Source organism: Neisseria weaveri (assembly GCF_900638685.1).
Classification (GTDB): Bacteria; Pseudomonadota; Gammaproteobacteria; order Burkholderiales; family Neisseriaceae; genus Neisseria; species Neisseria weaveri.
On sequence record NZ_LR134533.1, the window covers coordinates 1 to 115,343 of the forward strand.

Annotated in this window: 104 protein-coding genes, 1 tRNA gene and 8 pseudogenes (1 of these 113 running past the window's edge); 65 read left to right on the plus strand and 48 right to left on the minus strand. The window is 45.9% G+C overall.

Annotated features, from left to right (window positions below; all coding sequences use genetic code 11):
• The 11 genes and pseudogenes from EL309_RS10705 to EL309_RS00095 all read left to right on the plus strand — a co-directional run bounded on the left by EL309_RS10705 (position 1) and on the right by EL309_RS00095 (position 15,315).
• Positions 1–8,580, plus strand: coding sequence for a two-partner secretion domain-containing protein (locus tag EL309_RS10705; RefSeq protein WP_197721073.1), 8,580 nt, complete (start codon positions 1–3; stop codon positions 8,578–8,580).
• A gap of 33 nt (positions 8,581–8,613) precedes the next feature.
• A complete protein-coding gene (locus tag EL309_RS00045; protein ID WP_107726135.1) occupies positions 8,614–9,141 on the plus strand; it encodes an Imm42 family immunity protein in 528 nt (175 codons plus the stop codon).
• 317 nt (positions 9,142–9,458) lie between these two features.
• Positions 9,459–9,692, plus strand: a pseudogene (locus EL309_RS10825) (hypothetical protein); the annotation flags it as partial.
• A gap of 17 nt (positions 9,693–9,709) precedes the next feature.
• A complete protein-coding gene (locus EL309_RS00055) occupies positions 9,710–10,204 on the plus strand; it encodes an immunity 42 family protein (RefSeq protein ID WP_004283048.1) in 495 nt (164 codons plus the stop codon).
• Positions 10,205–10,404: 200 nt separating this feature from the next.
• Positions 10,405–11,979, plus strand: coding sequence for a VENN motif pre-toxin domain-containing protein (locus EL309_RS00065; RefSeq protein ID WP_197721074.1), 1,575 nt, complete (start codon positions 10,405–10,407; stop codon positions 11,977–11,979).
• Positions 11,976–12,434, plus strand: a complete 459-nt coding sequence (locus tag EL309_RS00070) for a hypothetical protein (RefSeq protein WP_004283033.1) — start codon at positions 11,976–11,978, stop codon at positions 12,432–12,434. The genes EL309_RS00065 and EL309_RS00070 overlap by 4 nt, the downstream gene beginning before the upstream one ends.
• A 135-nt stretch (positions 12,435–12,569) precedes the next feature.
• Positions 12,570–12,695, plus strand: a pseudogene (locus EL309_RS10735) (lipoprotein signal peptidase); the annotation flags it as partial.
• A gap of 6 nt (positions 12,696–12,701) precedes the next feature.
• Positions 12,702–12,911, plus strand: a complete 210-nt coding sequence (locus tag EL309_RS00080; protein ID WP_040669639.1) for a hypothetical protein — start codon at positions 12,702–12,704, stop codon at positions 12,909–12,911.
• A complete protein-coding gene (locus tag EL309_RS10740; RefSeq protein ID WP_232014420.1) occupies positions 12,908–13,309 on the plus strand; it encodes an interleukin in 402 nt (133 codons plus the stop codon). The genes EL309_RS00080 and EL309_RS10740 overlap by 4 nt, the downstream gene beginning before the upstream one ends.
• Positions 13,310–13,570: 261 nt before the next feature.
• Complete coding sequence (locus EL309_RS00090; protein WP_232014421.1) at positions 13,571–14,863, plus strand: VENN motif pre-toxin domain-containing protein; 1,293 nt, start codon at positions 13,571–13,573, stop codon at positions 14,861–14,863.
• On the plus strand, positions 14,863–15,315 hold the full coding sequence (locus tag EL309_RS00095; RefSeq protein ID WP_004283042.1) for a hypothetical protein: 453 nt from the start codon (positions 14,863–14,865) through the stop codon (positions 15,313–15,315). Before EL309_RS00090 ends, EL309_RS00095 begins: the two co-directional genes overlap by 1 nt.
• Before the next feature lie 18 nt (positions 15,316–15,333).
• Here the strand turns inward: EL309_RS00095 and EL309_RS00100 are convergent.
• A pseudogene (locus tag EL309_RS00100) lies at positions 15,334–15,537 on the minus strand (IS1595 family transposase); the annotation flags it as partial.
• 364 nt (positions 15,538–15,901) lie between these two features.
• On the opposite strand from EL309_RS00100, the gene EL309_RS00105 reads away from it, so the two are divergent.
• The 17 genes and pseudogenes from EL309_RS00105 (at position 15,902) to EL309_RS00185 (ending at position 28,766) form a co-directional block, all read left to right on the plus strand.
• A complete protein-coding gene (locus tag EL309_RS00105; protein WP_232014441.1) occupies positions 15,902–18,841 on the plus strand; it encodes a hemagglutinin repeat-containing protein in 2,940 nt (979 codons plus the stop codon).
• Entirely contained in the window at positions 18,838–19,254 is a 417-nt protein-coding gene (locus EL309_RS00110) for a hypothetical protein (protein ID WP_040669428.1), read from the plus strand. Before EL309_RS00105 ends, EL309_RS00110 begins: the two co-directional genes overlap by 4 nt.
• A 113-nt stretch (positions 19,255–19,367) precedes the next feature.
• A complete protein-coding gene (locus EL309_RS00115; protein ID WP_126382049.1) occupies positions 19,368–20,216 on the plus strand; it encodes a hypothetical protein in 849 nt (282 codons plus the stop codon).
• Positions 20,213–20,431 carry a hypothetical protein gene (locus tag EL309_RS00120; RefSeq protein WP_004282573.1) on the plus strand — a complete coding sequence of 73 codons (219 nt, stop codon included), beginning with the start codon at positions 20,213–20,215 and terminating at the stop codon, positions 20,429–20,431. Before EL309_RS00115 ends, EL309_RS00120 begins: the two co-directional genes overlap by 4 nt.
• A 221-nt stretch (positions 20,432–20,652) precedes the next feature.
• Positions 20,653–21,219: a polymorphic toxin type 24 domain-containing protein gene (locus tag EL309_RS00125; protein WP_164717521.1), complete on the plus strand. Its 567-nt coding sequence runs from the start codon at positions 20,653–20,655 to the stop codon at positions 21,217–21,219.
• A gap of 14 nt (positions 21,220–21,233) precedes the next feature.
• On the plus strand, positions 21,234–21,689 hold the full coding sequence (locus EL309_RS00130; protein ID WP_004285017.1) for a hypothetical protein: 456 nt from the start codon (positions 21,234–21,236) through the stop codon (positions 21,687–21,689).
• Between the two features lie 161 nt (positions 21,690–21,850).
• Positions 21,851–22,077 (plus strand): annotated as a pseudogene (locus tag EL309_RS10745) (IS21 family transposase); the annotation flags it as partial.
• A gap of 181 nt (positions 22,078–22,258) precedes the next feature.
• Positions 22,259–23,200: a ribonuclease domain-containing protein gene (locus EL309_RS10710; protein WP_197721075.1), complete on the plus strand. Its 942-nt coding sequence runs from the start codon at positions 22,259–22,261 to the stop codon at positions 23,198–23,200.
• 5 nt (positions 23,201–23,205) lie between these two features.
• Complete coding sequence (locus tag EL309_RS00145; RefSeq protein ID WP_004285342.1) at positions 23,206–23,493, plus strand: barstar family protein; 288 nt, start codon at positions 23,206–23,208, stop codon at positions 23,491–23,493.
• A 61-nt stretch (positions 23,494–23,554) separates the two neighbouring features.
• A complete protein-coding gene (locus tag EL309_RS10715) occupies positions 23,555–23,797 on the plus strand; it encodes a hypothetical protein (protein ID WP_197671602.1) in 243 nt (80 codons plus the stop codon).
• 230 nt (positions 23,798–24,027) lie between these two features.
• Complete coding sequence (locus EL309_RS00155; protein WP_040669650.1) at positions 24,028–24,384, plus strand: DUF7674 family protein; 357 nt, start codon at positions 24,028–24,030, stop codon at positions 24,382–24,384.
• Between the two features lie 234 nt (positions 24,385–24,618).
• Complete coding sequence (locus tag EL309_RS00160) at positions 24,619–25,470, plus strand: VENN motif pre-toxin domain-containing protein (protein ID WP_126382052.1); 852 nt, start codon at positions 24,619–24,621, stop codon at positions 25,468–25,470.
• Between the two features lie 20 nt (positions 25,471–25,490).
• Positions 25,491–25,994 (plus strand): hypothetical protein, encoded by a 504-nt coding sequence (locus EL309_RS00165; RefSeq protein WP_040670001.1) that lies wholly within the window; start codon positions 25,491–25,493, stop codon positions 25,992–25,994.
• A gap of 122 nt (positions 25,995–26,116) precedes the next feature.
• Complete coding sequence (locus EL309_RS00170; protein WP_004284764.1) at positions 26,117–26,560, plus strand: hypothetical protein; 444 nt, start codon at positions 26,117–26,119, stop codon at positions 26,558–26,560.
• Complete coding sequence (locus EL309_RS00175) at positions 26,560–26,913, plus strand: DUF3969 family protein (protein WP_004284765.1); 354 nt, start codon at positions 26,560–26,562, stop codon at positions 26,911–26,913. The genes EL309_RS00170 and EL309_RS00175 overlap by 1 nt, the downstream gene beginning before the upstream one ends.
• Positions 26,914–27,015: 102 nt before the next feature.
• Entirely contained in the window at positions 27,016–28,329 is a 1,314-nt protein-coding gene (locus EL309_RS00180) for a VENN motif pre-toxin domain-containing protein (RefSeq protein WP_164717522.1), read from the plus strand.
• Complete coding sequence (locus EL309_RS00185) at positions 28,326–28,766, plus strand: Imm42 family immunity protein (protein ID WP_107855378.1); 441 nt, start codon at positions 28,326–28,328, stop codon at positions 28,764–28,766. The genes EL309_RS00180 and EL309_RS00185 overlap by 4 nt, the downstream gene beginning before the upstream one ends.
• 131 nt (positions 28,767–28,897) lie before the next feature.
• Here EL309_RS00185 and EL309_RS00195 read toward each other — a convergent pair whose 3' ends face one another.
• A complete protein-coding gene (locus tag EL309_RS00195) occupies positions 28,898–29,551 on the minus strand; it encodes an IS1595 family transposase (protein ID WP_040669657.1) in 654 nt (217 codons plus the stop codon).
• Positions 29,552–29,565: 14 nt separating this feature from the next.
• Here EL309_RS00195 and EL309_RS00200 point away from each other — a divergent pair, with 14 nt between their 5' ends.
• From EL309_RS00200 to EL309_RS00235, 8 genes and pseudogenes are all read left to right on the plus strand, one after another.
• Positions 29,566–29,892, plus strand: coding sequence for a hypothetical protein (locus tag EL309_RS00200; RefSeq protein WP_036494199.1), 327 nt, complete (start codon positions 29,566–29,568; stop codon positions 29,890–29,892).
• Positions 29,893–30,671: 779 nt separating this feature from the next.
• On the plus strand, positions 30,672–30,914 hold the full coding sequence (locus tag EL309_RS00205) for a hypothetical protein (RefSeq protein WP_126382055.1): 243 nt from the start codon (positions 30,672–30,674) through the stop codon (positions 30,912–30,914).
• Positions 30,895–31,332 (plus strand): B-box zinc finger protein, encoded by a 438-nt coding sequence (locus tag EL309_RS00210; protein ID WP_036494200.1) that lies wholly within the window; start codon positions 30,895–30,897, stop codon positions 31,330–31,332. The genes EL309_RS00205 and EL309_RS00210 overlap by 20 nt, the downstream gene beginning before the upstream one ends.
• Positions 31,333–31,520: 188 nt before the next feature.
• A complete protein-coding gene (locus EL309_RS00215) occupies positions 31,521–32,942 on the plus strand; it encodes a VENN motif pre-toxin domain-containing protein (protein ID WP_126382057.1) in 1,422 nt (473 codons plus the stop codon).
• On the plus strand, positions 32,942–33,388 hold the full coding sequence (locus tag EL309_RS00220; RefSeq protein ID WP_036494187.1) for a hypothetical protein: 447 nt from the start codon (positions 32,942–32,944) through the stop codon (positions 33,386–33,388). The genes EL309_RS00215 and EL309_RS00220 overlap by 1 nt, the downstream gene beginning before the upstream one ends.
• A gap of 383 nt (positions 33,389–33,771) precedes the next feature.
• A complete protein-coding gene (locus EL309_RS00225; protein WP_107855371.1) occupies positions 33,772–34,704 on the plus strand; it encodes a hypothetical protein in 933 nt (310 codons plus the stop codon).
• 22 nt (positions 34,705–34,726) lie between these two features.
• Complete coding sequence (locus EL309_RS00230) at positions 34,727–35,185, plus strand: hypothetical protein (protein WP_004284778.1); 459 nt, start codon at positions 34,727–34,729, stop codon at positions 35,183–35,185.
• A pseudogene (locus EL309_RS00235) lies at positions 35,185–35,685 on the plus strand (hypothetical protein); the annotation flags it as partial. The gene EL309_RS00230 and the pseudogene EL309_RS00235, both read left to right, overlap by 1 nt.
• A 199-nt stretch (positions 35,686–35,884) precedes the next feature.
• Here EL309_RS00235 and EL309_RS00240 read toward each other — a convergent pair.
• Positions 35,885–36,544, minus strand: a pseudogene (locus tag EL309_RS00240) (transposase); the annotation flags it as partial.
• Between the two features lie 426 nt (positions 36,545–36,970).
• On the opposite strand from EL309_RS00240, the gene EL309_RS00245 reads away from it, so the two are divergent.
• The 7 genes and pseudogenes from EL309_RS00245 to EL309_RS00275 form a co-directional block, all read left to right on the plus strand.
• On the plus strand, positions 36,971–37,708 hold the full coding sequence (locus EL309_RS00245; RefSeq protein WP_004284756.1) for a pirin family protein: 738 nt from the start codon (positions 36,971–36,973) through the stop codon (positions 37,706–37,708).
• A gap of 91 nt (positions 37,709–37,799) precedes the next feature.
• On the plus strand, positions 37,800–38,408 hold the full coding sequence (locus tag EL309_RS00250; RefSeq protein ID WP_004284755.1) for a nitroreductase family protein: 609 nt from the start codon (positions 37,800–37,802) through the stop codon (positions 38,406–38,408).
• 130 nt (positions 38,409–38,538) lie between these two features.
• Positions 38,539–39,222, plus strand: coding sequence for a hydrolase (locus EL309_RS00255; protein WP_004284753.1), 684 nt, complete (start codon positions 38,539–38,541; stop codon positions 39,220–39,222).
• An 86-nt stretch (positions 39,223–39,308) separates the two neighbouring features.
• Positions 39,309–39,530 (plus strand): DUF1427 family protein, encoded by a 222-nt coding sequence (locus EL309_RS00260; RefSeq protein WP_004284751.1) that lies wholly within the window; start codon positions 39,309–39,311, stop codon positions 39,528–39,530.
• Positions 39,531–41,423 (plus strand): amidohydrolase, encoded by a 1,893-nt coding sequence (locus tag EL309_RS00265; protein ID WP_004284748.1) that lies wholly within the window; start codon positions 39,531–39,533, stop codon positions 41,421–41,423. It abuts the gene before it with no gap.
• A 160-nt stretch (positions 41,424–41,583) separates the two neighbouring features.
• Positions 41,584–42,483 carry a pirin family protein gene (locus EL309_RS00270; protein ID WP_004284747.1) on the plus strand — a complete coding sequence of 300 codons (900 nt, stop codon included), beginning with the start codon at positions 41,584–41,586 and terminating at the stop codon, positions 42,481–42,483.
• Between the two features lie 348 nt (positions 42,484–42,831).
• A pseudogene (locus EL309_RS00275) lies at positions 42,832–44,439 on the plus strand (MFS transporter); the annotation flags it as partial.
• 198 nt (positions 44,440–44,637) lie between these two features.
• On the opposite strand, the gene EL309_RS00280 reads toward EL309_RS00275, so the two are convergent.
• Both EL309_RS00280 and EL309_RS00285 read right to left on the minus strand, forming a co-directional pair.
• Positions 44,638–45,201: a YceI family protein gene (locus tag EL309_RS00280; protein WP_004284744.1), complete on the minus strand. Its 564-nt coding sequence runs from the start codon at positions 45,199–45,201 to the stop codon at positions 44,638–44,640.
• A 189-nt stretch (positions 45,202–45,390) separates the two neighbouring features.
• The gene (locus tag EL309_RS00285) at positions 45,391–46,293 is read right to left on the minus strand and encodes a LysR family transcriptional regulator (RefSeq protein WP_036494230.1); all 903 of its coding nucleotides are present in this window, start codon (positions 46,291–46,293) and stop codon (positions 45,391–45,393) included.
• Positions 46,294–46,562: 269 nt separating this feature from the next.
• Here EL309_RS00285 and trmB point away from each other — a divergent pair, with 269 nt between their 5' ends.
• Positions 46,563–47,276: a tRNA (guanosine(46)-N7)-methyltransferase TrmB gene (gene trmB, locus EL309_RS00290; protein ID WP_004284740.1), complete on the plus strand. Its 714-nt coding sequence runs from the start codon at positions 46,563–46,565 to the stop codon at positions 47,274–47,276.
• A 107-nt stretch (positions 47,277–47,383) separates the two neighbouring features.
• Here the strand turns inward: trmB and EL309_RS00295 are convergent, their stop codons facing one another.
• Entirely contained in the window at positions 47,384–48,190 is an 807-nt protein-coding gene (locus EL309_RS00295) for an IS481 family transposase (RefSeq protein WP_040669977.1), read from the minus strand.
• A 98-nt stretch (positions 48,191–48,288) separates the two neighbouring features.
• On the opposite strand from EL309_RS00295, the gene EL309_RS00300 reads away from it, so the two are divergent.
• From EL309_RS00300 to EL309_RS00325, 6 genes and pseudogenes are all read left to right on the plus strand, one after another.
• The gene (locus tag EL309_RS00300; protein WP_004284735.1) at positions 48,289–48,702 is read left to right on the plus strand and encodes a DUF596 domain-containing protein; all 414 of its coding nucleotides are present in this window, start codon (positions 48,289–48,291) and stop codon (positions 48,700–48,702) included.
• Positions 48,703–48,832: 130 nt separating this feature from the next.
• Positions 48,833–49,777 (plus strand): annotated as a pseudogene (locus EL309_RS00305) (DUF637 domain-containing protein); the annotation flags it as partial.
• Positions 49,774–50,022: a hypothetical protein gene (locus EL309_RS00310; RefSeq protein ID WP_004284731.1), complete on the plus strand. Its 249-nt coding sequence runs from the start codon at positions 49,774–49,776 to the stop codon at positions 50,020–50,022. The pseudogene EL309_RS00305 and the gene EL309_RS00310, both read left to right, overlap by 4 nt.
• Before the next feature lie 285 nt (positions 50,023–50,307).
• Entirely contained in the window at positions 50,308–50,631 is a 324-nt protein-coding gene (locus tag EL309_RS00315; protein ID WP_040669974.1) for a hypothetical protein, read from the plus strand.
• Positions 50,632–51,108: 477 nt separating this feature from the next.
• Positions 51,109–52,404 carry a serine--tRNA ligase gene (serS, locus tag EL309_RS00320; RefSeq protein ID WP_004284726.1) on the plus strand — a complete coding sequence of 432 codons (1,296 nt, stop codon included), beginning with the start codon at positions 51,109–51,111 and terminating at the stop codon, positions 52,402–52,404.
• Between the two features lie 83 nt (positions 52,405–52,487).
• Positions 52,488–53,114 (plus strand): LysE/ArgO family amino acid transporter, encoded by a 627-nt coding sequence (locus EL309_RS00325; protein WP_004284725.1) that lies wholly within the window; start codon positions 52,488–52,490, stop codon positions 53,112–53,114.
• Positions 53,115–53,197: 83 nt separating this feature from the next.
• Here the strand turns inward: EL309_RS00325 and EL309_RS00330 are convergent, their stop codons facing one another.
• From EL309_RS00330 to gatC, 10 genes are all read right to left on the minus strand, one after another.
• A complete protein-coding gene (locus tag EL309_RS00330) occupies positions 53,198–53,617 on the minus strand; it encodes a hypothetical protein (RefSeq protein WP_004284722.1) in 420 nt (139 codons plus the stop codon).
• An 89-nt stretch (positions 53,618–53,706) separates the two neighbouring features.
• Positions 53,707–54,711: a DNA polymerase III subunit delta gene (gene holA / locus EL309_RS00335; RefSeq protein ID WP_004284721.1), complete on the minus strand. Its 1,005-nt coding sequence runs from the start codon at positions 54,709–54,711 to the stop codon at positions 53,707–53,709.
• Positions 54,711–55,190, minus strand: coding sequence for an LPS-assembly lipoprotein LptE (locus EL309_RS00340; protein WP_004284720.1), 480 nt, complete (start codon positions 55,188–55,190; stop codon positions 54,711–54,713). Before EL309_RS00340 ends, holA begins: the two co-directional genes overlap by 1 nt.
• 74 nt (positions 55,191–55,264) lie before the next feature.
• Positions 55,265–56,692: an Asp-tRNA(Asn)/Glu-tRNA(Gln) amidotransferase subunit GatB gene (gene gatB, locus EL309_RS00345; protein ID WP_004284718.1), complete on the minus strand. Its 1,428-nt coding sequence runs from the start codon at positions 56,690–56,692 to the stop codon at positions 55,265–55,267.
• Positions 56,693–56,705: 13 nt separating this feature from the next.
• A complete protein-coding gene (locus tag EL309_RS00350; RefSeq protein ID WP_081463204.1) occupies positions 56,706–57,332 on the minus strand; it encodes a MutH/Sau3AI family endonuclease in 627 nt (208 codons plus the stop codon).
• The gene (locus EL309_RS00355; RefSeq protein ID WP_004284717.1) at positions 57,322–58,140 is read right to left on the minus strand and encodes a DNA-methyltransferase; all 819 of its coding nucleotides are present in this window, start codon (positions 58,138–58,140) and stop codon (positions 57,322–57,324) included. Before EL309_RS00355 ends, EL309_RS00350 begins: the two co-directional genes overlap by 11 nt.
• Positions 58,130–58,948 carry a DNA adenine methylase gene (locus EL309_RS00360; protein ID WP_004284716.1) on the minus strand — a complete coding sequence of 273 codons (819 nt, stop codon included), beginning with the start codon at positions 58,946–58,948 and terminating at the stop codon, positions 58,130–58,132. Before EL309_RS00360 ends, EL309_RS00355 begins: the two co-directional genes overlap by 11 nt.
• Before the next feature lie 5 nt (positions 58,949–58,953).
• Positions 58,954–59,160: a hypothetical protein gene (locus EL309_RS00365; RefSeq protein ID WP_004284714.1), complete on the minus strand. Its 207-nt coding sequence runs from the start codon at positions 59,158–59,160 to the stop codon at positions 58,954–58,956.
• A 95-nt stretch (positions 59,161–59,255) separates the two neighbouring features.
• Entirely contained in the window at positions 59,256–60,710 is a 1,455-nt protein-coding gene (gene gatA / locus EL309_RS00370; RefSeq protein WP_004284711.1) for an Asp-tRNA(Asn)/Glu-tRNA(Gln) amidotransferase subunit GatA, read from the minus strand.
• Between the two features lie 80 nt (positions 60,711–60,790).
• Positions 60,791–61,081, minus strand: coding sequence for an Asp-tRNA(Asn)/Glu-tRNA(Gln) amidotransferase subunit GatC (gene gatC / locus EL309_RS00375; RefSeq protein WP_004284709.1), 291 nt, complete (start codon positions 61,079–61,081; stop codon positions 60,791–60,793).
• Positions 61,082–61,323: 242 nt separating this feature from the next.
• Here gatC and EL309_RS00380 point away from each other — a divergent pair, with 242 nt between their 5' ends.
• From EL309_RS00380 to EL309_RS00405, 6 genes are read left to right on the plus strand one after another with little or no spacing between them, the layout of a single operon-like run.
• Positions 61,324–62,364 carry a rod shape-determining protein gene (locus EL309_RS00380; protein ID WP_004284707.1) on the plus strand — a complete coding sequence of 347 codons (1,041 nt, stop codon included), beginning with the start codon at positions 61,324–61,326 and terminating at the stop codon, positions 62,362–62,364.
• A gap of 23 nt (positions 62,365–62,387) precedes the next feature.
• Positions 62,388–63,221, plus strand: a complete 834-nt coding sequence (gene mreC, locus EL309_RS00385) for a rod shape-determining protein MreC (RefSeq protein WP_004284705.1) — start codon at positions 62,388–62,390, stop codon at positions 63,219–63,221.
• Positions 63,222–63,278: 57 nt separating this feature from the next.
• The gene (mreD, locus tag EL309_RS00390; protein ID WP_036494156.1) at positions 63,279–63,782 is read left to right on the plus strand and encodes a rod shape-determining protein MreD; all 504 of its coding nucleotides are present in this window, start codon (positions 63,279–63,281) and stop codon (positions 63,780–63,782) included.
• On the plus strand, positions 63,779–65,842 hold the full coding sequence (gene mrdA, locus EL309_RS00395) for a penicillin-binding protein 2 (protein WP_004284702.1): 2,064 nt from the start codon (positions 63,779–63,781) through the stop codon (positions 65,840–65,842). Before mreD ends, mrdA begins: the two co-directional genes overlap by 4 nt.
• The gene (gene rodA, locus EL309_RS00400) at positions 65,835–66,941 is read left to right on the plus strand and encodes a rod shape-determining protein RodA (protein WP_004284700.1); all 1,107 of its coding nucleotides are present in this window, start codon (positions 65,835–65,837) and stop codon (positions 66,939–66,941) included. Before mrdA ends, rodA begins: the two co-directional genes overlap by 8 nt.
• Before the next feature lie 26 nt (positions 66,942–66,967).
• The gene (locus EL309_RS00405; RefSeq protein WP_004284698.1) at positions 66,968–67,627 is read left to right on the plus strand and encodes a MarC family protein; all 660 of its coding nucleotides are present in this window, start codon (positions 66,968–66,970) and stop codon (positions 67,625–67,627) included.
• Between the two features lie 121 nt (positions 67,628–67,748).
• Here EL309_RS00405 and lpdA read toward each other — a convergent pair whose 3' ends face one another.
• From lpdA to EL309_RS00440, 7 genes are all read right to left on the minus strand, one after another.
• Positions 67,749–69,539 (minus strand): dihydrolipoyl dehydrogenase, encoded by a 1,791-nt coding sequence (gene lpdA / locus EL309_RS00410; protein ID WP_004284696.1) that lies wholly within the window; start codon positions 69,537–69,539, stop codon positions 67,749–67,751.
• Positions 69,540–69,634: 95 nt separating this feature from the next.
• Positions 69,635–71,293: a dihydrolipoyllysine-residue acetyltransferase gene (gene aceF / locus EL309_RS00415; RefSeq protein WP_004284695.1), complete on the minus strand. Its 1,659-nt coding sequence runs from the start codon at positions 71,291–71,293 to the stop codon at positions 69,635–69,637.
• 132 nt (positions 71,294–71,425) lie between these two features.
• The gene (gene aceE, locus EL309_RS00420; RefSeq protein ID WP_004284693.1) at positions 71,426–74,095 is read right to left on the minus strand and encodes a pyruvate dehydrogenase (acetyl-transferring), homodimeric type; all 2,670 of its coding nucleotides are present in this window, start codon (positions 74,093–74,095) and stop codon (positions 71,426–71,428) included.
• 399 nt (positions 74,096–74,494) lie between these two features.
• Positions 74,495–75,115, minus strand: coding sequence for a Smr/MutS family protein (locus EL309_RS00425; RefSeq protein WP_004284690.1), 621 nt, complete (start codon positions 75,113–75,115; stop codon positions 74,495–74,497).
• Between the two features lie 127 nt (positions 75,116–75,242).
• Positions 75,243–75,977, minus strand: a complete 735-nt coding sequence (locus EL309_RS00430) for an SDR family NAD(P)-dependent oxidoreductase (protein WP_372512973.1) — start codon at positions 75,975–75,977, stop codon at positions 75,243–75,245.
• 86 nt (positions 75,978–76,063) lie between these two features.
• Positions 76,064–76,744, minus strand: a complete 681-nt coding sequence (lolD, locus tag EL309_RS00435) for a lipoprotein-releasing ABC transporter ATP-binding protein LolD (RefSeq protein WP_004284687.1) — start codon at positions 76,742–76,744, stop codon at positions 76,064–76,066.
• Complete coding sequence (locus tag EL309_RS00440) at positions 76,737–77,987, minus strand: lipoprotein-releasing ABC transporter permease subunit (RefSeq protein ID WP_004284686.1); 1,251 nt, start codon at positions 77,985–77,987, stop codon at positions 76,737–76,739. The genes lolD and EL309_RS00440 overlap by 8 nt, the downstream gene beginning before the upstream one ends.
• A gap of 161 nt (positions 77,988–78,148) precedes the next feature.
• Between EL309_RS00440 and EL309_RS00445 the strand changes: the two genes are divergently transcribed.
• Together EL309_RS00445 and EL309_RS00450 are read left to right on the plus strand one after the other, a co-directional pair.
• A complete protein-coding gene (locus tag EL309_RS00445; RefSeq protein WP_004284684.1) occupies positions 78,149–78,670 on the plus strand; it encodes a C40 family peptidase in 522 nt (173 codons plus the stop codon).
• 132 nt (positions 78,671–78,802) lie between these two features.
• On the plus strand, positions 78,803–79,999 hold the full coding sequence (locus EL309_RS00450; protein ID WP_004284683.1) for an acetate kinase: 1,197 nt from the start codon (positions 78,803–78,805) through the stop codon (positions 79,997–79,999).
• Between the two features lie 221 nt (positions 80,000–80,220).
• Here the strand turns inward: EL309_RS00450 and putP are convergent, their stop codons facing one another.
• From putP to EL309_RS00465, 3 genes are all read right to left on the minus strand, one after another.
• Positions 80,221–81,714 carry a sodium/proline symporter PutP gene (putP, locus tag EL309_RS00455; protein ID WP_004284681.1) on the minus strand — a complete coding sequence of 498 codons (1,494 nt, stop codon included), beginning with the start codon at positions 81,712–81,714 and terminating at the stop codon, positions 80,221–80,223.
• Positions 81,715–82,084: 370 nt separating this feature from the next.
• Positions 82,085–82,744, minus strand: a complete 660-nt coding sequence (locus EL309_RS00460) for a YecA family protein (RefSeq protein ID WP_004284676.1) — start codon at positions 82,742–82,744, stop codon at positions 82,085–82,087.
• A 74-nt stretch (positions 82,745–82,818) separates the two neighbouring features.
• Positions 82,819–83,604, minus strand: a complete 786-nt coding sequence (locus tag EL309_RS00465) for a TrmH family RNA methyltransferase (RefSeq protein ID WP_004284674.1) — start codon at positions 83,602–83,604, stop codon at positions 82,819–82,821.
• A 141-nt stretch (positions 83,605–83,745) separates the two neighbouring features.
• Here EL309_RS00465 and uvrA point away from each other — a divergent pair, with 141 nt between their 5' ends.
• Together uvrA and EL309_RS00475 are read left to right on the plus strand one after the other, a co-directional pair.
• Positions 83,746–86,580 (plus strand): excinuclease ABC subunit UvrA, encoded by a 2,835-nt coding sequence (gene uvrA / locus EL309_RS00470; RefSeq protein ID WP_004284672.1) that lies wholly within the window; start codon positions 83,746–83,748, stop codon positions 86,578–86,580.
• 28 nt (positions 86,581–86,608) lie between these two features.
• A complete protein-coding gene (locus tag EL309_RS00475) occupies positions 86,609–88,750 on the plus strand; it encodes a hypothetical protein (protein ID WP_004284670.1) in 2,142 nt (713 codons plus the stop codon).
• Here EL309_RS00475 and EL309_RS10625 read toward each other — a convergent pair.
• The 7 genes from EL309_RS10625 to EL309_RS00505 form a co-directional block, all read right to left on the minus strand.
• Entirely contained in the window at positions 88,742–88,879 is a 138-nt protein-coding gene (locus EL309_RS10625; RefSeq protein WP_164717523.1) for a hypothetical protein, read from the minus strand. The genes EL309_RS00475 and EL309_RS10625 overlap by 9 nt on opposite strands.
• 383 nt (positions 88,880–89,262) lie before the next feature.
• A complete protein-coding gene (gene trxA, locus EL309_RS00480) occupies positions 89,263–89,592 on the minus strand; it encodes a thioredoxin TrxA (RefSeq protein WP_004284666.1) in 330 nt (109 codons plus the stop codon).
• An 84-nt stretch (positions 89,593–89,676) separates the two neighbouring features.
• Complete coding sequence (locus EL309_RS00485) at positions 89,677–91,218, minus strand: ABC transporter ATP-binding protein (protein ID WP_004284665.1); 1,542 nt, start codon at positions 91,216–91,218, stop codon at positions 89,677–89,679.
• A gap of 177 nt (positions 91,219–91,395) precedes the next feature.
• The gene (locus tag EL309_RS00490) at positions 91,396–92,388 is read right to left on the minus strand and encodes a fimbrial protein (protein WP_004284663.1); all 993 of its coding nucleotides are present in this window, start codon (positions 92,386–92,388) and stop codon (positions 91,396–91,398) included.
• 22 nt (positions 92,389–92,410) lie between these two features.
• Positions 92,411–94,900: a fimbria/pilus outer membrane usher protein gene (locus EL309_RS00495; protein WP_040669968.1), complete on the minus strand. Its 2,490-nt coding sequence runs from the start codon at positions 94,898–94,900 to the stop codon at positions 92,411–92,413.
• Positions 94,901–94,987: 87 nt separating this feature from the next.
• Entirely contained in the window at positions 94,988–95,728 is a 741-nt protein-coding gene (locus tag EL309_RS00500; RefSeq protein ID WP_232014422.1) for a fimbrial biogenesis chaperone, read from the minus strand.
• Positions 95,729–95,811: 83 nt separating this feature from the next.
• Positions 95,812–96,435, minus strand: coding sequence for a fimbrial protein (locus EL309_RS00505; RefSeq protein WP_004284659.1), 624 nt, complete (start codon positions 96,433–96,435; stop codon positions 95,812–95,814).
• Positions 96,436–96,905: 470 nt separating this feature from the next.
• Here EL309_RS00505 and EL309_RS00510 point away from each other — a divergent pair, with 470 nt between their 5' ends.
• On the plus strand, positions 96,906–98,150 hold the full coding sequence (locus EL309_RS00510) for a multifunctional CCA addition/repair protein (RefSeq protein ID WP_004284658.1): 1,245 nt from the start codon (positions 96,906–96,908) through the stop codon (positions 98,148–98,150).
• A 211-nt stretch (positions 98,151–98,361) separates the two neighbouring features.
• On the opposite strand, the gene EL309_RS00515 is transcribed toward EL309_RS00510, so the two are convergent.
• The 3 genes from EL309_RS00515 to metZ form a co-directional block, all read right to left on the minus strand.
• Positions 98,362–99,414, minus strand: coding sequence for an ABC transporter permease subunit (locus EL309_RS00515; protein ID WP_004284657.1), 1,053 nt, complete (start codon positions 99,412–99,414; stop codon positions 98,362–98,364).
• Positions 99,415–99,526: 112 nt separating this feature from the next.
• The gene (locus EL309_RS00520) at positions 99,527–99,733 is read right to left on the minus strand and encodes a DUF2788 domain-containing protein (RefSeq protein ID WP_036494153.1); all 207 of its coding nucleotides are present in this window, start codon (positions 99,731–99,733) and stop codon (positions 99,527–99,529) included.
• Positions 99,734–99,791: 58 nt separating this feature from the next.
• The gene (gene metZ / locus EL309_RS00525; RefSeq protein ID WP_004284655.1) at positions 99,792–100,967 is read right to left on the minus strand and encodes an O-succinylhomoserine sulfhydrylase; all 1,176 of its coding nucleotides are present in this window, start codon (positions 100,965–100,967) and stop codon (positions 99,792–99,794) included.
• 297 nt (positions 100,968–101,264) lie between these two features.
• Here metZ and EL309_RS00530 point away from each other — a divergent pair, with 297 nt between their 5' ends.
• A complete protein-coding gene (locus tag EL309_RS00530; protein WP_004284653.1) occupies positions 101,265–102,230 on the plus strand; it encodes a calcium/sodium antiporter in 966 nt (321 codons plus the stop codon).
• A 53-nt stretch (positions 102,231–102,283) separates the two neighbouring features.
• Positions 102,284–102,374, plus strand: a tRNA-Ser gene (locus EL309_RS00535).
• A gap of 196 nt (positions 102,375–102,570) precedes the next feature.
• Here the strand turns inward: EL309_RS00535 and EL309_RS00540 are convergent.
• The 12 genes from EL309_RS00540 to EL309_RS00595 all read right to left on the minus strand — a co-directional run bounded on the left by EL309_RS00540 (position 102,571) and on the right by EL309_RS00595 (position 113,966).
• Positions 102,571–102,903 (minus strand): NGK_0946 family protein, encoded by a 333-nt coding sequence (locus tag EL309_RS00540; protein ID WP_372512976.1) that lies wholly within the window; start codon positions 102,901–102,903, stop codon positions 102,571–102,573.
• Between the two features lie 24 nt (positions 102,904–102,927).
• Complete coding sequence (locus EL309_RS00545; protein ID WP_004284651.1) at positions 102,928–103,173, minus strand: hypothetical protein; 246 nt, start codon at positions 103,171–103,173, stop codon at positions 102,928–102,930.
• Positions 103,174–103,415: 242 nt separating this feature from the next.
• The gene (locus EL309_RS00550; RefSeq protein ID WP_004284650.1) at positions 103,416–104,435 is read right to left on the minus strand and encodes an ABC transporter permease; all 1,020 of its coding nucleotides are present in this window, start codon (positions 104,433–104,435) and stop codon (positions 103,416–103,418) included.
• A gap of 142 nt (positions 104,436–104,577) precedes the next feature.
• A complete protein-coding gene (gene tpx, locus EL309_RS00555) occupies positions 104,578–105,072 on the minus strand; it encodes a thiol peroxidase (protein WP_036494150.1) in 495 nt (164 codons plus the stop codon).
• Positions 105,073–105,104: 32 nt separating this feature from the next.
• Entirely contained in the window at positions 105,105–105,719 is a 615-nt protein-coding gene (locus EL309_RS00560) for a DUF4230 domain-containing protein (protein WP_004284648.1), read from the minus strand.
• Positions 105,720–105,798: 79 nt separating this feature from the next.
• Entirely contained in the window at positions 105,799–106,785 is a 987-nt protein-coding gene (locus tag EL309_RS00565; protein WP_004284647.1) for an asparaginase, read from the minus strand.
• A 56-nt stretch (positions 106,786–106,841) separates the two neighbouring features.
• On the minus strand, positions 106,842–107,810 hold the full coding sequence (gene speB, locus EL309_RS00570) for an agmatinase (RefSeq protein WP_172795927.1): 969 nt from the start codon (positions 107,808–107,810) through the stop codon (positions 106,842–106,844).
• 207 nt (positions 107,811–108,017) lie between these two features.
• On the minus strand, positions 108,018–108,710 hold the full coding sequence (locus tag EL309_RS00575; RefSeq protein WP_004284645.1) for a DedA family protein: 693 nt from the start codon (positions 108,708–108,710) through the stop codon (positions 108,018–108,020).
• An 88-nt stretch (positions 108,711–108,798) separates the two neighbouring features.
• On the minus strand, positions 108,799–110,133 hold the full coding sequence (glmM, locus tag EL309_RS00580) for a phosphoglucosamine mutase (RefSeq protein WP_004284644.1): 1,335 nt from the start codon (positions 110,131–110,133) through the stop codon (positions 108,799–108,801).
• A gap of 170 nt (positions 110,134–110,303) precedes the next feature.
• The gene (folP, locus tag EL309_RS00585) at positions 110,304–111,155 is read right to left on the minus strand and encodes a dihydropteroate synthase (RefSeq protein WP_036494165.1); all 852 of its coding nucleotides are present in this window, start codon (positions 111,153–111,155) and stop codon (positions 110,304–110,306) included.
• A gap of 104 nt (positions 111,156–111,259) precedes the next feature.
• Entirely contained in the window at positions 111,260–113,275 is a 2,016-nt protein-coding gene (ftsH, locus tag EL309_RS00590; RefSeq protein ID WP_036494148.1) for an ATP-dependent zinc metalloprotease FtsH, read from the minus strand.
• Between the two features lie 70 nt (positions 113,276–113,345).
• Complete coding sequence (locus tag EL309_RS00595) at positions 113,346–113,966, minus strand: RlmE family RNA methyltransferase (RefSeq protein WP_004284639.1); 621 nt, start codon at positions 113,964–113,966, stop codon at positions 113,346–113,348.
• A 107-nt stretch (positions 113,967–114,073) separates the two neighbouring features.
• Here EL309_RS00595 and yhbY point away from each other — a divergent pair, with 107 nt between their 5' ends.
• Positions 114,074–114,355 carry a ribosome assembly RNA-binding protein YhbY gene (yhbY, locus tag EL309_RS00600; RefSeq protein ID WP_004284638.1) on the plus strand — a complete coding sequence of 94 codons (282 nt, stop codon included), beginning with the start codon at positions 114,074–114,076 and terminating at the stop codon, positions 114,353–114,355.
• 218 nt (positions 114,356–114,573) lie between these two features.
• Positions 114,574–115,343, plus strand: partial view of an acetylornithine/succinyldiaminopimelate transaminase gene (locus EL309_RS00605; RefSeq protein WP_004284636.1) — the 5' portion only. The gene runs 418 nt beyond the window's last position; 770 of the gene's 1,188 nt are visible here — the first part of the coding sequence; its start codon is at positions 114,574–114,576; its stop codon lies off the right edge, out of view.

A 115,343-nucleotide genomic window follows, 5' to 3' on the forward strand; every position in this document is an offset into this window, starting at 1 on the left:
ATGAATAAAAACTGCTATAAAGTCATTTTCAACCAACACAAAGGCTGCATGACCGCCGTGCCGGAATACGCCTCGCGCCACAGCAAGTATTCCGCAGACAGAACCTCAAGCAGCTCTATCAGCCGTTTCGGTATCAAACAATTTGCCTTTTTCATGATGGCGGCAGTCGGCACCGCCTGGGTATTGCCTTCGCAGGCAGCCGATATCCAAGCCGACCGCCATGCTCCGGCCAACCAACAGCCGGTCGTACTGCAAACAGCCAACGGTTTGCCGCAGGTCAATATCCAAACTCCGACTACCGGCGGCGTATCGGTGAACCAATACCAACAATTCGACGTATCCCGACGAGGCGCCATTCTAAATAACAGCCGCCGCAACACACAAACCCGATTGGGCGGCTGGATTCAAGGCAATCCGATGTTGGCGGGCGGCGAAGCGCGGATTATCGTCAACCAAGTCAACAGCAGTAATCCTTCATTATTAAACGGTTATATCGAAACCGCAGGCAAACGCGCGGAAGTGGTGATTGCCAACCCGTCGGGCATTCAGGTGGACGGCGGCGGCTTTATCAACGCAGCCGGCGTAACCTTAACTACAGGCAAACCGCTAATCGGTAATGGCGGCTTGGAAGGATTCCAAGTGCGCGAAGGCAGAGTTTCCGTGAGCGGAGAAGGGCTGGACGGCAGTACCGCCGACTACACGCGCATTTTGACACAAGCCGCCGAAATCAACGGCCGCGTTTGGGCGAAAGACCTGAACATAACCGCCGGCCGCTTCGATATGGCGGCGGACGGCTCCGTTCAGGCCGCAGGCAGCGGTGAAAACTCCGAAACCGCCATCGATACCGGCGTTTTGGGCGGTATGTATGCAGGCAAAATCACCCTGACCGCCACCGATAAAGGTGTAGGCGTCAACAACGCAGGCGAAATCTACGCTTCCGCAGGCAGCGTCGTTTTAAGTGCCGACGGTAAAATCAGCAACAGCGGCCGTATCATCGGCAAGGGCGATACCGCCGTTAACGCACGCTCTTTAGACAACAGCGGTGCGTTGTCGTCGCAAAACACCGCCGATATTCAGACGGCCTCGTTAAGCAACAGCGGCATGATTGCCTCGGCCAAAGAAGCCCGCATCCGCAACAGCGGCAAGTTTGACAACAGCGGCAAACTCAACGCCGCCCGTTTGGATGTCGAAACCGCAAGCCTTGCAAACAGCGGTGAAATCAGCCAAAGCGGTGCGCAGAGCCTGAATATCGAAGCAAAACACGCCGAAAACACCGGCTTGATCGGCTATCGCGACACCGCATCTATTCCGAATACCGATAGCAGTAACGCACACAGCCAAAGTTCGGCTACCGGTTCGGCCGATAGCGCCGCAAGCAGCTTCGGCAACCAAAGCAATCCGCAGCCCAAACAAGCTTCAGGCCGCCTGAAAATTTCAGACGGCCTCGGCAACAGCGGCGACATTACCGCCAACGGTGTGACCCATCTGAATATCAACAGCGGCTTCAACAACCGGAAAGACATCAAAGTCGGCAAGTTCACGCAACAAACCGGCCGGTTTGACAACAGCGCAAACTTCTATGCCGCCGAAGCTACTATCCAAGCCGACCGCGCCGCCAACAGCGGTACATGGGCGGCCGCATCAGCCGATATCACCGCCGGGGAGCTGGATAACAGCGGCAGTGTGCAGGCCAATGCCCTCAACATCAACGCCAAACTCAGCAACACCGACACCATCGAAGCAGGCCGTCTGAATATCGACGGCAACATCCGCAACAGCGGCCGCCTGAACACCGACCGCATTACCGCGCGCAGCCAAACCCTTGACAACAGCCAAGGCCGAATCACCGCCCATCAAAGCGGCAGCCTGACCGTTTCAGACGGCCTCAACAACGACGGTGGTCAAATCCACAGCCAAGGCAATCTCGACATCGGCGACAACCGTGCCGACACCCTGGAGGTACGCAACAACCAAGGCAGCATTCTGGCCGGCAACGACCTGAACATTCAGGCGAAATCCTTGGACAACAGTGGCACGACACGCGCCAACCGCGATACCGTCATCAAGCTGAAAGAGAGCTTCGCCAACAGCAAAACCCTCGAATCGGGCAGACTGCTGAGCCTGGAAAGCACCGGCACCATCAGCAACAGCGGCACTTTGCGCGGTGGCCGTTCTTTAAAAGTCAAAGCCGCCGCCCTGCATAACCACGGCACCGCCGAATCCGGCAGCGACACCCGTTTGGAAGCCGAAAACACCCTGGTCAACACCGGTTTGGCCAACAGCGGCGGTTTAACGGCGGTTAAAGGCAGAGACATCGACAACAGCGGCCGTATCTACGGCGATCATGTCGCCGTCGGCGGCGAAAACCTGCGCAACCGCGAAAATAGCTCCGGCAAAGCTGGCGTCATTGCCGCGCGCAGGCATTTGGCGATAGGGGCTAAGAAAATCGATAACATAGGTAGTGGCTTCGATAAGATCGTAGAAGGAAAACAGCAACTGGGAAATGCATCTTCTTTAATAGCCAGCTTGGGTACTTTAAGCATAGGAGGCCGTCTGAATGATGCTTATCATGCAGAAGGAAAAGCGCAGACTTTGAATAATAGAGGAGCAAAAATTGAGTCGGTAGGAGATATGGACTTAAGCGTTGATTCTATCCGCAATGTTAATAACCGCTTGGAAATAGAAGAAAAAGTAGCAGAGGGAGAAAGCAGATATGTCAAAGCTTATAGTCTTCCGGGAAATGCAGAATGGTGGGTAGAAGGTAAGGATGGTCATTTTTGGCAAACAGGTGATGATGCTAAAGGGCAGTTTGATTTTAAAGACGGCAGACGCTCTTTAAAATATAAGGTTTGGAATGAAAAAGAAGTCACTATTCGTACTCATGCAGACCTTTTGGTGCACTCTGAACCCGGACAAATTATTGTAGGTGGTAATTTCAAAGTTGATACCAATAATTTATTGAATAAAGACAGCCAAATTCTGATTGGTGGCAGATGGCATGGCGAAAGCAAAAATTCTGTGCTTGATAATGACTCAATAGCACAGAAGCGTTATGAAGTTGAAACCGGTCGTGGATGGCAAAGCTATTCTCATAAAAGCAAGAAAGATTTGAAATTCAAATGGGTTAGGAGAGGTCGAGGGGATTACGGTATCAATTCGACACGCTATTTGCCCGAGCAAGCATTTGGCAACGATTTTGAGCATTATCAGGAAAATTCAACATTTTCCACTCAAATTGGGAATATTGAGAGTGCCAACAACCGCACTAAATCTGCCGACATCACAGCCAACCAAACCGGCAGCGTACGCACACTGAATGCCGACCCGCGTTTGCCCAACAGCGCATTGTTTGCCGTTAATCCCGATCATCCGACTCATTTGGTTGAAACCGATCCGGCTTTCACCGACTATAAGCAATGGCTGTCCGGCGACTATATGCTGAAAGCCCTAGCGGTGGACCCTGCATCCACGCACAAACGTTTGGGCGACGGCTATTACGAGCAGCGACTGGTCAACGAGCAAATCGCCAAACTTACGGGCTACCGCCGTTTGGACGGCTACGGCAGTGACGAAGAGCAGTTTAAAGCCTTAATGGACGCGGGCATTACCGTGGCCAAGCAGTTCAATCTCGTACCGGGTATCGCCTTAACGTCCGAGCAAGTGGCTTTGCTCACTTCCGATATCCTGTGGCTGGAAAACCAAACCGTTACCCTTGCCGACGGCAGCACCAAAACGGTTTTAGCACCTAAGGTATATACCGTAGTACGCAAAGGCGACTTGAATGCGGCCGGCGGTTTGATCAGTGCTTCGGCCATCGCATTGAAAGCTGAAAATATCGACAATCAGGGCACTTTGGGCACACGGGAGACAGTCAAACTTGATGCGCAGAACATCCGTTTGGGCGGCAATATCGCCTCGTCGGCAGTGCTGGTCGCAGCTTCAGACGGCCTTAAAGCAGACGGCAAAGTGGAAGCTGCCAACCTGATTGCCCTCAAAGGCAAAGACATAACCATTGAAAGCAGCACCGTTTCAGCAGGAAATGAGCGCAACGGTTCGACTTCGCTGAACCGCCAAGCCGGTCTGTATCTGAACGGTTCGCCGAGCGGGCGCGGTATCGTGGCCGTTGACGCTTCGGGCAAATTAAGCATTAACGGTGCCGACATCCGCAACGCCGATTCAGACGGCCTTACCGTACTGCAGGGTAAAGATGTGCATATCGGCACGGTTCAAACCGAAACGCGCGAAGCGTACGGCGAGTTGTCGGACAATATCCACCGCCACGCCCGAATCCATAAAGAACACGGCAGCCGCATCGAGGCGGCCGGCGATATCCGTATTTTTTCAGACGGCCAAACCGATATCCGCCAGGCGGATATTGCGAGCAGCAAAGGCAAAGTAACGGTTTACGGCAAGGATGGCGTCAGCGTTGCCGAAGGCCGTAAGCAGAGCAGTGCAGACGAAGCCTATACTTCGAAGAAAAATAAAATTGTTTCAAAGACTACAAGCGAAATCCGCAAACAAAGTGATTACGACGAAGCTGTCGGCAGCAGCCTTCAAGGCAAAGAAGTGTATATCGGCTCACAAGGCGGTATTTTGGTGCGCGGCAGCGAAGTGGTTTCCGACAACAAAACGGTTATCGACGGTAAAAACGTTACTTTGGAAGCAGCCGTTAACGCTTACCAAAATAACAGTGATATACGCACTAAAAAATCCGGATTCAGTGGCAGACTGGGTAAAAAAGGCGTTCAGATCGGCTATAACCGCCACCGCAGCGAAACCGAAAACGACGGCATCACGCAAGATGTCAGCACAGCCAATATCGGCAGCATCGGCGGTGATACGGTTATCAGAGCCACCGATACTTTAGCTACCCGCGCGGCTGTTGTCGGGTCCGGCGGCAATCTGATTCTGGAAGGCAAAAATATCGATATCGGCAGCCTGTATACCGGCGACAAGTTCGACAGCCAAACGCGCAGCAAAAGCCGCGGCATCAATATCGGTGTGGCGTTTGATCCCGTACCGATGGAGGTTCGTAATTTCGGCAATCATGTCAAAGGCTGGCGGGAAGCCCTTAAAGAAAAGGGCGCAGACGGCAAGATAAAAGGTTGGGTGCGCGGCGATACCGCCGCTGCGGCAGAAACTTTCTCAAATAGTAGCGGAACCAGAATAACGCACGGCCGTATGAAACGGCAGCAAGGCATTGACGATACTTATGCGCACGGCAGCCAAATCAGAGCCGGAGACATGGTAGATATCCGCAGCGGAGAAGATACCCGCATCAGCGGCAGTGAAGTGTACGGCAAAAAAGGTTTGGCTATAGATGCAGGCCGGCGTTTGGATATTGAAACCTCCGGGCAAAACCAAAGCAGTTACCAAAAGGTAAACACTAAAACACACGGCATGGTTTCAGCAGGAACAAACACCCATATCGGATACACTTTTGAGACTGCGGAAAACACCGATAAACGCAGCAGCCATCTCAGCAGTAATGTGGGCAGCGGCGGCGACATTCTTTTGAAAGCCGGAGAGGTCTATAACCAGCGCGGCAGCCATATCCGCGCCGACGGGAACACCCATATCCTTGCAAAAAATGTTAATGTAGAAGCAGCAGAAGCGGCTTACTTGGTGTCCGATAAAGAAAGTTATACCCGCAAAGGCATTAATGTCGGTGTCGGTTCTCCTGCCGTCAACGCGATAAATAATGCCAAACAAAGCATTCAAAGCACGGCTAAGCAAACAGAAAATATCGGGGAAAGCAAAAACAGCCGTACCAACGCCATGGCCGCCGTCAACGCCGGCATCGGTGCCTACCGGGCCGTAAAAGACGTTCAGACGGCCTATCAAAGCGTGCGAAACGGCAAAGGCTTCAAGCCCACCATCAATATCACCTACGGCGAACAACGCAATACCGCCGAACAGAGCCAACAAGGACATACCGTCAGCCCGAGCGGCATACAGGCAGGCGGCAAGGTTATGATTGAAGCCGCCGGCGCAGATAAAGCATCGACTATTACCGTCAGCGGCAGCGATGTCGCAGGCCAACAAGGAACTGCATTGCTGGCAGACGGCGACGTGCGATTACATTCCGCACAAGAAGCACACCAAGAACGCAGCCGCAGCCGCCGGGCAGGATTCAATGCAGGCGTTGCCATTACCGTTGACAGCGGCGTAAGCCTGGGCGTTACCGCCGGCGGCAATTACGGCAAAGGCCGGGGAGACGGCAACAATACCGGACACCGCCACAGCAGCATAGGCAGCAGCGAAAGCCGCACACAGATCCGCAGCGGCGGCCATACCGCCGTCGAAGGCGCGCAAGTATTCGGCAAAGGCATAGACCTCGATACCAAGAGCCTCAGCATAACCAGCCCGCAAGATACCGCCGTTTACGACGGCAAACACTACCAAGGCGAAGTCCAAATTACCGTAGGTTACGGCTTTGCCGCCAGCGGCAGCGCCGAATACAGCCGCCTCAAAGCCGACCATGCCGGCACCACCCGCCAAAGCGGACTGTTTGCCGGCGACGACGGTTTCCAAGTGAATGTTGCAGAACACACCCGGCTCAAAGGCGGTTTGATTACCGCTACCGAACAAGCCGAAGCCGAAGGCAAAAACCGCTTTCAGACGGCCACCATTGACACCGAAGATATCCGCAACCACAGCCGCTACGAAGGTCAAAGCTACGGCATCGGCATCAGCGGCAGCATGGGCGGTGGAGAAGGCAGGCAGCAAATCGGCGGCCAAAAACTCACCGCCTACGGCGACAACACGGTTACCCGTACCGACAACGGAGACACCACCCGCCAAGGCCGGGCAAGCGTTTCCGCACAAATGGGCTTCGGGCGCGACAGCGACAGCCGGGAAAGCACCACCCCGAGCGGCATCGGCACAAGAAACCTGACCGTTACCGCCGATCCTGCCGCAGCAGCCACCCTGTACACCGACATCCGCACCGAAACCGCGGCCGTCAGCTCAGGCCGTCTGAACAACACTTTCGATAAAGAAAGGGTGCAGAAAGAGCTGGATATCCAACGGGAGGTAACACAGCAGTTCGGCAGCAACGTCGGCTATGTAAAAAGCCGAGTGAACCAACGCATAGAAGGATTGAAAGCCGCGAGGGAAGCAGGGCGTATCAGCCAAGAAGAATACGATAAAAAAGTTCAGAGCCTGCAATACCTGAATATAGGCTTAAGCAGTGCGTCGGCAGCTTTATCCGCCCCGACCGACAGCGCATTGGGCCTTGCCGCTTCAGCGGCCAACCCCGTTGTGTCCTACCATATCGGCCAACACTTCAAACAGAACGACGAACTGAACAAACTCGACGGCGGCAAACGTCCGGGAGAAGGCAGCAAAGAACACATCGCCCTGCATACCCTGAACGGATTGCTGACCGGTGCGGCCAACGGCAGCCATGCTGTTGTGAGCGGGCTGTCTGCGGGGGGAGCGGAATTATTGGCACCGACATTGGCACAAAGCCTGTACGGTAAGTCTCCCAAAGAGCTGACGGCGGAAGAAAAAGCGAATATCGGTTCGTTGGCCGGAGTATTCGGTGCGGCGGTAGGCGCGGCATCGGGGGATGTTGCGGGTGCGGTAGTGGGCAGTCAGGTTGCGCAGAGTGCGGTGGAGAATAATTATTTGACGGAAGGGCTCAGAAAAACACCTCAAAGTATCAGCACGTTTGATAAAGAAATGCAGGCCTGTAAGGCAAGAGGTGGTGATTGCTCTGAAATCATTAAAAAATTCTTAGCGCATAGCAACCAAAATAGGGCATATTTGATAAAAGAATGCACAGGAGGCGGAATAACTTGCCCGAGTTATCAGGAAATTATTGCGGCAAATACAGGGGAGTCTTATTTGGCTTCGATTAAAGATCCGGATGTACGCAGGATTGTTGCTACAGTTAATGCTGCAGATTTAATCTTTTTAGATAAGGAAATAGGCATTTGGAGTAAGGTGGGTAATGCCGTTGCAGATCCGACGGTAATCGCTACACTGGTTGGAAGCAGAGGAAGGAGTGGTGCTGTTGACCTGAAGTCCATCGCAAAAAGCAGCACTTTATCTGCCGGGAACGGAATGCTTTATAATTTTGCGGTGCAATGGGCGGAGAAACGCAGTATAGATTACCGTGATTTGATTGCTTCGGGGATTGTAGGTGGAATTACGGGTGCTGCAACTCCGAATGTATCGGTAACTCATGCGAAGAAGCCAAATAGCTCTAATAAATCGATTAACCCATATGGAGTACCTGTACCAGAAAAGGTAAAAGCATCAAACGGTTTATTATATCAATCAAATATCAAACATTCTGGTCGAGGAGTAGGTTCACGCCTTGGTCATGTAGCGAGTGTAGAGCCTTCTAACTCACTCCAAATGTTTGAAAAATCTGTTCCTACCAACAATGCAAATAGCAATCTTCGTTATTATTTTGATGGAGAGGTTGTCCATCAGTATGCTTTAAGTAGTGGAACATATCATTGGGCGGGTGCAAAAGGGAAGCAACAGGCTAATCAGATACCTCGAGACATTAAGGTACATTTTGATATTAATGTAAAAAGATTAAAGGATATAGGTGGAAACCGATAACTATTCTTAAATGGTATGATTTTGGAGAAAAAAATGATTTTCGGAGACCCTTACAAATTTGCTATTCAACTTGATTTTGTTGATGATTGGGTATCAAGATGGGGAGAGACTATGAAAAACGAAGGTGTTTTTCACTACATTATTGGAGGATATATCCAACCTACAGAGTTGATGAATCAATCAGTAACCATTTTGAGTGCTATCAATTCATTGAAAGTGAAACAAAGCAACATCAATCGAATATCTACCGAAAATTTATATGATCAGGTGTCTAAAGATGCTTTTCAAATACTGGAGAGCATTTTAAGTAAAATATTAAATGGAGATGAAACAGATGAAGAATATGAAATTTATATCTCGACTCACCTTAATATAGAAGAAAATATGTTTGGTGATCAGAATAATTGGATTATTTCAAATGACCAAAATGAGAAAATTATTTTTAGAAATTATAAAAATGAACTATATGAAATTATCCTTGATAAAGGCTATTGTAGTGAAGTTATAGATAACGTTCTTGTCTGGGCAAGAAATTATTTCACTGAAGAATGTTGGATCTAGCACTAAAAAATCTAGAATAAAAGTCATCGAAGAGAAGATTATTTTCTCATGCGTTAGGATATGAAAGTTCAACCTATATATCGAATTATGTTCAGCATATATGCATTCTATGGGTTTTTAATGCCGTCTGAAAAATAGACGGCATTTATTTATATATTAAATATTCAGACCCCCCGCTGAGACCGTCTGAATAACACGTTTGATAAAGAAGAAGAGTTGGGTATGAGTCAAAAGCAGCTGAACGATTACGTGAACGATCCGGGTCGGACGGGGAAGCTGTTCCAGTTTGAGAATGCGCGGGACAATATAGTGCTTCGGCTATCGCATTGAAAGCCGGGAATATCGACAACCAAGGCACTTTGGGCGCACGGGAGGCAGTCAAACTTGATGCGCAGAACATCCGTTTGGGCGGCAATATCGCCTCGTCGGCTCATCAATTCTTTAGTGATTCAAATGGCAATGTTTATCATTGGGCTGGCACTTTAGATAGAAGTAGAATCAATAAACTAAATATTAGTGTCCGCAGGGAATTAGGTATTCCCGGTAAATAAGGTAAAAGGAAAATAAAATGATTTTTGGAGATCCATATTACTTTGGTATCTGGCTTGATACAGTGGATGATTGGAATCCATCAGACAATAAAGCAGAAGGTATTTTTGCAATATTTATTGATGGTGATATGCTTCCTTGCGAATTACCTAATACATCAACTTTTCTAGATAATTCAGTAAGATCTATTAATAGCTTTTTTCAAATAATTGATGATTTAGAAAATGAATTCTTATTTAATATGTGTATGGAAGACAGGTTTAATTTTTTGATTAATACAGTTCATTTTAAAAATGAAAATATATCAGAAGAAGATTCTTTTTCGTATTGGAAATATTGCTTAACTGATTACATAGACTCTTCATCAGATAAAGATGACATTTGGTATGTTTCACATAATGAAAAAGAGAAATTGATGTATTTTCAAAAGAATGTGTTAAAAGAAGTTATGTTAAAAAAAGGAACGGTTGGGTTGGTGTTAAAGAAAGTTATTGACTTCAATATGAAAGCATAGACCTCGATACTAAAAGCCTCAGCATAACCAGCCCGCAAGATACCGCCGTTTACGACGGCCAAGACTACCAAGGCGAAGTCCAAATTACCGTAGGTTACGGCTTTGCCGCCGACGGCAGCGCACAATACAGCCGCCTCAAAGCCGACCATGCCGGCACCACCCTTCAAAGCGGCCTGTTTGCCGGCGACGACGGTTTCCAAGTGAATGTTGCAGAACACACCCGGCTCAAAGGCGGTTTGATCACCGCCACCGAACAAGCCGAAGCCGAAGGCAAAAACCGCTTTCAGACGGCCACCATTGACACCGAAGATATCCGCAACCACAGCCGCTACGAAGGCCGAAGCTACGGTATCGGCATCAGCGGCAGCATGGGCGGTGGAGAAGGCAGGCAGCAAATCGGCGGCCAAAAACTCACCGCCTACGGCGACAACACGGTTACCCGTACCGACAACGGAGACACCACCCGCCAAGGCCGGGCAAGCGTTTCCGCACAAATCGGCTTCGGGCGCGACAGCGACAGCCGGGAAAGCACCACCCCGAGCGGCATCGGTACAAGAAACCTGACCGTTACCGCCGATCCTGCCGCAGCAGCCACCCTGTACACCGACATCCGCACCGAAACCGCGGCCGTCAGCTCAGGCCGTCTGAACAACACTTTCGATAAAGAAAGGGTGCAGAAAGAGCTGGATATCCAACGGGAGGTAACACAGCAGTTCGGCAGCAACATCGGCTATGTAAAAAGCCGAGTGAACCAACGCATAGAAGGATTGAAAGCCGCGAGGGAAGCAGGGCGTATCAGCCAAGAAGAATACGATAAACAAACTGCCAAATTGGAAATGGCGAAGCTGTTGACCGACAGTGTAGCAATGGGTTTAATGACTCCAAGCAACAGTTTGGGCGGTACTCTTCTGACAGCGGCTTCCCCTATCGCCAGCCGAGAGATCGGAGCTTACTTTAAAACCGTAGATCCGCAGACAGGTAAAGACAAACAGGGCACACCCGCCCATATTATGGCGCATACCGTCTGGAATGCCGCCGTTGCTTATGCCACAGGTAACAACGCAGGTACGGCCGCTTTGGCAGCGGGCGGTTCCGAAACCGTTACGCCCATTTTATCGAACTGGCTGTTTAAAGAGAAAGATCCGTCGAAACTGACGGAAGATCAAAAAGAAACCTTAGCTACTATCAACCGTCTGCTCGGCAGCGGGATAGGCGCGGCAGGAGGAAACGCCGACAACGCCCTTTCAGACGGCCTGATTGCCCGAAACGTAGCGGAACAGAACAATATGACGCGGGCAGGCAAAGGGGTAGTGGTTCCTTTATTTGGTGCTTTATATTGCGCTTTGGATAAGCATTGCGGAAGCGTTACGGATACGTTTACGGGGATGATGTCGGAACAGATAAAATCTGCGCAAGAAGAGCGGGAGAAGCTGTTTCCGATATTGAATGACGGAAAAGGAGGAGGGGAGAAGGCGCAAGTGCCGAAACACCCGGTAAGCCGGTCAGCTACGGGTGCGCCTATGCCGCCTGATGATGAGGATGATAAAAATTTATCTATTAGCGAGCAAAAAGAAATCCGTTCTTTGAATAAAAGGATTAGAGAACATCAGGAAAAAATTGATAAATTTAGAAAAAATCCTACAATTAGGCCTGGAATGGAGAACTTGCCAAAAGATGTTATTAAGGCAGCTCAAGAAAGAAGAATATTACATTTAGAAAGAGAAATTAAAGCATTTCAAACTAGAATTGATGTTTTAAAAGGGAGGGCAAAATGATTGCTGAAAATAATCAGTTTATTTACGCGGGGTCATTTGATGAGTTGTATCACAAAATTAATAATATTACCCCTTCTACTTTATTAATTAGTGAAAAATTTATCCAATTTGATAGTTTTAATATTTTAGAATTATTGAGCAAAATCCCCGTAAAATGGATTATTATAATTGGAAATAATTCTTCAAATGCAGAAGATGATTTAGATTTTTTGATTGAAACATCGTTAGATGATAATTTGCTTGATGTAGTAACGACAAGCTTTTCATATGAAGAAATAGATGATATAGCTTTTGAATTTTTGGTTACTTCTAAATTGGGCTTCAAAGATTATCAGTTTTTATCGGTTTTAGATTTTGATAAGGTAGAAGAGGTAATGATTTTGAGAAAAATTAATAAAAATATCATGGAAAATTTTGAAATATATACTCAAAATGATCGGAGAATAAACTTTTAATTTTAAACAATGGCAAGTGGTAATCTTTATATAATTTGAATAGCTAGGTTTGCTTGTCAAGAAGTGCTTGTAATTTTGAGGCCGTCTGAAAAATTTCAACCTTTTCAGACGGCCTGAGCCTTTGCAAAAAACCATCTGCGGCGCATTTCAGTGTTTTGCGCTGCCCGCTCGTTTGCCTGTCTGTATGATATGTCTGCACCCACTGTGCTGCTACGCCTTGAACTGCATCCACATCTGAGGGTTTTGCAAAGGTTTCAGGCCAAGAAAATGAATGAGAAACAGATTCAGGAAATGACAGGAAATAAAAATTGGCATCAAACCAATATAAAGAGAAATATTGCGAGAAAATATGGCAAAGAGTTAAGAGGGGCAACTAATTTTGATTTCTATAGAAATTCTAAATCAGGTGATATTTATATACAAGGGAATAAACCCAATAGCCCGAGAATTAGGATTAATATTCAGGAGTTTTTATGATGTATGCAAGATTTACAATTCACATTTCAGGAAGTAAATTTACACCAAGCAAGACTATTGAAAAATTGAAAACTTCACTTGTAGTTGATGAGTTTTTTGATAACAGTGATCATGAGTTAAATGAGACTAGTAATTGTGGAGATATATATTTGATACATGAAAACGAATTTTCTAAAGAGTTTCCAGATCTGGAGTATGAAAAAAGCTTTGTAAATTTTTTTTCAGAAAACTATGATTTGCTAAAAGAAAATGGTGCTACTGATTTTAGTATATTTATAGAAATTTATTATGTAGATCAATGCAATTTTGAGATTTTTAATAGAGATTTATTGGTGGAATTGGCTAAATATAGAGTTAATTTGCCAATTAGTGTCTACCACATTCAAGATGTAGATTAAGTTGTAGATTGCATAAAGAATTCAAATATGGTGTATGTCAAGTTTGAGCGAGCTTTATAAGATTTGGATACCGTCTGAAAATTTCAGCCTTTTCAGACGGTATTCTTTTACATATTAAGAGAAGACCTCACCGAAACCGCCGACTCCCGTTCAGGCCGTCTGAACAACACTTTCGATAAAGAAAGGGTGCAGAAAGAGCTGGATATCCAACGGGAGGTAACACAGCAGTTCGGCAGCAACATCGGCTATGTAAAAAGCCAAGTGAACCGACGCATAGAAGGATTGAAAGCCGCCAGGGAAGCAGGGCGGATCAGCCAAGAAGAATACGATAAAAAAGTTCAGAGCCTGCAATACCTGAATATAGGCTTAAGCAGTGCGTCGGCAGCTTTATCCGCCCCGACCGACAGCGCATTGGGTCTTGCCGCTTCCGCGGCCAACCCCGTTGTGTCCTACCATATCGGCCAACACTTCAAACAGAACGACGAACTGAACCAACTCGACGGCGGCAAACGTCCGGGAGAAGGCAGCAAAGAACACATCGCCCTGCATACCCTTAGCGGTTTGCTGACCGGTGCGGCCAACGGCAGCCATGCTGTTGTGAGCGGGCTGTCTGCGGGGGGAGCGGAATTATTGGCACCGACATTGGCACAAAGCCTGTACGGTAAGTCTCCCAAAGAGCTGACGGCGGAAGAAAAAGCGAATATCGGTTCGTTGGCCGGAGTATTCGGTGCGGCGGTAGGCGCGGCATCGGGGGATGTTGCGGGTGCGGTAGTGGGCAGTCAGGTTGCGCAGAGTGCGGTGGAGAATAATAATTCTGCCATACGCACGCTACCGAACCGACATTTGCAAAGACAACAAAGGATAGAATTAACAGCGGATGCTGTAGATGAATTGTTTGCGTTATTAATGGGTAATGTAGGAGATATCAAAAGGGGCTGGGCACAGTTAAGTTATGAGACCAAATATGAAAAATTAATTGAGTCACAACAGCAATTAGAGAGATTGGGTTACCGAGTACCGTTAGTGGCTTTTTTAGATAGAAATGGTAATCAAAGAGTTGATCTTGAGGCCAGTAAAAAGAACATATCTTATGCACTCTCAAGGCTGAGTAATGCTTCTCAGTCTGAGAAAGCGGCATTTAAAGAAGCAAAAAGATCAGGACATATTTTAAAAAATGATAAGCCTGTGGCTGTGAGGGCGGTAACTTATCGTGATCCTGCTCGTCAAGTGGATGAAAGTGCCTTTGAATATTTATATAAAAATACCAAAGGAGAATATGTTGTATTGCAAAGGCATAATCTTGGTCATATGTATCTAGTTAAAGGTGATCATAATGTGATTGATTTAAAATCTTCACAACCTGCACATTGGAATGTGAGACATTATCCTTTGGGCACCAACATTAATCCAACAATATGGCAAAGTTCTATTGAAAAAGATATGATAAAAAATAATTCCTCTTTGAGTAAATATGGGGAAGCTATCAGTTACCCTAAACATCGACAAGTTCCTGATCATATCCCATATTTATCAAAACCTAAAAGGACTAAATAATGGAAAAAAGATATATTTTAAATTTCTTAAGAATTTCAGAAGGAATTCCTGCCAGGGCTGCGAATAAATGGCGTCATATTCTCAGTACGTGTTGGAATAATATTTTCGATGGTAAATTGTTAATTAGTAATTATAACTTTGTTTTGATGAATGATAATAAGAGACTAACTATAAATTTTGTATTGCCACCTGTAGAAAACAAAAATACATATTTTAAAAACGATATATTTATGATCTCTTTATCTATGTCAGATATTATTTGTAGTGAAAATTTACAAGAAATTTTAAATGGAAATATAGGAAGTATTGAATTAAGTATTTCCTATATAGAAGATGGGTTATTTGAGATTTTTTTATATTTTGACAACAAGTATATTAATTTAAAAACAAATGACATTTTAATTTCTTCACTGTATAAGAAAGATAGTAATGATTTTAAATTAATTTTTTAGGGGCTTAAGAAGCAAAATTCATTTTAAAGGATCTTTACGCAACATTCCCAGCAGCACTTTATACAAATCGTCATGCCTGTGATTGAAGCGGAACTCGGTTTCTTTTAAATGCAGATAAAACGTATGCTTAGGTACACCGTTAAACTGTACCAAGCGATGCTTCGCGTAGCTCCAAAAGGATTCAATACCATTGATATGCTGAGTGCCACGGGCAAATTCATTTATCGGCAGCATCGGCGGCGATACCGTTATCCGCGCCGACGATAACGTTACCACCCGCGCCGCAGTCATCGGCGCAGGAAGGAACGTGCGTATCGAAGCCCGCAACGTCGATATCGGCAGCCTGCATACCGGCGACAAGTTCGACAGCCAAACGCGCAGCAAAAGCCGCGGCATCAATATCGGTGTGGCGTTTGATCCCGTACCGATGGAGGTTCGTAATTTCGGCAATCATGTCAAAGGCTGGCGGGAAGCCCTTAAAGAAAAGGGCGCAGACGGCAAGATAAAAGGTTGGGTGCGCGGCGATACCGCCGCTGCGGCAGAAACTTTCTCAAATAGTAGCGGAACCAGAATAACGCACGGCCGTATGAAACGGCAGCAAGGCATTGACGATACTTATGCGCACGGCAGCCAAATCAGAGCCGGAGACATGGTAGATATCCGCAGCGGAGAAGATACCCGCATCAGCGGCAGTGAAGTGTACGGCAAAAAAGGTTTGGCTATAGATGCAGGCCGGCGTTTGGATATTGAAACCTCCGGGCAAAACCAAAGCAGTTACCAAAAGGTAAACACTAAAACACACGGCATGGTTTCAGCAGGAACAAACACCCATATCGGATACACTTTTGAGACTGCGGAAAACACCGATAAACGCAGCAGCCATCTCAGCAGTAATGTGGGCAGCGGCGGCGACATTCTTTTGAAAGCCGGAGAGGTCTATAACCAGCGCGGCAGCCATATCCGCGCCGACGGGAACACCCATATCCTTGCAAAAAATGTTAATGTAGAAGCAGCAGAAGCGGCTTACTTGGTGTCCGATAAAGAAAGTTATACCCGCAAAGGCATTAATGTCGGTGTCGGTTCTCCTGCCGTCAACGCGATAAATAATGCCAAACAAAGCATTCAAAGCACGGCTAAGCAAACAGAAAATATCGGGGAAAGCAAAAACAGCCGTACCAACGCCATGGCCGCCGTCAACGCCGGCATCGGTGCCTACCGGGCCGTAAAAGACGTTCAGACGGCCTATCAAAGCGTGCGAAACGGCAAAGGCTTCAAGCCCACCATCAATATCACCTACGGCGAACAACGCAATACCGCCGAACAGAGCCAACAAGGACATACCGTCAGCCCGAGCGGCATACAGGCAGGCGGCAAGGTTATGATTGAAGCCGCCGGCGCAGATAAAGCATCGACTATTACCGTCAGCGGCAGCGATGTCGCAGGCCAACAAGGAACTGCATTGCTGGCAGACGGCGACGTGCGATTACATTCCGCACAAGAAGCACACCAAGAACGCAGCCGCAGCCGCCGGGCAGGATTCAATGCAGGCGTTGCCATTACCGTTGACAGCGGCGTAAGCCTGGGCGTTACCGCCGGCGGCAATTACGGCAAAGGCCGGGGAGACGGCAACAATACCGGACACCGCCACAGCAGCATAGGCAGCAGCGAAAGCCGCACACAGATCCGCAGCGGCGGCCATACCGCCGTCGAAGGCGCGCAAGTATTCGGCAAAGGCATAGACCTCGATACCAAGAGCCTCAGCATAACCAGCCCGCAAGATACCGCCGTTTACGACGGCAAACACTACCAAGGCGAAGTCCAAATTACCGTAGGTTACGGCTTTGCCGCCAGCGGCAGCGCCGAATACAGCCGCCTCAAAGCCGACCATGCCGGCACCACCCGCCAAAGCGGACTGTTTGCCGGCGACGACGGTTTCCAAGTGAATGTTGCAGAACACACCCGGCTCAAAGGCGGTTTGATTACCGCTACCGAACAAGCCGAAGCCGAAGGCAAAAACCGCTTTCAGACGGCCACCATTGACACCGAAGATATCCGCAACCACAGCCGCTACGAAGGTCAAAGCTACGGCATCGGCATCAGCGGCAGCATGGGCGGTGGAGAAGGCAGGCAGCAAATCGGCGGCCAAAAACTCACCGCCTACGGCGACAACACGGTTACCCGTACCGACAACGGAGACACCACCCGCCAAGGCCGGGCAAGCGTTTCCGCACAAATGGGCTTCGGGCGCGACAGCGACAGCCGGGAAAGCACCACCCCGAGCGGCATCGGCACAAGAAACCTGACCGTTACCGCCGATCCTGCCGCAGCAGCCACCCTGTACACCGACATCCGCACCGAAACCGCGGCCGTCAGCTCAGGCCGTCTGAACAACACTTTCGATAAAGAAAGGGTGCAGAAAGAGCTGGATATCCAACGGGAGGTAACACAGCAGTTCGGCAGCAACGTCGGCTATGTAAAAAGCCGAGTGAACCAACGCATAGAAGGATTGAAAGCCGCGAGGGAAGCAGGGCGTATCAGCCAAGAAGAATACGATAAAAAAGTTCAGAGCCTGCAATACCTGAATATAGGCTTAAGCAGTGCGTCGGCAGCTTTATCCGCCCCGACCGACAGCGCATTGGGCCTTGCCGCTTCAGCGGCCAACCCCGTTGTGTCCTACCATATCGGCCAACACTTCAAACAGAACGACGAACTGAACAAACTCGACGGCGGCAAACGTCCGGGAGAAGGCAGCAAAGAACACATCGCCCTGCATACCCTGAACGGATTGCTGACCGGCGCGGCCAACGGCAGCCATGCTGTTGTGAGCGGGCTGTCTGCGGGGGGAGCGGAATTATTGGCACCGACATTGGCACAAAGCCTGTACGGTAAGTCTCCCAAAGAGCTGACGGCGGAAGAAAAAGCGAATATCGGTTCGTTGGCCGGAGTATTCGGTGCGGCGGTAGGCGCGGCATCGGGGGATGTTGCGGGTGCGGTAGTGGGCAGTCAGGTTGCGCAGAGTGCGGTGGAGAATAATGATTTAAAAGATTATTTACCTTCGAGAAAAGAGCAAGAGGCGAACCAAGTATTGGCAGATAAAATAGCTCACAATTTGAGTTCAAACCCAAATTCAAGGTTTACTAAAACAGAAGCTGATTACTTATATCAAATTAATACAGATTCCAGGTTGACTGTTGTTCTTGATGTAAATTACTTAGGAGATTTAAAAGTTTCGGGAAATAAATTTGAAGAAATGCCAGATGGTAGAAAACGCATTACTGTTAAGCCTATTTCAAATGAGATTTGGGCAGTTACAGGCACTTTAACTCTAGTTCAAAGATTAGATGGAAGTTATGGAATCTTTAATGACACTTATGATTATGATATCAAACCGGGAATAAGAAATATTCCGAGAAACTTAGAGACATATTTTGGAGAGCCAGCGTGTGGAAAAAATAGTGGGTGTACAGGATATTCCATTCAATTTAAAGGTAATATTAACCCTAGAAAAATAAAGGGACTTCCATGAAAAACATAATCTGGAGATTTTTTCTTCCCTGTTTTTTACTGATAATAGTATTAAAATTTTTATATCCATACTTATGCTTTTGGAATAGTAATATTTACTTAAGTGAATTTGATAAAACGCTTACTGTGTTAAAAAAGTCAAATGGCAAAGCTAACCAATTTATATTAGACGGGGTGGTTGATTATAAAGTTAAGAATGAATATTTATTAGTTTTAAGAATGGTAATTATTACAAATGATACTTCAATTACATATACAGGAAAATATCAATATTGGGCAATTAAGTATACTACAGGAAGAAAAATAGGACCTTTTTCACAAGATGAATTTAATAAATTTTTAGCTCAAAATAGGTTGGGGAAAAATACCTTGTCAATACCAGATAGTTATCATAGATACCCTGTGGAGCCGTAGGCGGCAATACAGCGGCAGCGGTAGCGGGATGGAATACCGACAGGTTTAACCGACAGCTGCATCCGAATGAATATGCCACGGCAAAACGCTATTCCGAACAGATTGCAGCAGAATTGAGCAAACGGGAAAAACGCCAAGTTACGAAAGAAGAGGCTGAAGCAAGAATTATTCGGCAGATGCTCAGAAACGTAGATGAAGCCACGGCAAAAGCCGATTTATTCAAAAGAGACGAAAATATCGTTTCACTGATGGGTGCTTATTTGCCGAAACGGGATAAGCATTATCAAGATTCGGTCTACAACATCCGTTACAATGCCGCTTACGGCTCTGTTTTAAATCATGCCGCCCGTTATAAACATTTCGGCAGAACACCGGAAGAAATCAACAGCTACAACCGCCATGTTGTTACCGACATACCGAAAGCGATAGCGAATGTAGGGATAAGCGCATACGAATCGGCGGCGAACTTGGCCAACGGTTCGGTATTTGCGGAAGACCCTGCTTATGCGCGTATAGGCAGAGTCGGTTACGGGATACCTGAGTATGGCAAAGCGTTGGAGACGGCGGGCAGTTTGGGATTGGGAGCTTATGCGTTGGGTAGGGGAGTGAAGACTGGTTCGGATAATTTACGTTCTAAAAAATTCGGGATTTGGAAAGTAGATGAGTTGAAAAAAACTGCAAAAATGTTAGATAGGAGTAATCTGACAGTTGCGGGTCGGGCACTGCAAAAGCATGGGAATAGAGAAGGAAGTGCATTCCCTCGAGCAAAAGGTAGCCCATCCTTAATTAATTTACAAGCAGAAAAAATTGTGAGTGATATTTTGCACAATCCCAAAACGGTTGCTACACAGAGAAATACTGGGCGTTTTGGGAAAGTTACAGATGTTGTCGCGCCAGATGGGCGTGGTTTGAGATATGATTCAACTGGTAAATTTATTGGTTTTTTGGAGCCTAAAAAATGAAAAAATTAACTTTACAACTTATTAGTTTGATTGATAGAGATAGTTTGGTTGTGGAAATTTGGGAGGGTGATAATCAATTTGCTGAAGTCTATATGCAAAATGGTGAAATTCAGATAGATATATTCCCTATTTTGGATAGAGATTATTGGACTTTTAATTTATATGAGATTCAGGATAGCTTTGGGGAAGCAATTAAGTTATTGGGTAACAAATAGAAAGAAGCCGAAGCAAGAATTATCCGGCTAAACATTACCAAGATTCGGCCTACAACAGCCGTTACAATGCCGCTTACGGCTCTGTTTTAAATCATGCCGCCCGTTATAAACATTTCGGCAGAACACCGGAAGAAATCAATAGCTACAACCGCCATGTTGTTACCGACATACCGAAAGCGATAGCGAATGTGGGGATAGGCGCATACGAATCGGCGGCGAACTTGGCCAACGGTTCGGTATTTGCGGAAGACCCTGCTTATGCGCGTATAGGCAGAATCGGTTACGGCATACCGGAGTACGGTAATGCGTTGGAGACGGTAGGCAGCTTGGGGTTGGGAGCTTATGCGTTGGGTAGGGGAGCAACCTACCCAAATGAAATGGGCACAAAAAGTTCTTTTACAATCGGCAATCGCCGTTATTCGGTTGTTGATGGTGAGATGGCTGGGGCAAATAAACCTATAAAACAAAATATCCCATTACTTAGCAGTCCAAATGCACAGCGAATTCCAAGCGGAAATTTCCCAAGGGAAAATCAAAAACCTAATGCAATCTTATATCGTGCTAATCAAAATGGAAGTATTACAAGCTATGCCGTTTATGATAAACATGGCATGATTCTGAAACGTGTCGATATGCAAGGAAAGGCTCATGCAGGTATCCCTACTCCTCATGTCATTGAATATGGAAGAAATACATTACCGGATGGAACGGTAAAGCCTGTTACACCTAGGAAATCAATGCCTCGACCGGCAAGAGCTGATGAGCTTTATTATTTTATCAAACATTAAAATAGATATAAAATATGTTAGAGAATTGGAAATATCATTTTTGGAAAAAAGATCAGATTGATAGAAATGATATTGATGCATATATAGGATATAAAATTTATCCTGAAGATATTGAAATTTTTTCAAATATTCTTTATCCGGACTTTATGGAATATAAAAACTGCATTATAAAATTACCATCAGGCTGTACTCAGGATGAAATTAAAGATATTCAATTATTATTTGATAAATGGGAAGGAGAAAATTTAACTACTAGTCAAATTGAGAAAGTTATGAACTATACGATTATTTCAGAAATTTTTTTCGAAACATCTAGTAGTTCAAATATTTCAACATTAAGTAACATTGCAAATTTAATAAGTTTAAATTGGGAAATCTGTCTCAAAAAGAAATTTCCAAATAGGAACTTTGATATTGTTGTATCAAATGATGATGATCAAGTATCTTTAACATTTTCTCAAGTTAGCTAGCTTATTTGACAGCAAGCTGTTGTTTGTATGAAAGTTCAATCTATATTGTTAAATATCGTGCAAAACTGAGCCAGGGAAACGGGGAGTTGTGCTCCAAAATTGAGCCACTCTCCGTTTGTTATAAACTGCTCTGCTTTATCACACAGCGGAGCCCAACCTGGATGTTATGTATGGAAACCATCGCAAAAGTGCACCGGCTTTTTCACCGGCAGAAACTCTCACAACGTGAAATCGCCAAACAACTCAAACTCTCCCGCAATACAGTCGCCCCCCCGTCTACCGCAGAGAACAAACCCATTACCCCAAGCTCGGTCCTTTTCTTGACGTGTTGACCCAACAGTTGCTCCAAGAAGCCCGGCTGCCCAAACAGCAACACCTTTCTGCCCGAGACCTTTGCAAAACCCTCAAAAATTCTTTAAATTCCCACTCACATCAAACTCCGGGAATTTAAAGAATTTTTGAGGGTTTTGCAAAGGTTTCAGGCCGTCTGAACAACACTTTCGATAAAGAAAGGGTGCAGAAAGAGCTGGATTACGAAAGAAGAAGCCGAAGCAAGAATTATCCGGCAGATGCTCAGAAACGTAGACGAAGCTACGGCAAAAGCGGACTTGTTCAAAAGAGACGACAATATCGTTTCACTAATGGGTGCTTATTTGCCGAAACGGGATAAGCATTACCAAGATTCGGCCTACAACAGCCGTTACAATGCCGCTTACGGCTCTGTTTTAAATCATGCCTTCCGTTATAAGAATTTCGGCAGAACACCGGAAGAAATCAACAGCTACAACCACCATGTTATTACCGACATACCGAAAGCGATAGTGAATGTGGGGATAGGCGCATACGAATCGGCGGCGAACTTGGCCAACGGTTCGGCGTTTCCGGAAGATCCCGCTTATGTGCGTATAGATAGAATCGGCTACGGGATACCGAAGTACGGTAATGCGTTGGAGACGGCGGGCAGTTTGGGGTTGGGGGCTTATTCGTTGGGCAGGGGAGCAAGCTCACCAAATGTAACAGGCACGAAAAGTCCTTCTGCAACCGGCAATCGTCGGTATTCGGTTGTTGATGGTGAGATGGCTGGCGGGAATAAAGCATCTAAACCCATAACATCTTCGGGTAAAGCTAATGCAGCAACAGTTAGAGGATTGAATCTCGATTTAAAAACCGCGCAAGCGGCTAATGAAGTAGTAGAAAGCTTAAGAACCGCAGGTAAATTGCCAAGCCATTACGTAACAAAAAATAAAGCGATCCAGCAAGGTTGGAAGCCAGGAAAGCCATTAAGCAATTATGTTAAAAATGGCCAAATCGGCGGTGATATTTTTGAAAATTCAACAAAGATTTTGCCATTTGCAAATGGGAGGGTTTGGTATGAAGCCGATATTGGTCTTAATAATACAATCTCTAGAGCCAAGCAAACAGGTACAAGAATTTTATATTCTAATGATGGTTTATTGTATATTACAAATGACCATTATAAGACAGTGACTAAAATAGGAACTTGGAAATAAAAATTATGATTATTTATATAGATGGGCAAAGTATTAAAGAAAGTCTTGACTTTCATAAACAACTCTCCAGCCAATTGAAAATTTCTCAATATTACGGTCGAAATCTTGATGCCTTGTGGGATTTATTAAGCATGAACATTGAAAGACCTTTAACTTTGGTTTGGAATAATTCGCAAGAGTCAAAAAAATATCTTGGAGAAGAATTTGATGCAATTGTTGAGATTCTAGATCGTGTCAAAAGACAGGATATTTTTTACAATTGGCAAGATAAGTTTAATTATTATTTGAAATAATAAGCCAGCAGTAAATTGCTGTAGATATTTGTATTAATCAACAGCAGGTTAACAGTCACGAATGTCGAGTAGATTTTGTTGTCCTGATTTGAATGTAACAGGCACGAAAAGTCCTTCTGCAACCGGCAATCGTCGGTATTCGGTTGTTGATGGTGAGATGGCTGGGGCAAACAGACAGGCAAAATATAATACTTCGGAAGGAAAAGCCGATAGTGTGAGTGGTAGAAATTTGGCTGATCATTTAACGGCAAAAATGTCTAAACCTATTGTAAAAGATCCTACACTTAAAAAAAATTGTCGATGATTTATATAGGGAAAATGCAAAAATAGGTAGTGGAAGTACAGCTGATGCGGTTCGCTATGAACTTAAAAACAATACAAAAGTAGGAGGTAGGGAACATAGTGAAAAAGCTAGAAATTATTCAGTAGCACTTGAAAGGTGGTTAATAAAAAATCCAGAGGCATCTTTTAGCGATCAGTCAACTGCTAAAAATATATTGAGAGATCTGCAAAATGCAATTAAAGGAAAATGAGATGAATTACGATCAATTTTTAAATAAGATTAAAGGAATATCCTTGATATCACTGTCAATAGATAAATTTATCAGTGAGTGGGGGGATGATTTGCCAGTAATGTTATTTGGGGAAATAGGCAAAACCATAGTAAACAATTTATCCAATTTTTCAATAAATGAATGTAATGATATATTTGCCTATATTGAAGAAGGGATGCTTAGTGGTGAAGAGCTGTTAAAAAATTGTATTGCTACTGGTTTATTAGAATCTATGTATAATAGTTCACAAAAAGAAAATAATTGGCTAAATATAAACAATATGCTAGACCCATTGTCAAGACAGTATGTTGACGAGTGGATAAATATTGGAGAATAATTTATTAAACTTCAAATTATATGAAAACTTGATGAATATGTAGAAATTATATCTAAATACTATGTATTTTATAAATTTAAATGCCGTCTGAAAATTCCAGCCTTTTCAGACGGCATCTATTTATGTGTTGAAATAACTGAGCCGATATCTATCGCCAGCCGAGAGATCGGAGCTTACTTTAAAACCGTAGATCCGCAGGCAGGTAAAGACAAACAAGGCACACCCGCCCATATTATGGCGCATACCGTCTGGAATGCCGCCGTTGCTTATGCCGCAGGTAACAACGCAGGTACGGCCGCTTTGGCAGCGGGCGGTTCCGAAACCGTTACGCCCATTTTATCGAACTGGCTGTTTAAAGAGAAAGATCCGTCGAAACTGACGGAAGATCAAAAAGAAACCTTAGCTACTATCAACCGTCTGCTCGGCAGCGGGATAGGCGCGGCAGGAGGAAACGCCGACAACGCCCTTTCAGACGGCCTGATTGCCCGAAACGTAGCGGAACAGAACAATATGACGCGGGCAGGCAAAGGGGTAGTGGTTCCTTTATTTGGTGCTTTATATTGCGCTTTGGATAAGCATTGCGGAAGCGTTACGGATACGTTTACGGGGATGATGTCGGAACAGATAAAATCTGCGCAAGAAGAGCGGGAGAAGCTGTTTCCGATATTGAATGACGGAAAAGGAGGAGGGGAGAAGGCGCAAGTGCCGAAACACCCGGTAAGCCGGTCAGCTACGGGTGCGCCTATGCCGCCTGATGATGAGGATAATGGCAAAAATGATTTAGATGTCAACGTAAATAAAATTTTGAAGCAATCTAATAGACTTTCCAATAGGAATAGTCTAACTCAATATGAAAAAAATATGCCTAATAGAACTGATAGAGAGGCGTGGCAGCAAGCTCAAAAAGATTTTGATAGTTTAAAATTACAAAATATCAGGACAATAAATACTCAATATGGACAAGGTAGAATAGGTATACTAAATGATGGCAGAACCGTAATAGTTAGACCAGGCAGTTCAAATGGTAGTCCAACTTTACAAATTAATAGTAAATCTTCTAATAAAGTTATTAAAATTAGATACTAAATTTAAATTGTGGAAAAAAAATGATAAATTTATTTAATTCTAAGGAAGAATTTTTTTCTTTTTTTCTAAATGAAGAGTGGTCAATATCTAAAAAATTTCTTGATGATAAATCTTGGAATGCTATACCTGTTCCAAATACTCTCACATTAATAGAGTCAGAATGGTTGTCTAACTCAATACATTCGTTAGGTTTTGATCATTATATTGAGTTCACTTTCGAATATGAGGGAGATATTTATCAAAGAAAGATTGCTAATAATCAGGAAAATATATTCTATAGCGATTTTAATAATTTGCAAAGTTATATTATAATCACCAATGAAAACTTAGATTTTATTTACTTTAGAAATCAAAATAATTTATATCATTTATTTTGTGGCAAGTATGACTTTATATATAATTGTGTAAAGTGTTCTAATAGAATGGCAAAAGAAATTTTCTTTTCTTATGGAGTATACGATTATAACGAACAAAATGATGAGCACTATTATTTAAAAAAAATTTGGGAGTATTATAAAAGTTAGTATTTGATTATTTTATATGTGTTTTCTTAAGTATGTTTAATGATATAGTGCATTGATTTATATATTTATTTTAATTGATCTATAGGTTTAATACTAATAGGTATTTATAATTTTGAGGTCGTTTGAAAGGTAAAGAAACTTTCTTACGGCCTTTAAAATCTGCGCAAGAAGAGCGGGAGAAGCTGTTTCCGATATTGAATGACGGAAAAGGAGGAGGGAAGAAGGCGCAAGTGCCGAAACACCCGGTAAGCCGGTCAGCTACGGGTGCGCCTATGCCGCCTGATGATGAGGATGATAAAAATATTCGTGAAACTCATAATTCGGTTAAAGAATCTCCAAGCTATCCTAAAGGGTTTAGAGATGTTCATAACGGGATGAAAAAGGTTAATGTTAATAATCAATCTATTCTAAACCAATTAAGAAAAGTGGAAAAGGGAGATTGGAAAAAAGTATATAGAGATGGTTTTGATGCCCAAGGAAATAAAATATCTATTCATTATTTTCAAAATACTAAAACAGGTAGAGTGTTTAATGTTAAAGTCAAAAGAAATTGGAGTAACTTTTAATGGATAAAATATTAATTTCAAATAATAAAAATGATGTAGAGTTTTTTTTAAATACTTATATTTTGGGAGTGTTGACAGCTCTTATAAATAAAAAAATTAACACAGATGATATTCAAAAATTACTATTTAGGCCTGGGATAATTGAATATTTAACAAAATTAGGAATAGATAAACAGTATATTCATATTATTTTAGCTGGAACAGAATTAGAAGATATCGAAAGCCTTATTCCTGCAAACTTGCACCAAGAAACCTTAAAATTAATAGATATATGTCTTAATAATTTCAATGATATGTATTTGGAAGATAATATCTATATTGGTATTGATATAAAAGATCATAAATTAAGTTAGAACCTGCAATACCTGAATATAGGCTTAAGCAGTGCGTCGGCAGCTTTATCCGCCCCGACCGACAGCGCATTGGGCCTTGCCGCTTCAGCGGCCAACCCCGTTGTGTCCTACCATATCGGCCAACACTTCAAACAGAACGACGAACTGAACAAACTCGACGGCGGCAAACGTCCGGGAGAAGGCAGCAAAGAACACATCGCCCTGCATACCCTGAACGGATTGCTGACCGGTGCGGCCAACGGCAGCCATGCTGTTGTGAGCGGGCTGTCTGCGGGGGGAGCGGAATTATTGGCACCGACATTGGCACAAAGCCTGTACGGTAAGTCTCCCAAAGAGCTGACGGCGGAAGAAAAAGCGAATATCGGTTCGTTGGCCGGAGTATTCGGTGCGGCGGTAGGCGCGGCATCGGGGGATGTTGCGGGTGCGGTAGTGGGCAGTCAGGTTGCGCAGAGTGCGGTGGAGAATAATTATTTGACGGAAGGGCTCAGAAAAACACCTCAAAGTATCAGCACGTTTGATAAAGAAATGCAGGCCTGTAAGGCAAGAGGTGGTGATTGCTCTGAAATCATTAAAAAATTCTTAGCGCATAGCAACCAAAATAGGGCATATTTGATAAAAGAATGCACAGGAGGCGGAATAACTTGCCCGAGTTATCAGGAAATTATTGCGGCAAATACAGGGGAGTCTTATTTAGCTTCGATTAAAGATCCTGATGTACGCAGGATTGTTGCTACAGTTAATGCTGCAGATTTAATCTTTTTAGATAAGGAAATAGGCATTTGGAGTAAGGTGGGTAATGCCGTTGCAGATCCGACGGTAATCGCTACACTGGTTGGAAGCAGAGGAAGGAGTAGTGCTGTTGACCTGAAGTCCATCGCAAAAAGCAGCACTTTATCTGCCGGGAACGGAATGCTTTATAATTTTGCGGTGCAATGGGCGGAGAAACGCAGTATAGATTACCGTGATTTGATTGCTTCGGGGATTGTAGGTGGAATTACGGGTGCTGCAACTCCGAATGTATCGGTAACTCATGCGAAGAAGCCAGGGCAAGGTACTTTTGATAGAGGTTCTTCCTTGCCTGTATCTAAACCGGTTAAGGTGGATTTCCCAAATGGTTCGGTGACTTATCAGTCGAATCCGAAACATACCCCAGGAGGAGCTGGATGGAATTCTAGGGCGGGAAGAGAACCGCAAGATTCTCTTCGTTTATTTCAAAATTCTCAGCCAATACCTTCATCGACAACAGTACGTTTTGCCAGAGATCAGGAAGGAAATATTCATCGTTTTTCTAAAGATCCCAACAATCAGTGGCATTGGAATGGTGGAACTGGCGATAAAAATAATCCATTAATTTTAGATAATAAAGTTAAAGCCGAATTAAGAAATTTAGGATGGAAAGGCAAAATTTTAAAATGATAATTGGAGATAAAATAGATTTTTTTATACAGTTAGATTTACTGGTAAAAGATAGTTATTATTATATGGGTCCTTTAAATTTTTGGATTGATCAAAAAGCTTATCCGGGAGTAGGAGCTGTTATTACATTAAATAGCCAAATAATGTTATTAAAAGATAATTTAAATATAGCATTAAGTCATGAATTTAAGGGAAGTAATTTGCCTATTGAACATATTGATTTTGATTATGAGGAGCTATCCGATGAAAATACGATTTATTGGTACTTGGGAGAATTGGGAGACAATGGTTTGCGTATGAGATGTGAAATTGTAAAAGACACACTGCGTTTATTCTATTCAATGAATCAAGATCCTTTCAAAGTTAAGGAAATATCTTTAATTTATTACAAGAAAATTATTGATGATTTATTTGTTTTTTTGAAATGTTTAAAATAAAAAGGGGCTTAAGAAGCAAAATTCATTTTAAAGGATCTTTACGCAACATTCCCAGCAGCACTTTATACAAATCGTCATGCCCGTGATTGAAGCGGAACTCGGTTTCTTTTAGGGGCTGAAGTAGATTAGCCCTAAATACCACACCAAAGCCGCAAAGTTTTTAACTGCTGCTTTGGTGTCCCGAAGTTAAAACGAAACTCACATTCTTTCAAGAACAGAGGAAAAGATTTTCGGTCGATTCCGTTGTATTTGCGCAAGACACGTTTCGCCTGATTCCAAAAATTCTCAATGCCGTTGATATGGTTGTGTCGGTCGGCAAACTTTTTGCTGTGATTAATCCTGTGATGGTGAAAACCGCTGACATCCAACACGTCGTAACTGCTCAGGCAGTCCGTATAAACTACGCTATCAGGTGTAATTTTCCTTGTAATAACAGGAAATAAACTTTCCTTTCGGGCATTATTCACTACAACCGTATAAATCTTACCTCCACGTTTAAGGATACCGAAAACCACCACTTTACCTGCTGCTCCCCTACCGCGCTTTCCTTTACGCTTACCGCCGAAATAGCTCTCATCCAATTCTATAGCGCCCTCAAAAACCTGATCTGCTTCCAAAGCCAAATGACGGCTGATAACAAGACGGATTTTACGGTAGAAGAGAATAGCCGTATTGTGCTGAATACCCAAGATATCGGCAGCAGAACGTGCGGTTACTTCCAATACAAAATATTCAAGCAGTTTTCTTTGCAGACTCTTCTTTAACTTACAGTGGGTTATCTTCATTTTGGCAGCCTATCATGACTGCTAATCTACGTCAGCCCCTAAATGTAAGTATTACGATTAATCAAGATAAAAGTGTTACTTTAACCTTGGCTGGAACAGCGGGAGCTGGAATAGAAGGTTTTGTTGGCGCTACTGCGTCTAATGTTTCTAGAAATGATGGATATTTTTCAGAAGTTTGTAGTTCCGTAGGTGGCTATATTGTAGGAGGTGTTTGTGCCGGTGCTAATTTAGAAAGGAAAGCACCACTAGCTGTTACTGGTAAGCTAGGGAGTGGTGTGGCAGCATTTGCCGGGGCGAATATTGGATATCAGAAAACTTTTAATTTAAAATCTCCAAAATAAAGAATTAAAATGGAAAATTTAATATTTATCTTATTTTTTATATATATTGTGTTATTTTTTTGTCAATTTTTGATTTTATATAAGTTGTTTAAAGATGAAAATATAATATCAGGATTGTCAGATTATTTCAGTAAATTTAATCAGTTAGGTTTTATAGTATGGAAAATTGCTTTTGGATATAGAAAAATTTCAAATAGAAGAAATCTTCTTATCTTAAGATTAAATATGATTTTGGCGTTTTTTGTTGTATCTCTGATAATATTTTTTATTTATCAGGATTGAATTTTTATTAGGGGGTATTGTTAGAAGGCTTGCGAAGCGGTTTTTTAGCTTCTCAAGCCATTTTGACAAATGGTTTAGTAAAAATTATAAGGACTTGTAAAATGAATCTAATGAATCTATACGTTTTTTATCTGAACACCAGGGGCTAACTCAACATCTCAATATGAAAAGCTCAGCCGAGAAAATAAAAGTATTTTAAATCGTTACAATGCAATAATTTAAGAAACTTAGTTGATACTACTACTTATAATGGCAAGAAAGATTATTGGTATCCAACTGGTGTAAAACTCTCGGCTTCTACTGAAGCTGCACTTTATGTAGGTTTTGGTGGGAATATAAAAGTAAATTTTACAATAGGGAATAGAGGAGCAAGTGCCCAACTTGAAGGGGGAGCGGGAACAGGTATAGGTGTTAAAGTAAAAGCAGGAAAATGGGAAAAAGAAAACAGTGATATAGGAGTATCTACTGATATTACAATTGTAGAAAAAACTTTTGGGGTGCGTGCTAAGGATCATAATTCTACATTATCGACCAAAGCTTCTGCAGAAGGTTATTTTGGACCTCTTGTTGTGGGTTCTGAAATTGAAGGGGGAAGAGAGTATGAAAGCAAGAATAAATCTTCAATTTATAAACATATCACCAGTAAAGCAGAAATCAAACCACAAGTAGGTGTTGGCGTTGTCGCGAAATGGGATTTTTTAAATTATAGGACAAAAAAATATGAGAAAAAATTACGATGAAGAAGATACATACTTCATACCAAAAAATAAAGAAGCTGAGTTAGAGATAGCTAGAAAATTTCAAAGAAGATTGTTTTTATCTAAATTATTTTTCCCCTATTCAATACTGATGGCTATTTTATTGATTTTGGAAAAGTATAAAATAATTGGCAATGAACGCACAAATGATTCACTATTTATTTGGTTAATAATAATATTTTGGGGGTTGGCTTTATATAGTATTATTTCAACAATGATACTGGGGAAATGCCCTTATTGCCAAAATTTTCAGCAGCTTAATGGAAAAGTTAAAGGTCTTGATGAGAAAAGTATTTTTTATACTAAAGGTGTTTCTCCATTTATAAAATATTGTAATAAGTGTAAAGCACCTCTATCTGAGAAAGCTGTAAGAGAGGTTTATCATAAACATAATTCTTAATTAAGACATATTTAATCTATAACATCTTGAGGTCGTTTGAAAATTTTTACTTTTCAAACGACCTTATTTTAAAGAAAAAACAATTATTTTTGCTAATTATAATTAAGTAAACTAAACAGTTTTTTCTTTAGGTACAGTCCTAGCTAGAGTTTTCAAGAGAGTTGTAAGTAAAGGGAAATCGCTTTCAGGTGACAGACTCCCGCTCAGGCCGTCTGAACAACACTTTCGATAAAGAAAGGGTGCAGAAAGAGCTGGATATCCAACGGGAGGTAACACAGCAGTTCGGCAGCAACATCGGCTATGTAAAAAGCCGAGTGAACCAACGCATAGAAGGATTGAAAGCCGCGAGGGAAGCAGGGCGGATCAGCCAAGAAGAATACGATAAAAAAGTTCAGAGCCTGCAATACCTGAATATAGGCTTAAGCAGTGCGTCGGCAGCTTTATCCGCCCCGACCGACAGCGCATTGGGTCTTGCCGCTTCCGCGGCCAACCCCGTTGTGTCCTACCATATCGGCCAACACTTCAAACAGAACGACGAACTGAACCAACTCGACGGCGGCAAACGTCCGGGAGAAGGCAGCAAAGAACACATCGCCCTGCATACCCTTAGCGGTTTGCTGACCGGTGCGGCCAACGGCAGCCATGCTGTTGTGAGCGGGCTGTCTGCGGGGGGAGCGGAATTATTGGCACCGACATTGGCACAAAGCCTGTACGGTAAGTCTCCCAAAGAGCTGACGGCGGAAGAAAAAGCGAATATCGGTTCGTTGGCCGGAGTATTCGGTGCGGCGGTAGGCGCGGCATCGGGGGATGTTGCGGGTGCGGTAGTGGGCAGTCAGGTTGCGCAGAGTGCGGTGGAGAATAATAATTCTGCCATACGCACGCTACCGAACCGACATTTGCAAAGACAACAAAGGATAGAATTAACAGCGGATGCTGTAGATGAATTGTTTGCGTTATTAATGGGTAATGTAGGAGATATCAAAAGGGGCTGGGCACAGTTAAGTTATGAGACCAAATATGAAAAATTAATTGAGTCACAACAGCAATTAGAGAGATTGGGTTACCGAGTACCGTTAGTGGCTTTTTTAGATAGAAATGGTAATCAAAGAGTTGATCTTGAGGCCAGTAAAAAGAACATATCTTATGCACTCTCAAGGCTGAGTAATGCTTCTCAGTCTGAGAAAGCGGCATTTAAAGAAGCAAAAAGATCAGGACATATTTTAAAAAATGATAAGCCTTTGGCTGTGAGGGCGGTAACTTATCGTGATCCTGCTCGTAATATGAGTAGAACCCAAGCTATGGAGTATTTATATCAAAATACCAAAGGAGAATATGTTGTTTTACAAAGGCATCATTTAGGACATATGTATTTAGTAGATATGCATGGAAAAATAATAGATACTAAATCTTCACAACCTGCACATTGGAATGTGAGACATTATCCTGAAAAAGTAAAAGTTGATCCCAATATTTGGGCTAGTATAATTGAATCTGATTTAATTTCAAATTTTCCAGATCGTAGTAAATATGGAGAAGCGATAAATTATCCTAAAGATCGTAATATTCCTGACCATATTCCATATTCTACACAACCTAAAAAGATAAAATAATGCAGAAAAAATTTTTAAATTATCTTAAGATTTATAGAAGTGTTCCTGTTAGAACAGCAAAAAAATGGTTATATATTTTAAAAAGCTGTTGGAATAATATTTTTGACCAACAAACTTTTATTGGGAAAGCAAATTTCTATTTAAGTGATGACACATATTTAACTATGAGCTTAATGTTACCTCCCGTTGAGAGTAATAGTAGCCCGTTTATTGGTAAGTCATTTATAATTACTCTTAATACTCAAATCATATCTTATGATAAAGATATATATTCTTTATTAGGAATGGAGTTGTATGATATTTTCATTTTGTTTAAAAATGAGGGTGACGATTTATTTGAAATATTATTTACTTTGAAAGATAAAATTGTGAAAATAAATTCAAAAGAAATATTTATTAACTCGTTATATAAAAAAGATGGTGATAATTATAAAATGGTTTATTGAGATTTAATGAAATTTACCATAAAACTATATAAAAGAATTTAAATTATATGTAGATACAGGTCTTTGTATGTAGTGTTTATATGATTTCCAACGCTGCCTGAAAACATCTCAATTTTTCAGGCAGCATTTATTTATGTATTGTGAAATAACCCACACCAACATCCGCACCGAAACCGCGACCGTCAGCTTAGGCCGAGACCTTTGCAAAACCCCCAGATGCGGATGCAGTTGTTGACACCTTAGGCGGAGCGGCCGTCGGGTTTGCCGTAGGCGGCAACACCGCCGCAGCGATAGCGGGATGGAATACCGACAGGTTTAACCGACAGCTGCATCCGAATGAATATGCCACGGCAAAACGCTATTCCGAACAGATTGCAGCAGAATTGAGCAAACGGGAAAAACGCCAAGTTACGAAAGAAGAAGCCGAAGCAAGAATTATCCGGCAGATGCTCAGAAACGTAGACGAAGCTACGGCAAAAGCGGACTTGTTCAAAAGAGACGACAATATCGTTTCACTAATGGGTGCTTATTTGCCGAAACGGGATAAGCATTACCAAGATTCGGCCTACAACAGCCGTTACAATGCCGCCTACGGCTCTGTTTTAAATCATGCCGCCCGTTATAAACATTTCGGCAGAACACCGGAAGAAATCAACAGCTACAACCGCCATGTTGTTACCGACATACCGAAAGCGATAGTGAATGTGGGGATAGGCGCATACGAATCGGCGGCGAACTTGGCCAACGGTTCGGTATTTGCGGAAGACCCTGCTTATGCGCGTATAGGCAGAATCGGTTACGGCATACCGGAGTACGGTAATGCGTTGGAGACGGTAGGCAGTTTGGGATTGGGAGCTTATGCGTTGGGTAGGGGTAATCTTGCTAGTAAGGCTCATGCGACAACTGTTGAGTCTAAGCAGTTGAATATTTCTATACGCAGGCCGACGGCGAGGCAATCTGAAATAGATGTAGGTGGGAATTTACCAACAAATGCAAGGGCACAGGTAAGTTTTAAAAATGGTAAAGAAGTGCCTTATGGAACAAAAGGTAGTGTACGTCCTGATTGGTGTATTGGAAATGTTTGCAGTATTGAAGTAAAAAACTATGATATTCATACTAATAGAGTGGCTTTAGTAAACAGTGTTTCTAAACAGTTGATAAAAAAAAGCCATTTACCCTTAGGGATGAAACAGGAAATATGGATTGATTTAAGAGGACAATCAAGCTCAATTAGAGACAGAGTAGATATCCAAAATAAAATTTATAAGAAATCTAATGGAATTATCCAAATTGAAGATATTAAATTTATGCAATAACTAATTTTTCGGGAATATTTTTATGCTATTAGCAGGATTTGTTACTCCAACTACTGTTTTTTTAACTGAATCATACGAAAGAGATTTTTTAAATGATATGTTTAAAAAGTTAAATAAATTTATTAAAAAAGAAAAAATTGATGATGGAGATTTAATCTCTGACAGGCTTTATAGGAGATATATAAGGTTTTCGGAAGTTGAAAAAGCTGAAAGTATTTTGAGAGCAATTGAGATAGATTTTCTTAATGAAAATGAAGATAATAGGCAAAGATATCAAATGTTTTTTGACACGTTTTATAAGTGTGCGGAAGAAATGAAATATTTGCTGGAAATCGGTAGAGAATATGGAAGATTACAAATTGGTTTGGTAGAACTTCCTTATTCAGCTGAAGAAAAACAATTATCTAATGAATATTATGATAGTTTGCCAAGTAATGTTGAGCCAGTATGGATGCGCAGTCATTTATTAATTAATAAATAGACTACAAACAATGGCTGTCGGGCGACTATATGCTGAAAGCCTTGGCAGTGGATCCCGCATCCACCCACAAGCGTTTGGGTGACGGCTATTACGAGCAGCGACTGGTCAACGAACAAATCGCCAAGCTCACGGGCTACCGCCGTTTGGACGGCTACGGCAGCGACGAAGAGCAGTTTAAAGCCTTAATGGACGCGGGCATTACCGTGGCCAAGCAGTTCAATCTCGTACCGGGTATCGCCTTAACGTCCGAGCAAGTGGCTTTGCTCACTTCCGATATCCTGTGGCTGGAAAACCAAACCGTTACCCTTGCCGACGGCAGCACCAAAACGGTTTTAGCACCTAAGGTATATACCGTAGTACGCAAAGGCGACTTGAATGCGGCCGGCGGTTTGATCAGTGCTTCGGCCATCGCATTGAAAGCTGAAAATATCGACAATCAGGGCACTTTGGGCACACGGGAGACAGTCAGACTTGATGCGCAAAACATCCGTTTGGGCGGCAATGTTGCCTCATCTGCGGTGGTTGCCACAGCTTCAGACGGCCTTAAAGCAGACGGCAAAGTGGAAGCTGCCAACCTGATTGCCCTCAAAGGCAAAGACATAACCATTGAAAGCAGCACCGTTTCAGCAGGAAATGAGCGCAACGGTTCGACTTCGCTGAACCGCCAAGCCGGTCTGTATCTGAACGGTTCGCAAGGCGCAGGTGTTTGCACTCATGAGCATTGGCCGGAGTGATGTGCAGTTTCTCGATATAGCCGTCCGCATCGGTGCGGGTGTGTTGTTTATAGCCCGGATGGAAGCGGCCGTCTTTTTTGATCCACCCGGCATCCGGGTCTTTGCCGGGGGTGGTTTCGCCACAGACAACGCCTTCGTCATCCACTTCGATGGCCTGACGCTGTTTGCCGCCGGCCGTCTGAATAATGGTGGCGTCAACGATGGCGGCGGATGCTTTCTCTACTTTTAAGCCCTGGTCAGTCAGTTGGCGGTTAATCAGATCCAGCAGTCCGGCCAGGGTGTTGTCTTGAGCCAGCCAGTTGCGGAAACGGCAGAGGGTGCTGTGGTCGGGAATGCGGAAGTCGTCGAAGCGGCAGAAGAGTTGGAAATCGATGCGGGTGATGAGGCTGTATTCGAGTTCGGGGTCGGAAAGGCTGTGCCATTGGCCGAGCAGGATGGCTTTGAACATGGAGAGCAAAGGATAGGCGGGACGGCCGCCGTTGTCGCGCATGTAGCGGGTTTTGCGGCCGGTGAGGTATTGTTCGATGGGTGTCCGGTCAAGAATACGGTCGAGTTTGATGAGTGGGAAGCGGTCGAGATGTTTTTCGATGTGGTTGAGGGCATCGGTGTGTAAAAAGCTGCTCATGAACAAAATCCTCTAAATTCTCGGAGTTTGATGTGAGTGGAAATTTAGAGGATTTTTGAGGGTTTTGCAAAGGTCTCAGCCTTTCATTTTTTATTTTAAAAACGAAAATGCAAACATCGGCGGGCTATTCACCAACCCAGAATAACCCGCCGTTTAAAAAGCTTTTCAGACGGCCTCAAATCAAAATCAATATTCAAACCCGTTCATCACGTCCATGATGTCCGTCAAAAAATACTTTTCTAATTCTTTCGGATAGTATATTTTTCACACCAGTTATCCAGCCTCTTATGTTTTCAGCTATTGTTTACTCTGAGTTGATAATTAATTTATCATTCGTGTCTTTTTCCCCACAAAGTTTCTCCCTATAATTCACTCCATCGCAAATCGTTATATTAACAATAGTAATTAATTTAAAGGAAAGATAAAATGCAAACTGTATACCATCCGGCTAATTCACGCGGCTTTGCTAATCACGGTTGGCTGAAAAGCGCACACACTTTCAGCTTCGCCAACTATTACGACCCCGAGCGCATGGGCTTCGGCGTGCTGCGTGTGATTAATGATGATTTTGTAGAAGGCGGCCAAGGCTTCGGCACCCACCCGCACCGCGACATGGAAATCATTTCCGTACCCTTGAGCGGCGATTTGGCCCACCGCGACAGCATGGGCAACGGCAGCATCATCAAAAACGGTGATGTGCAGGTTATGTCGGCCGGTACCGGCGTTACCCACAGCGAAATGAACGCCAACCGCGACCAAGCTGTGAAATTCCTGCAAATTTGGGTGTTGCCCCGCAAAAACAACGTAGCGCCCCGCTATCAGCAAATCACGATTGCCAACGAAGCCAAACCCAACGACTTCCAGCAAATCCTGTCTCCCAATGCTGATGACGCAGGCGTGTGGATTCACCAAAACGCTTGGTTCTCGCTGGCACGTTTTTCAGACGGCACCCAAAAACGTTACGACGTAAAACGCGAAGGCAACGGCGTGTATGTGTTTGTGATTAAAGGTAAAGCCAAAGTAGGCGGTATCGAATTGGGCGAGCGCGACGGCTTGGGCTTGTGGGAAACCGACGGCTTTGACGTAGAGGCTTTGGGCGATGCGGAAATCCTGTTGATGGACGTACCGATGGATGTGGAAGCCAATATCAACCAGTTACACTAACGGAAATCGGAGTAAAATGTTATCCAAACTTTTTAGCTGCCTGAAAAATCTCGGGCAGCCCTCTAGCCAACCTGAAATAAAGGAAACCACAATGTCTGTTGTACAAACTTTGCAGCAAGCTGCTGAGAACCGCCGTTCTGTTTACGCGCTGAACAAAAATCTGCCCGTAAACAAAGAAGAAGTAGTAAAAATCGTTGAGCACGCCGTAAAACACACACCGTCTGCGTTCAACTCGCAATCTACCCGTTTCGTTGTGTTATTCGGTGCCGAACATGAAAAACTGTGGGACATCACCATTGCCGAACTGCGCAAAATCGTTCCTGCCGAAAACTTCCAAGCTACCGAAGACAAACTGAACATGTTTAAAGCGGCTGCCGGCAGCGTGTTGTTCTTTGAAGATGAAAATGTTGTTAAAGGCCTGCAAGAGCAGTTCCCTGCTTATGCCGCCGGTTTCCCCGTATGGGCAGGTCACAGCGATGCCATGAGCCAATACGCTATTTGGACTGCGCTGGCTGCGGTAAACGTAGGTGCCAACCTGCAACACTACACCCCGATTATTGATGCCGAAGTGGCTAAAACTTGGAATCTGCCGGCCAACTGGAAAATGAGCGCCCAGCTCGTATTCGGCGGCATCACCGAGCCTGCAGGCGATAAATCTTTTGCTCCCGTAGAAGACCGCCTGAAAGTTTACGGCCTGTAATTATTTTCAGGCTGAACCACAGCCTGAATACACCGTGCAATAACGCGGCAAATTCAGACAGGCCACAAACCTGGAATCTGCCGCTTTTTTATTGCCTTAAAATTCTTTTAACGACACATGGAGAATCGTCATGTCAAACAAATTTTTAGACTTGTTAACCCCTGAAAACAGCCAGCTGATTTTCATCGACCACCAGCCGCAAATGGCCTTCGGCGTACAATCCATCGACCGCCAAACCCTGAAAAACAATGTGGTTGCATTGGCCAAATCAGCCAAAGTATTCAACATCCCCACCATCATCACCACTGTTGAAACCGAAGGCTTTTCCGGCCACACTTATCCTGAATTGTTGAGCGTATTCCCCGAGAACAAAATTCTCGAGCGTACTTCAATGAACTCTTGGGACGACCAAAACGTGCGTGATGCTTTGGCTGCAAACGGCCGTAAAAAAGTTATCGTAGCAGGCTTGTGGACAGAAGTATGTAACTTGGGCTTTGCTCTGGCTGCCGCTGCTGAAGGCAATTATGATATCTACATGGTGGCAGATGCCTCAGGCGGCACAACGGTAGAAGCGCATGAATACGCTATGCAACGCATGATTCAAGCAGGCATTATTCCGGTAACTTGGCAACAAGTTTTGCTCGAATGGCAACGTGACTGGGCCCGTAAAGAAACCTACGATGCCGTATTGGATATCGTAAAAGAACATTCTGGTGCATACGGCATGGGTGTGGATTACGCCTACACTATGGTTCACAAAGCACCCGAGCGCGTGCAACACGGCGAACGCATCGGCCCTAACCCTGCCAAGTAACCCCTGATTTACTGTTGTTAATGCGAAGGTGTGGTTTGCATCAAAATCACACCTTTGCTGTTTAATCTGCCCATTAAGAGATATTTATGAAGTTGTATGTGTTTTCTTTCGGAGCCGGAATATTGGTTGGTGTGGTTTACTACCTGCTTAATGTACGCTCTCCCGCGCCGCCCGTAGTGGCCTTGCTGGGGCTTTTGGGCATGTTGCTGGGCGAACAAATGATTCCGCTCTCCAAACAATTTTTTTCTCCGCAAACATCTATCTCCCAAACCGCACACTCACAAGACCAGAATCACAATAAGGAGTAAATGATGACGACACAAATCGACACAATTTTCTATAACGGCGAATTTACGACTTTAGACCGCTCCAAGCCGGTTGCCCAAGCCGTTGCCGTTGCCGACGGAAAATTTGCCGCAGTCGGCAGCAACAGCGAAATTTTAGCGATGGCGGGCGAAAATACCCGCCGCATCGACCTGAAAGGCCGCAGCGTTTTACCCGGCCTTTTCGACAACCACACCCATATCATCCGCGGCGGCCTCAATTACAACATGGAACTGCGTTGGGACGGCGTGCGTTCGCTGGCCGATGCCATGGCCATGCTCAAAGCACAAGTCGATATTACGCCTGCGCCGCAATGGGTTCGCGTGGTCGGCGGTTTTACCGAACACCAATTCATCGAAAAACGCCTGCCCACTATTGAAGAAATCAATGCCGTTGCGCCCGATACGCCGGTGTTCATCCTGCATTTATACGACCGCGCTTTGCTCAATGCAGCCGCATTACGCGCCGTCGGCTACACCAAAGACACCCCCGAACCGCCCGGAGGCGAAATCAAACGCGATTCGAAAGGCAACCCCACCGGCCTGTTGCTGGCCAAACCGAATGCCATGATCCTGTATTCGACTCTGGCAAAAGGCCCCAAACTGCCGTTTGATTACCAAGTCAACTCCACCCGCCATTTCATGCGCGAGCTGAACCGTTTGGGCGTAACCGGTGTGATTGATGCCGGCGGCGGTTTCCAAAATTATCCCGACGATTACGAAGTCATCCGCAAGCTGGCCGAAGAAAACCAGCTCACCGTGCGCATCGCCTACAACCTCTTTACGCAGAAACCGAAAGAGGAGAAAGAAGACTTCCTCAAATGGACTTCTTCGGTAACCTACAAACAGGGCGACGATTATTTCCGCCACAACGGTGCCGGCGAGATGTTGGTGTTTTCTGCCGCCGACTTTGAAGATTTCCGCCAGCCCCGCCCCGAGATGCCGCCTGAAATGGAAGGCGAATTGGAAGAAGTGGTACGCATTTTGGCGCAAAACAAATGGCCGTGGCGTATGCACGCGACTTATGACGAAACCATTACCCGCGCCTTGGATGTATTTGAAAAGGTTAACCGCGATATTCCGTTGGAAGGCATCAACTGGTTCTTCGACCACGCTGAAACCGTGTCGCAAAAATCCATCGACCGCATTGCCGAACTGGGCGGCGGTATCGCCGTGCAGCACCGCATGGCCTATCAAGGCGAATACTTTGCCGAACGCTACGGCACGGCTGCCGCGACCAACACGCCGCCGGTGAAACGCATTCTCGAAAGCGGCGTGAAAGTGTCGGCCGGTACCGATGCCACCCGTGTGGCTTCTTACAATCCGTGGGTATCCTTGTCTTGGTTGATCAGCGGCAAAACCGTCGGCGGTATGAAACTCTATCCGCAAGCCAATTTGCTCGACCGCGAAACCGCTTTGCGCATGTGGACGGAAAACGTGGCATGGTTCTCCAACGAAGTCGGCAAGCGCGGCCGCATCGAAGTAGGCCATTTGGCCGACATGATGGTGCCGAGCAAAGACTTTTTCAGCGTGCCGGAAGACGAAATCCCGTTCCTGACCTCAGATCTGACCGTAGTTGGCGGCCGTGTCGTTTACGGCGCAGGCAGCTTCTCTGATTTGGACACCCCGCCGCCGCCCGCCATGCCCGATTGGTCGCCGGTACACAAATACCGCGGCTACGGCGCATGGGGCGACCCCGAAGGTGCCGGTAAAAACTCGCTCGCACCGCTGCGCCAACAAGCCATCGCTTCATGCAGTTGCGCCAGCGCGTGCGGTCTGCACGGCCACGATCATGCCCGCGCATGGGCATCGTCGGCACCCGTTTCAGACCTGCAAGGTTTCTTCGGCGCACTCGGCTGCTCGTGCTGGGCCGTCTGAAAACGCCCGAACGGATACGGATGACTTTCCGTATCCGTAACCGCATTTGGCAAACGGCTTATCACCAATCCTTGCTTGAACGTTGCGCCCCGCAGCACGATAGTCGGTTGGTTATAAGCTGTCGTGCCAACCGGATATAAACACACAAAGGAACCCTGATATGAACACAGAAAAACTTCCTGCCAAAATCAAAGATGTCGGCGGTATTCCTGTTGCCCGCCTGTTGCCGCAAGGCAAACGCCGTACCATCGGCGCATGGTGCTTTCTCGACCATGCCGGCCCCGCCGAATTCGGTGCGGGCGAAGACGGTATGCAGGTAGGCGCGCACCCGCACACCAATCTGCAAACCTTTACTTGGATGCTGGAAGGCGAAGTGTGGCATCAAGACAGCCTCGGCTACCGCCAACTGATCCGTCCCAAGCAGGTCAACTTGATGACTGCCGGCACAGGCGACACGCGCGGCATCAGTCATACCGAGCAAACCCCTGAAGGCATCAACACCCTGCATGCCGTTCAATTGTGGATTGCCTTGCCGACCCATCAGGAAATCGAACCTGATTTCCAACACTATCCCGAACTGCCCGAATGGCACGAAAACGGTGTCGATTACATCTTAACCACCGGCAGCTACGGCGGCCATACTGCGCCGACCAAACAATTCAGCCCGCTGGTCGGCGTGGATATCCGTTTTCAGACGGCCCGTACTTTGGAAATACCCGCACACTCAGGTTGGGAATACGGCATCCTCGTACTCGCCGGCAGCGTAGAAGCCGACGGCTTACGCGCGACCGCCGATGAAATGATGGTATTCACCGACGGCAATGCAGACGGCGTTATCCGCATTCAGGCCGAAGCAGGAACACACATCATGTTGCTTGGCGGCGAACCTTTGCCGCACCCGACCCTGTTTTGGTGGAATTTCGTAGCCGACAACCCCGATTCGCTCCGCCGTGCCGTTGCCGATTGGAACAGCGGCCACCCGCGTTTCGGCGATATCGATTTATCCGGCAGCAAACTCAGCCGTCTGCCTTCTCCGGAAGCGCCCGACCATTTGCGCTAACCGGCAAAACCGCACGGCAGCCTGCTGCCTGAAACCGCAGGATTCAGACACAACATCCCGCTTTATAAACCGAAGCGGGCCGGTTTGTGCTTTTTATCCTTGCACTGCACAAAGCCGGGCAGCCGTACACACTCGATGTTTGTTTTTTCAGACGGCCTCATGATATCCGAGCGGATTGAGCCGAAAAAACACTGCCGCTATGGAACTGATAAGCAGCCTTAATGTAGCGCCTACCTATCTTTTATTTGTAGTCCATCTATTTAAAGTAGTTTAACGATATAAACAGCAAGCCGGCAAAGGTCTCAGGCCGTCTGAACAGCTTTTCCACATTACGGAACCAAAGGAACAACATATATGACCCAACACCGCTCGTCTGCCGCCGAAACTTCCGGCAGCAGCTTCGCCCCGTTGCGGCAAACTTTGTTTGTCGTGTTATGGATAGCCACCATTTTAGGCAACACCGGCAGCTTTATCCGCGATGTTGCCAGCTCGTGGCTGATGACCGATTTATCGCCTTCGCCTGCCGCCGTTGCCATGGTGCAAGCCGCCGCCACCCTGCCGGTGTTTCTGCTTGCCATTCCCGCCGGCGTGCTTTCCGATATTCTCGACCGCCGCAAATTCTTAATCGGCATTCAGATTCTGCTCGCCGGTGTCAGCGCCGGACTGATGCTGCTCTCGGCAAGCGGCATGCAGTCGGTTGCCTCGCTGATTGCGCTTACCTTCCTCGGCGGTATCGGTGCCGCACTGATGGGGCCGACTTGGCAGGCCATCGTACCGGAACTGGTCGATAAAAAAGATTTGAAAAACGCCGTAGCTTTGAACTCTCTCGGCGTAAACATTGCCCGCGCCATCGGCCCCGCACTCGGCGGTTTGATTTTGGCCGGAGCGGGTGCGGCTTTCGCTTACGGTGCCGACGTACTGAGCTATGTGTTTGTGATCAGCGCATTGCTGTGGTGGAAACGCCCCAAAACCCAACGCGACGAGCTTTCCGAACAATTCGGCGGGGCATTCCGTGCCGGATTGCGCTATGTGCGTGCCAGCCGCGAGCTGCACATCGTTTTGCTGCGTGCCTTTGTCTTCTTCGCCATCGCCAGCTCGGTTTGGGCTTTGCTGCCTTTGGTGGCACGACAACTTCTCAACGGTAGCGCAGGCTTTTACGGCATCTTGCTGGGTGCGGTAGGCGCGGGCGCGATTCTCGGTGCCGTGATTATGCCGCGCTTGCGCAGCCGTTTGAGTGCCGACGGTTTACTGCTTTTGGCCGCAGGCGTAACCGCTGCCGTGATGGCCGTTTTGGCCGCCGCACCGCCCAAATGGTTGGCTGTAGTGATATTGCTGTTGCTCGGTGCATCATGGATTACCGCTTTAACCACACTCAACGGCGTGGCGCAAAGCATTCTGCCCAACTGGGTGCGCGGCCGCTCGTTGGCCGTTTACCTCACCGTATTCAACGGCGCCATGACTGCCGGCAGCTTGTTATGGGGCAGCGTTGCCAGCCTTATCGGCATCCCCTTGACCTTGCTTGCAGGTGCGGTGGCATTGGTGGTTTCCGCATTGGTAGCGCACCGCATCAAACTGCCGCAAGGCGAAAACGACTTAAGCCCGTCTAACCATTGGCCCGAACCGCTCACCGTATCCCGCCCTGCCAACGACCGCGGGCCGGTGCTGATTCAAATCGAATACCGCATCCGCCCCGAAGACCGCGAAGCGTTTATCCGAGCCATTACCGCGCTTTCGGCCGAACGCCGTCGCGACGGAGCCTACCAATGGGGCGTGAGCGAAGACACCGCCGATCCTTCCATTATGCTCGAATGGTTCTTGGTCGAATCGTGGGCCGAGCATCTGCGCCAACACAAACGCGTTTCCAAAACCGACGCCGACCTGCAAAACGCAGTAAAACGCTTCCACCAAGGCGAAGCACCGCCGCAAGTGCGCCACTTCGTTTCTTGCGGTAAATAATCAAACCTATTATCTATTCGTTTTTTCAGACGGCCTCAAAAGCAATAAAAGGCTTTCGAGGCCGTCTGAAAGCTACATTTGGTAACACGGTAAAGTTTATATCTTGTACCAGAATGTTGTTTGATTACGGATATAAATATTTAAAAAAAGAATGCCTGCAACATATTGCAGGCATTCTTTTTTCGGAATGATTAACCGTTATTTCTTGCCGGCTTCGATTTGGATGGTCAGTGCGACCTGCTTGGTCATACCGGCATCAACCAGATAATTGATGCCCCATTTGGTGCGGTCGATGGTGGTGGTGAAATCGCCGCCGCAAACTTGGGTTTTGAGAATCGGGCTGTCGTAGCAGTTGAATTTTTGTGCTTTGAGCTTAACCGGATGGGTTTTGCCCAGCATAGTGAGCTTGCCGTCAACCGACAACAGTTTTTTGCCGTTGAAATTGAACTTGGTCGAGGTAAAGCGGATTTCGGGGTATTTGGCCGCATTGAACAAGTCGGCCGATTTCAGGTGATTCGTGAAGTCTTGACTGCCTGTTTGAATGGAGTTCACAGGAATGCTCAAGTCTATCGAACCGGTGCGTTTGGCGGGATCGAACTCCAGAGTACCGCCCAAATTGTAGAAACCGCCGACGTTGGTGCTGGTATTGAAGTGGTCGATACTGAAACGGGCATTGGTGTGATGGCCGTCAATCTGATAAGTCGCCGCACCGGCAGTCGTAGCCAATGCACTTAAAAACACAGTGGAAATGATTTTTTTCATAATTTTGCTCCGATTTATTTGATATTGGAAAGGAATTCCATTTTAACCAAACCTAGGGATGAAGCAAACTATAGCCAATTAAATTTTTCTCAATATTATAAAATATTGCGGGAATGAATAAATCCTTTGTTTTGAGCATGAACATTGAATATTGTAGAAATTGTCGATGCTATATAACCTAACCAGTCGTTACAAAAAAGGGTTGGATTGCCCTAGTTTGCCGCCAATGAAATCAATAAAGCTGCGTACCTTCGCGCTCAGGTATTGGCGGTCGGCATAAGCCGCATAAAGCGGATGGGAAGGCATCGAATAATCGGGCAGCAGCCGAACCAGCCTGCCTTTGGCCAAATCGTCGCAAATCAGGCAGTCGGGCCCGTAACCGATGCCGCAGCCTGCCAAAATCATTTGGTAAACCATTACGCTGTTGTTGCTGGTAAATACCGGCTTGAGGCGCAACTCTTCATTTTTGCCGTTATTAAGATGCCGGAGCGTACGCACCCGCATATCGACATATCCCGGCAAAACTGCAGGGCAGGCCGCGGCTTGTTCCGGGGTTTCGGGCAGGCCGTAATGTTCGATAAAATTTGCCGAAGCACAGAGCAGCATATTGACTTTGCCGAGCTTGCGTACAATCAGCGACGGTGCAGGTTCGTCAGATGCACGCAGGGCAAGGTCGAAGCCTTCGCTTACCAAATCTTTGTGGCGGTTGTCTAAAACCACTTCCAGCGTAATATCGGGATACTGCTCGGAATATTCGGTCAGCCATTGTGCGAATTGCGAGGAAGCGAACCATACCGGTGCCGTCAGCCGTAATAGACCTTGTGCCTGTTCCACACCCGAAGCAGCTTTTTGTGCCGCTTGATCCAATGTATCCAAAGCATAAGCGCATTGTCGGTAATACTCGGCTCCTGCTTCCGTTAAGCTCAAACTGCGGGTATTGCGCAGCAGCAGTTTAGCCCCGATGCTGCTTTCCAAATGGCGCACATGTTTGCTGACCATCGCCGGAGACAAATCCATACGCTCCGCTGCTTTGGTAAAGCTCCCGTTTTCAACAACTTGGCGAAAAACTTTCATACTTAAAAATGTATCCAAAACTGTTCCTTAAAGTAAAGCGGCAAGTATAGGGATTATACAAGGTTCTGTTTCCGCTACAGTTTGACTGTCGACGGTATTTTGGTTAAAGCTCTGTTTAATCTGAATCTTAATAGTTATTGTCTATAGCAAATAAACTTATTTTTGATAAAAGTCAGCAAGCCGCAGACAGTACAAGTAATACGGCAAGGAGCAGCAACGCCGTAGCGGGAATAAAGTTTATTTGCTATATATTGTATAATCCCGCTTTTAGCAATGAAATAAAGCACATGGGCAATCACAACGAACAGCAGACACCGGATATTCCCGAAGAACACAAGCGCAGCATCCGCAGCTTTGTTTTGCGCCAAGGCCATATGACGGCGGCACAGCAGCGTGCGATTGATACCATGTGGCCGCAATTCGGCATCGACTATCAAAACAGTACGTTTGATCTGAATGGAGCGTTCGGCCGCGGCAATCCCAAAGTGCTGGAAATCGGTTTCGGTATGGGCGTGGCGACGGTAGAAATTGCCAAACGCCTGCCTGAAAAAGACTTTTTGGCGATTGATGTGCACGGCCCGGGCGTGGGCAATATTTTGAAGCTGATTGAAGAAGAAAAAGTATCCAATATCAGAGTGATGCGCCATGATGCGGTGGAGGTGGTGGAGCATATGCTGGCCGACGGCAGCTTGGACGGCATCCATATTTTCTTTCCCGACCCCTGGCACAAGAAACGCCACCACAAACGCCGCCTGATTCAAGCGCCTTTTGTGGCGAAATTGTTGCCCAAGCTGAAGCAGGGCGGCTATATCCATTTGGCAACCGATTGGGAAGAATATGCGGTGCAGATGCTGGAAGTGTTGAGCGGCTTTGATGAGTTGGAAAACACTGCGCAGGATTACGCCCCCACGCCGGACTACCGGCCTGAAACCAAATTCGAAGCCCGCGGCAAACGGTTGGGGCACGGGGTGTGGGATTTGGTATTTAAGCGGATAAAATAAGCGGCTTTCAAGCTTTACCGTTAACCGCTCATCCTGTTACCGACATGTAATGCCTGTCTGAAACCGTTTTTTCAGACAGGCTGAGATGTAAGAAATCCTCGCGTTGTTTACACAACAGATTGAGAAAAATAAGCCTGTAAAACCTCAAAAGGCGTATCGCCCTTCAAGCCCTTATGCGGCTTAACCGTGTTATAAAAATTCACAAAACGGCACAATTCCTTCTGCCTATGTTCCGAATCCATAAACGGAACTTTGTCATGCCACATTTCCATCAGGGTGCGGATTACCCGTTCTGCCTTACCGTTGGTCTGCGGTCGGGCAATACGGGTAAACTTCTGGTTGATGTTGTTCTGCACACAGGCAACCGCAAACGGATGCGACGCATTGCCACGGTATTCCATGCCGTTGTCCGAATAGGCGCATTCGATGGTATAAGGACAACAGTCAATCACATCACGCAAAAGGAACTTGGCTGCACTAGCCGCTGTACGGTCGGGCAAAATGGCCGCATACAGCTCGCGGGAATAGTCGTCAATGGCGACAAACAGGTAATCTCTCGAGGCGGTTGCTTTTTGGTTTTGCAACAAAGGCAGTCGTTTGGTGTAGAAATGCACCATTTCGCCGGGATAGGATTTGTTGTAGCGTTTGGCCTGTTTCTTGAGCTTTTCCTCGATGTTTTTTTCCACTTTTGCCAAACGCTTCATTCCGTATTTGGCCTGTTTGAAACGGTTGTTGGTGCTGTTTTGTGGTGCGAGCAGCTGCAACCGTGCGGCCTTTAGGATGCGGTAAATGGTAACTCTGCTGACTTGGTATTGCCGGGCCAGTGAGGTAACGGTGATTTTATCCTGTGTATAGGCGCGCCAAACGGCTTGGCGTTGGTGTGGGGTAAGGCGGGTGTTTTTATGGATGTTCATGGCAGTATTGTCTTTCAAATACTGTAAACAACGCTAGAGTTTCTTACATCTCTCAGTATGATTAATGATGATAATGTAAAAAGGGAGATAAAGTTTAAATGAACCGGCAAGAAAGTATTAAGCAAAAATATCAAGCACGTCTTGAAACCGATGTTCGGCGAGCATTAAATAATGCCGGTGTCGCCATGGATGTTTTATGGTGGATTATCGAAGATTTCTCCGATGATTTTGAAGAGCAGACGGAATCTTTTTTCATCTTATTTAAAGAACTGCTCCGCCGAGGCCATCTGAAACTGCAGCGCGACGACAAGATTATCGAACATACGCCCGAAGAGTGGGAGCAGATTTTTAGAGCCGTTTGGTCGCCTGCAGCAGAATGGTGGCCTCAAGGACCGCAGTACAAAGAAACATACTTGGGAGAAATTGATATGAGCATTTGGTTTGTTCTCGGTGATTGTCCCGCCTACGCCGTTTGGGTAGACCCCGAAGACGGCACAGAATACTGGGCTTGAACGGCTTAAACAGCATACAAAGATGCAGAAGTAAGTAAACATAAGGCTGAAACCGGCATCCGAGGCCGTCTGAAAACGAACTTTCAGACGGCCTCGTTCTACATTTTCATAGCCAACCAATACGTTTAAAAATCCCGCTACCTCCGTGATTACTACAGGCGTAGCCAACAAGATCGGCGCATCTTCGGCTTTAAACCAAGTGAGCGACAAAGCGTGGGGGAGAGAACTGACCACAAACTTGGCTACCGCAGGCAGTTCGGCGACAATATCCACCGCCATCAACGGCGGCAGCCTGAAAGACAATCTCGGCAATGCCGCTTTGGGCGCATTGGTTAATACCGTGCACGGCGAGATTGTAAGTAAAATCAAAGTCGGCCTGAGCGAAGACTACATCACCCACAAAATCACCCATGCCGTAGCAGGCTGCGGTGCTGCGGCCACAAATAAAGGTAAGTGCCTCGACGGTGCAATCGAGGCAGCGGCCGGCGAGATGGTAGCGGAAGCTTATGGCAAGCCAGATATAAATTTGCCTGATGCAGAGTACCAACGCCAAACCGATAAACTTTTAGCTGTTACGAAGATTGTCAGCGGTTCCGTAAGCTCCCTGCTCGGAGGCAATTTTGAAAAAACCGCCGATGTTGCTGAAAATACCGTAATGAATAACTTTTTATATCCTGAGCAAGATGCGGATATTAAAAAACAACTGGCAAATTGTGCGGGACAGCATGCCGGAAGATCCCCCAGTCTACTGGCCTGCCAAGGCAGGGTAATTAAAATAGCCCATACGATCAGCGAGCAGAATGACAGGCCGCTGGCAGCTGCTTACGAAGCGGCAAAGAAAGGAAACAGCACCGAATTAAACCATCTCAATCAAAGTTTTACCCGGGCAACGGATGCAAAAGGTATTGCGCAGTTAAAGTCTATTTTAAAATCCCAATATCCGAAAGCAAGTGAAGCCCGTATCACAGAGTTAGCCGGCCAGTCGATAACCCAGTTTCAACAGGATTGGCATCTGGCAAGGTCAAGAGTGGCGGCAGTTGCTCCTACCGAGTTTGTCAACAAAGCAACAGCTTGACGGCCGAAATTGCAGGCGCGGCTTTGGCTACTCGGGAGCTTTATGGACTGCGGGCTTTTAAAGCAACTAATGCAAGTCCTATTGTATTGCAAAATCTTGATAGAAAGGTTATCCAATCAAGAATTAATATTCCGAATGGAAATAGTGATAGAGGTTGGGTTCATGTTGAAAAACGCCACTTTTCAGGTACTGGTAGTCAGCTTGTCATTTCAAAAATCGAGTTGAAAAAAAATTTTACAGAGTGATGTTGTTAAAATCCCTATTAGCTCGACAAGAATCTCTCATAGGATGGGAAAGCAGGAAATATTGTATGAGAGAGTTGTTAAATTTAATAAACCTATAGGGTTAGATAAATATAATGCAAACACCCCTACTAATTTAATGACAGTATTAACAGATAAGCATGGGAATTTGGTTACTACTTTTCCAGGATTTATGATTAAATAAATATGAGAAAATTCTAATTAAATATTATGATTTTACTAATAAGTTAATTATGGAATTAACAACTGTGTTTCGAGAGTTTAAAAATGAATGCTTACGACGATAGCATTTTAATAAAAAATATTATCAGATCTGAGAGGATGGTTACAGGAAACAAAAATTTATATAATTTTTTAGTTGAAAAATATATAAATTTAAAATCAGTTTTCTGCCTCAGTATGATCCCAGAACAGGGAGAGGATATTTATACATTAATGATTAATAAAAATAAGGTTATTATGGTAGATGTATCTAGATTAGATTCATCAGCAGTAGATGAATTTCTTTCAGCAGAATATACATATTTAGAAAGAAAATTGCTTATTCTTGAGGTCGATAGATTAGATGTGTTTCTATTATTGCTAAGCTAGATTACTGTTTTGTGAACATATTGATTTTTTAGAAAAAAATAGATCATTTAAATCCGCGTTTAGTTGGAATTCCAAATAAATATTTATTGTCAGAGACACAATCCGATTGATGTCTTTATATGGATAATAGATATTCGGGGACAGATATAACCAGCCAACCTCCATTTTTAGCAGGTCGATAGGGAGTACAATGGGAAAGATCAATATGGTTCAGTCATGTTTGGTTGGATGGACGGTGCTAAACCAGTTTCTGATTATGAGTTTCAGCATAAAACTATTGGGTTTGTAGATGTAGTTATAGTCAACCTAAAAAGAAACTAGCCCCAATAATTTAACATAATATTTATTATACGAAAAATAAGATGGTATAATTCTAAAAAAATCAGGATAATTTTTATATGGATATTCTCAAAAACATTGCCAAATTTGGTTTACAATAATGCCATTTTATACATCAACTGCTTTATGGAATAAATTATGTTAGACATCCAACTTCTCCGTAACGAAACTGCTGCTGTTGCCTCTCGTTTGGCTGATCGCGGTTATGAATTTGATACTGCTTCTTTTGAAGCTATGGAAGCTAAGCGTAAACAGTTGCAAGTGCGTACAGAGGAATTGCAGGCCGCCAGAAACAGTGAGTCTAAAAAAATCGGTATGCTTAAAGGCCAAGGTAAGCATGAAGAAGCTGAACAAGTGATGGCTGAAGTTGCCAGAATTAAAGAAGAGTTAGAAAAAACGGCCAATGATTATGAAGCGGTTCAGACTGAATTGGATTCTTGGGTAATGGGTATTCCTAATCTGCCGTACGTAGATGTGCCGAAAGGACAAAACGAAACCGAAAATGTTGAAGTGCGTAAAGTGGGTACGCCCAAAGAATTTGATTTTGATATCAAAGATCATGTAGATTTAGGCGCACCTTTGGGATTGGATTTCGAATCCGGAGCTAAACTTTCAGGCTCGCGTTTTACGGTAATGAAGGGCTCGATTGCCCGCCTGCATCGTGCTTTGGCTCAACTTATGTTGGATACCCATACTTCACTGCACGGCTATACTGAGTTTTATACGCCTTATATTGTGAATGACTCGGCGTTATTTGGCACTGGCCAGCTGCCTAAATTCAGTGAAGATCTGTTTCATGTTACGCGCGGTGGTGATGAAAGTAAGCAAACACAATATCTGATTCCGACTGCAGAAGTTACATTGACAAATACGGTTGCAGATACGATTTTGCCTTCAGATGCCCTACCCTTGAAGTTGACTGCTCACTCTCCCTGTTTCCGTTCTGAAGCCGGTGCTTACGGTAAAGATGTCCGCGGTTTGATCCGCCAACATCAATTTGACAAGGTTGAGATGGTTCAAGTTGTGCATCCGGACCATTCTTACCAAGCGCTTGAGGAAATGGTTTCCCATGCAGAAAGAATTTTGCAGTTGTTGGAGCTTCCTTATCGCGTGATTGTGTTGTGTACCGGCGATATGGGCTTCGGTGCCAGCAAGACTTATGATTTGGAAGTATGGGTTCCGGCTCAGAATACTTACCGTGAAATCTCCAGTTGCTCTAATTGTGAAGATTTTCAAGCACGACGCATGAAAGCCCGTTTTAAAGATGAAAACGGTAAAAACCGTCTGGTGCATACATTGAACGGTTCTGGCTTGGCTGTCGGAAGAACTTTGGTTGCGGTGTTGGAAAACCATCAGAATGCTGACGGTAGCATTAATATTCCTAAGGCTTTGCAACCTTATATGGGCGGCAAAACCAAGCTGGAAGCAGCATAAGTAATATTGTGATTATCTATTTTGTAGAGGCCGTCTGAAAAAATCAGTATTTTTCAGACGGCCTGTTTAATAAGTAAATTTAAATGACGGCTTTTTTTAACGGTTTGATGATTACCGGTGGTTTGATTATCGCTATTGGTGCTCAGAATGCTTTTGTTTTAAAGCAAGGCTTGTTGAAGCAGAATATCAGCATTGTGGTTTTGCTTTGCTGGTTATGCGATTTTGTACTCATAGCCTGCGGAACGTTTGGTGTATCCGCCCTTTTCTCTCAAAACAGCACGGCTTCATTAATCTTATCTGCATCAGGCGGGATATTTCTGTTACTTTATGGATTGGCGGGCTTGAAGCGGGCTTTTCGGGCAAATAATGCTTTAATAGTCGCTGCCGGAAATAAAATTGACCCCCCTACTGCTTGGAAAACGGCTACTGCAACGTTAGCCATTACTCTGCTGAATCCGCATGTTTATATTGATACCATTATGTTGATTGGCGGTAGTGCGGCAGCTTTGTCTTTTCAAGAAAAATGGTATTTTTTATCAGGTGCTTTAATGACTTCCGCCATTTGGTTTTGCAGTATCGGGTTTGGTGCAAGACTGTTGTTGCCTTTATTTCGGAGGGAAACAACTTGGCAGATATTGGACCTTATAATTGCGGTCATGATGTTTTACTTATCTTATACATTGCTCTTACCGGTTTGGGAAATACTTTAAGCAATATGGATAAATTAATGAAAAATAAAGTGGTTGGAGCATTTTTCGCTTCAACCACTTTATTTTTCAGACGGCCTATTCTATCAGCGGAAAGGTCTTCTTTGACCACGGCTTTGCTGCGCAGCCATTTGATTTAATTCTTGCTTGGTCGGACGGTGTTTGAAAAACTTATGGGCTTCATCAACAGAACATTGTCTAGCCAAACACATAATGGTAACCGCATCTTTTTGAGCTTGTCCGCCGGAATGATACATACGGCGCAGGTTAGGTTCGCTTACTTTGCCGTTCTCAGGATCAATATCGAATTTTTTTAATCTTTCAATAAATTGCTTTTGTTGGCGACGTGAAGCCCAAATCATACCGCCGGCAACAGCTGCCATGATGATAACAGCCAATAAAATGGCAATCGGCCACGAATCGGTAAACAATACAAGAATCAGGCTTAATACGGCGGTTGCCAACAAGGCCAAGCCGCCTAAACGGATTTTGGTTTTGGTGTCCATAAATTACGTTTCCTTCAATTGTTCAGTTGCTTAACTTCCTGAAAAGCTCAGGCGTATTATTGTAGGTTTATTAAGAGCGGTATTATACTTTATACAGCCAGCCCCGTAACCAAATGTTTGAATTCCGACCATGCATTCCCTGTTTCCGCTCCTTTGATAATGCGGTCTATCTTGGCACAATCTTGTAAAGCCTGAAGCAGACGGTTAATCTGAATGCGTTTGACAGCTATGGGGGCTAAAGTCTGTTTGTCTCCCCACAATCTTAAGCTATTTCTTACCGCCTGCACGCTCTGTCCTTGTTTCAAAGCGGCCGTCAGGCGTATCAAGGTTCGGATATCTTCTGCCACCGCCCACAATAACAATACAGGCTCTTCCCCGTCTGCTTCCAAGCCTTCGAGCAGCCTGGTCACGCGTGCTGCATCGCCCTTCATCCAAGCGCTTGCCAATTGGAACACATCAAAACGGGCCACATTGGCTACGGCATTTTCCGCATCGGTCACGCTAACGGTATAGCCTTGGGGGTATACCAAAGCCAGTTTGTCTATTTCCTGTTTGGCCGCAAGCAGGTTCCCTTCAACCCGATCTGCAAATAAAGCCAAAGCATCTGGCTCGATGTTTAGTTTCTTTTTTTTCAGACGGCCTTCTATCCAAGGTTTCAATGCAGCCTCGCTAACCGGCTTGGCTTCAAACACCCAACCTTTGGAAGATAAAGCAGTAAACCATTTAGCTTGTATTTGTGCTTTTTCTAACTTGGGAAATATGACGACGACAACGGTGTCTTCAGGAAGATGTTCTGCAATAGCCTGCAAAACTTCTCCGCCCTGCTTTCCGGGTTTTCCGTTAGGAACGTGGATTTCCAACAATTTTAAATCGGCAAACAATCCCATGCTTCCTGCCGAATGAAGCAATTCGTTCCAATCAAAAGAAGCAGAATCGGCAGTATAGATTTCCCGATTCAAATAGCCTTGCTGCTTGGCCGCCAAGCGCAAAATATCCAAAGCTTCAATTCGCAGCAAATCTTCTTCGCCATGAATAACATATAACGGCTGTAAAGCCATTTGTTCGGAAAACTGCTCGATTTGTATAGCTGCCATTATTGCGCTTTCAAAAAGCTGAGACGGCGGACAATCTGTTCAGCTGCATCCGATCGCATTTCCGCCCAAATCAAAGCTTCTTCCTCCTGCTTGCCCAAAACTTGGCCGTCTGCATAATCCATAGCACGTTGAACTGTTACCGAGATGGGTTTGCCGAGAGGCTGCCCATGATGAAAAGCTTGAGCTTGGACAGATAAAGTGAGTAAATATTCATTAATATCGGCAGCACGGGTAATAGTGTAGATATCCCGACGCGTTTCAACTTGTTGCACGACAATGGAAGCCTGAGCTTCGGCACGACTCACTGCACGGCCGTCTGCGCGGTGTAGCGCATTCTCCAAAGCTTGATCGATTTGCGCACCGTCTACATACCAAGCATGGTAAGGCAATGCAGAAGACAAACCACCCTGCCCTTTTAAATGGAATCCGCAGGCCGACAAGGCAAAGCTGCAAACAGACAAAAATATCCATTTTTTCATGGCACAACTCCTAGTGATTAATGCCGTCTGAAATTTAATTGGGTTTAATTTCAGACGGCATATTCAGACAAACGTTAGGAAAGTTTCGCTTTCAGCAATTCCTGCACCTGCTGCGGATTGGCTTTGCCTTTGCTGGCTTTCATCACTTGACCCACCAGCGCGTTAAAGGCTTTTTCTTTACCGGCCTTGAATTCTTCCACCGATTTGGCGTTGCCCGCCAACACTTCGTCGATGATTTTTTCAATCGCGCCGGTGTCGGTCATCTGTTTCAAACCGTCGCGCTCGATAATGGCCTCGGCATCCAAATCGCTGCTCCACATCGCTTCAAACACCTGTTTGGCGAGTTTGTTGCTTAATGTGCCGTCAGCGATTTTCGCTACCAATCCGGCCAAGCGGTCGGCCTGAATCGGGCTTTCAGACAGGCTCAAACCTTCTTTGTTCAATGTAGCGGCCAATTCGCCGTTCATCCAGTTTGCCACTAACTTACCTTGTCTGCTGGCTTGGGCTGCGGTTTCAAAGAAAGCGGCTTGAGAGCGACTGGCGGTCAACAAACGGGCATCGTAGTCGCTCACGCCGAAATCGCGGATAAAGCGTTGCGCCATTTCAGACGGCAGCTCAGGCATTTCGCTGCGGGCGCGTTCCATTTGCTCGTCGGAAATGATCACCGGTAGCAAGTCAGGGTCGGGGAAATAGCGGTAATCGTGTGCATCTTCTTTCAGGCGCATCACGCGGGTTTCGCCTTTATCGGGGTCAAACAGCATTGTCGCTTGCTGCACTTTGCCGCCGTCTTCCAAAATCTCAATTTGGCTTTCCACTTCATAATTAATCGCCTGTTCCAAGAAGCGGAAAGAGTTTAAGTTTTTGATTTCACGACGAGTACCGAATTCCTGCTGGCCTTTCGGGCGCACCGATACGTTGGCATCGATACGGAACGAACCCTCCGCCATATTGCCGTCGCAAATATCCAGCCACGTTACCAAGCCGTGCAAAGCTTTGGCATAAGCCACGGCCTCGGCTGCGGAACGCATTTCCGGCTCGGAAACCACTTCCAGCAGAGGCGTACCGGCGCGGTTGAGGTCGATGCCCGTTGCACCGTTCAAACCTTCATGCACCGATTTGCCCGCATCTTCTTCCATGTGCGCACGGGTAACGTTGATGGTTTTGACTTCGTCGCCCACCACAATCTCCAACTTGCCGTGTTCCACAATCGGCAAATCCAACTGGCTGATTTGATAGCCTTTGGGTAAATCGGGGTAGAAATAGTTTTTACGGTCAAACACGTTTTTGCGGTTGATTTTCGCATCCAAAGCCAAACCGAGTTTGATGGCTTTTTCGACCACTTCGCGGTTCATCACCGGTAACACGCCCGGCAAAGCGCATTCCACCACACTGGCATGCGCGTTCGGCTCGGCACCGAAAGCGGTAGAAGCACCGCTGAAAATTTTGGATTTGGTATTTAATTGGACGTGGATTTCCAGTCCGATTACAGTTTCCCAGGTCATAAGGGGCTTTCTATCAGTTATTTTGTAAGTTAATAAATTGAGCTAAAAAAACAGGCCGTGCATAAAATGCACGAGTTGTTGAGCCATGTCCTGACCCTTTGGTTCGAGGCTGAATGTACCTACCCATCTTACCAGTCAGAGAATTGAATCCCAAAGAAGGGTTTAGAAGCGTTTGTCGAACCAAGTCGTAATCTGCCTTAACCGCTGTATAAAGTTCAGTTCCTTCGTCAAGATCAAATTCAACTATATCGTGAATAAAACTAGGATCATCAACTGTTCGCCCGACAGTTCGTGCTACTACTACAGCTTTTTTTAACTTTGACAATAAGTGACTGTCTTCAAAATCTTTTTGACAGACATTTACGGGATCTATCATCGTAACAGCCATAGTCTCTTTGAAAGCGAGATTACCATTACGCAAAGTTTTCAACGGTACGGATTTCAATTCCCAAGAACCAAAATTTGGGGATTGAGCTGAATTTAATGGAAGCTCTAAAAAACGCTCTACTACATGACCAGCCCAGCCTTTATTCACTTTACCTGATGGGGCATAAACAGTTACACCGTATTCAGCGGCTAAATCGTGAAGATTTCGACCAATCAATGCTTGCATTCTTTCAATTGCTTCTCTACGTTCCATTCCCTAACCTTTTCTTCGATAATTCAAAAAATTCTTCTTCCATTTCACATCCACAAAATTTCCGCCCATTTTTTAATGCAGCTATGCCTGTTGTTCCACTTCCCATAAACGGGTCAAAAATCAAATCTCCTACATTGGAGGCCGCCTGAATGCATCGCTCAACCAAAGCCAACGGTTTTTGTGTTGGGTGTTTACCCAATGCTTTTTCTGTTTTACTTGGTGGTGCAATTTTCCAGACACATTTCATTTGTTTATCGTTGTTTTGTGCTTTTATTACATCATAATGAAAAGTATGTTTGGCTTTTTTGCTTTTCTTCGCCCATAGCAGTGTTTCAGTTGAATGTGTGAAAAAACGGCAGGATAAATTTGGCGGTGGATTGGGTTTTTCCCATGTAATGTTGTTCAAAATATGGTAGCCGATGATTTGCATCAGGTAGCCTATCAAGTAAATATTATGATAAGTACCGCATACCCATATTGTGCCGTTTGGTTTCAATAGTGCGTAAGATAGGCGTAACCACTCTTCATAAAATTCTAAATCGGCAGATAACCCTTGAGATTTATCCCATCGGCCTTTATTTACCGAAACCATTTGCCCGTTTTGGCAGGTAAAACCATCATTGGACAAAAAATAAGGCGGGTCTGCAAAAATCATATCGAAGCAGCCGTTTGGATATTTATCCAAAATACGGCGCATAACAGTTAAAGCATTTTCGTTATAAATCACGAGGCCGTCTGAAATATGTTTTTTCAAGCCAATATGGTAAGCTGCTGCTTCTTCTTTTAACCAGTTAAATTCACTCGCCATATATCGCCAACAATTCGCCTACTTTTTGCCTACTGCTACCTTTTGCTGCAATATTTCTTTGCACGTCAATGGTTTCTAATCGTGCTTCTTTGTAAATCTCTCGGGTAAAGGCTGTATCATGATTGGAAATCAATACACCTTGAGATTGTATTGAAATTTGTTTGGCTGTTTCAGCTAAACGGGTTTGGTCATTTAAATCAAATCCGCCTTTAGCATAAGCGGTAAATGAAGCTGTTTCACTCAAAGGCACATAAGGCGGATCGCAATACACGATATCATCGCTATTTGTCAAATCCAAGGCCGTCTGAAAATCAGCACACATCAACTCAATACGGTTGGCTTTCGCAATAAATGCCAACATTTCCATTTCAGGGAAATAAGGTGTTTTGTAGCGGCCAAAAGGCACATTAAAAGCACCTTTGCTGTTATATCTGCATAAACCGTTGAATGCGTGGCGGTTTAAATAAATAAATAAAGCGGAACGTTCGCTTAATTCTCGAGAAGAATTAAATTTTTCCCGTAATTCGTAAAAGCGAATTTCCTGATTATTTTCTAAAGTAAAAAAAGAACGAGCATAATTAATAAATTGCTGTTTTTCTTCTTTAAGTATATGAAATAAACCAATTAAATCAGGATTGGTATCATTTAACAAATAAGCTTCAAAATCCAAAGCCATTGACACGGCAGCAGAACCCGCGAACGGTTCGATAAGGCGTTTGCGGGGTTGTTTAGGCAGATTAAATTCAATAAATGGGGCAAGTTTGAATTTCCCACCAGCCCATTTTAAAAAAGGTTTAGAAGAGGCCATCGGATTTAAGCGGCAATAAGTAATTTATAGTTTTGTGCAGCTTCTAAAGCTTCTTCAAAGTTTTCACATTCAAATGTTTCAATATAGGCTTGGTCTTTGTCAGCAATTTGAGCATTGAATATATCCACTATATATTCTTCAGTTTCTTCGTCAAAAGAGATAAAGAAGTCTACAGTTTTATCAAAGTTCAAACCTTCTTGATAAGTGTTCATATTTAAATATCTTTCATCATTTGTATTTAATCGAACGAGTCATTAAGGCAGCTTGAATTTTTCAGACGGCCTTATTATTTTCAGGTAGCCCTTTTTTAAACACCGGTGGGCGTTTTGCTGTGCCAATCACTTTCCAGCTGCATCTGATGCGCCACGCCCAGCAATTTCGCTTCGGCGAAATAATTGCCAATTAACTGTACGCCAATAGGCAGGCCGTCTGAAGAGAAGCCTGCGGGCAGGGTCATGGCGGGGAGGCCGGCGAGGTTGACGGCGATGGTGTAGATGTCGCTCAGATACATTTGCACGGGGTCGTTGATGTCGCTGCCCAGTTTAGGCGCGGCGGTCGGTGCGGTCGGTGCGAGGATGATGTCGCATTGCTGTAAGGCCGTCTGAAAATCGTTGGCGACCAAGCGGCGCAGTTTTTGGGCTTTCAGGTAGTAGGCATCGTAATAGCCGTGGCTGAGTACATAGGTGCCGATCATGATGCGGCGTTTGACTTCGCTGCCGAAGCCTTCGGCGCGGGTGTTGCTGTACAGCTCTTCCAAGTTGCCGAACTGCTCGGCACGGTGTCCGTAGCGCACGCCGTCGTAGCGCGACAGGTTGGTGCTGGCTTCGGCGGAGGCGAGCACATAGTAAGCGGGGATGGAAAGCTCGGTTTGCGGCAGGCTCACTTCTACCATTTCCGCGCCTTGTGCTTTTAATAGGTCGATGGCCGTCTGAACGGTTTTTTGTACGTCTGCGCTCATGCCTTCGCCGAAATATTCTTTGGGCAGGCCGACTTTCAAGCCTTTGAGGGGTTGGTTCAGGTCGCGGGTGTAGTCTTCTTTGGCGCGTTCCAAACTGGTGGAATCGCGCTCGTCAAAGCTTGCCATGGCATTCAGCAGAATGGCGCAGTCTTCGGCGGTTTGCGCCATCGGGCCGGCTTGGTCGAAGCTGGAGGCGTAAGCCACCATGCCGAAACGGGAAACGACGCCGTAAGTGGGTTTCAGTCCGGTGATGCCGCAATGTGAGGCGGGTTGGCGGATGGAGCCGCCGGTGTCGGAGCCTAAAGCTGCCGGTGCCAAACGGGCTGCTACCACGGCTGCGGAACCGCCGGAAGAGCCGCCGGGCACGTTTTCCAAGTTCCACGGGTTTTTGGTGGCGCCGTAGAACGAAGTTTCGTTGGTCGAACCCATGGCAAATTCGTCCATATTGGTGCGGCCGAGGGTTACCATGCCTTCGTTAAGCAGGTTTTGAACCACTGTGGCGGTGTAGGGAGAAATGAAGTTGTCGAGCATTTTGCTGGAGCAGGCGCTTTTCCAGCCTTTTTGGCAGAAGATGTCTTTATAGGCAATCGGTACGCCGGTGAGGATGCCTGCGTTGCCGGCGGCGATGCGTTCGTCTGCGGCTCTGGCTTCGGCGAGCGTGAGGTCTTTATCTAAGGTAATGTAGCCGTTGATGGAGGGGTTTCGGGCATCAATGGCATTCAAGTATTCTTGCGCCAGCTCAGTGGCGGAAATTTGTTTGCTGTGCAGCAATTTGCTGGCTTGTTTTAAGGTGTATTGGGTCATGTTTGTCTTTCAATTTTTTCAGACGGCCTATGAAAAATAATTTCAATATCGATAGATGAAAGGCCGTCTGAAAATACAACTTATTCTTCGATAACTTGTGGCACGATATACAAGCGCTCACGGACTTCGGGAGCAACGGTTTGATATTCCGCTGCATGATCGGTTTCCGTAACTTCATCTTTTCTTAAACGCAATGCAACTTCATGCGGATGCGCCATAGGCTCCACTCCTTGCGTATCTACACCCTGCATTTTCTCAACCAATGCAAAAATATCGTTTAGTTCTTGCAAGTTTTGTGCTTTTTCTTCTTCAGTAAGGCTCAGGCGGGAAAGTTTGGCAATTTTTTCCACATCACTCAATGTCAGTGCCATAAAAAATCCTTAATTTTTGATTAGCAAAACACCCAATCTAAGGTATCATTGCAGATTGCTCCGTTTAATCGCAAGATTATAACTGAAACCTTTGCAGAATGCAGCGTCATCACGATATCGGGCGTATTTGCCAAATTAAACAATCTATCTGTTTTACAGCATGGCGCTGAATTTATTTGTTAATGTAAAAGTATATAAACTAGAAGCAACACATTGTTGCCCACAACATTTAGGAAGTTTTCATGTTTCGCTTTTTAACACGTTATTTTTCCAATGATCTGGCCATTGATTTGGGTACGGCCAACACGCTGATTTATATCCGCAATAAGGGTATTGTTTTGGACGAACCTTCGGTTGTGGCCATGCAAAACGATGTTGCACACGGTAAAAGTGTCATTTTGGCAGTAGGAACCGAAGCTAAAAAAATGTTGGGCCGCACTCCGGGCAGCATTCAGGCTATCCGCCCGATGAAAGACGGTGTGATTGCCGATTTCAACGTTACTGAAAAAATGTTGAAACAATTCATTAAAAAAGTAAACAACAGCCGCTTTGCCGCTGCTCCCCGTATCGTCATTTGTGTACCTTGCGGCTCTACGCAAGTGGAACGTAAAGCGATTCGCGATTCTGCTCTTGCAGCCGGTGCCTCAACTGTTAATCTAATTGAAGAACCGATGGCGGCTGCAATCGGAGCCGGCTTGCCGATTGAAGAAGCAACAGGCTCTATGGTTGTGGATATTGGCGGCGGCACTACCGAAGTCGGCGTTATTTCCCTTTCCGGTGTTGTTTATTCTCATTCCATCCGCGTTGGCGGAGATGCTTTTGACGATAGCATTATCAATTATGTCCGCCGCAACTACGGTATGTTGATTGGTGAAGCAACTGCTGAAGAAATCAAGAAAAATATCGGCTCTGCTTTCCCCGGCATGGAAGTCAAAGAAATTGAAGTCAAAGGCCGGAATTTGGCAGAAGGTATTCCCCGCTCATTCACAATCAGCTCCAACGAAGTCTTAGAAGCTTTGACAGAACCTTTAAACCAAATCGTTCAATCTGTAAAAAATGCGTTGGAACAAACGCCCCCTGAGTTGGGAGCAGATATCGCCGAGCGCGGTTTGGTATTAACCGGTGGCGGTGCTCTTTTGAAGGGATTGGATCGTTTATTGGCTGAAGAAACCGGCTTGCCGGTAATGATTGCGGAAGATCCTTTGACTTGTGTTGCACGAGGCTCAGGCAAAGCTCTGGATATGATCGGAAAATTAAATTCCGTATTTGTTGTTAACCCGTAAGAATTTCAGTTACCGACTTCATTATGGCCGAACAGCCCTTAAACTTTACCCAAAAAGGCATCCGACCAATCAATAAACTGCTTATGTTGTCGTTAGTCAGCATTATATTGATGGTATTGGATAATCGGTATTCAGCCGTTCAGCAAGCTAAAAGCATTGCTGCAACGGCTTTATACCCGTTGCAATGGTTTGCAAACCAACCTGTTCGGCTGTATGAATATATTAGTAGCTTCACTCAAGCTCAAGCAGCTTTATTAACTGAAAATCAGAGCCTTAAACAAGAAAATGGCCGTCTGAAAATTTTAATCAAGCAAAATGAAATACAGCAAGCGGAATTAAACGAATTAAAAAATCTTCATGCTTTAAAGCAAAACGGAATTCGATCGGCCATTACAGCGGAAGTTATTTCAAACGGCAAAAATCCTTTATCTGATAAGCTGATTATCAATCGAGGCAGCAATCAAGGTGTTAATTCCGGTGATGCAGTCGTGGATTCAAACGGTCTGATTGGCCAAATTACGCAAACCCAAGCTTTCAGTTCGGAATTGACTCTACTTACCAACAGCCAAAATGTTATTCCGGTCATGATTGCGAGAACGGGAGTAAGAAGCCTGCTTTACGGTAGCGGCGGTTCGGTAAGCCTTCGCTATTTCCCAATTGATGCGGATTTGCGCCCTGACGATATTTTAGTTACCTCCGGGTTGGACAGTATTTATCCTATGGGAATACCTATCGCAAAAACCACACAAGTCATTCGTGTTCAAGGTTCTCCTTACTATCGGGTTACATTGGAGCCGCTGTCTCATTTTAGAAGCAGTAAATACGTTATGGTATTGCCTCAAAAAAACTCCCCGTAGACAATTCAAGAAAATCCTGCCGAACATAAATAATAATATCCGAGCCGATTAGCGATCATGACAGATTTTGAAGATTTCCATAACCGGATACCCAAAAAAATAATTACCTTGAGCTTTGTATTGACGATGCTCTTAGACTTTATGCCTTTTCCGCACGACATTTTTTTTTGGATTCCTCAATTTACCGCTTTAATGCTGTTGTACTGGGTCATTAACCGACCCCATTCAGTAGGTGTCGGCATTGCTTTTATTGTGGGACTGCTAGTTGATGTCGGTACAGCCTCCCCTGTCGGGCAACATGCCCTGTCTTATATGCTAATTACTTTTCTAACCCAACAGCAACAGCGTCAGATTACTCTATACAGTTATGGTTTTCAGGCAATTGCGGTATTGATTGCTTTGCTGGCCAACCAAATTATTTTAATGCTAATTCAATTGATACACAGCCACCGTTTTTCAGGTTGGCTTGATTTTTCAGCTCCTTTTGTGGGTGCATTCTTATGGCCCCTATTGAGTAAAATAATGTTGGCTGTTCTTAACTCCCGCCATATATACAGATGAAAACACCCCGTCAGCATACGCAAACTGTAAAAGATGAGGCCGCATTGCAAAAAGATTTTTTGCTGCGGCTTGTTGTTGCTTTCATCTTCATTATCATTTTGTTTGTAGTTCTGCTTAGCCGATTTGTTTATCTTCAAATCATAAAACATGAAGAATTTACTACCAAAGCCGTCAATAACCGTGTTTCACTGATTCCCACTCCACCTACCAGGGGAGAAATTATTGACGTTAACGGTGTCGTATTGGCACATAACTACCCTGCTTATTCTCTAGAAATTATTCCGAATCAATTGGAGGGTAAAGTAGATGAAGTTATTGAGTTGCTCAAACAATATGTTGACATTACAGAAACGGATTTAAAGCGTTTTAAAAAATTTCGAGCAGAATTTAGTTCTTATGAAAAAATCCCGCTAAAACTAAAATTAAATGCCGATGAAGCGGCGCAACTGGCTGCCCAGCTTTACCGTTTTAAAGGTGTGGAAATTAACGCACGCACATTTAGAGAATATCCTTACGGAGAATTGACTGCCCATTTTCTAGGTTATATCGGTCGTATCAGTGACAGAGATCAAAAAAAGCTTAATGAAGATAACCTAGCTTCTCTTTATAGAGGTAGTACGCACATAGGAAAGTCTGGCCTGGAAAGCTATTACGAATCGCAATTACACGGCCTGCCTGGATACCAAGAAGTTGAAAAAGATGCATACGGGCATGTTGTGCGTGTTTTAAAAACTGTTCCTGCTCAAACCGGCCAAACTTTGCGCTTGGCTATGGATATCCGTTTGCAACGTGAAGCAGACCGTTTAATGAGCGGTCGTCGTGGCGCAATGATTGCGATTGATCCGCAAACAGGAGGGGTATTGGCTTTTGTATCAAAACCAACTTTTGATCCCAATTTGTTTATTGACGGCATTGATAGTGAAACTTGGAAAAAACTCAACGACGACTGGCAGCGCCCACTAATTAATCGGGTTACTCAGGGCCTATATCCGCCAGGTTCCACTTTCAAACCTTTTATGGGTATGGCATTACTTGAAAGCGGAAAAATTAATCAAAGCAGCATTGTGCCGGCTCCCGGTGCTTGGAGTATTCCGGGTACCCGTCATTTATTTCGAGATTCAGTCAGAAGCGGACACGGTTCTGCCAATTTAAGCAAAGCAATACAAGTTTCATCCGATACGTTTTTTTATCGGTTGGGTTACGAGTTGGGCATTGATAAAACCGCCCCTTATTTAGCCGAATTCGGTCTTGGCGAACCTACAGGCATCGATCTTCCTCATGAATATCGTGGCGTATTGCCTTCTAAAGAATGGAAAGCGAAACGTTTTGCTAAATCAAAAAATCCATCGCAACGAAAATGGAATCCTGCAGAGATGGTATCCGTCAGTATCGGGCAAGGTTACAACACCTATACTCCTTTGCAAATGGCGCATGCAACGGCTTCATTGGCCAACGACGGTGTTGTCTACAGACCTCATATGGTAAAAGAATTATTGGATCACGAACGCCAGCAAATTACGGTTATCGAACCTAAACCGACAAAGTTGATTCCATTTAAGCGGAGCAATTTTGAATACATTAAGCAATCTATGGTTAAAGTATTGAAACCCGGAGGCACGGCTTGGAGAGTTGGTAGTGGGCTGCAATATACTATGGGAGGAAAAACGGGGACCGCACAAGTAGTACAAATTAAACAAGGTCAAACCTATAATGCGGCTGCTTTGGCAGAACAGCATCGCGACCACGCTTGGTTCATTTCTTTCGCACCCTTAGATAGCCCCCAAATTGCCATTGCTGTGATTTTAGAAAATGGTGGCTGGGGTGCAAATGCCGCACCGTTAGCCCGAAGTTTGAGCGATTTTTATCTACTGAAACTTCGCGGCGGAAATGCAGGATTTAGTGAAGAAGATGCCAAATCTGTCAAAACCTCTCCTAAAAAACAAGATAACTTATTATTGGCAACTAGTCTTCCGACTTCTAAGCTGAACACATCTATTTATCAAAAAGCTTATGAAGCAGTGAATAATGCTTCAGCCTCAGGAATCCGCACAAATGAATAATAACAACGATTGGCTGGCCAAAATCAAATACTATATTTGGAAGCCGATGGATCCGTGGCTTTTTTATGCCATGTTAACCATCTACGTAATGAGCCTGTTTCTCCTTTATTCAGCAGACGGACAAGAAATCAGGCAACTTGAAAATAAAACCATACACACCGTTTTGGCTTTTATATTATTGTGGTTCGTAGCCAGAACCCGCCCTCAATTTTTAGCAAATTTCGCTCTACCGATGTATGTAACGGGCGTTATTCTGCTTATCGGCGTGCATTTTTTTGGTGTAACGGTTAACGGCTCTACACGATGGCTTAATATAGGTATAGGTAGAATACAGCCGTCTGAAATTATGAAAATTGCTTTGCCTATGATGGTTGCTTGGTATTTTCAGAAATACGAAATGTCTTTGAAGTGGTACCACTATGCCGTTGCACTTTTTTTGGTTGCTATTCCCGGAGTTTTGATATTAAAACAGCCTGACTTAGGAACGGCTACTCTTATTATGGCTTCCGGACTGTTTGTGGTATTTTTTGCCGGTTTGCCTTGGAAAGTAATCGCTACTGCCGTGATCGGATTTTTAGCCGCACTACCTCTAATTTGGAATTACGGCATGCACGATTATCAAAAAGTACGTGTCATGACCCTTCTGGATCCCACAAAAGATCCACTTGGAGCCGGTTATCATATTATCCAATCTATGATTGCCATTGGTTCCGGCGGTCTCTGGGGAAAAGGTTGGCTTAATGGTACGCAAACCCATTTGGATTATATTCCAGAAGCCACGACTGATTTTATCTTCGCAGTTTACGGGGAAGAATTCGGTTTGATTGGCAATATTTTATTATTGGCCATTTATCTTTTAATCTTAGGCAGAGGCCTATACATTGCCGCCAAAGCCCCTACTCTTTACAGCCGTTCATTAGCGGGTGCGCTGACTATGACTTTCTTCTGCTATGCCTTTGTAAATATGGGTATGGTCAGCGGTATTTTACCGGTCGTAGGCGTGCCTTTGCCGCTAGTCAGCTACGGTGGGACCGCAACCTTATCTATTATGATGGTACTTGCATTATTAATGGGTATTTCCAACCAAAGACAAAACTAATAAAAAGATAAATACGAGGAACAATTATGGGATTAGAAGTCAGTAAAATTATTTTGGCATTCATGGTTTTGATTAACCCGTTTGGCGCATTATCACTTTTTTTGGATCTAACAAAAAATAATAGTACCCGAGAAAGAAAAAAAGTTGCCCAAGTTTCAGCATTAACAGTGTTGATCGTCATCACAATTTTTACAGTAAGCGGTGGCTGGTTGCTAAAAATTTTAGGAATCAGCGTCGGCTCATTCCAAGTTGGCGGTGGGATTTTGGTATTGCTTATTGCAATTTCTATGATGAGTGGCAACAACAATCCGGCTAAACCGGATTTAGGTACAGACGAAGGCCGTGAAATTACTATTCAACAACCTAAACACAATCAAAGTATCGCCGCAATTGCCGTTGTTCCTCTTGCCATCCCAATGATGATTGGCCCGGGAGGTATTTCAACCGTCATTATTTATGCTTCTGCTGCAAAGAATTATTGGGATACAGCCTCTATTTTGATTGCCGGTTTGATTATCAGCTTGATTTGTTATCTGACACTTATTGCCGCGTCAAAGGTCAGCAAAATATTGGGAGAAACGGGATTAACAATTTTAAACCGTGTAATGGGTATGTTGCTTGCTGCAGTATCTATTGAAATTATCGTCGCAGGTTTAAAAAATCTTTTCCCTCAGCTCATAGGTTAACAAGTAGTAAAATATGAAATCAGCATTAAATTAGCTTTTCGCCTCAATTTGAAGCAACTTTAATAATTCATAATACAAAAAAGGCCGTCTGAATTTTCAGACGGCCTTTTTTTCTAGAAAGTTACTTTTTCTTTCTTTGGGGAGGCAAGTCGGTACAAGTACCTAAAGCCACCTCTGCAGACATACCGATGCTCTCACCCAAAGTCGGATGAGGATGAATGGTTTTACCGATATCGGCAGCATCACAACCCATTTCGATTGCCAAACAAATTTCACCGATCATATCACCGGCATGCGTACCGACAATGCCGCCACCGATAACTTGACCTGTTTCAGCATCAAAAATTAATTTGGTGAAACCTTCATCCCGACCATTGGCAATGGCGCGACCAGACGCCGCCCACGGGAATGCAGATTTGGTAATTTTGATGCCGTCACGTTTTGCTATTTCTTCCGTTACCCCAACCCAAGCAACTTCCGGGTCTGTATAGGCCACGCCGGGGATAACCCTTGCATCGAAGAATGCTTTATGTCCTGCACAATTTTCTGCTGCTACATGACCTTCATGTACGGCTTTATGAGCCAACATCGGCTGTCCTACCACATCGCCAATTGCATAGATATGAGGCACATTAGTCCGCTGCTGTTTATCTACTTCGATAAAACCGCGATCAGTTACAGCAACACCGGCTTTTTCGGCCCCACATAATTTTCCATTCGGCGCACGACCCGCTGCAACTAAAACCAAGTCATAGCGTTGCGGCTCTTTAGGGGCTTTTTCACCTTCAAAAGAGACATAAATGCCATCTTCTTTAGCCTCTACGCCAACGGTTTTGGTGTTAGTCATAATATTGTCGAAGCGGTGCTCGTTCATTTTTTGCCAAACTTTCACCAAATCGCGATCTGCACCTTGCATTAAGCCGTCCATCATTTCGACTACGTCTAAGCGGGCTCCCAAAGTGCTATATACAGTACCCATTTCCAAACCGATAATACCACCACCGATAATCAGCATTTTTTCAGGTACCTGACGTAACTCCAATGCACCGGTACTATCTACAATACGCGGATCCTGTGGAATAAAAGGCAAATTAACTACTCGGCTGCCGACGGCTATAATTGCATTTTTGAAAGTAATGGTTTTTTTCTCGCCGGTTTCAGTAGCTTTCTCATATTCGCTGCTCTCGGTTAAAGCTACGTCGATATGATTAGCACCAACAAATTCGCCCCGCCCTTGAATCAACTCCACTTTACGGGCTTTGGCCATACCGGCTAAACCACCGGTCAGTTTGCCGATAACTTTTTCTTTATAGCCGCGCAGCATGTCGATATCAATCTCCGGCTCAGGATATTTGATACCGTTTGCAGCCAAATGTTTTACTTCATCAATGACCGCAGCATTATGCAGCAAAGCTTTAGAAGGAATACAGCCAACATTCAGACATACACCACCTAATGTGCTGTATTGCTCGATAATGGCAACTTTCAAGCCTTCGTCCGCTGCGGCAAATGCAGCGGAATAGCCGCCTGGGCCGCCGCCCAGCACCACTACGTCGTATTCGGCATCGGCAGAACCGCTAAATTGCGCGGCTTGCGGTGCAGGTGCAGCCGCTTTCGGTGCTTCTTGCACAGGTGCGGGGGCAGCTTCTGCTTTGGGTGCTTCGGCTGCTGCACCGGCAGCCTCAATCACGGCAATCACTCCGCCTTCGGAAATTTTGTCGCCTACTTTGACTTTTACTTCTTTCACCACGCCGGCAGCTTCGGCGGGCACGTCCATAGTCGCTTTGTCGGTTTCCAAAGTAACCAACGTATCTTCAAGCGCCACGGTATCGCCTGCTTTGATTTCCACGGCGATGATGTCCACGTTTTCGTGGCCGCCGATATCGGGAACCTTGAGTTCAATCAAGCTCATTGTTAAACCTTTCTGTAAAGCAGTTTATACACACTGCTTTCATTACAATCTCGTTTTCAGACGGCCTCTGATTGCCAAAGGCCGTCTGAAAAGCCTTACAGCACCACGCGGCGGAAGTCTTTCAACAGGTTCGCCAGATACACGGTAAAGCGCATACCGGCCGCACCATCGATCACGCGGTGGTCGAACGACAGGCTCAACGGGCACATCAGGCGCGGTTCAAAAGCCGAGCCGTTCCATACCGGTTTCATTTGTGATTTGCACACGCCCAAAATGGCCACTTCGGGAGCGTTCACAATCGGCGTGAAGCTTGTGCCGCCGATGCCGCCCAAGCTGGAAATGGTAAAGCAGGCACCTTGCATTTCGTTGGGCTTGAGCTTGCCTTCGCGGGCTTTTTTGCTCAACTCGGTCAGCTCTTGGGAAATTTCTTTCAAGCCTTTTTTGTCCACGTCTTTGATTACCGGCACAACCAAGCCGTTGGGCGTGTCGGCGGCAAAGCCGATGTTGTAGTATTTCTTCAGAATCAGGTTTTCGCCGTCAAGAGAAGAATTGAACTCGGGGAAGGCTTTCAAGGCGGTTACGGAAGCCTTGATAATGAACGCCAACGGCGACAGTTTCAGGCCTTCGCGCTCCCACTCTTTGTTCAGCGTTTTGCGGAACTCTTCCAGCTCGGTCATATCGGCTTCTTCGTTCACGGTAACGTGGGGAATCATCACCCAGTTTCGCGACAGGTTTTGACCGGAAATTTTTTTAATGCGGGAAAGTTCTTTCACTTCGATTTCGCCGAACTTGCTGAAATCGACTTTCGGCCACGGCAGCAAGTCCAAACCACCGCCCAATGAAGCAGTTGCAGCAGCAGGCGCAGCTTTGCCCGCAACGCCTTGCATAGCGGCTTTCACGAAGGCTTTGATGTCTTCGCCGACGATACGGCCTTTCAAGCCCGTACCTTTAACTAAGCTCAAATCCACGCCCAACTCGCGCGCCAGTTTGCGTGCAGACGGGCCGGCATGGGCTTTGGCAAATGCGGCTTCGTTTACCGGCGTATTGCCGAATGCGGCAACCGGAGCGGCATCGGCTTTAGGCGCGGCAGGAGCCGGAGCAGCTTGCGGCGCAGGTGCAGCGGCTTGAGGCGCTTCTTGTGCGGGAGCTGCGGCAGGAGCGGCAGCGGCACCGCCTGCGGTTTCTACTTCGATAATTTGAGTGCCTTGGGAAACTTTGTCGCCCACTTTCACATACACGGCTTTCACTACGCCGGCAGCGGTGCTCGGCACATCCATAGTGGCTTTGTCGGTTTCCAAAGTAATCAGCGTATCGTCTTCGGATACGGTGTCGCCCACTTTGATTTCAACGGCAATCACGTCCACATTTTCGTGGCCGCCGATATCAGGCACTTCCACTTTTACAGTTGCACCGCCCGCAGCAGGAGCAGCAGCGGGGGCTGCTTGTGCAGGTGCGGCGGCAGGAGCAGGCTCGGCTGCTTTTTCGGTGGCGGGCGCTGCTTGAGCGGCGGCACCGGCGGCTTCAACCAAGACAATCACGCTGCCTTCGGAAACTTTGTCGCCCACGTTGACTTTAACTTCTTTCACCACGCCCGCGGCATCGGCGGGTACGTCCATGGTGGCTTTGTCGGTTTCCAGCGTAATCAGGGTATCGTCGACAGCGATGGTGTCGCCCGCTTTCACTTCAACGGCAATCACGTCTACATTTTCATGGCCGCCGATGTCGGGTACTTTGATTTCTACGATTTGACTCATCGTGCTTTCCTTTAACAACCGCAGCAGCCATGTGCTGCGGCATGTTGTTTTGTTGTAAGACTTAAAACGGTTTCAAGCGGATATTCTTTTCAGACGGCCTCATTCATTTTCAGAGGCCGTCTGAAAATATCATTACCGCTTCCAGCTCGGTGCAGTATCGGTTTTGATGCCGTACTTATCGATAGCCAGCTGAACGGTCTCTTTTGTTACTTTGCCCTGTTTCGCTAGAGCATTCAGTGCAGCAACCACAACATGGCGGCTGTCCACTTCAAAGAAATCGCGCAGGTTAGCACGGGAATCGCTGCGGCCGAAACCGTCAGTACCTAAAACATGATAGTCGTTCGGCACATAGGCGCGGATACGGTCGGCAAAGCTGCGGATATAATCGGTTGAAGCAATGACAGGACCGTCACGACCTTGCAGTTGTTGTGTTACAAACGGCAACTTTTCCGCTTCCATCGGGTGCAGACGGTTGTAGCGTTCAACTTCGATGGCATCACGGTGCAGCATATTAAACGAAGGTACCGACCAAATATCCGCATCTACGCCGAAATCGTTTTTCAGCAATTCGGCGGCTTTAATCACTTCGTTCAGAATGACACCGGAACCCATCAGTTGTACTTTCTTATCACCGTTATCGCCGGCTTTCAGCAGATACATACCTTTCAGGATTTCTTCTTCGACACCTTCGCGTTGCGGCATAGCAGGGTGAACATAGTTTTCGTTCATCACGGTCAGGTAGTAGAACACGTCTTCTTGTTCTACATACATGCGGCGCAAACCGTCTTGGATAATCACAGCCAATTCGTATTGGAAAGTCGGGTCGTAAGACAAGCAGTTCGGGATCAGATCAGCTTGAATGTGGCTGTGGCCGTCTTCGTGTTGCAAGCCTTCGCCGTTCAGCGTGGTGCGGCCTGCGGTACCGCCTACCAAGAAGCCGCGTGCGTGCATGTCACCGGCCGCCCAAGCCAAATCGCCTACGCGTTGGAAACCGAACATTGAGTAGTAAATGTAGAACGGAATCATGGCGTAACGGTTGTTGGCATAGCTGGTTGCCGCGGCAATCCAGTCGGCCATCGCGCCCGGCTCGTTAATACCTTCCTGCAACATTTGACCGTCTACAGATTCTTTGTAGAACATCAATTGATCTTTGTCTTGCGGGGTATATTGCTGACCTTTGGGGTTCCAAATACCGTATTGGCGGAACATGCCTTCCATACCGAAAGTACGGCTTTCATCGGGCACGATCGGCACAATGCGTTTGCCCAATTGCTTGTCTTTCAACAAGGTCGACAAAATGCGGACAAATGCCATAGTAGTCGAGAATTCGCGATCGCCACTGCTTTGCAATTGAGCGTCAAATGCAGACAACTCAGGCACAGGTAACGGTTCGGTATTCGGGTTGCGCTGAGGCAAGTAGCCACCCAATGCATTGCGGCGCTCACGCAAATATTGCATTTCCGCACTGTCTTCAGGGAAGCGGTAGTAAGGCAGATCACCACTTTCGATTTGCTCGTCGGTCACCGGAATATTAAAACGGTTACGGAATTGTTTTAATGAAGCCACGTCCATTTTTTTGGCTTGGTGGGCAACGTTTTGACCTTCGCCTGATGCACCCATACCGTAACCTTTAATGGTTTTTGCCAAAATCACGGTCGGACGGCCACCTGCATTATTCACTGCTTCATAATAAGCCGCATAAACTTTGTGCGGATCATGACCACCACGGTTCAACAACCAAATTTCTTCGTCAGACATATTGGCAACCATGGCTTTCAGTTCGGGCGTATTGAAAAAGTGCTCGCGAACATAGGCACCGTCTTTAGATTTATAAGTTTGGTAGTCACCATCCAAACATTCGTTCATACGTTGTTTCAATGCATTGTCATTGTCTCTCAACAGCAAAGCATCCCAACGACCGCCCCAAATAACTTTCAATACGTTCCAACCGGCACCGCGGAAGTTACCTTCCAATTCCTGAATGATTTTGCCGTTACCGCGTACCGGACCGTCCAAGCGCTGCAGGTTACAGTTGATGACGAAAATCAGGTTGTCTAAGCCTTCGCGGGCGGCCAGAGAAATCGCGCCTTGGCTTTCAGGTTCGTCCATTTCACCGTCACCGCAGAATACCCATACTTTGCGGCCTTTGGTTTTGGTCAGGCCGCGTGATTCCAGATACTTCAGGAAACGTGCTTGATAAATAGCCATCAACGGGCCCAAACCCATTGATACGGTCGGGAACTGCCAGAAATCAGGCATCAAATGAGGGTGCGGATAAGAAGATAAACCTTCGCCGTCTACTTCTTGGCGGAAATTATCCAATTGTTCTTCAGTCAGACGGCCTTCAACAAAGGCGCGGGCATAAATACCGGGGGCGGCGTGACCTTGTACGAATACCATATCGCCTTCTTCACCGTCGCCTTTGGCTTTCCAGAAATGGTTGAAGCCGACGTCATACAATGTCGCTGCAGATTGGAAAGAAGCGATATGTCCACCCAACTCCAGATTCTTTTTGCCGGCACGCAATACCATTGCAGCGGCATTCCAACGGATGATGGAACGGATACGGTGCTCCAATTCATGATTACCCGGTGATTTTTGCTCTTTGCCTACAGGAATCGTATTCAAATAAGCGGTTGTGGCATCAAACGGCATATGTACACCGCGACGGCGGGTATATTTCACCAATTGTTCCAGCAGGTAGTGCGCACGGCCTTCGCCTTCGGTTTCCAAAACCGAACTTAACGCATCTAACCACTCCTGGGTTTCAATCGGGTCAACGTCATTTATTTGGATGGACATAATTATCCCTTCTTCTGTTGAGAGTTTTATGGAATCAGGCTTTCAGCCTACTCTTGTTTCGTTTACGAAGCTTGCCCGTAGCCGAAAAAATTCAGTACGGGTCAAGTTTGGTATCGGTATATTTTTATGGTTCGGGCATTAAAATACCCTACTGCATATTTTCATTGCAAATGCTATCAGTTATCGGCTTCATATGCAAACACAGAAGCGTTGCTTTTCCAACAGAATTTTGTTTTTTTATAGGTCTAATAATTAAAAATTTTCTATTTAGAAAATAAATATTCAAAAATATTTCTTATTGTTTCGATTGTGAAAATTAATGATATTTAAACAGCAATCGGTATCATCAAATGAAAAGCAGGCAACTTGATTGAATTTCAGGGTTAAAACAAGTAAAAACTATTCGCTTTCTTTATTCCATTGGCGTTTTAATAAAATCCGTACGGCTCCGTCGTTTCCTTTTCTCGGCTCTGCGTAGGCCAATACATCGGGATGTGCCATCAGCCAACGGCGGACAAGATTTTTCAATACCGGTTTATAACCTGAGGACCCCAATCCGCTACCATGAATAATCTCGCCGCATACACCGCGTTTTTTAACAAATTCGATAAATTCGCTCAAAACCTGCTGCGCTTCTTCTTGGTTATAGCCGTGAAGATCGACATCCGCCACCACTTCCCAATGGCCGCTTTGCAGCCTTCTGATGTCGTTTTGCCCCTGCCCGTTTTTGCTAAACGTATCGGGTACATCCACCCATTGCCCGTCGCCGACATAAAAATAATTGTCGTCTTCAAACTTATCGGCATGTTTCGGACGCGGCTTAATCGGGCTTAAATCTCTTGGCGGTTCGTAACGCTGTGAATTTTTCAAGGGGGTAACACCTGCCATTTCTTTGGCAAAATCCACCTCTTCAGCTTGCTGTTTTTTCCGCTCGGCTTCTTTTGCCGCTTTAACTTCTGCTTCTTGCTTGGCTTGTTGGCCTAAATTTTTTAAGGCCGTCTGAAAGTCTAGTTTTTCCATTATTATTTTTTGTTTCAATAATATAAAATTAAAATTTTGCCGATAAATTCCATTTCTGCCGGCATGATTTTTAGATTTGCCAGAGGCCGTCTGAAAATAAAACCGCCGAATTTTCAGACGGCCTCAGTTAGATATAGTCGCGTATATCTGCAATAATCGGGATATCTTCATCTATAGCATCTATCCATTCGGCAATTTGAGAAGCGGTTTCTTCAGGAGAAGACAAACCGCCTTGCCGTTTCAAATCCTGAAAACGCGGCTGCATGGGGAACATACCGGCATCGGCTGACCTGATTTTGTCCTGCATTTCCGTATCGATAACACCGGGAGCAAGGCTGATAACCTTAATCTGATTGTTTCTTTCTGCTTCAACACAACGGGCATGATGATCCAATGCAGCTTTGGTTGCGCCGTATACGCTCCAACCGGGATAGCCTTTTCTGCCGGCACCACTGCTGATATGGACAATTTTCAAATGTGAATGCAGAGATTTATGTGCGGCGAGATGGTTGCTGAGCAATAAAGGCGCGGTAACATTAACAGCAACCGCTTTGGCAATCTGCTCGGTTTGCTGCCGCCCTAAAACCGCATTCGGTTCGACCACACCTGCATTGTTAATCAGAACGATTTCTTCCGCATCGGCAATAAACGCTGCCAGTTCGCCCTGTTCCAGCCAAGCTGCCAATAAACCGGTATCGGCAAGATCCAAAGAGTGCTGCCGTAGCATGAGGCCGTCTGAAATTTCAAGCATCCGACGGGAAATGCCGAATACGGTTGTACCTTGTGTCGCATAATATCCGGCCAAAGCTTTACCCAAGCCGCTGCTGTGCCCTGTAATGACGATTTTCTGTTTTGTCTGCATACTGTTTTTCAATAGAAAAATCCTTCAAACACCAACCGGCATTTAAAGGATTTCATTCGTTCCGATAAAAACCGGCTTCTCAGGTTTTATTTAGCGTGAAGTTGGCCGTCCCGCATTACCATTGTCCGATCGAAACGGCCTGCCAACCCGTCATCGTGAGTAACCACAATCAAAGCGGTGCCGAGTTCGTTTTTTAAGTCCAACATCATATCTAAAATATTGGCCGCATTTTTTCGGTCTAAATTTCCGGTCGGCTCATCTGCAAGCAGACATTTGGGGCGGGTTACCAAAGCACGAGCGATGGCGGCGCGCTGTCTTTCGCCGCCGGAAAGCTCGCTGGGACGGTGCAGCATACGTTCTTTCAAACCGACTTTTTCCAACATCGCCGATGCAGCCTGCTCTGCCTCCGCTTTCGGCTTTTTGCCGATCAACAGCGGCATCATCACATTTTCCAACGCGGAAAACTCGGGCAGCAAATGGTGAAACTGGTAAACAAAGCCCAAATATTGGTTGCGTAAATCGCCCAACTGTTTTTGGTTCATTTTACCCAAATCATTTCCCATCAAATAAACCGTACCTTCAGACGGCATATCCAAACCGCCCAAAATATGCAGAAGGGTTGATTTTCCGCTTCCCGACGAGCCGATAATGCTGACGCTTTGGCCGCCTGAAACTTCAAGGTTTAAATTCGACAACACTTGGACATTCAACGCACCATCACTGTATTGCTTGCCGACACCGGCACATTTCAACACGGTATTATTCATAACGCAAAGCCTCCGCAGGTTGTGTTTTTGCCGCTCTCCAGCTCGGATACAGTGTGGCCAGGAAAGCCAGAGTCAAAGAAATGGCGGCAATCAATAATACGTCGCTCATGTTAACGTCGGACGGCAGATAATCGATGAAATATACCTGTGAATTAATCAGATTAAAGCCGAATAGTTTTTCGAAAAATGCAACGATTTTACCGACGTTCCAACCCAATAACACTCCGCAAATCACGCCGACCAAAGTGCCGACAAAGCCGGCAAATGCACCCTGTATCATAAAAATTTTCATTACGCCTGCAGGAGACAAGCCTAAAGTGCGCAAAATCGCGATATCTGCTTGTTTTTCGGTTACCGCCATGACCAATGAAGACACCAGATTAAAGGCGGCAACAGCGATAATCAGCGTTAAAATGATGAACATCATGCGTTTTTCCAATTCAACCGCTTCAAAATAGCTGCGGTTGGAAAACGTCCAATCCCTTACCCATATTTGCTCAAGTTTGTTTTCCGGAACCAATTTATGAATAAACGCAGGAGCATTTTGCGGATCGGCCAGACGCAGGCGTAAGCCGCTGACGCCTTCTCCGAAGCGGTACAAAACCTGTGCGTCTTTCAAATGAATCATGGCTAAAGTGTTGTCTACTTCATAAACGCCTGTTTTTACTACGCCGACTACATTAAACTGCTTCAAGCGCGGAACAACGCCTGCCGGCGTAATATTGCCTTCTGGCGTAATCAAGGTAACTTTACCCCCTTCGGACACCCCCAACGTATCGGCCAACCCGGTTCCTAAGACAATGTCAAACTCGCCCGGTTTTAAAGAATCAAAGCTGCCAAACGGCATATTATTGCCGTAATCGACGACATTTTTTTCCTCAGAAGGCAGAATACCGCGAATCTGAACACCGCGAACTTCACCGGAATTTACCAGCAACGCCTGATCGGAAATATAAGGCGCGCTGGCAAGCACTTCTTTTTTGTCTTTAATAAGCTCACGCAAATCCTGCCAATTACCCTCCGAACCGGTGTCGTAATATCCCAGCTCGGCATGGGGTGCTACGTTTAACAGCTGCCCGCGTATTTCTTTTTGGAAGCCGGCCATTACCGACAACACCACAATCAGCGCCGTCACCCCCAAAGCAATACCGGCAATCGAAATCATCGTAATAAACGACATAAAGCCGTTGCGTTTTTTCGCCCGCAGATAACGCAGGCCTATCCAAGTTTCTAAAGAAGCCATTTAACGGCAGCCTTTTTGTTATGTGTTAATCAAAAGTACGCCATTGTACCGTAAAACGTGTTAAATCGGTTTAATGCCGTCTGAAAGGCGATTTTTCAGACGGCCTCATGTCGGTATAATCTTTTTCCGTATACTACCAACATAACTGGAAAAGTTTTGCCATGATCCCAAACCGTTTTATCCGTATCGGACTGCTCTCTTTCCTGCTTGCCCTGCTGACCGCTTGCAGTACCGCCAAACCGGAAAAGGCAGGCTATGCCCAATCAAAAGCCAAAGCCGTACGCATTACCCACATCGACCGCGAACAAGCCGCACAGGAATTGATGCTGCACAGCATGAGCCTGATCGGAACGCCCTACCGCTATGGCGGCAGCAGCAACTCGACCGGTTTCGATTGCAGCGGGATGGTTCAGTTCGTTTACAAGAATGCTTTGAATGTCAATTTGCCGCGCACGGCGCGCGATATGGCCGCATCGTCCCGACCCATTTCAACAAGCCGTCTGAAAACCGGCGATCTGGTCTTTTTCAATACAGGCGGCTCCGGCCGTTATTCACATGTCGGAATTTATATAGGCAATGGCGAATTCATTCACGCCCCTTCTTCCAAAGGTTCGATACGGCGGGAAAAAATGTCCAATCCGTATTTCAAAACACGTTTTATTGGAGCTCACACCTTTTTCTGAGTATAATCGCGCCCTTGTTGGCATTTTATTATTCGTTTTTACAGATTAATTTGCATTAACGCTATGCAAACACAATAACAACCATCTCAACACCGGCCTGCACAAGCAGGCTATTTATTATTAGGAGTTTGAATGTCAAACAAATTGATTTTGGTATTGAACTGCGGCAGTTCTTCCCTGAAAGGTGCAGTGTTGGACAACGGCAGCGGAGAAGTTCTGTTGAGCTGCCTGGCTGAAAAATTAAATCTGTCGGATGCTTACATCACATTTAAAGTAAACGGCGAAAAACACAAAGTCGAACTGGCCGCAAAACCCGACCACACCGGTGCAGTCGAAGCTTTGATGGACGAATTGAAAAAACAAGGCCTGGACAGCAATATTGCCGCAGTCGGCCACCGCGTTGTGAGCGGCGGCGAGCTGTACAGCGAATCTATTGTGATTACCGAAGAAGTGATTGCCGGCATTGAGAAATGTATCCCGCTGGCTCCTTTGCACAACCCTGCAAACTTGCTGGGCATCCGCGCCGCACAAAACATTTTCCAAGGCTTGCCAAACGTGGCCGTATTCGATACCGCTTTCCACCAAAGTATTCCCGAACATGCCTACACTTACGCTGTTCCGCGCGAACTTTACCGCAAATACGGCTTGCGCCGTTACGGTTTCCACGGCACCAGCTACCGTTTTGTAGCCGACGAAGCCGCCCGTTTCTTGGGTAAAGACAAAAACAGCCTGCGCATGGTTATTGCCCATTTGGGTAACGGCGCTTCTATTGCCGCCGTGGCCAACGGCGAGTGCAAAGATACCAGCATGGGCTTGACGCCGCTGGAAGGCTTGGTAATGGGTACACGCAGCGGTGATGTTGATCCGAGCATCTTCTCTTTCTTAGAACAAAATGCCAATATGAGCATCAACCAAATCACCGATTTGCTGAATAAAAAATCCGGCTTATTGGGTATTTCCGAGCTTTCAAACGACTGCCGCACCATTGAAGAAGAAGCCGGCAAAGGCCACGAGGGTGCCAAATTGGCTTTGGAAATCTTTGCCTACCGTTTGGCCAAATACGCGGCTTCTATGGCCGTAGCTGCCGGTGGTTTGGACGCCTTGGTATTTACCGGCGGTATCGGCGAAAACTCCGATATTATCCGCGGCAAAGTTTTGGCTTACTTGGGCTTCTTAGGCTTGACCGAAGACAAAGAAGCCAACTTGAAAGCGCGCTTCGGCAACGCCGGCATCATCACTTCTGCCGACAGCAAAGCTTCGGCAGTGGTTATCCCGACCAACGAAGAGCTGATGATTGCCCAAGATACGGCCCGTTTGTCAGGCTTGTAATTTCAACGGATTGCCAACAATGCCCTGCCTTCCGGCAGGGCTTTTTTTCAGACGGCCTCAACCTACACCGAGACTATGTTTATCTCCAACCTTTATATGAAAATTGGTTAATCTAAAAAAACCGTTTCATATTTCTTATTGAGGCCGTCTGAAAATTTTATCCGGTTAAACAACAAAAAAGCCGCCGTTTCAAAACGGCAGCTTTTATCCGATAACTAAACTTATGCGGCATCGCGATAAGCTTTATCGGCTTTCTCAAAGTTTTCCTGAACTTTTTCAGGTGCTTTGCCCAACATAGAAACCACTACCACGGTAATGAAGCAGGCAATAAAGCCGGGAACAATCTCATACAGGCTGCTGCCGGTCGCTTTCCAAGCCACCACAACTACCGCACCGGCAATCATACCCGCCAATGCACCCGCCGCAGTCATGCGTTTCCAGAATACCGACAAAATTACCACCGGGCCAAATGCCGCGCCGAAACCGGCCCAAGCATAAGATACCAAGCCCAATACTTTACTGCTCGGATCAGAAGCAATAATGATGGCGATAACCGCAACCGCCAAAACCATCAAACGGCCGATCCACACCAATTCCTGTTGCGGAGCATTCGGGCGCAGGAAGCCTTTATAGAAGTCTTCGGTAATCGCGCTTGAACATACCAGCAGTTGGCAAGACAAAGTCGACATTACCGCAGCCAAAATGGCAGACAGAATCACACCGGCAATCCACGGATTAAACAGAATGGTCGTCAGCGCAATAAAAATACGCTCGTTGTTGCCGTCCATTACCGCCACTTGATCGGGATGTCCGCCAAAATAAGCGATACCGAAATAACCTACCGCACAGGCACCGGCCAAGCACAAAATCATCCAAGTCATACCGATACGGCGTGCCGCCACCAGAGATTTCACATTTTCGGCAGCCATAAAGCGCGCCAAAATATGCGGTTGTCCGAAGTAGCCCAAACCCCATGCAGCAGTAGAAATAATGCCCATCAAAGTCGTACCGGCCAGCAGACTGCCGTATTCTTTACCGGTTGTCGCGGCAACGCTTTGAATAGCGGCATTCATTTCATCCGCACCGCCCAAAGCCAGATAAACCATAATCGGAGTCAAAATCAAGGCGAAAATCATCAAAGTAGCCTGAATGGTATCGGTCCAACTTACCGCCAAGAAGCCGCCGATAAAGGTATAGGCAATGGTTGCCCCCGCGCCCAGCCACATCGCTTGGGTATAAGTGATGTCAAACAGGCTTTGGAACAAACGCGCACCTGCCACCACACCGGAAGCACAATAAATGGTAAAGAAAAACAAAATGATGGCTGCAGCAATCACTTTCATCGCTTTACCTTGCGCACCGAAACGGTGGAAGAAATAATCCGGCAAAGTCAGCGCGTTATTATTGTATTCGGTATGAACACGCAAACGCCCTGCCACCAAAAGCCAGTTGAAATAAGCACCGACCGTCAACCCGATAGCGATCCAGGCTTCGTTCAAACCGCTGGCATAAATCGCACCAGGCAGACCCATCAGCAACCAGCCCGACATGTCGGAAGCACCTGCCGACATAGCGGTTACAAAACTCCCCAAGCTGCGGCCGCCGAGAATATAGTCGTCAAAATTTCGAGTCGAGAAATACGCCGCCAAGCCGATTAACAACACGGCCACCAGGTAAATCCCGAAGGTTACATACATCGGATTAAAGCTACCCATAAAAAACCTCAATATTTCTGTTTGATTGTAAGCGCCGAAACATTTTATTTATCAAAACGGACGGCTGTGTTTTTTCTCATGATCATAAAATCTGCCGTATCCAAACCGGCAAATTGAAACAGCCCATGCGTCAATAAGCCGTTTGTAAAGCATTTAATATCAAACACTCAACTTAGTCAAGGTTTGTTAACTTAGGTTTAACGGTTTAATATGGCATAATATTTTTTATAGTCAACCGGCTGATTTTCATGGTGTGCGGCAAACTCCGCCAAAACAGGCCGTATGGATATACACGAGTAAAATAAAAAGGCCGTCTGAAAAACCTATATCGGATTTCAGACGGCCTTTTTTGCATCGGATTAAAAAAGCATTACTTACCGCAACAAGCCTTGTATTTTTTGCCGCTGCCGCATACGCAAGGATCATTCCTGCCGATTTTTTCCCCTTCCCGGCGAACGGTTTGCGGTTTGTTGATGATACTCTGCCAAAACCAGTAAATATCCAGCAGCGTATGCGGCAACTCGCCTTCCAGCATGGTGATTTCTTTTTCGGTGAGATTCAGCACGGCTTGGCCGTCTTCTTCATCGTCATAAATCCCGCCCAAGGCCATTACGGGATAAAACAAATCTTCAAAATCTTCGTTGTCCGCTTTTTCAAACCAGTCGGTCGGTACCACATCCAAAGCATAAAGATAGGCATTGCACCAAGTATAAAAATCCGTATTGCCTTCGTCATCATCATAAAGATGCAGTTCGGGCAAGGCTTTTGCCGACAAGGCCGAGCGCATGTCCGCCGCCCAGCTTAACACTAACTTTTCCACTTCCGCCGTTTCCGCTTCGTCAAACAGAGATTCGTCGCCCAACACCTCCGGCAGCCATTCCGCCGTGTTCAGCGCATCCGGACCGGACAGCAGTGCCATCATAAAGCCCTGCACTTCGTCGCAACGCATGGTATTGGCGGTTTCCGCTTTGGTATCGAGCAATTCGGCCAAACGCTGTTTGGATTTTTCGTCAAATGAATGTAATTGCATAGTGGTTTCCTGATAATGTATTGAATATTCCGATTAACACTTAAGGCCGTCTGAAATTCAGACGGCCTGATTAATTAAGCCTGCAGACGTTGGCGCATTTGCTCAAACAAGCATACCGTCGCCGCCATCGCCACATTTAAAGACTCGGTCGCGCCAAGCATGGGGATTTTCACGCAGCCGTCCACCGCCGACAACATAGCTTGGCCGACGCCGCTGCCTTCATTGCCGAACACCCAAGCGGCGGGCTGCTGCAAATCCATTTCATATAAATTGAAATTATTGTGCTCGCTTAACGCAGTAGCCCAAACTTTATCGGTATACATTTTACGCCACTCGGATAAATCGACGCGGGTAAACAGTTTCAGCAAAAAATGCGCCCCCATGCCCGAACGCAAAACTTTCGGCGACCACACATCGGCGCTATCGGCACTCAAAACCATCTGTTGGATACCGGCCGCCGCCGCGCTGCGTAAAACCGTTCCGACATTGCCCGGGTCCTGCACCTTATCCAATACCACGCAATCACCGCTTGCCGGCAGGCTTTCCTGCTGCGGAATCCGGATCAGCGTCATTACTTCTTCAGCCTCCGTCAAACTGGTGATTTTCGACAAAGCGGCATCGCCGACAACGGTAATCAAATTGTCCGGCAATTCGGCACGCAATGCTGAAATTTCATGAATATTTAATTTGGATTGGGGAATGTAAACCTGTAAAGGCTGAAAACCGTTTTGCAGGTAAACCTGTAAAAGATGCACGCCTTCCAATACGGTTTGCCCGTATTCTTTGCGTGCTTTGGCTTGAGAAAGCAGCTTGGCCAAATGCTTCAGCTGCTCGTTGTGTGCGGAAGTAATCTGTTTCATAAGCGCTATTATAGCTTTCAGACGGCCTTTTGTATGCAGCGTTATCCGGAGGCCGTCTGAAAATAGCGGAAACATTTATATTGATTAAAAATGATATAATGCACGGTTCATTTAATATATTTTTCAAGCAGTCAGGCCATCATGAGCAAGCAAGACAACGACACCATCCGCATCCGCGGCGCACGCACCCATAATCTGAAAAACGTCGATCTCGACATTCCCCGCCACAAGCTCGTGGTGGTAACCGGTTTGTCGGGCAGCGGCAAATCCTCGCTCGCGTTCGACACGCTCTATGCCGAAGGCCAGCGCCGTTATGTGGAAAGCCTTTCCGCTTATGCGCGCCAGTTTTTGCAGATGATGGATAAGCCCGATGTCGATTTGATCGAAGGCTTGTCGCCCGCCATTTCAATCGAACAAAAGTCCACCAGCCACAACCCGCGCTCCACCGTCGGCACCGTTACCGAAATCCACGATTATCTTCGCCTTCTGTATGCCCGCGTCGGCACGCCGCATTGCCCCGAACACGATTTGCCTTTGAGCAGCCAAACCGTTTCGCAAATGGTGGATGCCGTCTTAAAACTGCCTGAAGACACCCGCGTGATGATCCTCGCCCCCGCCGTGCGCGAACGCAAAGGCGAATTTGTCGATTTCTTTGCCGACTTGCAGGCGCAGGGCTTTGCCCGCGTGCGCGTGGACGGCGAAGTCTATCAGCTCGACGAAGTGCCCAAGCTCGAAAAAAACATCAAGCACAATATCGACGTGGTCATCGACCGCGTGAAAGTGAAAGCCGACATCAAACAGCGGCTGGCCGAAAGTTTTGAAACCGCCCTGCGCCACGGCGGCGAACGCGCACTGGCAATGGAAATGGACAGCGGCGAAGAACATTGGTTTTCCTCGCAATTCGCCTGCCCCGTGTGTTCATACAGCCTGCCCGAACTCGAACCGCGCCTGTTTTCCTTCAACAACCCCGTCGGTGCCTGCCCCACCTGCGACGGCTTGGGCAATATGAATTTCTTCGACCCCGAGCGCGTGGTCATGCACCCCGAGCTTTCCTTGGCCGCCGGTGCGATTAAAGGTTGGGACAAACGCAACCAGTTTTACTTTCAAATGATTCAATCGCTGGCCGCACATTACGGCTTCGATGTCGACACCCCATTTGAAGGGCTGCCTGAAAAAGTAAAAAAAGTGATTTTGCACGGCTCCGGCAAAGACGTTATCGACTTCCGCTACCTTTCCGAAAAAGGCACCACCTTCAACCGCAGCCACGCTTTTGAAGGCATCATCCCCAATCTCGAACGCCGTTTCCGCGAAACCGATTCCAACACCGTGCGCGAAGAGTTGTTGCAATACCAAAGCCACCGCGCCTGCCCGAGCTGCGGCGGCGCACGTTTGCGCAAAGAGGCGCGTTATGTTTATGTGGGCAAACAGCCGCTGCACGAAATTTCCGCATGGCCGCTCACCCAAACGCACCAATTTTTTGAAACCCTCGATTTGGAAGGCAACAAAAAACACATCGCCGAAAAAATCCTCAAAGAAATCACCGAGCGCTTGGGCTTTCTGATTAACGTCGGCCTCGATTATCTGAATCTCAGCCGCAGCGCCGAAACCCTTTCCGGCGGCGAAGCCCAGCGCATCCGCCTCGCTAGCCAAATCGGCAGCGGCCTCACCGGCGTGATGTACGTGTTGGACGAACCCTCCATCGGCCTGCACCAGCGCGACAACGACCGCCTGCTCGCCACCCTCAAACGCCTGCGCGACCTCGGCAACAGCGTCATCGTGGTCGAACACGACGAAGATGCCATCCGCGAAGCCGATTTCGTGATCGACATGGGCCCCGGCGCGGGCGAACACGGCGGCAACGTTATCATCGCCGACACCCCCGACAAAGTCTCCGCCTGCACCGATTCCGTTACCGGCCAATACCTCAGCGGCAAAAAAGCCATTGCCGTGCCGTCTGAAAGAACGCCCGTCAACCCCAAAAGAATGCTGGTGCTCAAAGGCGCACGCGGCAATAATCTCAAAAACGTTACCCTCGAGCTGCCTTTAGGTTTGATTACCTGCATCACCGGCGTATCCGGCAGCGGCAAATCCACCCTGATTAACGACACCCTCGCCAAAATCACCGCCCGCGAACTCAACCGCGCTCACGAAGAACCCGCGCCCTACGACAACATCACCGGCCTCGAACACCTCGACAAAGTCATCAACGTTGACCAATCCCCCATCGGCCGCACGCCCCGCTCCAACCCCGCCACCTACACCGGCCTCTTTACTCCCATCCGCGAACTCTTCGCCGGCGTACCGCTTGCCCGCGAACGCGGCTACAACGTCGGCCGCTTCTCGTTCAACGTCAAAGGCGGCCGCTGCGAAGCCTGCCAAGGCGACGGCGTAATCAAAGTAGAAATGCACTTCCTGCCCGACGTTTACGTGCCCTGCGAAGTGTGCCACGGCAAACGCTACAACCGCGAAACCCTCGAAGTGCAATACAAAGGCAAAAACATCAGCCAAGTGCTCGACATGACCGTAGAAGAAGCCCGCGAATTCTTCGACGCCGTGCCCACCGTATCCCGCAAACTGCAAACCCTGATGGACGTAGGCTTAGGCTACATCCGCCTCGGCCAATCCGCCACCACCCTCTCCGGCGGCGAAGCCCAACGCGTCAAACTCGCCCTCGAACTCTCCAAACGCGACACCGGCCGCACCCTCTACATCCTAGACGAACCCACCACCGGCCTGCACTTCGCCGACATCGCCCTGCTGCTGGAAGTAATCGGCCGTCTGAAAGGCAAAGGCAACTCGATTGTGATTATCGAGCATAATTTAGATGTGATTAAAACGGCGGATTATATTGTTGACTTGGGGCCGGAAGGCGGTGATGGAGGGGGGCGGATTATTGCTTGCGGAGCGCCTGAAAGCGTTGTAAAAATGGAAAAAATTAGTCATACTGCAAAATATTTGAAACAGGTTTTAAAATAATTTTAAGAAACTAAATTAGAGTTTTGATATGAAATTTCCACAATATATTGAAGGTTATGGTATTTGGTACTCTTCTCTTTTAGAGGAAATTAAAAAGAAAACTATAGAACCATTACAACCTATCTTTGAAGCTTTTACTAATGCTTTAGAATCTATCCGCATTTTAAATTCCCAAAATTTATCTAATAATATCAAAGATTCTGAAATAATTATTTCCGTATATTTAATTAGTGAATTATTTTCTCAAGAAAATAAAAAATATGATTTTCAAAAAATTGTTATTGAAGACACTGGTATTGGCTTTAATGATACCGAGTGGAATAGATTTATTACACTAAAAGACAATAGGAAAAATTTTAATAACAAAGGGACTGGCCGTATTCAATTTCTTCATTTTTTTGAAAAAACTAAAATTATTAGCCAATATCAAGAGGGGGATTATTTCTACGAAAGAGCAATTACCTTATCCAAAAATAAAGAGTTTTTAGATAAAAATGCTATTATCCGCTTAGATCGGCAAGAAAAAATTGATAAAATTCATTCTACAGGCAGTCAAATAATTTTTGAAAATCCATTAACAGATAAAGATAGAGAGAATTATAGTAAACTGAATTCAGATTCTCTTAAAAAATATTTAATTCATCATTATTTAGCATGGTTTTGTGAAAATAGAGACAATTTACCTAAAATTGTAATAAAAATATTTCATGACGATAAAGTAGTTGGTACAAACTCTATTTGTACAAATGACATACCAGAGCCTGATAAATCATCCAATATACAAGTATTTTATCGTAAATTAAATACAAGAGATCTAGATAGAACTCTCCGTAGTGAAGAAATCACGCTTAGAATATTTAAAATCTCAGATAAGGATCTAGTGCAAAACCAATTATACTTAACAAGCAAAGGGGAGATTGCTCAAAGTATTGATTTTAATTCTTTAAGTCCCAAAGAATCAATTAAAGGCAATAGATTTCTATGTTTATTATCAAGTTCATATATTGACGAAAGGGATAGTGATGTTCGCGGTAATATCTGTATCCCATCCCTTAATGAATTAAAGAAGAATTCATCTTCTGAATTATTTTATGATGAAGCTATTGTATTAGATGATATTGAATATGAAGCCAATAGGACACTACGTCGTTTATACCCCGAAATAATTGAATTGAGACAGAAACAAGCCAAAAATTTAGAGAAATTAAAAAAAATGTTTTTGTTAAATCAACGTACACTAGACAAATTAAAAGGTAAAATTGACGTTAACTCAACAGATGAAGAAATTTTAAAAAAAGTTTACCAAGCTGATGCTGAAATTATTGCTGAAAAAGATGCTGAGTTGAAAAAAGTTGTAGAACAAGTAGAACATTTAAATCCTAAAGATAAGCATTATCAAGATATACTTCTTCGCACTATAGATGATTTTGTAAAAACCGTTCCTTTACAAAATAGGACCGCATTAACTCAATATGTAGCGAGAAGAAAATTAGTTATTGATATTTTTCAAAAAATACTTGATAAGGAATTAGACAATCTAAAAAACAATGGTAGGATTGATGAAGATTTATTACATAATTTAATTTTTCAACAATCATCAAATGATACCGAAAATAGTGATTTATGGTTAATAAATGAAGACTTTATATATTTCAAAGGAACTTCTGAAATCAAGTTAGAAAATATTACTATTGACCAAAAACGGATTTTCAAAAAAAATTTTTCTAAAAAAGAACAAGAAATTCTTAATGAAAATAATAAAAACAGATTAATTAAGCGGCCAGATATTTTACTTTTTCCAGAGGAAGGTAAATGTATTATTATTGAATTCAAAGCTCCTGATGTTGATGTATCTGACTATTTGGCTCAAATTAATAAATATGCTGGTTTAATTAGGAATTTTACTGAAGATGAATTTCAAATTACCACTTTTTATGGTTATTTAATTGGTGAAGATATTAGTGCAACAGATATTAGAATGGCTGATTCTGATTTTGTTCATTCTTACCACCTTGATTTTTGGTTTAGAGCGTCTAAAATTGTTCCATCTTTTTTTGATGACAGAAGAGATGGAAATATTTATACAGAAATAATTAAATTTTCAACATTATTAGAGCGCGCTAAATTAAGAAATAAAATTTTTATCAGTAAATTAGACAATTTAAATTAAGCAAGCCGCAGCCTGTATAAAACCTAAATCCCATGCGTAGGGTGTGTGCGGTACGCACGCACGCGTCATTCGGGCTTCTGTTCCAATGCCGTCTGAAACTTTCTTTTCAGACGGCATTGTTTTGTACATAAATAATGTGGCGTGATTTTAAAATCTTTGTAGCCGATATACGCTGTTCCATTCAAAACCGCGTGCGTGGCTGCGCCACACACCCTACCGATGGGTTAACGTTTTGCTGTTTCAAACCTAGATCCGTAGGTCGGATTCTCGAATCCGACTTATCCCCCTGATATATCTCGGTATCACAGCATATCCTTATTTTGTCGGATACAAGTATCCGACCTACCAAGCTGTTTGAATTTTCAAAAGCAAGCCGTAGCCTGTACAAAAGCTAAATCCTATGCGTAGGGTGTGTGGAGTACGCACGCGTTGTTCGGGCTTCTGTGCCAATGCCGTCTGAAAAAAAAGGCCGTCTGAAATTTTCAGACGGCCTTTTTTATCTTTATGCCCGATTACAGCGAAGCATTGATAAACGCTACCAATTGACCTTTGGCCAATGCGCCTACTTTGGTAGCCACGTTTTGACCGTCTTTGAAAATCATCAAAGTCGGAATGCCGCGTACGCCGAATTGAGCCGGAGATTGGTCGTTTTCGTCAATATTAACTTTAACCACTTTCAGACGGCCTTCAAATTCGGCGGCCACTTCGTCCAAAATCGGGGCGATCATTTTGCAGGGGCCGCACCACGGTGCCCAAAAGTCCAACAATACGGGTACGTCTGATTTCAAAACGTCTTGCTCGAAAGTCGCGTCGGTGGCGTGTACGATTAAATTGCTGCTCATAATTCTTTTCCTTATTGAAGTCGCGGATGTGAGGTGAAATAAATTTCATCGTTTGCCCTAGAATAGGGGCATCCGGCAGAAATTTCAAGCATTGTGATGGATTAATAGATTTTTTGTATAGTCCGCATCGGGTTTGGCAAACACTTTTTCCAATTCGCCCTGCTCGATTACGCGCCCGTCTTTCAGCACCATTACGCGGTGCGATAAAGCGCGGATCACGGCCAAATCGTGGCTTATGATGATTAAGCTCAAACCGTGTTTGCTTTGCAAATCAGCCAGTAATGCCAAAATCTGCTGCTGCCACTGCACATCGAGCGCGCTGGTGGGTTCGTCGAGCACCAGCACCTTCGGGTGCACGATAATGGCTCGGGCAATCGCCAACCGCTGCCGCTGACCGCCTGAAAAAGCGTGCGGATAGCGGTCGAGAATATCCTCTGGCAGGCCGACTTGCTGCAGCACTTCCACCACACGGGAGCGCATGGTTTCGCGGCTCATTTTCGGTTCGTGCACACGCAGGGCTTCGGAGACAATATCAAACACATTCATACGCGGGTTAAACGCGCCGAACGGGTCTTGAAACACCATCTGCACGGCTTTTCTCAATTCCGGCCGCCACGGTGCGCCGTTGATTTTCAGACGGCCTTCCGACTCCATCAAACGCATCACCGCTTTGGCCAATGTGGTTTTACCGCTGCCGCTTTCGCCGATAATGCCCAGCGTTTCGCCCGCTTTCAAGTCGAACGACACCGGTTCGAGCAGCATTTTGCGCCGTTTTTTAAACCAACCAGCCCGCTCGCCCACCGCCACGCTGATGTTTTCCGCCTCGAGCACGGTTGCGGCATGTTCGGCCAAAGGCTGCACCTGTCGCACCGCTCCGGCGTTCAGCAGCATTTTGGTGTATTCGTGCTGCGGACGGGCAAACACCTGCGCCGCCTCGCCCTGCTCGACAATCCGCCCGTGCCGCATCACGGCGATATCGTCGGCGAAACGGCGCACCAAATTCAAATCGTGGCTGATGTACACCAAAGTCATGTTGTGGCCGGCCTGCAAGCGCGAAAGCAAATCGAGAATCTGCGCTTGCACGGCCACATCCAGCGCGGTAGTCGGCTCGTCGGCAATCAGCAATTTAGGTTCCGCCGCCACCGCCATCGCAATCATCGCCCGCTGCCGCTGACCGCCCGAAAGCTGAAACGGAAAGGCAGACACTTTCTCTTCGGGATTCTGAATACCCGTTTCCGCCAGCAACTCCACCGCCCGCGCCCACGCCTGCTTGGGCGGCAAACCCAGATGCAGCGCCAACACTTCGGCAATCTGTTTGCCCACGCGCATCACGGGGTTCAAAGCCGTCATCGGCTCTTGAAACACCATGCCGATTTCCCTGCCGCGCCATTTTTGCAATTCACGCGGCGGTTTATCGAGCAGGTTTTCGCCGTTGAATTTCAGACGGCCTTCAAACGACACCGCCGGATTCAACTGCATCATGCCCTGCGCCAACACGGTTTTACCACTGCCGCTCTCGCCTACAATCGCCAACTTCCGGCCTTGTTTGACGTTGAGATTAATATCGTGCAGCACCTGTTTGCCGGGGAAAGAGGCGTTTAGGTTTTGGATTTCGAGAATGTTCATAATACAAAGTGGTGGTTAAACAGCATACCTGTGCCCAAAAGCAAAGGCCGTCTGAAAATATGCCTGAATTATATAGCTTCTCAACCGTATTTCCCAAACGGCACAAGACAGGATAATAAAATACGCCCGAACAGCCAACCGCTGTATCGGGCGTAATCTGCCATGCGCAAACCGATATCAATAATAATTTAACGTGATCATAGCCGTAGCATTGACCGAGCCGGGAATCACGGGGTTACCGGTATTGACATACTTGGCTTCAAATTTGAGACCGCTTCTTTTTTCAGCTTCTGAGAGAAACCATTTATGCTCCGCATTCAAAACATTATCCGCCACAACCGGCCCATAGCTGAGCGGATCTGCGTTCCCACCCTTGCGATATAGTCTGATCCCTACATTTTGGGCGCTATTCGGATCATTTTTAATGCTTAAAATATTACCGGTATTGCTTTGGTCATTCATATCCGTCAGCGCAGCAACGGCTTCAACTCCGGTATCGCACTCTATACCGAGATTAAAATCGGCTCCGTGAAACTCTTTACCCGGCCTTCTGATGTCGTTTGCCGAGATAGTTTTCAGTTGCACTGTTTTACCGTTGAAATCCGATTGATTCGGTCGGCAAGTGCTGACTTTAATGGTAGAATCAACCTTATCGACAACAATATCCCAAATTTTATTTTGAATTTGAATCTGTACAACCGGAGTATGGCCGTCTGAAAGCACATACCTTCCCGCCCCAACATCACCAAACCGTTTGTAATCAAGCTTGAAATTAAGCACTTTATTATGCACACCGGGAGCAAGCTCGCCGATTTTCACCCATTCTTTGGATAAAAGCTTGGCACTGTTCAGCTCCACATCAATACCGATACGGTTATTGCCCTGGTTAAATGGAATCATCGCTTTGTCGTCATTTATCCTGGCTTTAATTTCAACAGACTCATCAAACTTACCGTCTAAAGTAATCAACTTTTCGACATGACATAAAGTTTGCTCATGAGCTGCATTTATCCTTCTATACTGTGCATCGCATTGAGACGGCATAGACAACCGCATAATTTCAGGTTGAAATATCAGAGCATGATTATCGGTACTGTTGGCGGAAGCGGATAAGGGCAACCATGCTGCCGATGCGCAAGCGGAAATAACAGCAAAATGTTTGTTCATCATAATTCCTTTTTCAGACGTCCCCCTATTCGGGCAGGCATTTTGCAGGATAAATATTATATTCATTTTTATCCTTTTCGAGATTATATGACACCACACACTTATTGTTGTTATTTTCACCAAAAGAAACAGTCAACCTACCAACAGGTTTGATATCGCGCACAAACAGACGGCCTTCTTGAACACTGTATCCGACCACGCGGCCATGCTCGTTTTTAACTTCGGCAAACATCGGGATAGAGCTATCTCCCTGAGTTTCAACATCAAAATAAGCAATGATTTCTTTTTTAGCTCCCATATCAATCAAACTGGCCGTGTTGGCTCGAGGAATGATGACTTTTTCCGTTGCTCCGACTTCAATGTTGTCCGGAAGATACGTTGCATCAATACCGATATAATTTAAGCGGTATGGCGTTACACTCGACACAATACCGTTGCCCCACCTATCCAGCTTACTGCCATAACCGTTTTTAATCGGCACACCGGCAGCACCTTTAGCGCGGACAATGGCAAACGTATCGCCGATTTCATGATTTAAAGTAATGCCGTAAGGATGGGCAACCACTGCACCGGTTAAGTTATAAGAAAGCTGACGGTTTCTGCCGCTTCCGTGGGCTTTTACCCCGGCTTTAACAAACGGCAGGTTGTAGTTGGCATAAGCACTGTATTGGTTCTTACCCGAATCCGGTTTAGCCAAAGACAAACCGTAGCTGAATTGGCTTTGACTGCCGTAAACGCCGCTCAAGCCGACTCTCGAATAAGTATGCCCCGCATTGTCTCTGGAATGTGCGGCACTCAGCCAATTGGAACTCAAACCTTTCCTATCCAGCGGAATCGACAAGGTAAAATGAGCCTGCTTATCTTGCTTACCGGTTAGCAAATTTTGATTTTGAGAAAAACTCATATTGTATTGCATACCCCGGAAGCTGTTGCCGTAACCGATTTGATACGAATGCTGATAGCCTTTGCTGTTCCGGTATTTTCTGGAAAGCCCGCTGACATACAAACTTCCCCAGGATTTTCCCAAACTCTGGTTTACGGAAACCTGATACTGGCTTTTTAAAGGATTGCCGTAACGGCGGCTGAAAACGGAATCGTTTTCCTTGAAAGAAACCGCGTCTTGCAAACCGTAAAAATATCGGGACAAATTCTGATGCGTGCCAATCTGCAAGAAAGTACCGGTCTGAGGAAAGAATTTATTGTAAGAAATACGAAACTGGGAGCCGTTGCGCTTACGTTTCTCCGCATCGGTCAAACTGTTTACCGACCAACCTGCCGATACCGAACCTGCCTTACCGCCCCATACCATGCCGAACAATCCCGAAGCATAATTACTCGTCGCCATTGCACCGCTCTGAAGCGTAATCTGATTATTTAAACCGTATTGCAACGAGCCTTGCACCACAGCCGTATCGTAAATTTTCCGGTTTTCGCGATATTTACCTGCCGTTAACGCATAACGCAGCCTTCTCGGACGCAATAAATTGTGTCCTCCGGCAAAAGGCACAACAAACGAACGGCGCTGCCCGTCTGCTTCAATAATTTCCACTTTAACTTCGCCGCTATAAGAGCCTAAAGTCAAATCTCGGATAACAAACGGACCCGGCGCAACCGTTGTTTCATAAACAATATTGTCATTATGGTAAATCTTAATCTGCGCATTGGTGTTGGCAACACCTTGAATCTGCGGAGCATAACCGGTTTGCGAATCAGGCAGCATACGGTCGTCTGAAGACAGCGAAATACCACGCAATCCGAAGCTGTCCATAACATTGCTGTAAGAGAAGAAATCCCCGGCACGGATACGGCCTTTTAATGCGTCCACATCACGCTGAACATAAAATTCATGATGGTAGTATTTTCTCTCTTGACCGCTTCCGGCAGACTGCGAACCTTGCTGTCTTAGCGCCCAACCGCCGGCATTCATGCCGGAACGGATACCTAAAAACTGGCTTTTCCAGTTTCCGCCGTTTTCAGACTGATCATAATGTTCTCGGAAATCATAATGAAGAAATGAAGCCGGCACTCCGTTTTGCCAGCGTGACGGCGGAATATAGCCATCGGGATGAATCACCATTAATGCTTGAGGAACCTGTACATTCAGGCGCTGCTCACCGATATTGAAATTCAGTTTGAGATTCGGCAAGGCCTTAACCGCGCTGACGCACTGAGTGCTGTCCGGTTTCAAAACAACGGCTTCGGGCTGAAGCTCCAGCAACTCCATAAGCTCCGGCGACCAACACATTCCCTGCATCGGATCGCCATCGGTTTCAATAAATTTAATCAGTAACGAGCCACGGAACTTTCCGTTAACAAAAACATCCGACAAATGCTCTCCGGCCGGAATCGGAGTACCGAATTTAAAGCGATTAACGTCAATAGAGGCCCGGCCTGTCTCCCGCTCTTTGAAAAAAGAGGCATCAAACTCAAACTCATCTGCCGCATAAGCAGATGAAATGCCTATCAGCGAAACAGCCAAACTTAAAGTCGTTAAGCAATGATTTCTTGTTTTCATTTTTGCGTTTCCCCTAAGAATTTCATTGCTTTGCCGTTTAACCGACGGATTGTAGGGTTACCGTCCATTAATACGGCAAAATATCTATTAATACTGCAACACGCTGCGGCCTTTACCAATGCCGCCAAAATCATTAATCAACTGCCACTCAACACTGTCTGCCTTGCTGTTGCCCGGCTTGCTCAATTCAAATACGGACTCGGAAAAAGGCGCAACCATATCCGTTTGTTTCGCAGTTTGCTCCACCTTGTCTTTCGACATCAGGCTTACGGCAGAATAAGTAATAAAATAAGGCGTAGGATTTTTTACCACCACGGTATTATTACTACCGATATGCCAAGTTACTTTTTCATATGCCTCGTCCACACCGTATGGCAATCCCTTGGGTCTGAAGAAAAATTTCAGACGGCTGGTAATTGCAAACTGCATATAATTTCCACTGCCTGTCAATTGTTCTTTTTTCGGTTTGGGCGGAACATCCAACACATTTAAATAAAACAGAGATTCCCTGTCTTCCGCAAGCGGTTCGCCGGTATAGCGGATGCGCAGTGTTTGGCGCGTTTTGGCTTCGATTCTGGCAACAGGCGGACTGATAATAAAAGGCAGTTTTTTATTTTCGTGTGCTTTGTCTTGTTTGTCTTGCGGCTGTTCTGCCGCGTATTCCAGCCAAGATTTCATTAAAGACGGAACTTCTCCGGAATTCTCCAATTGAACCGCTGCTACCGGCTTGCTGCCATCGAATATCACACGGGTCGTATGTATCATAACTCCCGCATGAACGGGTAATGCCAACGAACCAATCAGCAAAGCGGATAAAAATTTTCCCATATGCATATAATTCATCCCCCTTTTGTAAAAACACTCTCCCTGTTAAAGCAGGGAGAGTGAGCTATACAGCTACTAAAATCAAATTATTTATAATCGATTTTAAAATTAACAGAGCTTTCTACATAGCCGGGAGTTGCAGCGCCAGTTGCAAAGTAACGGGCTCTGAATGGGAAACTTAATTCGCCATTCTGACTTGCATTTGCAAGCGCAAGACTCTCTGAGTGTTCTCTCAAGTTGATACCTCTATCCTTGCCAGGCTGTAACAATTCAATCTCTACATTGGTAGCAGCATTGCTATTGGCGGTATTTGTCAGGCGACTACCTTCAGTATTAAGCGCAGGACTAGTTGCATCAAATGAGAGTACTACATTAGACAAACGGCCTTGCGGACCAGTCGCTACTAAAGGGCAATTTGTCAGCTTGATTGAGAAATTTTTTTCGTTTGCAGTCTGGCTTTCACGTCTTAATAAGTTACTTTCTACTTGACCCAAATCAACTGTTTGGTTATCAGTTCCATCAACAAACCTACAAGTACTAGCGGCAACTACACCCATGAAACGAACTTGTCCGGTATTTTTTACCACAGCTACTGTCTCGGGAGCTTCACTATGATCAGCTTCAAGCACTATCTCATCACCAGCCAAAGCAGAAGCAGATGCCATTGCCAACAAAGTAGCAACGCTTAAAGTTTTCAACATTTTATTCATTGATATCTCCTTGAATAAACTTCCGATAATTATAAACTAACTAACTATATATTTCTTACCGAAGTAATTATATAAATTAACAAAACCTAAGATAAGCGCATTAGGTTTTTACATTATCTAAATGAGTTTTTATATTGTCAATTATTAAATACAAGATTATTTCGTTAAATTGCATATTTTAGAATATACCAAATAATTTATAAATTTAAGTCATTGTTTTAAAATAAAAATAATAATAACTAAATTAACAGTAAAATATATAAAATATGTTAAAAAACTAATTTTAATGTAAAAAAGTAACACAAATTATATGCAAACATCATTATTTGACTTTGTTTTTATGCTTATAAATTACAATGTTTACTATTATCTATAAAATTAAATATAGTTAATATATTTTTTTGAAATAAATAAAATTCATCATAAACATGCTATGATGATGATTTAAATCATTAAGATATGTATTTTCTATGCAGATTTATCTTGTAGGCGGCGCGGTACGGGATGCTTTGTTGAATATTCCGGTGAAAGACAAGGATTGGGTGGTAGTCGGCGCGGATGCGGAAGAAATGGTTAAAGCCGGCTATCAACCGGTGGGAAAAGACTTTCCCGTGTTTCTTCACCCTGAAACCCGTGAAGAATACGCGCTTGCCCGTACCGAACGTAAAACGGCTAAGGGCTATGCGGGCTTTGCTTTTTATGCGGACAAAACGATTTCGCTCGAGCAAGACTTGCTTAGGCGTGATTTGACCATTAATGCGATGGCTCAAAATTCAGACGGCCTGATTATCGATCCCTTCGGTGGCCGCAAAGATTTGGAAAACGGCATCCTGCGCCATGTTTCTCCTGCTTTTGCCGAAGATCCTGTGCGGATTTTGCGTATTGCCCGTTTTGCCGCGCGATACGGTTTTAAGATAGCCGGTGAAACCATGCTGTTGATGAAATCTATGGTGGCTTCGGGAGAGGTGGATGCTTTGGTGGCCGAGCGCGTGTGGCAGGAGTTGGCCAAAGGTTTAATGGAAAAGCAGCCGCAACGTATGATTGAAGTGTTGCACGAATGCGGTGCGTTAAAAATTCTGCTGCCCGAGGTGGATGCTTTGTTTGGCGTGCCGCAGCGTGCCGACTATCATCCGGAAGTGGACAGCGGTATTCATACTTTGATGGTGCTGGAGAAAGCGGCGTCTATGAATTTGAGCCTGCCCGAGCGCTATGCCGCCCTGCTTCATGATTTGGGCAAGGCGCTGACTCCTGCCGACATTCTGCCGAAGCATTACGGCCATGATTTGGCCGGTGTGATTCCGGTGCAAAACGTTAACCGCCGCTGGAAAGTGCCGAAACCATGTGCCGAACTGGCGGAGATGGTTTGCCGCTGGCACATTATTTTTCACTCAGTATTCACTCTGCAGGCCAAAACGGTGTTGAAGACTTTAAAACAGGCCGATGCTTTCCGCCGCCCCGAACGTTTTAAAGCTGCGTTGAATGTATGTATTGCAGACATCAGAGGCCGCCTGAATTTTGAAAATGCTCCTTATCCTCAGCGCGAACATTGGCTGTCTATGTTGGCATTGGCCGAACAAATCGACACGGCAGCCATCGCCGCTGAATTTAAAGAGAGGCCGAAGCTGATTGCCGATGCCATAGACCGTGCCCGTTTGGCGGCAATGAAAACGGCACACGAAGCGCAACGCAAAGAGCATGAAGGGCAACGGCATTAGCCTCTGCCGGCCGGCTGATGGATTGCGGTATATTTATTCTTATGTTGGGCACAGGCCGTCTGAAAATTCAGACGGCCTTTATAATTGCGTATTGCGGGTTCAATCAAGTAATAAACGGTATTACTTTTGAAATACAGTCGTGTAAACGATACAAAGGATAAAAAGGCCGTCTGAATTTTCAGACGGCCTACCGTTTGTATGAATGCTGCTTTTATTTCTGCCCGCCAAAATGAATGCGCGGATCCACCCACGAATAGGAGATATCGGAAAGCAGCTTGGCCAGCAAACCCATCAGGGTAAAGATATACAGCGTTCCCATCACTACGGGATAATCACGCTTCATGACGGCTTCGTAAGACAATAAGCCCAAGCCGTCTAAAGAAAACAAGGTTTCAATCAGCAAGCTGCCGGTAAAGAATGCGCCGATAAAAGCCGCAGGAAAACCGGTAATCAGCAGAATCATGGCATTGCGGAATATATGCCCGAATAAAATCCGCCGTTCCGGCAAACCTTTGGCTCTGGCGGTGTAAACATATTGCCGCCGCATTTCTTCGAGAAATACATTTTTGGTCAGCACCGTCATAACGGCGAGATTACCGGCAACGGAAGCGGTAATCGGTAAAACCATATGCCAAAGATAATCGCCTATTTTTCCGGCCAAGCTGAGATTTTCCCAATCGTCGCCGACCAAGCCGCCCTGCGGAAACCAAGCCCAAAAACTGCCGCCGCCAAACAAAACCAGCAACACCAAACCCAATACAAACGGCGGAATGGTATAGCCGACCAAAATCACAATCCCCGTTACCGCATCAAAACGCGAACCGTCGCGAACTGCTTTGGCAATGCCCAAAGGAATGCAGATTAAATAAGTCAGAAAAAACGTCCACAGCCCCAAGCTCATCGACACGGGCATTTTTTCCTTAATCAAATCCCATACCGTCTGATGATGGAAAAAGCTTTCGCCTAAATCGAAACGGGCAAAGCGGACCAACATATCGAAAAAACGCGTTAACGGCGGTTTGTCGAAACCGTATAAAGCATTTAACGCCGCCATATCTTCCGGGCTTAAGCCGTTACCGCCTTTCAACAGCATACCGCCCGACTTCGCCGCCGTTTCGCCGCCGACGCCGCTCTGGGTCAGCTGCTGCACCATCTGCTCGACAGGCCCGCCGGGAACAAACTGGATAATGGCGAATGTAACCGCCAAAATGCCTAGCAACGTCGGAATCAGCAGCAATAAACGCTTTAAAACATACGACCACATCTGATCTTTACCCGAAAATCTTCAATCCCGATATCTTAACAATATCAAGGCCGTCTGAACATGAAGATTTCAGACGGCCTCCCCGATACCTACGCTTATTCCGCCGACGGCTTTATTTGCTCAAGACGAAAAACTCGATAATCACGTTTTTAAAAATAAAACCGAATACGCCCAAGCCCAGCACCAAAAACAGGATAAACATACCGAATTTACCGGCTTTCGATTCCTTACCCAAATTCCAAACAATAAAGCCCAAAAAAACAATCAGCACCGTCAGGCAGATTTTCAACGCCCATTCGGCAAACAACGCTTCATCCATAATCGTCACCTATGCAGATTCCAGACGGCCCCAATCGGATCAGGCCGTCTGAAATATATTACAACAAAGCCAAAGCCTGTTCCAAATCATCAATCAAATCATCGACATTTTCCAAGCCGACCGATAAACGCAGCAAGCCTTCGCGGATGCCGACCGCCTCTTTGGCTTCCGCCGCCATTCTGCCGTGCGTGGTCGTCCAAGGATGCGTGATCGTAGAGCGTACATCGCCCAAGTTGGCCGTTTTGGAAAACAAGGCTACGGAATCAATCACTTTCCAAGCCGCATCCCTGCCGCCAGCCACTTCAAAAGCCACCACGATACCGCCGTTTGCCTGTTGCTGCGCCACCAATGCCGCCTGCGGATGATCAGGCAAACCCGCATAATAAACATTCAGCACCTTTGCATGACTTTGCAGCCACCGGGCAACCTTCAGCGCATTGCTGCCCTGCTTTTCCATACGCACCATCAAAGTTTCCGCGCCGCTCAACAAAACCCACGCATTGAAAGGCGATAAAGCCAAACCGGCAGAATTGGTATACATCGCGATTTCCTTAACCAACGCTTGTGCGCCCACAACGATACCGCCCAACACCCGCCCTTGACCGTCAATGGCTTTGGTTGCCGACTGAACGGATAAATCCGCACCGAAACGTAAAGGCTGCTGCAAAGCAGGCGAACAAAAGCTGTTGTCCACCACCAATAATGCACCGGCTTCATGGGCGATTTCCGCCAACGCAGCCAAGTCGGCTACTTCGTTTAAAGGATTGGACGGCGTTTCCAGAAAAAATACTTTGGTATTCGGACGAACCGCCGCACGCCATTGCTCCAAATCCGTTTGCCCAACCAAAGTAATTTCAATCCCGAATTTCGCAACCACACCGCTTAAAAAGCCGGCCGTCGTGCCAAACAAGCTGCGGCTGGCAACCAAATGGTCTCCGGCTTTCAAAAAAGTCAGCAAGGCCGCCTGAATGGCAGACATTCCGGTTGACGTTGCCACACCGGCTTCCCCTGCTTCCAAACAGGCAATTCTTTTTTCAAATGCAGCAACCGTCGGATTGGCCGTCCTTGAATACGTATAGCCCTCAACCTCTTTCGCAAACAGGGCCGCACCGTGCGCGGCATCGTCAAACATAAAGCTGCTGCTTAAAAACAAAGCCTGATTGTGTTCGTTATATTCCGTTTGGCTTTTCGAGCCTCTGATTGCGAGTGTTTCAGGATGAAGCTTTCTTGTCATTCAAATCTCCGACATCTTTTGCTGGGTTTGCGCCAAAATCATTAAAAAACCGGTTTACCCATGCCAATGATAATAATATGAGTCAAACCGCACGACATTTTGCGCCCATTTTGAATCCGTTTCAACCTTAACAGCCTCCCAAAGTCAAATTTTTCATATAAGCTGTTTACCATACGGAGAAACAACAAACCCGTAAATTATGATCAAAAACCTGTTTTAATTCGCAGCAAAGCAGCACGATTCAGGTAAAATAAGCCGTTTTGCACATATAACATATATAAATATAAAAGGAATCTTATGATTTGGGCAATCTTGGCCGTGGTCGTCGGTTTGGTTCTGCTGACATACAGCGCCGACCGTTTTATTGACGGTGCAGCAATTACCGCACGCCACTTTGGCATGTCTCCACTCTTTATCGGTATGGTTATTGTCGGTTTCGGCACTTCCGCTCCGGAAGTTATTGTTTCCATTCTTTCCGCCATAGAAGGCGCGCCCGGCATCGCTTTAGGCAATGCCTATGGCTCGAACATCACCAATATCGCCCTGATTTTGGGTATTACTGCATTAATCAGCCCCATTCTGGTACAAAAAGACATTATTTATCGTGAATTTCCGATTCTCATTGCCGTGACTGCTTTAACCGTTCTGCTGCTTTGGGACGGTCATATTTCCCGTTGGGACGGCATTATTCTAATAGGGGCATTAGCAGCCTCTTTTATTCCTACTGTCTTAAAAAGCTTTAAAGGCGCAGACAACATCATTGAAGACTTGGCCGTCGAATTGGAAAATGAAGAAAACAAAACGCCACTGCGCCGTGCTTTGATTATGTTGGTAGTAGGATTGATTATCTTGGTATTAAGCTCCCGAATGCTGGTGTGGGGGGCAGTCAGCATCGCGCAAAATTTCGGCGTATCCGACCTGGTTATCGGTTTGACGGTTGTCGCCGTCGGTACTTCCCTGCCTGAACTGGCTTCATCCGTCATTGCCGCACGTAAAGGCGAACATGATATTGCCATGGGCAATGTTATCGGCTCAAACCTTTTCAATACCTTGGCCGTAGTCGGACTTGCCGCATTAATCAATCCTTTACAAGCCGCTCCTGAAGTATTGAACAGAGATGTTCTGATTATGAGCGCTTTAACCGTAGGCGTGTTTGCCCTTTCCTGGTTGCTGAAAGGCAAGCTCAACCGAGGCATAGGCGTATTGCTGCTTTTATGTTACGCGGCCTATACCGTTTACTTGATCGCCACCGCCACAGCATAAAGCATGACTTGCAAATTATAGGAAGGGGCTATATAATTCTCTCCTTACGCAATAGAGAGGTGGATGAGTGGTTGAAGTCGCACGCCTGGAAAGCGTGTATACGTGAATAGCGTATCGAGGGTTCGAATCCCTTCCTCTCTGCCAAATACCAATCCCAAGCCGTTACAGCTTGGGATTTTTTGTTATCTTTTATTTGTTACGAAAATCTTTGCATGCTGTCAGCGCATATCCAAGCTATAACATCAATTCCTTCATTTTTATCAAGATTATTTCAAGCAGAATAGAATAGGCCGTCTGAAATTTCAGACGGCCTATTCCAAGATATCATTCTTAAACAGATTTAGAATGCATGCTTGATATGCGTAATCGTACCGACAATACCGTTAAGGATACCTAAAGCACCAGCAGTTGTACCCATAGTTTCGCGCATACCCTCGTGTTTATTACGACGTTTTTCGCGTTCGAGAGCCAATTCTTCGGAAGTATTGGCACGTTGTCTGCGGTGCTGTTCCAATTGCGCACGGCTGACTTGTGCTTCCGCACGGTTACGGCCTGCATTGATAGCCATAGAATCATCGCCGATAGCCAAATTGCCTACTGAGTTGGGAGAAGCGCAAGCTGCCAAAGTAGAAGCTACCAAAAGGGCAACAGCAATTTTCTTCATAATTGATATCCTTCTTAATGTCTTAATGTGAGATTAGCGAATAATATAAATTCTTTTACTGCCTTCATTGGCGCGCTTGATGGCATCAGCGGTATCCATCATTTCCTGACGGCGCTCGGCACGGCGCTCGGCGCGTTCTGCGCGTTCGGCTGCATTTACTGCAGCGGCGTTCGCTCTCAACTCTTCAGGCGATTGGTTGGTAACAAAACGTTGGTCTGCATAGGTGCAGGCACCCAACATTAAAATCGAACCTAATGTGAACAGCAATTTTGCTTTCATTTTTATTCCTTTGAATCTAAACCGTTATCAGATATAACAACTCAATACATTTCTTAACGATATCTACACTTTCCCGCTATTAATGTCAACAATCTTCTTGGAAATGTTTAATTTTAATCAAATTTATTTACCAGCTTCCCGAAAGTATAAATTATATTCAAACATTCAATAACTTAAGAAATAAACACTAACGTATTTGTATGTATCGGCAATTAAATGATATCGCGCCGTTACTCCGAAAACTATCTGGCTCTGACATCAAAGGCCTGTCTCAAACCTTCTCCTATCATCACCAGCAGCAACAGCATGACGGACAATGCGCCAAAGGCAGACAAACCGATCCACCAAGCATCTAAATTGTCTTTGCCTTGCGCCAACAATTCCCCCAAGCTGGCCTGTGAAGCCGGCACGCCCAGGCCGAGAAAATCCAAGCTGGTCAAAGCCAAAACAGCACCGGAAATCCGGAACGGCAAAAAGGCCAAAACCGGCGTCAGACTGTTGGGCAGGATGTGGCGGCGGATAATGGTGCGGTTGCTTACACCCATACTTTTTGCCGCCATCACATAATCGGCCTGACGGTTTTTTAAAAACTCGGCCCGAACATAATCGGACAACACCATCCAGCCGAACAGTGAAAGCAACACAAACAAAACCAACAAACCCGGATTGAAAAACGACGACAAAATAATCAGAAGATACAGCTCCGGCAAACCGCCCCAAATTTCCAAGAAACGCTGCATAAGCAAATCGGTTTTACCGCCGAAATAACCCTGCACCGCTCCGGCAAACACACCAATCAACGTCGTCACTGCCGTCAATGCCAAAGCAAACAATAAAGAATCTCGAAATCCGTAAACCAACCGCGCCAACACGTCCCTGCCCCGATTATCCGTACCCAATACATGTGCAGATGAAGGCGATGCGGGATTGGGCTCGGTATCAAAATCGTTCAAAGTATTGGCCGAATAGGGATTGGGCAGATATAAAGCGTCATTGCCGTTTGTAGTGATATTGCGCTTGACCAGCGGATCGAGGTAATCGGCCGGCGTTTCGAAATCGCCTCCGAACTGCGTTTCATTATAGGTTTTGAATAACGGGAAATAGTGCTGCCCCTCATAGCGCACCCACAAAGGCTTGTCGTTGCTCCACAACGGAGCGGAAACGGAAACGGCAAAAAGCAGAGCCAAACAGATCAAACTGAAATAGCCCCGCTTATGTTGTTTAAATGCCTGCCAAACGGTTCGGGAAGAGTGGAAATTCATAAATATCGCTGTTTAGACAATACAGGCTAAGGATAGCGTTTTTCAGACGGCCTTGCCATAGGCTGAAACAAACAAAACGTTTGTATAACAAGAGGCCGTCTGAATTTTCAGACGGCCTCTCAAGCTCAAATCAGAGAACGGCTCATAATACGGCCAAAGCGGCTTGATAATCCGGCTCTTGCGCGATTTCCGGCACCAGTTCGCTGTGCAGTACGGCATTGTTTTCGTCCAATACCACAACTGCGCGGGCGGTTAATCCTGCCAACGGGCCGCTTTCCATCGCCACGCCGTATTCTTTGGCGAAACTGCTGCGGAAAGAAGACAGCATGGTTACATTCTCAATACCTTCCGCACCGCAGAAACGGCCTTGTGCAAACGGCAGGTCGGCAGAAACGCACAATACGGCGGTATTGGCCAATGCAGCGGCTTTTTCGTTGAATGTGCGTACGGATTGCGCGCACACGCCGGTATCGATACTCGGGAAAATGTTCAAAACTTTGCGTTTGCCGGCAAAATCCGCCAGCGTTTTTTGCGACAAGTCGCCTGCGGTCAAAGAAAAATCGGGAGCTGACGCGCCTTTAACGGGAAATTCGCCGCCGACTTCCACCGCATTGCCTCTTAAAGTTACTTGTGCCATATATTGTCCTTTCTTATTCGTTGCTACAAAAATCAATTTACCTTGCATACCGGTACAGCAGCAGGATAAACAGACACTTTTGTCTGTGTCAACGCAAACAGGGTTTCCAACTGCTGTTGCACCTGAGTTTGCGCATGCTCCAGAATTTTTGCCTCACAGGCACTGGCCAACACCTGCTGCTTGGCTTGGGTCTGCACGGTTTCCAAAACGCTGTGGTCTGCCGGATGCAGATTCAACGAGCCGGTTTTCATGTCGTAAACTTCGATATTGTCTAGACTGACGCTCAGAATTTCTACGGGCGGCAACTTGATGATTACCCTATCGTCGAGAATATCGACATTATCCCGGCTTAATTTATTCAAGTCCACGCCGGCCACCACGCTGCCGCGCGCGATAAACAAACCGGTTTGCGCATCTTGCCACAAGGCATACCAATTGCCCTGTTTCTGTGTTTTGATCACGGTATCGATATGGAAAGACGTGCTTTCCAAGCGGTTGAGATGGCGGATTTGCGCCAAAACGGCAGTGCTGTCCAACACTTGGTGAAGCGGCCGGTTTCGATCGGCCTGCCCCCTTGCAAACCAAGCGGCATAAGCTACGGCGGCCATCAACACCGCCAACAGCATCAAACGGATAAAACTTTTCATCACGGCTTGTTCTCAATCAAACAAAAATCTGCATTGAATATAATGCGATTCAGCAATTTTTCAATCGCAAACCCGGCATTTAAACCAAATCCAGTTCCGATAAGGCCGTCTGAAGCTGTTTGCTATTCCATGCCTGCGAAACCGCCAATGTCAGCAAGGCCGTGGCGGTTTCCAGATTGGCCTTGCCACCATTTACGACACCGGCATGACGCAACGCACTGCCTTGTGCATACACGGCTTCTGCGCAGCCTTTCTGAACTTGGCTGATATTCAGCACCAAACCGCCGCGCGCTGTAAACGACCGTACCGCGCTAATCAATGCTTCATTGCTCGGCGCGTTGCCGTGCCCGTAGCTCTGCAAAACCACCGCACCCGCTTGGGAATGCAACAGGCCGTCTGAAATTTCCTGAACCGAAAAACCCGGAATTAAAGTATGGCAAACAACTTTTGCTTTCGTGTCCAAATTAAAAATTTTCAGACGGCCTGATTTTTCAGACGGCCTCACAGCCGGATTTTGCCAACCTGTCTGCGCCGACCACTCGCCCAAAACGCCGAAATGGGCATTGAGAAAGCCGTCAGCATCTTCCGTGCTGACTTTACTGCTGCCGACGGCCGGAAAAAGTTTACCGTTAAAAGCCAAAGCCACACCGGCAAAATCTGGAATATCAAACGCGGCAACAGCCGTAGCCAAGTTAAAAGGCGCATCACTGTTTTCTGTACCAAACGGCCATTGCGAACCGGTTAAAACCACCGGCTTATCCAAATCCTGCAAAAACAAAGTCAATATATTGGCGGTATAAGCCAGCGTATCCGTGCCGTGCAAAATCAAAATACCGTCATAATCGGCAATCTTGTCCGCCAAAATATTCAGCCATTGCTGCCAGTTTGACAAAGTTACTGCCGAAGAATCAATCAGGGGCGTACAGATATGCCAATCGAAATCCCATCGTTCCGCAAACGGCTGCAATGCTTTTTCCGCCAACGCCGTATCCGGTTTCAGACCTTCCGGGCTTTGGCTCATGCCGATGGTTCCGCCCGTATACAATACAAAAATCCGCTGTTTCATTTGCTTCCCGTAAAGAGAGGCCGTCTGAATTTCAGACGGCCTGTTGATTCAACTGTTTACCATTTCCCGTTTACTTTTTTATTGCGCATCAGACACAGCATATCCGCCGCCACATGTGCCGCCGCAATCGCCGTAATCTCGGCATTGTCATAAGCCGGTGCCACTTCCACAACATCCATACCGACAATATTCAAATCGCCCAAGCTGCGGATAATGCTCAAAGCCGTATGCGAATTTAATCCGCCGGGTACCGGCGTACCCGTACCCGGTGCAAATGCAGGATCCAAACAGTCAATGTCGAACGTCAGGTAAACCGGATTATCACCGATAACATCGTAAATCCGTTTTACGGTTGCTTCCACGCCGTTTTCATTAATCCACGGGGCAAACAGCATATTCATTCCCATGAAATCGCTGTTCCAAGTACGGATACCGACCTGCGCGGAAGTTTTCGGGTCAATCAAACCGTTTTTCACTGCTTTGTAAAACATCGTACCGTGATTGAGCGATTCTTCGGCATCGTCCGGCCAAGTATCGCAATGCGCATCAAAATGCAGCAGGCTCAAAGGTTTGCCGTATTTCTCTGCATGGGCTTGCAACAGAGGATAGGTAATGTAGTGGTCGCCGCCGAAAGTCAGCATTTTGGCATTGGAATTCCGGATAATATCGCGCGCATGTTGAACGATGGTTTCGCGAATCGTCCACGGCTGGTGTGCATCAAACCAGCAATCGCCGTAATCGATCACCGCCAAATCGTCAAACGGATCAAATCCCCACGGAAACAGATTCAGTTCGGCAAGCTGCACGCTGGCCGCACGGATGGCGGCAGGCCCCAAGCGCGCACCCGGACGGAATGTAGTGGCCAAATCCAAAGGCACACCCGAAACCACAACATCCGCACCTTCCAAATTGCGCGTGTATGTGCGGCGCATAAACGATAACGCACCCGCATAGGTATTCTCGACAATACTGCCCATCAGACCTTCCCGGCGGAAAGCACCGTCACCGTAAATTTTATTACTCATATTCATGTTCCCAAATCAATACAACCAACCTGAAAAATCAAAGCCGGAGAAAATAAAAAAACCAAAAAACGCTGTAAACAGATTGCAATAGTATGCCGTCAAGCTTCCTTATCACGGCAAAATATTACCTTCAATATCAATATATTGAGGCCGTCTGAAAATTATTCGGTTATTTCAGACGGCCTTCAAGATAAATTTTATAGCAGTTTATCCGTTATCAGCATGATTGTTATCGATATTATTCAGTTTTTTTGCCATTCTCCGCTTCTCTCGAAGCTCGGACAATTTTTGACGGTAAAAACGGATACGCTGCCGTTTCTTCCACCAAAAATACAGTATTACCAACGCCCCCAAGCCTAAAACAATAAACAGCACCGATTGAAATTGATGTACTTTTTCCATCAGCCAATCGGTTTGTTGCGCACCGTAATCGCCCAAATAAACCCAAACGGGAACGGAAATCAAAGCGGCAAAACCGTCCATCATCAAAAACTGCCAGTATGAAATCTTACGGCTGATACCGGCAGTAATATAAATCGGCGTACGCAAGCCCGGTAAAAAACGGGCGACAAATAAAACACGGTTGCCGTATTTATCAAATTTTTCCTGCACCTGAGCATAACGCTTGGGTGTCATAATCTTGGCAATAAAGCGTACTTTCAGAATTTTATGCCCGTAAATCCGCCCTGCCGCAAACATCAAACCGTCGCCGACCAACACGCCGAGCATACCGACTACCACCATAATATGGACATTTGCATAACCCAAACCGGAAATCACACCGCCAGTAACCAGCGTAATGTCTTCAGGAATCGGCACACCAAACCCGCACGCAACCAAAACCAGAAAAACGGCTGCATATCCGTATTGGGTAAAAAATGCTTCCAAAATGGCGAACATCGGTTCGATTATCCCTGTAATAAAATCGTTATTCTAACAAAACAACGGCAGTCTGCCCTAACAATTCAGACAGACTGCCCTAAACAGCTTATTGCTGTTCGATAGCGGCAGCAATACGCTCCGCACCTTTTTTAGCCAAATCCGCCTGTTTGGCTTCAACCATCACACGCACAACAGGTTCGGTACCCGAAGCACGCAATACCACACGGCCTTTGCCTTCCAATTCCGCTTCCACTTCTTTCAATGCTTCTTCGGAAGCTTTTTGCCAATCTTGGCCTTTTTTCAGACGGACATTAATCATGGTTTGCGGATAAGGCTGCCACTCGGCACACACGGTAGCCAAGTCTTGTTGCAGGGTTCTGAGTGCCGCCAACACCTGCAAAGCGGAAATCGTGCCGTCGCCGGTATTGTGTTTATCCATGCACAACACATGACCGCTGGCTTCACCGCCGATCAGCCAACCGCGCTGTTGGAGCTGTTCCAAAACATAACGGTCGCCGACTTTGGCACGGCAAAACTCGATACCCTGATCGCGCAAAGCTACTTCCATCGCCATATTGGTCATGACCGTTCCGACCACACCGCCAATATTCACGCCTTCGTGTACTCTTGCCTTGGCAATCACATAAATCAAGCTGTCGCCGTCGTAAACTTTGCCGTGACGGTCAACCATAATCACACGGTCGCCGTCGCCGTCCAAAGCAATGCCGTAATCGGCTTCATTCTGCAATACGGCTGCCTGCAAAGCCTTGGGATGGGTTGCGCCGACTTTATCATTGATATTGTAGCCGTTCGGCTCATCACCGATAGACACCACTTCCGCGCCCAATTCGTGGAATACTTTCGGTGCAACGTGATAACCCGCACCGTTAGCCGTATCCACCACCAATTTTAATCCGCGCAAATCCAAGTGGGCCGGAAAAGTCGACTTACAAAACTCGATATAGCGGTCATCCGATCCGTTGATACGGCGGGCACGACCCAATCTCACAGAAGGTAAGGTTTTCATTTCTTTGTCGATCTGGGCTTCGATTTCCATCTCGACTTCATCACTCAACTTAACACCGCCTTCGGCAAAAAATTTGATACCGTTGTCGGAATACACATTATGCGATGCGGAAATCATGACGCCTGCGGACAAACGCAATGCACGGGTCAGATAAGCCACACCGGGTGTCGGCAACGGACCGGTCTGAATCACATTGACTCCCGCTGCAGTAAAACCCGCAATCAGCGCTGCTTCCAGCATATAGCCTGAAATACGGGTGTCTTTACCGATCAGAACCGTCGGCTTGTGGTCGCTTTCGTGTCTTACCAAAACCTGACCTGCCGCATAACCCAACTTCAATACGAAATCAGGCGTAATCGGAAACTGCCCTACTTCACCTCGCACACCATCGGTACCGAAATATTTTTTTGCCATGAGAAACTCCATTCAAAGTCTGACGATATTGTAAAGCAGCCGGATAGCCTCTTCCAAACATTTCAAAACAGCTTTACATTTTCTTGATATAACCCAATAAACAGAAGAATCCTACTTGCATGCTGTCAATTTAGCGTTTCACAGACATGTCGCACACCGTTTGTTTTCCTTCAAACAGATACGCCTAATGCCCGCCATACTTTTACCGCCTCAACGGTTTCCTTTACATCATGCACGCGTATAACCTGTGCGCCCCTTGCCAATGCTGCCAACGCGGCAGCAACGCTGCCTGTTACGCGCTCAAGCGGATTCTCCACTCCGGTCAGCTCGCCAATCATGCGTTTTCTGGACACGCCGACCAATAAAGGTAATTGGATTAGAGTATCGAATTCATTCAAATGTTTCATCAATTCGATATTATGCTGCAAGGTTTTTCCGAAGCCGAAGCCCGGATCTAAAACAATCCTGTCTTTCCGGATTCCTGCGCGGCTGCATTCAGCAACGCGTTCAGCAAGAAAATCAGCCACTTCTCGAACCACATCATGATATTGGGGATTTTGCTGCATGGTTTTTGGGGCACCCTGCATATGCATCAAACAAATCCCAATATCTTGATAAGAAGCCAAACAAGATACCGCACCTTCATCAGTCAATGCTGCTACATCGTTGATAATGTCTGCATAGCCGTTCTCCAAAACCTTTTCCATCACCCAAGTCCGACGGGTATCGACGCTTAACGGAATATTCCACGTTATCAGTTCTGCCAAAACAGGTTCAAGCCTGCTCCATTCTTCTTCAACCGCCACTTCATCCGAACCCGGACGAGTAGATTCTCCGCCAATATCCAAAATATCGGCACCGTCTTTCAGTAATTGTTCAGCGTGCTTTAAAGCTGAGCCGATATTTTTTGAATACAGGCCGCCGTCTGAAAAAGAATCCGGTGTTGCATTTACAATCCCCATAATTTGCGGTTGCGACAACTCTAATTTAAAACGGCCGCAATGCCATTGATATGCCTGCATAATCTTTACCTTTAAAACTAAAACTTTTCCGACAAACATTATAAATGTAAATATAAAAGAGGCCGTCTGAAAATTTTCAGACGGCCTCTTTTAAAGTTTCACTTTTACAGTTTGTTGCTGTTGTTTTGTGAATCAGTATCAGCCCCTGCCGCATCCGTTGCACTGCTATCTGCGACCTTAATTTCAGTCGCGGAACTTTGAGCTTCAGACTGATCGTTTTTTTGATCTAACACCCGTACTTCCTTGGCAGGCTCTGAAACGGCATCCGCATCGCTACGGATATTGTGGCTGTAATCTTTCGGCGGACTAGGCTGCTTACCTGCCATAATCTCCAATACTTGATCACGGTCGATGGTCTCCCAATCCATCAAAGCTTTGCACATGGTTTCCATCTTATCGCGGTTTTGATCCAAAATCTGATAAGCAATAGCGTATTGCTCGTCCAGAATACGGCGGATTTCCGCATCCACTTTCTGTTGGGTTTTCTCCGAAATATGCTGAGAGCGGGTAATCGAGCGGCCCAAGAATACTTCACCTTCATTTTCCGCATACACCATCACACCCATTTTGTCGCTCATACCGTAACGGGTAACCATTTCACGGGCAATTTGTGTTGCACGCTCAAAGTCATTCGAAGCACCGGTAGAAATACGGCCGACAAAAATATCTTCGGCAATGCGTCCGCCAAACAGAATCGAAATTTGGTTCAGCATTTGATCTTTGTACATGCTGATGCGGTCGCGTTCCGGCAGCTGCCAAGTCAAGCCCAATGCACGGCCGCGCGGCATAATGGTCACTTTGTGAACAGGATCGGTGCCTTCCAAACTCTCCGCAACGATAGCGTGACCCGATTCATGGTAGGCAGTTGCACGTTTTTCATCTTCGTGCATCACCATGCTGCGGCGCTCAGGACCCATGTAGATTTTGTCTTTGGCATCTTCAAAATCGCTTTGGTCAACTTTAGTCTTATTGCGACGGCCAGCAAACAGCGCGGCTTCATTCACCAAGTTGGCCAAATCCGCACCCGAAAAACCGGGCGTGCCGCGAGCCAGCGAGTTTAAATCCACGGAAACATCCAAAGGCACTTTCTTCGCATGTACTTTTAAAATTTGTTCGCGACCGCGAATATCCGGCAACGGAACCACAACCTGACGGTCGAAACGGCCCGGACGCTGCAACGCAGGATCCAACACATCAGGACGGTTGGTAGCCGCAATCACAATCACGGTTTGATTACTTTCAAAGCCGTCCATCTCAACCAACAATTGGTTCAGTGTCTGTTCGCGTTCGTCGTTACCGCCACCTAAACCGGCACCGCGCTGACGGCCTACGGCATCAATCTCGTCGATAAAGATAATGCACGGCGAGTTTTTCTTCGCCTGCTCGAACATATCGCGAACACGGGAAGCACCTACGCCGACAAACATTTCCACGAAATCAGAGCCGGAGATACTGAAAAACGGTACGCCTGCCTCACCGGCAATAGCTTTGGCCAACAAGGTTTTACCGGTACCCGGACTACCTGCCAGCAAAATACCGCGGGGAACTCGGCCGCCCAAACTTTGATAACGGTTCGGCGCTTTCAGGTAATCAACGATTTCCTGAACTTCTTCTTTCGCTTCATCGCAACCGGCCACATCGGCAAAAGTAACTTTATTGGTATCTTTGTCCAATAATTTGGCACGGCTTTTACCGAACGAAAACGCACCGCCCTTACCGCCTCCGCCACTCTGCATACGCATGAAATAAAACCATGCGGCAATCAGCAGCATCACCGGCAACAAGCTGAAAAACAGACTGGCCAGCATACTCGGTTTTTCTTCCGGAGTAACTTTAACGCGGACTTTTTTATCCAACAGCGTCTGAACCAAATTGTCATCCAACGGCGCATTGGTAAAGAACTGGCTCTTATCCGCCCGCTCGCCTTTGATCAAATAACCGCTGACTACCGAACCTTCAATATTGACGCTGGCAACCTCGCCTTTATTGACTTGCTCGATAAACTGCGAATATTCAATCTGCTGCTTACTGTCGCGATTTTCGGTGACGGCATTGTATGCCGCCATCAGGCAGACACCCAACACCAACCAGACCAATAGATTTTTGATGGTATTCCCCACTGAAACAGGCTCCATTAATGAATAAGGATTGAATAATAGAAACGGATTGTAAATCAGGCCATGCGCCTTGTCAGCGTTTATTTTTACCTAATAAATAAATCTCACTGGAGCGATTGCGAGAAGCTTCCGGCTTGCGCGTCTGTACCGTAACGAATACTTCGCGCATCGCAGCCATATACTCCTGATAGCCCGCTCCCTGAAATACTTTTACCAGAAAATTACCGCCCGTTTTCAAATGCTCGGAGGCGAAATCCAGCGCCAATTCGCACAAATAAAAACTACGTGCCTGATCAGTTACCGCATTTCCCGACATATTGGGTGCCATATCGCAAATTACAAGGTCTAAGAGGCGGTTATCCAATAACGATTCAAATTGGTTTAATACTTGTTCTTCACGGAAGTCGCCCTGAATAAACGATACGCCTTCGATATCGTCCATCGGAAGGATATCCAATGCGAAAACCTGTCCGTTTTTACCGACCAATTTTGCCGCGACTTGAGACCAACTGCCCGGCGCACTGCCTAAGTCCGCCAAAATCGTACCCGGTTTGATTAACTTATCTTTTTCATTGATTTCCAAAAGCTTATAAGCCGCACGTGCACGATAGCCGTCTTTTTGTGCCATATGCACATAATGATCATTTACATGCTCGTTCAGCCATGCTTTGGAGGATTTGGAACGGACTGCCATAATTTTCCGAACAATTTACACAAAGCGCCCATTGTACGTTATTTTCTCCCGAAACGCCGCTAATTAACGTACAATAGACGCTTTGCCAATTATTTCAAACGATAAAAATGACAGACAAACTCAGCACAAAACAAATTCTCGAGCTCAAAGCTCAGGCACATCATCTCAACCCTGTGGTGATGATCGGCCAACACGGCTTAACCGATTCCGTTATTAAAGAAACCGACTCCGCACTGACGGCACACGAGTTGATCAAAGTAAGGGTACTCGGCGACGACCGTGAAGAACGCATCGAAATCTGCAACGCGTTATGCGAAGCGGTGGACGCTCAATTGGTACAACACATCGGCAAACTCTTGGTGTTGTACAGAAAAAATCTGGAAGCTTAAACCGCTTTTAGAGGCTTAACATATATAAACAGGCCGTCTGAAAATATAACTTTAAAGCCGTTTAGAGTTGAAATTTTCAGACGGCCTGATTGTATCTTCAGCCCTATACCGCCATGGCTCAAGCAGTCGGATTCCGGCTTCGGCAATATTGAAAATTGTCAACAATCGGCGCATAATCAGCGCAATCTTTTATTGATCAGAACGAAGGATATTTCGACATGCAAAACTACCTGACTCCCAATTTTTCTTTTGCTCCCGTTATCCCCGACCGCGCACTCGGCAGCCGCCTCTGGGACACGGAGGGCAAAGAATATATAGACTGGGCGGGCGGTATTGCAGTCAATGCTTTGGGACATTGCCATCCCGAATTGGTCAAAACCTTAACCGAACAAGCCCAAAAAATGTGGCATGTTTCCAATATCTACACCACGCTTCCGGCTCAAGATTTAGCAAGAAAACTGGTTGAGCATACTTTTGCCGACAAAGTATTTTTCTGCAACTCCGGCGCGGAAGCCAATGAAGCCGCACTCAAACTGGCGAGAAAATATGCGCGAGACCATTACGGCCCGGAAAAATGCGAAATCATCGCCTGCATCAACGGCTTTCACGGACGCACACTGTTTACCGTTTCAGTCGGCGGCCAACCGAAATACAGCCAAGATTTCGCTCCCCTGCCGCCAGCCATTACCCATATTCCTTTTAACGATATTTCCGCCTTAGAAGTTGCAGTCAGCGAACGCACTTGCGCCGTGATTATCGAGCCGGTTCAGGGCGAAAGCGGCGTTTTACCAGCAGAACGCGAGTTTCTTCAAACCGCACGCCGTCTGTGCAACCGGCACCACGCCTTGCTGATTTTAGACGAAGTGCAAACCGGTATGGGGCGCAGCGGCAAGCTGTTTGCCTACGAACATTACGGTATTGTTCCCGATATCCTCAGCAGTGCCAAAGCCTTAGGTTGCGGCTTTCCGATCGGTGCCATGTTGACCAC

Excerpts from the sequence above, each read along its gene's own strand:
- EL309_RS10705 (WP_197721073.1), top strand. The coding sequence starts at position 1 with ATGAATAAAAACTGCTATAAAGTCATTTTCAACCAACACAAAGGCTGC.
- EL309_RS00045 (WP_107726135.1), top strand. The coding sequence starts at position 8,614 with ATGATTTTCGGAGACCCTTACAAATTTGCTATTCAACTTGATTTTGTT.
- EL309_RS00055 (WP_004283048.1), top strand. The coding sequence starts at position 9,710 with ATGATTTTTGGAGATCCATATTACTTTGGTATCTGGCTTGATACAGTG.
- EL309_RS00070 (WP_004283033.1), top strand. The coding sequence starts at position 11,976 with ATGATTGCTGAAAATAATCAGTTTATTTACGCGGGGTCATTTGATGAG.
- EL309_RS00080 (WP_040669639.1), top strand. The coding sequence starts at position 12,702 with ATGAATGAGAAACAGATTCAGGAAATGACAGGAAATAAAAATTGGCAT.
- EL309_RS10740 (WP_232014420.1), top strand. The coding sequence starts at position 12,908 with ATGATGTATGCAAGATTTACAATTCACATTTCAGGAAGTAAATTTACA.
- EL309_RS00095 (WP_004283042.1), top strand. The coding sequence starts at position 14,863 with ATGGAAAAAAGATATATTTTAAATTTCTTAAGAATTTCAGAAGGAATT.
- EL309_RS00105 (WP_232014441.1), top strand. The coding sequence starts at position 15,902 with ATGAAACGGCAGCAAGGCATTGACGATACTTATGCGCACGGCAGCCAA.
- EL309_RS00110 (WP_040669428.1), top strand. The coding sequence starts at position 18,838 with ATGAAAAACATAATCTGGAGATTTTTTCTTCCCTGTTTTTTACTGATA.
- EL309_RS00120 (WP_004282573.1), top strand. The coding sequence starts at position 20,213 with ATGAAAAAATTAACTTTACAACTTATTAGTTTGATTGATAGAGATAGT.
- EL309_RS00130 (WP_004285017.1), top strand. The coding sequence starts at position 21,234 with ATGTTAGAGAATTGGAAATATCATTTTTGGAAAAAAGATCAGATTGAT.
- EL309_RS10710 (WP_197721075.1), top strand. The coding sequence starts at position 22,259 with ATGCTCAGAAACGTAGACGAAGCTACGGCAAAAGCGGACTTGTTCAAA.
- EL309_RS00145 (WP_004285342.1), top strand. The coding sequence starts at position 23,206 with ATGATTATTTATATAGATGGGCAAAGTATTAAAGAAAGTCTTGACTTT.
- EL309_RS10715 (WP_197671602.1), top strand. The coding sequence starts at position 23,555 with ATGTCGAGTAGATTTTGTTGTCCTGATTTGAATGTAACAGGCACGAAA.
- EL309_RS00155 (WP_040669650.1), top strand. The coding sequence starts at position 24,028 with ATGAATTACGATCAATTTTTAAATAAGATTAAAGGAATATCCTTGATA.
- EL309_RS00160 (WP_126382052.1), top strand. The coding sequence starts at position 24,619 with ATGGCGCATACCGTCTGGAATGCCGCCGTTGCTTATGCCGCAGGTAAC.
- EL309_RS00165 (WP_040670001.1), top strand. The coding sequence starts at position 25,491 with ATGATAAATTTATTTAATTCTAAGGAAGAATTTTTTTCTTTTTTTCTA.
- EL309_RS00175 (WP_004284765.1), top strand. The coding sequence starts at position 26,560 with ATGGATAAAATATTAATTTCAAATAATAAAAATGATGTAGAGTTTTTT.
- EL309_RS00185 (WP_107855378.1), top strand. The coding sequence starts at position 28,326 with ATGATAATTGGAGATAAAATAGATTTTTTTATACAGTTAGATTTACTG.
- EL309_RS00195 (WP_040669657.1), bottom strand. The coding sequence starts at position 29,551 with ATGAAGATAACCCACTGTAAGTTAAAGAAGAGTCTGCAAAGAAAACTG.
- EL309_RS00200 (WP_036494199.1), top strand. The coding sequence starts at position 29,566 with ATGACTGCTAATCTACGTCAGCCCCTAAATGTAAGTATTACGATTAAT.
- EL309_RS00210 (WP_036494200.1), top strand. The coding sequence starts at position 30,895 with ATGAGAAAAAATTACGATGAAGAAGATACATACTTCATACCAAAAAAT.
- EL309_RS00220 (WP_036494187.1), top strand. The coding sequence starts at position 32,942 with ATGCAGAAAAAATTTTTAAATTATCTTAAGATTTATAGAAGTGTTCCT.
- EL309_RS00230 (WP_004284778.1), top strand. The coding sequence starts at position 34,727 with ATGCTATTAGCAGGATTTGTTACTCCAACTACTGTTTTTTTAACTGAA.
- EL309_RS00245 (WP_004284756.1), top strand. The coding sequence starts at position 36,971 with ATGCAAACTGTATACCATCCGGCTAATTCACGCGGCTTTGCTAATCAC.
- EL309_RS00250 (WP_004284755.1), top strand. The coding sequence starts at position 37,800 with ATGTCTGTTGTACAAACTTTGCAGCAAGCTGCTGAGAACCGCCGTTCT.
- EL309_RS00255 (WP_004284753.1), top strand. The coding sequence starts at position 38,539 with ATGTCAAACAAATTTTTAGACTTGTTAACCCCTGAAAACAGCCAGCTG.
- EL309_RS00260 (WP_004284751.1), top strand. The coding sequence starts at position 39,309 with ATGAAGTTGTATGTGTTTTCTTTCGGAGCCGGAATATTGGTTGGTGTG.
- EL309_RS00265 (WP_004284748.1), top strand. The coding sequence starts at position 39,531 with ATGATGACGACACAAATCGACACAATTTTCTATAACGGCGAATTTACG.
- EL309_RS00270 (WP_004284747.1), top strand. The coding sequence starts at position 41,584 with ATGAACACAGAAAAACTTCCTGCCAAAATCAAAGATGTCGGCGGTATT.
- EL309_RS00280 (WP_004284744.1), bottom strand. The coding sequence starts at position 45,201 with ATGAAAAAAATCATTTCCACTGTGTTTTTAAGTGCATTGGCTACGACT.
- trmB (WP_004284740.1), top strand. The coding sequence starts at position 46,563 with ATGGGCAATCACAACGAACAGCAGACACCGGATATTCCCGAAGAACAC.
- EL309_RS00295 (WP_040669977.1), bottom strand. The coding sequence starts at position 48,190 with ATGAACATCCATAAAAACACCCGCCTTACCCCACACCAACGCCAAGCC.
- EL309_RS00300 (WP_004284735.1), top strand. The coding sequence starts at position 48,289 with ATGAACCGGCAAGAAAGTATTAAGCAAAAATATCAAGCACGTCTTGAA.
- EL309_RS00315 (WP_040669974.1), top strand. The coding sequence starts at position 50,308 with ATGAATGCTTACGACGATAGCATTTTAATAAAAAATATTATCAGATCT.
- serS (WP_004284726.1), top strand. The coding sequence starts at position 51,109 with ATGTTAGACATCCAACTTCTCCGTAACGAAACTGCTGCTGTTGCCTCT.
- EL309_RS00325 (WP_004284725.1), top strand. The coding sequence starts at position 52,488 with ATGACGGCTTTTTTTAACGGTTTGATGATTACCGGTGGTTTGATTATC.
- EL309_RS00330 (WP_004284722.1), bottom strand. The coding sequence starts at position 53,617 with ATGGACACCAAAACCAAAATCCGTTTAGGCGGCTTGGCCTTGTTGGCA.
- holA (WP_004284721.1), bottom strand. The coding sequence starts at position 54,711 with ATGGCAGCTATACAAATCGAGCAGTTTTCCGAACAAATGGCTTTACAG.
- EL309_RS00340 (WP_004284720.1), bottom strand. The coding sequence starts at position 55,190 with ATGAAAAAATGGATATTTTTGTCTGTTTGCAGCTTTGCCTTGTCGGCC.
- gatB (WP_004284718.1), bottom strand. The coding sequence starts at position 56,692 with ATGACCTGGGAAACTGTAATCGGACTGGAAATCCACGTCCAATTAAAT.
- EL309_RS00350 (WP_081463204.1), bottom strand. The coding sequence starts at position 57,332 with ATGGAACGTAGAGAAGCAATTGAAAGAATGCAAGCATTGATTGGTCGA.
- EL309_RS00355 (WP_004284717.1), bottom strand. The coding sequence starts at position 58,140 with ATGGCGAGTGAATTTAACTGGTTAAAAGAAGAAGCAGCAGCTTACCAT.
- EL309_RS00360 (WP_004284716.1), bottom strand. The coding sequence starts at position 58,948 with ATGGCCTCTTCTAAACCTTTTTTAAAATGGGCTGGTGGGAAATTCAAA.
- EL309_RS00365 (WP_004284714.1), bottom strand. The coding sequence starts at position 59,160 with ATGAACACTTATCAAGAAGGTTTGAACTTTGATAAAACTGTAGACTTC.
- gatA (WP_004284711.1), bottom strand. The coding sequence starts at position 60,710 with ATGACCCAATACACCTTAAAACAAGCCAGCAAATTGCTGCACAGCAAA.
- gatC (WP_004284709.1), bottom strand. The coding sequence starts at position 61,081 with ATGGCACTGACATTGAGTGATGTGGAAAAAATTGCCAAACTTTCCCGC.
- EL309_RS00380 (WP_004284707.1), top strand. The coding sequence starts at position 61,324 with ATGTTTCGCTTTTTAACACGTTATTTTTCCAATGATCTGGCCATTGAT.
- mreC (WP_004284705.1), top strand. The coding sequence starts at position 62,388 with ATGGCCGAACAGCCCTTAAACTTTACCCAAAAAGGCATCCGACCAATC.
- mreD (WP_036494156.1), top strand. The coding sequence starts at position 63,279 with ATGACAGATTTTGAAGATTTCCATAACCGGATACCCAAAAAAATAATT.
- mrdA (WP_004284702.1), top strand. The coding sequence starts at position 63,779 with ATGAAAACACCCCGTCAGCATACGCAAACTGTAAAAGATGAGGCCGCA.
- rodA (WP_004284700.1), top strand. The coding sequence starts at position 65,835 with ATGAATAATAACAACGATTGGCTGGCCAAAATCAAATACTATATTTGG.
- EL309_RS00405 (WP_004284698.1), top strand. The coding sequence starts at position 66,968 with ATGGGATTAGAAGTCAGTAAAATTATTTTGGCATTCATGGTTTTGATT.
- lpdA (WP_004284696.1), bottom strand. The coding sequence starts at position 69,539 with ATGAGCTTGATTGAACTCAAGGTTCCCGATATCGGCGGCCACGAAAAC.
- aceF (WP_004284695.1), bottom strand. The coding sequence starts at position 71,293 with ATGAGTCAAATCGTAGAAATCAAAGTACCCGACATCGGCGGCCATGAA.
- aceE (WP_004284693.1), bottom strand. The coding sequence starts at position 74,095 with ATGTCCATCCAAATAAATGACGTTGACCCGATTGAAACCCAGGAGTGG.
- EL309_RS00425 (WP_004284690.1), bottom strand. The coding sequence starts at position 75,115 with ATGGAAAAACTAGACTTTCAGACGGCCTTAAAAAATTTAGGCCAACAA.
- EL309_RS00430 (WP_372512973.1), bottom strand. The coding sequence starts at position 75,977 with ATGCAGACAAAACAGAAAATCGTCATTACAGGGCACAGCAGCGGCTTG.
- lolD (WP_004284687.1), bottom strand. The coding sequence starts at position 76,744 with ATGAATAATACCGTGTTGAAATGTGCCGGTGTCGGCAAGCAATACAGT.
- EL309_RS00440 (WP_004284686.1), bottom strand. The coding sequence starts at position 77,987 with ATGGCTTCTTTAGAAACTTGGATAGGCCTGCGTTATCTGCGGGCGAAA.
- EL309_RS00445 (WP_004284684.1), top strand. The coding sequence starts at position 78,149 with ATGATCCCAAACCGTTTTATCCGTATCGGACTGCTCTCTTTCCTGCTT.
- EL309_RS00450 (WP_004284683.1), top strand. The coding sequence starts at position 78,803 with ATGTCAAACAAATTGATTTTGGTATTGAACTGCGGCAGTTCTTCCCTG.
- putP (WP_004284681.1), bottom strand. The coding sequence starts at position 81,714 with ATGGGTAGCTTTAATCCGATGTATGTAACCTTCGGGATTTACCTGGTG.
- EL309_RS00460 (WP_004284676.1), bottom strand. The coding sequence starts at position 82,744 with ATGCAATTACATTCATTTGACGAAAAATCCAAACAGCGTTTGGCCGAA.
- EL309_RS00465 (WP_004284674.1), bottom strand. The coding sequence starts at position 83,604 with ATGAAACAGATTACTTCCGCACACAACGAGCAGCTGAAGCATTTGGCC.
- uvrA (WP_004284672.1), top strand. The coding sequence starts at position 83,746 with ATGAGCAAGCAAGACAACGACACCATCCGCATCCGCGGCGCACGCACC.
- EL309_RS00475 (WP_004284670.1), top strand. The coding sequence starts at position 86,609 with ATGAAATTTCCACAATATATTGAAGGTTATGGTATTTGGTACTCTTCT.
- EL309_RS10625 (WP_164717523.1), bottom strand. The coding sequence starts at position 88,879 with ATGTACAAAACAATGCCGTCTGAAAAGAAAGTTTCAGACGGCATTGGA.
- trxA (WP_004284666.1), bottom strand. The coding sequence starts at position 89,592 with ATGAGCAGCAATTTAATCGTACACGCCACCGACGCGACTTTCGAGCAA.
- EL309_RS00485 (WP_004284665.1), bottom strand. The coding sequence starts at position 91,218 with ATGAACATTCTCGAAATCCAAAACCTAAACGCCTCTTTCCCCGGCAAA.
- EL309_RS00490 (WP_004284663.1), bottom strand. The coding sequence starts at position 92,388 with ATGATGAACAAACATTTTGCTGTTATTTCCGCTTGCGCATCGGCAGCA.
- EL309_RS00495 (WP_040669968.1), bottom strand. The coding sequence starts at position 94,900 with ATGAAAACAAGAAATCATTGCTTAACGACTTTAAGTTTGGCTGTTTCG.
- EL309_RS00500 (WP_232014422.1), bottom strand. The coding sequence starts at position 95,728 with ATGGGAAAATTTTTATCCGCTTTGCTGATTGGTTCGTTGGCATTACCC.
- EL309_RS00505 (WP_004284659.1), bottom strand. The coding sequence starts at position 96,435 with ATGAATAAAATGTTGAAAACTTTAAGCGTTGCTACTTTGTTGGCAATG.
- EL309_RS00510 (WP_004284658.1), top strand. The coding sequence starts at position 96,906 with ATGCAGATTTATCTTGTAGGCGGCGCGGTACGGGATGCTTTGTTGAAT.
- EL309_RS00515 (WP_004284657.1), bottom strand. The coding sequence starts at position 99,414 with ATGTGGTCGTATGTTTTAAAGCGTTTATTGCTGCTGATTCCGACGTTG.
- EL309_RS00520 (WP_036494153.1), bottom strand. The coding sequence starts at position 99,733 with ATGGATGAAGCGTTGTTTGCCGAATGGGCGTTGAAAATCTGCCTGACG.
- metZ (WP_004284655.1), bottom strand. The coding sequence starts at position 100,967 with ATGACAAGAAAGCTTCATCCTGAAACACTCGCAATCAGAGGCTCGAAA.
- EL309_RS00530 (WP_004284653.1), top strand. The coding sequence starts at position 101,265 with ATGATTTGGGCAATCTTGGCCGTGGTCGTCGGTTTGGTTCTGCTGACA.
- EL309_RS00545 (WP_004284651.1), bottom strand. The coding sequence starts at position 103,173 with ATGAAAGCAAAATTGCTGTTCACATTAGGTTCGATTTTAATGTTGGGT.
- EL309_RS00550 (WP_004284650.1), bottom strand. The coding sequence starts at position 104,435 with ATGAATTTCCACTCTTCCCGAACCGTTTGGCAGGCATTTAAACAACAT.
- tpx (WP_036494150.1), bottom strand. The coding sequence starts at position 105,072 with ATGGCACAAGTAACTTTAAGAGGCAATGCGGTGGAAGTCGGCGGCGAA.
- EL309_RS00560 (WP_004284648.1), bottom strand. The coding sequence starts at position 105,719 with ATGAAAAGTTTTATCCGTTTGATGCTGTTGGCGGTGTTGATGGCCGCC.
- EL309_RS00565 (WP_004284647.1), bottom strand. The coding sequence starts at position 106,785 with ATGAAACAGCGGATTTTTGTATTGTATACGGGCGGAACCATCGGCATG.
- speB (WP_172795927.1), bottom strand. The coding sequence starts at position 107,810 with ATGAGTAATAAAATTTACGGTGACGGTGCTTTCCGCCGGGAAGGTCTG.
- EL309_RS00575 (WP_004284645.1), bottom strand. The coding sequence starts at position 108,710 with ATGTTCGCCATTTTGGAAGCATTTTTTACCCAATACGGATATGCAGCC.
- glmM (WP_004284644.1), bottom strand. The coding sequence starts at position 110,133 with ATGGCAAAAAAATATTTCGGTACCGATGGTGTGCGAGGTGAAGTAGGG.
- folP (WP_036494165.1), bottom strand. The coding sequence starts at position 111,155 with ATGCAGGCATATCAATGGCATTGCGGCCGTTTTAAATTAGAGTTGTCG.
- EL309_RS00595 (WP_004284639.1), bottom strand. The coding sequence starts at position 113,966 with ATGGCAGTCCGTTCCAAATCCTCCAAAGCATGGCTGAACGAGCATGTA.
- yhbY (WP_004284638.1), top strand. The coding sequence starts at position 114,074 with ATGACAGACAAACTCAGCACAAAACAAATTCTCGAGCTCAAAGCTCAG.